Below are 115,343 nucleotides of genomic sequence, written 5' to 3'. Positions count from 1 at the left end.
GAACCGGTCGGCGATGCGATCGCAATCGGCGCGCAGACGTTCGACCAGCTGGAACGTGTCCTGCATCGGCAGCCCGGTGTCGTGCAGCCTGGTCGCCAGATCGCAGCACCGCGGGTTCGTGACCCGGTACGCCTCGAGCGGGTCGTCACTGGAGGCCAGCGCCTGCTTCGCGTAGTCGGGCAACTCGGCGTAGCTGTCCTGTGGCTCGGTGGTCGCTTCCGACTCCGGCTCCGCCGCGTTCTGGCTCTTCACGCCGAGCACATCGGCGAGGCCGTCACCGCGGTCCCAGGCTTCGAGCAGTTCCCTGATCCCGTTCAGCTTCATGCCCCGCCCCAGCAAGCGGCTGATCGTTTGCAGCCGGTTGAGGTGGTCCGACCCGTAATACCCGATCCGCCCGCGTACCTCCGGCGAGGGCAGCAGACCTCGCTCGTGGTACACGCGGACGCTGCGCACGGTGGTGTCGGCTGCCCGCGCCAGTTCGTCGATCGTGAATTCAGAGTCCGCAGCCATGTTTAAAAGGAAACCATAGTCGAGCCCCCGTGGAAAACGGTCCGTTTCATAACGTGCCGTTAAAGACGGTAGCTGGGTGTTGCTTCAAGGTCAACGAGCCGTTACATAGCGGTACAAAGGGTTGTGGTCTGGGCAACAGTGGGCTACCGTGCGTAGACCAGCTTATCGCGGCTGGGTTCCGGGGACTGTTGAGCAGCCCTGATGACGTCCGATCCATGGGCCACGCACCTGCCAGAGGTGTGTGCTCGGCATCCCCGGAGATGGCTATGAGCATTACGCGAACCCTTCCGATGGACACGGGATCCATTGCACCGGCAAAGATCTCGTCGATTCCGGCAAAGTCGAACCAGCGGCCCCCGTGCGCCGACGTCCCCGACAACTGGGACATGGACACCGGGAATCCGGATGCCTGGCGAGCGGCAGTGCGCACCTGTCAGAGTTGCCCCTTGCTCGCGCAGTGCCGCCAGTTGGCGCAGGCGCTGACCACCCGCGGTGACGGTCCGCGCGCGATGATCTGGGCCGGCGTCGCCTATGACAACTCCGGCAGCGTTATCGAGAACCTGGATCGGCACCGCGCCGCGCCGATCGACCACAAGCGCCCGATGCGCATCATCCGCAACGGACCGCGTCCGCTGCGCACCGTATCGACTCTTCCCGCTCCCCGCCGGCACATCGTGCTCGGGCAACCCCTCAAGCCGACCGGAACCGACGGTCTGTGACTATGCTGCGTGCGGTCTTTCGCGTCGAGTCCTCCGGTGGTGCGTAACTCATGACAGTCCTGGCATTGGCGATCGGTTCCTCGGGTTTCGCGGCCAGCCGTATCGCCGACGATGTCGATACCGAGGACATCCGCAGGATTCCGATCCCGGAGGCCGGCGCCTGGGGTGAATGCCAGGAACTGCTGCTCGAGGTCGCATCCGGTGGCGAGGTCACCGATCTCGGCATCGCTTCGGCCGGGCCGATCGACATGGCGGCAGGCGTGATCGCGCCTCCCGACATTCCGGAATGGCGCACCGGCTTCGGCATCGTGGAGGCCGCGCGGAAACTCTTTCCGAAGGCGACCGTTCGGCTCGCGCTGGACGGCGTCTGCCTGGCGATGGCGGAGCGAACGTTCGGCGCGACGGGCGCCGTGATGGACAGCTTGGCGATCGATGTCTCCGATCGCATCGCCGGCGGGGTGACAGTCGGCGGCTTCGCCCTGGTGGGGCGCACCGGCAACGCCGGGCACGTAGGCCATGTCCTCGTGCCGGGCTTCGACGAACGGTGTGCCTGCGGCGGCCGCGGCTGCCTCGAGGCGGTCGCCGGTGGCCTGGCGGTGGTGCGCTGGGCGCGGGAGCAGGGCTGGTCGGGCACATCGGTCCCCGAGCTGCTCGATGCCGCTCGCGTGGGCGAGGACATCCCGGCCGCGGCGCTCGGCCGGGCGGGCACGGCGCTCGGCCGGGCGTTCGCCTCGGTCGCGGCGCTGCTCGACCTCGATCTCGTCGTGCTCGGCGGCTCACTCGCCGAAGCCGGGCCCGCGCTGTGGAAACCGCTCGGCGAGGCAGTCGCCACGCACGCCAGGCTGAGCTTCCTGCCCGGATTGCGGGTGGTTCCCTCGCGGCTCGGCGATGCCGGGACGATCATGGGCGCGGGCGTGCTCGCTCTCGCCGGGGCCGCCGCCGGCTGATCAGCCGCCCGGAACGCCCTGGACGAGCATGGCCGCGGGCCGCGCGCCGCATTAGCCAGGAGAGTGCCACGGGCTCCGGGTGGCGACGCCCGTTGATCTTGTGCACCGGTTTGCGATGGATGTGCCGTTGGACCGTGCGCCGGTTCGGCAGCGTGTCCGTCGAACGCCACGTGAACAAAATGAACACCCGCGCGCGTGTCGGGTGAACTTGACGCAGACTGCATGAGAACCGGGTCGCCATGTCACGGGTTGATTGAGCCGCTAAATAACGGTACATTGCCTGGGTCGCAAGAGTCTCATCCGGGTAGGCGGATCCGGAGAAACGGCTGGTCGGGCAAGTGCGAAGCGAAGTGGCGCAGTGATTCCATGGGTGACTATCGAGACGTTGGCGCCGGACGGCATGTCCGTGGCGTCGGTGGGGGATGCGCCGCGTGAGTTCGCGAGCTGGCAGCGAGTGCTGCAGCGAACGCTGTCCAAGACGCCCGCGTTGTACGACAAGCTCACGACCGCGGCGCTGACGGAGGCGATCCACACCGCGCACGATCAAGCGCAAGACGTCGACCTGGCCATCCAGACGCGCGCGGGAAGGCATCAACTGCTCATCCGCCCGATCTTCGGCCCGGCGGGCGACGTGCACGCGGTACGGCTGTGGCTCGGCCCGGCGTCCGAACGGGTGCCCGCGTTGCGCCCCGCGGTGGGCGCCATCTGGGACCTGAGCAGTCAAACCATTCAGCAACCGAGCGGCATCACGCGGTTGTCCGGCAGCACCGCCGAACAGTACGTCCCGCGGATGTCGATCGCGGAACTGTTCCATCGGGTGTCGAGTTTCGATCGGCACGCGGAGGTTCTCGATCTGCTCTACGACCCCAAACCCGGTGAGCGCATGCAATTCGACACCACGGTCGTGCACGGATTCGGGCGTCCGGCCCAGTGGCGGATCACCATTCGCGCCCGTGACGACGAGCGCACTCGCGGCGCCTGGTGGCTGATCGAGGACGTGACCTCGGAGAACGCTCCGGCGGCGTGGCCGACCCTGGAGCGCATCGGATTGCGCGAGGCGCATCGCCGCGCGGGAACGCATCTGGCCGTCGTCCAGCTCGAGCACACCAGCATCTCGCACTGGCTCACCGATCCCGCGCCGTGGGTCCGGTGGGACTATCTGTTCCGGCCTGTCGACGTCTTCCATCCCGAGGACCGTCCCCGGCTGGTGGAACTCGGCGACCGGCTGCGTTCGGGCGACAGCGCCGGTGTGACGTTGCGAGTCCTCAACTACGGCGGCGGTTACACCCCGACCTCGCTACTGCTCTATCCCTATCCCGGGTACTCCAGCAGACAGCTGGCGATCGCGCAGTTGGTCCGCGTCGCCGACGACGTTCCGTTGCTGGAAACCCATCGCCAGGTTCTGGAGCCGCGGCAGCGCAGCGCGCCGATCGGCTATGACGAACAATTGCGGCATTGGCTCGCGGGCAGAATGAAAAGCAACCCGGCCTGCTGACCAATGATTCCCACGACTGGGAACTACCGGCCGGTTGGGAACGGCTGTGCTCTCTACCATTTCGGGAGTGAGGACAGTGGTTCGTGGACCGGCAGATTCGGGTGAGGCACTGCTTCGCCGGATGGCCGCCCGCCGCCGTCGTGACAACATCGTGGTCGCCGTGCTCGCCGTACTCGCCGTGCTCGGCGGTGGCCACGCGATCCTGAGCGTCTTCGATTCCGGCCCGCCCGCACCGTCGGATGATTCGACGACGGCGATCGTCGGGCATGCGCAATTGGCCGGTTCTTTCGCTGAGCAGTTCGTCGTCACCTATCTCACCGCCGTTGGGGGACAGCAGGATCGAATCGGCGAATTCGTCGGTTCCAATCAGCAGATCACGTTGCCTTCGTCCGCACGTCAAGTCTCCGACCCTTCGGTCGTCTATGTTTCGCGCGCGCTCGCGGCGGGCGGGCTGGAAGTGTGGTCGGTGACGGTGTCGGTCCGAGTCGGCAAACCCGGAGCTGCCGCATCCGACCAGCGGCAGTTCTACCGTGTCGCGGTGTCGTTGACCGACGGGCGGCTGCGTGCGCTGTCGACGCCCGCGGTGGTCCAGCCCCCCGGGAAGGGCGTCGACCTCAAACTGGCCTACGGAGCGCCCTGCGCACCGGATACGCCACTCGGCCAAGTCGCCTCGGGTTTCCTGAGCGCCATGCTGACCGGAAACGGTGACGTCGCCCGCTACACCGTCCCGGATTCCGGGCTGGCCGCGCTGAAGCCGTCCCCTTTCACCGCCGTCGAACTGACCTCGCTCACCACGGACGATTCCAGCTGCGGCTCCGGCGGTGCGAAGGCGCAGGTACTGGCCACCGTCAACCCCAAAGCCGACACCGGCGCCGCCGCGACACTGGCCTACCCGCTCACCATGATCCGCAACGCGGGCCAGTGGCAGGTGGCGTCCATCGATCCGATCCCCGCCTTGTCGAGCCCGCTGGCGGTGGTGGTCGGCGGGGATGCGCGCGGCGGAGCGCCGCCTACGTCGACCACGACTTCCTCGCCGACGGTGACGATTCCGCCGGCGACACAGAACTGATCCGAGAGGCAGCCCGATGGGTAATCTGAGCAACATCCTCTATGGCATTCTGATCTTTGTCCGGTGGGGCGGAATGATCATCATCGCCATCGTCACGATCGGTGTGGTGATCTCCGAGGCGGCGAAATCCAGGCTGTCGCCGTCGCGGATCATCGTCGTCTTCGGCTCGGGCTTGATGGCCGGGGTGGTGATCTGGATTCTGCCCACGACCATCAACTACGCCCGAACGGATGCCAACCTCATCGTCCCCGACCACCCCATCGGTGGCTATCGATGACAACCCAGGTCATCAAGGTCTTCACGCCGGTCAAACGGGTGCCGACGATGATCGGCAAGGCCCAGAACGGGCAGAAGCTCCCGTTCGGTCCCTACACCTTGCCTCAGGTCGCGGCGGGCGTGGTGATGATGTCGGTGTCGTCGGTGTTCGCCATGACGTTGCCGGTCAACCCGGCCGTCACGTTCATCACGGGGCTGGCGTTGACCATCTTGGCGGTCTTCGTGCTCGGGCTCGTACCGTACACGGGTGTCCGGATGACCTCGCGCGCCCTATGGCTGGGCAGGCTCATCGTCTATCGCAAGCCGGTGTCCGCCTCCGGCATGCCGATCACCAATGACTCTTCGCGCGATGCCGTTTTCGTCGACGAGAGCGTAGTGCTGCTGCTGCCCGACCGCTCCGATGAGGCGATGGCCGCCGCGCCGAAGTCCGGTGTCCGGCTGCTCGAGGTGATGAGTGGTGGCGGAAAGGTGACCGACCTGTGGCAGCGACTGAACGGCAAGGACGAAGGTAACGGTAACGGCAGCGGCCCGGCCCCCGGAGGACGCCCCTGATGGCACTCGGACGAGATCTACAGCCCACCGCCGCGATTCGCGGCAATCTCCAGTTCACCCATTCCGGTCTGGTCACCGCGACGTACTTCATCAATCCCCTCGGCTACGGATTGCGTAAGGCCGGCGACAAGTACGACGTGAAGCTGGCGCATCACGCGCTGGTCAACAACTTGCCGAACGGGTCGCTGCTGCTCGGTATCCAAGCGCGGCTGAACACGATCGACGTGCTCACCAAGATGGTGGAGGGCGTCGACCTGGACGAGTGCGAGGACTACGCCGACGAAGTGGTCGCCTCCTACGAGCGCGTGCACGCGATCATGCCGCAGACCCGCATCTTCCTGCTGTCGATCCCGGTCGGGGCCAGCAACTCGAGCATTTCCGCGCTGTCGCGCCTGTGGCGGGGCAGCACCGCCACCATCGACGCGACCGCGATCTCCCGCGCCGACCTGGACGAGTACGACGAGAAGGCGAACGAGATCCTGTCCAGGATCGGCGGCGACTTCGATCCGGTGCCCGTGCCGGCGGCGCTGTTCCAATGGCTGTGGGAACACTATCTTTCGCGCGGTGCGGCGGGGGACCCGGTGGCGCCCACCCGGGCCGGCGCGCTGGACGACGCGACGGCGGCGGTGTTCCGCTCCGCCGCGCTGGACGAGGGTGCCCAGGCCGACAGCAACCGGCGTATCCGGCCGTCGTTCGTTCCCGTGATCAAGGTGGTCCAGCCCGATTTCGATTACCGCCCCTCATACCAGGCCATGCTGACGCCGCACTCGTTCCCCTACGCGGGCATGACATTTCCCGGCGGCAGCGAGTTTCTCAACGTGCTGGAGGGCCTCGGGGACGTCACGGTGGACTGGGGCATGCGGATCTCCACCAAGCCCGCCGACGAGGTGCTCAAGAACAACGAACTGAGCCTGCGCAGGCTCGGCGAGCAGATGGATCAACGGGATCAGGAGATCTCGTTCGCGCAGAACACGCTGGCGTCGAAGGCGCAGATGCTCAGCGAGTACAACCAGCACTTCGAAGTCAACGGCGGTGAATCCGAGGTCTCGTTCACCACCGTGATCGCCATCGGCGGACCGACGCGGGAAGCCACGATGGACGCGGTCAACGCGCTCAAGCGACGCTACAAGCGGTTCCAGGTCGACATGACCGCACCGGTCGGCGCGCAGGTCGACCTGTGGTCGATGCTCGTTCCCGGCAGCCCGCCGCGCCGCGCGTTCGACGATTTCGCCCATATCGTTCCCTCGGACATGTGGGCCGGCTTCGTGCCGTTCACGACCAGTCAGATCGGCGACGACAGCGGACCGGTGATCGGCGTCAACCTGCTGTCGGGCCACTTCGAGCCGATCCACTTCGGCATCATGGAGGCCGCGCTGCACGACCTGTCCGCCTCGTTCGCCGTGACGGGCGAACTCGGTTCCGGCAAGTCGTATTTCCTCAAGCTGATGGCCGTGCTCGTGCACGACATGGGCGGTCAGTTCCTCGCCATCGACCGCAGTCAGGTCGGGGAATGGGAGCACTTCGCACGGTCGATCGATGACGCGGTCGTCATCGATCTGGCCAATCCCACGGTCTCGCTGGATCCGCTGCGGCTGTTCAACCCGCGGATCGCGGGCGAGCGGGCGCTGGACTCGATCCTTCCGCTGCTGGATCTGTCCCCGACCTCCGGCGCGGGCGCGGCGGCGAGCAATCTGCTGTCACCGCGTGGCATGGCCGAGCACAAGATCAAGAGCTTGCTCGACCTGTTCCATGTCGTGCGCCGCCTGCGGGAGCACCCGGAGCGAGGGGAGGAGTACGCCGATCTCGCGGCCCGGCTCGGCACCGTGGTGGAGCGGGTGCCGGTGCTGTTCGATCCCAAGCTGCGACCGCTGCGCCTGGATGCTGCGGCGACCGTCGTCCGCAGTCACAACCTGCAACTGCCGAGCGCGGAGGAACTCACCACCCCTCACCTGTACAACCGGTTGCCGTTGACGAAGCGGCTCGGCACCGCGCTGTACGAACTGGTCGGCGTCGCGGCGCGGGAGGCGTTCCTCTCCGACAACGGCAGGTTCGGCCTGCTGGTCGGCGACGAGGCGCACCACTTCACGCAGACGCAGGTCGGTTCGGCGGTCACCTCGGACTTCAGCCGCGACGGCCGTAAGCACCTGGCCGCGATCGGGCTCGCCTCGCACGACCCGGCCACCGACTTCCAAGGCGCGGCGCACAATCTCATCCCGAACCGGTTCGTCTTCCGCCAGCGCGACGAGACATTGGCGCGCAACAGCTTGGAATGGCTCGGCGTCGATCTCGAGGAAGCGCCGTTCCTGTTGCAGATCCTGCGCGAGGAGACCTCGCCGCCCGTCGGGCCGGGCCGCCAGATTCCCGAGGAGCGCCGCGGCGAGATGTTCATGCGCGACGCGCTGAACCGGATCGGGCGCGGCAAGGTGCTCGGTCCGGCCCGCCCGGACCGAGCCGCCGCGATCACCAGTACCCCGACCAGTGCCAATGGCATGCGTTCCGCGCTACCGGAGCGGTCGGTGCGCTGATGAGATCTCTGCTCGGATCCGCGCGCGCACGTCAGGCGTCCTTCGACATGCCGTGGGAACCGCAGTTCTGGGACGCGGATCGCTGGCGACCGCAAATGGTGTTCCGGCGCTTCCGGGCCTGGATCGCCGCGTCGCGCCGGCGCCGCAGGATCGCGTGGGTCGTCCTCGCGCTGTTCGTGTTGTTCGTCTTCCCTGGTCTCGTGCACGCGGTGTCGATCGCGCAGACCGGCACCATCGCTCCTGGAGCCGCGCCGAACAGCGCGACCAGCTGGATGAACGTCAAAGACTCCTCCGGAGTGAACGTTTCCAGTTATCGGTTGGTGGTCGATCAGGGCGGTGTCTTCAACCTGGGGAATTTCGCGCTGTGGATCATCCTCATGCCGCTGTTCGCGGTCTGGCTGCTCGCCTCGACCACAGGGGTCTGGCTGCCCGGCGAGGCGATGAGTTTCGGATGGCTGAACCTGATCAGCGCGCCGTTGCGCGGTATGGCCCAGAACTTCACAGGGACGATCGCGACGCCTCTGCTGGCGGGGACGGCGGCGACGATCGGCGCGTTCTTCGTGGCCTATTTCCTCGTGCGCTTATTGATCGCCAAGGCGGTGATGCAGATCGTCACCATGATCGTGGTCGCGATCTTGAGCGTGCCGATCTTGGCCGACCCGTTGGCCGAGGCGCTGTCCCCCGACGGCTTCCTGGTGCAAGGGCGTGACCTGGGGCTCTCGGTCGCGGCGGGATTGAACGGGAACAACAACCCGAATCCGCAGCAGTTGGTCAGCGCGCTGCAAACGACCATGGCGGACAATTTCGTGCGACTTCCTTTGCAGGTGTGGAACTTCGGGCACGTCGTCGACAACAGTCCGTCCTGCCGCTCGGCGTGGTCGTCCGGCATGACGGCGGGCAGCGACGACCGCGTGAAGAACGGCATGAGGTCGTGCGGCGACAGCGCGGCGTACGCCGCGGTGGAGAATCCGAGCGTCGGTCAGATCGGCGCCGGACTGCTGCTGTTGCTGTGCGCGATCATTCTCCTGGCCTTCGCCGCGTATCTGTCCATCAAGATCATGTGGGCCGTACTCGACCTCATCTATTACGGGTTCGCGTCGGTCTTCGGGTTCGCCGCGGGGGGATACATCTACGGGCCGACGCAGACGTTCACCGTTCGTTGCGTGGTCCACGGCTTCATCGCCGCCGGCAAGATGGCCTTCTTCGTCATCGCTCTCGGCATCTACGAACTCTTACTGGGGAGCCTGTTCCGCGCGGCGAACGGCCAGATCATGGTGGTGTTCGTCATCGGGGCGGGTGTCGAGATAGTCGCCATCATCCAGGTGCGGCGGCTGAGCAGGAATATCGACGAGGCCAACGACTACGTGACCAACCGCGTCGGGGCCGCGATCCAGAGCGGCGGATCGTCCGGGGGCGGCGGCGGTGGCGGAGGCGGCTCCGCCCTGGGTATCGGCATGGGCATGGGCAATTCGAACGTGGCCAGCTCCATGACTCCGCTCGCGATGGTTGGCGCGATCAGCACCATCAACAGCTCGCCGCTCACCGCATGGGTCGCCGGTGGCCGCCTCAACCCGTTGAATCCGTTCTCTCGCGTGGACCATGTCGACAAGAAACTCAAGAAGAAGGGTTTGAAGACCAAAGACCTGCGCGAAGCCGCACACGGTGGCCTGTACGACCGTGTGGCCGCGGCGAACGCGGCCCGGCGTGGTATCCGCCGCTCGGGCAACAGCCATCGCAGTGAGCGAGGCGCCGCCTTCGCCATGGAGAATTTCACACATCTGACCGGTAGTGGCGGCCCGCAGGCCGGTGGGTATCACGCCCTTCTGATGGCGGGAGTTCCCGAGCACATGGCGCAGCGGGCACTCGAGGCACGGACGGACATCATTCGGCACGCCGACGCCGAACCGCTCGCCTCGAAGCACCTCGCGAACGTCCTTGCCGCGCACAAGCATCTCGAGAACCACTTCCACACGAATGATCGGCAGATGTACATGGCCAGGTACCACGCGTTGGAGGCCAGCGTCGATCGGTATCGAGGGGATTACCAGGGCGGTGTGCACATTTCGGAAGATCTGGCCCGGCTCGGCAGGAGTTACATCGCGAACCCCAGCAAGAATTTCATGGACAGTCTGCAGGCGCACGCGAACGGCACGACTCCGACAACCCCAGCTTTGACGATCCGTGGTCGGCAACTGACCACGAACGAAGCGGACAGGTTGCGGAGCTGGATCTCCAACGAGCACGCACTGCGGATCCAGGCGACTACCAACTGGGTAGGACAAGATCCTCGCGATTTCGATCGGATCCGAGTACTGCGTTCCGAAATCGACAAAGCTGCCCAGACCGACCAATGGCAGGCGGGCCGCAGCATCACGGGTGCTGTCTCGCTCCCGCAGCCGGACGGCGGCGCCAACCCGTTGCCGCGCATTCCCGCCACGATTCTCAATCCCCTCAGAAACCCGCGCGGCCGCTGATCGGCCTCGACAAGGGCACGACGGGTGCGGCGTATATCGCAGAAAGGTAATCGATGATCGGTCGTCTCTTGTCGTTCGTCCTGATGCCGCTCTGGGTATGGGTGGTGCTGGGTGGCGTGAGTGTGGTGTCGCTGGTGTTGATGGTGCTGGTGCTGGTCATCGGCGGTGCGACGTCGTCGGTCGCCGCGGATCTGCACTATCAGTGCGACAGCGCGGTGGGTCCCGATCCCGCCGTGACGGTGACCGCGACCGCCTTGCCCACGGCGCCGAGGACGCCGGGCACACCGGTGGCCGGGGTGACGACCGCTCCGACCACCAACCCCTACGCGAAACTGGAGATCGAGTCGGACGACACCACTGTGTCGGACTGGCAGCGCGCCTGCGTGTCAGCGCTGAAAGACGCGCCGTATCAGAGTTCTCCGCTGTTGACGGGCAGTTCGGGAATCGGTGCGGAGTGCGCGCGTCAACTCGCGCTCGCGAAGGTCTCGGCGACCGGAGACGTGAACGGCTCCGGCGACGGTGAGAGCGCCGCGGAATTCACCAGGTCGGTGATCTACTTCGCCTCGGTCGCGCAATCGACGGGACGGTGTGGAACGACAACGGGCGCGGCGGCGCAGGCCCCGGCGGCGGGCCCATCGAGCGGTTCGGCGCGGCGGGCATGCGGACAGCTCGACGCCGCGACGGTCGTCGAACTGCCGAACACCGTCGCGGCGCAGGGTAGGTGCGGGCAGCGGGTGGATCCTGCCGCGGTATCGGCGGGAGACCTCGTCTTCTGGAGTTATCGGAGCAATGCTCCGACCCGGGTCGGCATCGCGGTGAGCGATACCCGGCTGGTCACCACCGATGCGTCGACCGGCGGATTCATGGAGCTGGTCATTCCGAGCACGACCGACGTGCGGGTGAAGCGAGTGCTCGGCAGCGAGAGGTGACGAGTAGACGATGCCGCCGACAGAAGTAGAACCGAGGACGGATACGGGCGAGGAGCCCGGCGCGTCGGGACCGTTGACACCGTGGTCGCATCCGCCGGATCAGCAACGGCCGCGGCCGGGTGGCGCGCCGGGACAGTCCAGCGGTCCGTCTCCTGGATCGGAGCAGCCCAGCTCGTCGGAGCCGGGTCGGTCGGCGCCCGTTCAGCCGAACAGTGCGGGCGAGCATCATCTTTCGAATCCGCCTCGCGAGGGGCCGCCCGGCCAGGCGACAGCACCGGGGCAGTCCGGGGCTGCGCCGGGCTCCTCCGGTCAGGGCGGTGCGCCCGGTGACGGCACAGCCGCGCCGGGCGGTGTGGTGACTCCGCAGACCCAGCGGGTGCTGCCGTCGGCGGATCAGGAGCCGACGGTCGATCCGGGGCTGGTGGCGGATGTGGCGCCGGTGGCGGTGACGGCCGGAGCGATGGCGATGGCGATGCTGCCGATGATCGCCTCGGCGTTGGCGGGACTCGGCGGCGGTAGCGGGGGTTCGGCGCCGGTGGCGTCGGATGGCGCAGGCGAGAGTGGATTGTCGCCGGAGGCGGCGAAGGCGCTGGATGTGTTGAAACAGTTGGAGGGGGTGTACGGGGACGCGGACCCCACCGATCCGCGGGCCGAGCAGCTGCCGCGGCAGTCGGCTCTTTCGTCGGACAGTGGGGCGGCGGCGCGGTCGATACGGGCCGAGCAGTTGTTCCAGCAGAACGCGGCGGAGGCGTTCAACGATGTGGACCACCAATTGACCTCGTATATGCGCGGTTTGGCGGGGGCGAACAAGGTCGACAAAACGGAGATCAGCGGACTGGCGCGCCAGGCGAACACGGCGCTGGCAGAGCTGGGTTCGCAGGCGTTCACGCGGGCCGGGCGGCAGAAGGTGCATCAGATCTTGACCGCGGCCTTGCAGAAGGCGCATGCGATCGTCTCGGGTGGGCAGGACACCACCAGTGACATCGCCGTCGCGATCAATCGGCTGACCAATCAGTATCTGGGCGACATCGCCGGGAAGAACTCCACGCGATCCGCGAGCACGGCCGGTATCTCGGACGGCTGAACGCTCGGGCGGTGCCGTCAGCGCGTGGCCACGCTGTCGGCGGGCGACGGGGCATCCGGTGTTCCCGTAAGCGGGAACAGAACGGGACGGGCCGGGACCTACCTGGATTAAGCTGCGGATACGCGGGCCGCAGGGAAGACTCGGATGAGCCGACAGCGGGCAAGGTGGCACCAGGGCGATGGTCGGTTCCGGTGCGCGTACCGAAGCGTCGGGCGGAAGGTGGATCATGGCTGCCTCTGTGGTCACCGTGCCTAGCCCGCGGGCGTCTCGGGGGGACTGATGGCGCCGGCGAATCGCACCCCTCCCGAAACGGATTCCGACGATCCCGGCGGTGCTCGCGACGGACGGGCGAGCGCGACTACTTCCGCTCCGCGCCGTCCCGTCAAGTCCGCGACGCGCGGCGCTCCCACGGCGATTCCGCGGCCACCGGCAGGTGCGCCGACCGCGGCGCCCCAGGCGGGCGCGACGGCGCAGGGGCGAGGTCAGAGCGCGCCCACGGTATCCGAAACATCCTCTGCCTCATCGGTTCCGGCAGCCGCGCCACGGTCGGACGCGCTGGGCATGGCCGGTTCTTCCACGCCGATGGCGGCCGCGGCGATGGGCGCGTTGGCGGCCATCGCCGCCCAGTACGGTGACCACACGCCGACCGCTGCCACGGGCCAGCCGTATGCGCCGCCGGATCTCGGCGCCGGACGGCCGAGCGGCCCCGTCGCGTGGGACGGCGCGCTCGGCTCGCAGTACGCCGTGAGCGATCAGAATCGGGCACGCCACGGCGACGCGACGCAAACGATGAACGCCGAGCTGGAACGCATCCTCGGCGGCGCGGTCGACAGCACGACGCAGGGGCGCGCCGCGATCGGCGCGATCATCGCCGAGGTGAACACCGCGCTGACCGCGCTCGGAACCATCCAGGACGCGAACGCGAGCAGGCACTTGGTGATCTCGACCATGGAGAATGCCTTGCAACGCGCGAGTTCCGTGCTCGGTCAAGGGCAGACCGCGGCGGTGCTCACCGCCGATCGGGTGGCCGCGCTGGCCGACAGCTACTTGCGGGAGTCGCGACCGTCCCCGCCGCGCCGATCCCGCCGCACGTCACACTCCGGCCTGCGCAGCGGCGGTCCGCCGCGCACAAGGCCGTCGGGGCAGCAGGGCCAATGGATCAACGAGGCGTTGCAGGTACTGCGTCAGCACGGGTACGACACACGCCAGATCGATCCGGCCGATATCGCGGCGATCATCCAGCACGAGTCCGGTGGCAACCCGAACGCCATCAACCTCTGGGACAGTAACGCGGCGGCGGGGATTCCGTCGAAAGGCTTGATGCAGACCATCGATCCGACGTTCAACGCGTATGCGCTTCCCGGACACCGCGATATCTGGAATCCGGTGGACAACATCGTCGCAGGCGTTCGCTACGCCATCGAGCGTTACGGATCGGTCAGCAATGTGCCGGGAATCGTGCAGATGCGCGGCGGGGGTTCGTACGTGGGATATTGATGCCGCGTGCCCCGTCGCCGACGGCGCCTCCGCGGAGCACGAAGCGCCACGTGTCACCGCATCCGGACCGGGCTGAGCGCGCTGCCGAAACGCCCTGCTCGTGACGCGGGACAGCCGCCAGGCCGGGACAGCCGCACGGACCCGAGACCGGCGCGCGGGCCGACCCGCTGTCCCGCGCCGACCGACGGCGGGCGCGCACCTACCCAGGACGTGCGATGGAACGCCTGCCGCGCGGATGCCGCAGGCGTGCTGTGTGATTCGCGCACTTCGGTACGCGTCGAGCGGCTGCCGGGCAGGCTGCTCGGGGAGAACTTCCGGTTCCCATCAGTGGGAATCCTCGACAATGGTGATGTCGAGAGGACTCCCGAGCATGGTCGATGTGCAGCCGCAGGACAAGGGCGCTTTACCTCGTCTACCTGCGGCGACAGCGAACGGCTTGGCTCGATAGGTACTCGCTGCGCGTCGAATGGGTGAAATCGCATGGGCTTGTTCGGTCTCGAATGGAAAGATGTCGTCTCGGGCGTAGCCAGCGGTGTGGGGTTCATGGTCGGCGGCCCGGTCGGCTCCGCGATCATCGGCGGCGCGGTCAGCGGCATCTGGACCGGCATCGAGCGGGGTTCCTTCGAAGAGGGTCTGCAGGCCGGTCTGATCGGCGCCGCGGTCAGCGCGATACCGGGCGGCGTGATCGGCGGCGCGACGAGGGGCCTGACCGGCGGCGGGCTTCAGGCATTGGGCATGGCCGTCCGGGACGCCGGTCAGCTCATGACGCAGAGGGGCTTGGGCAATTTCGGGGAGCGGTTGGCGCTGTCCAAGATGTATATGCCGCGATTGGGCGCGGGCGCGACGGTCGCGGGCCTCGGTAACGCTCTCGCCAGTAGAGCGTACGACACTGTGCATCCGGCGCCGGGGCCTCAGCAGCCCAAGCAGCAAGAAGTTCCCGATGTGCTGCCGACTCGCCCTGCGGGCGCGAAATACAGGGGTACCAGTTCTGAGGCACTGGTGTATGCATGAGCGACGAAATGCCGATGCTGGTGGTGCCGGATGTCTATTCACCCAAGTGGCCGGCGCAAAGGCTCAAACTTTTCGCCACGATCCACGACTGGCTGGATGTGGACAAAGGGGAAGACAAGAGCCTGCACACCATCCTCCAGGAGGACTGGGGCGCTCTCGGTGACGGCAGAAAGGACGACGTGCCGGAGAGCGGCACGGTACCTCAAGTCGAACTGAACAGTACGCACATCAGATCTCTGTTGTTCAGCAACTATGCCAATGTCAACAGTGCGCTCAAGGACAATTTCGACCAAATGGTGGAGCGGGACGCGAGGCTCGCCGCCAAGGTCAAAGATTCGAAGATCTCCGTCAACAACGCCAGAAGCAGTCTGAAGAAACTGATCTCGTTCCTGAACACGGAGGCCGCCAAAGCGCCTGCCGATATGGACGAGAACAAGCACGTCATGACATATGTGTCGACGGGCCTGGAGGCGGCGATGGGCACCATGGACACCGCGAAGACCGAACAAGAGAAGACGGCCGACGGCATCGATGAAGACTCCGCTGCCAACAAGGAACTCGCCGATCGAGTGAAGGCGCTGGAGGCCGCGCAGAACGACCCAGGGACGAAGCCGGACGACGTCAAGCAGCCGGGGATCCCCGGCGTCAACGACGGCGCGAAACCGAATAATGGCGGCAACCCCGATCCGGGCGATATCACGAAGAACCCCCCTGGCATCGACGATGGCACGAAGCCGAACGATGTGGACAACTCCCACCTGGGCGATTCGACGAAGGACCCCACCGGCACCGACAGCACGAAACCGCCAGGGGTGGACAACTCCGGCCTCGGCAACGGGACACCCAACGGCACAGGCGGTCTGGGGGACACCCCCGGCGTCGGTACACCCGCCTCTTACCCGCAGCCGGCGTCCAGTCCGTCTCCCGGCATGGACCTGGGTTCTCTGCTCGCCCAGCAGATGATGATGCGAAGCCTCGCCGACCAGGACAGGAACAACCGCTTGCGGGACACGGACCCCAGCCGCTACGAGGACGAGATCGCCCCGGTCCCCCCGCAGCCGGTCGCGGCGCCTGCCACCGCGCAGCCGGTGGCCGCGCAGCCTGCCTCGACAGCTCCCGCGGCGACGCAGCATGCCGCGGCGCCCGCGAGCGCGACGTCCGCCCAGCCCACGGTGGCACCCGGCCGCACACCGGGCGAGGACGGCAGCGTCGTCTACACGTTCCCGAACGGAAAGACGCAGAAGGTGTCCGTCACAACCGCCCAGGGCCTCGACGCGGCGTTCGGCAACCACAGCGGCACCGACGCGCAGAAGGCCTACGAGAAGACGCCTGCGAAGTGGTCGGACAAGAAGCAGATCGGCCAACGGGTGGGTGACTTCCAGTTGATGACCGGCGATGTCGCCACCTGGACGAACTCGACCGCGATTCTCGTGGTGTGGCCGCCGGAGGACGGTGGCGCGGAGGGTGGCACATTGGAGGTCATCGTCAAGGGAGAGTTGAAGCCGTTCGACCCGAAGATGCCCGAGATCGCCTCGGAGACCAACTCGTTCGAGGGATTCGCGCATCCGAACGGCATCGAGGTGACCGCGCCGGCGGACGGGGCCGCGCCTCAGACGACGCCGGGCTCGGCCGATCAGCCCGCGGACGCGGCAATGCCGGTTGCCGCGATGCCCGCGGGCTGATCGCGCGGGCGAGCGCGCGGATGAGGAGAGGAGGTCGCGATGGTTCTCGAGGTGGATCCGCAGGAACTCGTCGCCGTGGCGTCGAGACTCGCCGCGGCGGCACGTGATGCCGGGGCTGCGATACCCACCGGGTGGGTCGTGCCGGGTGGGGCCGACCCGGTTTCGGCCGCCGCGGTGCCCGCGCTGAACAAGCAGGCCACGTCGCTGCTCAATGGAGTGGCGCGTGTTTTGACCGATGTCCAGCGCACCGCCTACAACATCGGGGCCGCCGCCGTCGACTACACCGACGCCGACGACCGCGGCGCCCGTACCGTGAACGGCAGCGGCGGTGAGGTTCTGGCGAATCCGGTGGGTGATGTGCAGGAAATCGGCCGACGGAGGATGCCGGCGATCCGGTTCCCCGCCTCGGGCGGCAGTGTCGATCCGCTGACGTTCGCTCAGCAGTTGCATTCCGGTCCGGGGACGGGTGCGGCCAAGGGATTCGCGGACTCGCTGCGCCGATTCGCCGGGAGCGCGCATCTGGCGGCCATCGAGGAAGTGAGCGCCGCGTCGAAGTCGATGGAGCATTGGGAACCGGTCGGCACCGCGGCGGCGGGGGAACTCGATCAGCGGCGTGGGTTCCTCGACCAACTCGGCACCGGACTCGGGCTGCTGGCCGACGGCATCGACACCTACAGCAACGCGTTTCAGGTCGCGAAAGCCAAACACCCTACGCCGGAAGAGATCATCGCAACCCGAAAAGAACTCCTCGCGGCGATGCGCTCCAAGAACCAAGCCGCTATCGCTGCCGCGATGGCGAAATTCAACGAACAGAACGCGCGTTCGATGGAGACGATCACCGGCTACTCCACCGAGGTCGGCGCGAAAGTCGGTGAGAGCGAAGCGGGCAGTGAGGGCGCCGGAGGCGAGAAGGGCACCGGATCCGGCAGCGGCGACAGCAGCAGCAACATGTTGAGCCAGATGCTGCCCGCCCTGATGAGTGCGATGTCGGCGGCAGGAACGCCGCTGAGCCAGCTCGGGCAGTCGGATTCGGAGGCGTACGACGACTACGGCCTCGACGACTACGGTTACGACGACCTCGGTATCCCGAGTGGGCTCGGCTCGGGCAGTCCCAGCGGCATGCCCGTCGGCAGCCCCGACGCCGGCATCCCGGACCTCGAGGCGGAGACCGTCGCGGCGACCGCGTTGCCGATGGCCTCCGCGGCCAGCCTGGGTTCCGGCCTGCCGCGCACCTCGGTGATCGAACCTCTCGGCACGTCGTCGGCCTCCGGTGCGACGGTCGCGCGTGGCAGCGGTTCGCCGATGATGCCGTACATGCCGATGTCGCCTGGCATGGGCAACTCGGGCAGCAGCAGCGACCGCAACCGGGTGGTGGCGTGGCATCCCGACCGCCTGATGTATGTCGACGACACGCCGCACACCGAAGCGGTGATCGGTGAACGGCCGACCATCGCGCCGACCGTGACTCCGCCGACGCCGACACCGGGCAACCAGACCCCGACCCAAACCGGAGGTAACGCATGATGAGGGAGCGCCGCGAGCGAACTGCAGGCACAGCTGCCATCGCGGTGATGGCGGAGCCGAGCGCGGGCGAGGTGGCGTCGTGAGTTCCGTGCACCCGGACGTGCAGGCGGCTCTGGACGCCGCCCGCAATCTGCGGCACCGGATCGCGGAGATGCGGGAGAAGATCGACAACATCCGCGCCCGCAGGCCCTCGCCGAGCGGTTCGGTCATCCCGGAGGTCGACGCCATGGGCAGGCTGACCGACCTCTACCTCGCACCGGGGACCGCCGCGCGGCTCACCTGTCCCGAGCTGGTCACCGAGATCATGGCCGCCATCCGGGAGAGCACCGCCGACGCGGCGCGGCAGTACCAGAGCGTCATGGAGGCGCCGGTCGACGAATCCGCACCGGTCGCAAGCGCTTGGGGGCGGACCGGATGACCGAGCCCGCCCCGGAGGTCACCGTCGCGGACACCGTGCGGTGGCTGCACGACGAGGGACTGGTCCGGTTGGCGGGGGTGGCGGACGGCATCTCGGAGACGATCGTCGCCTACACGATCGATGTCGCGACCGGTACGGTCTCCGCGCATCCCGCGACCGGGGGCGGTGTCGGCGCGGACGTGGTGTCCCTGGCCGCCGACGACCTGCCGTACCCGGTTGGCACGGCCCGGCGTCTCGTGATCGCCGGTGTCACGAGCACGGACGCGGTGCTGGTTGTCGATTTGGCGGCGACCCTGACGATCGCGATCAACGCCGTCCGCCCGGAGCACACGGCCCGCTCGTGGGTGCTGCAGCTGCTGTTGAATCCGGAGATCACCATCACCACCAACAGCGCCGACGTCGCGATCGGCAGCAGTGCCAGACTGCGGCAGAGCTTCATTCCCGGCGGCGGCGCGACTCTGGTCAACGTCGACGACACCCGCCCACCGGTGACGGCGGTGACGTTGAATCCGTCCACCGAAGGCCCCGACCATCTGGACGTGGCCCCCGACGGCACCGGCGAGCTGTATCTCGGCGCCCGGTTCTGGCAGATGCGCCAAGTGATGCGCATCGAGGACGCCGCGTGGTCCGCATTGGCGGCACGCCTCGAATCGGCGACCGATGATGCCGATTACCTGATCAATCCCCGTCCCGGCGACCAATTCTCGGAGAGCAGCCGATGACCGACATGCATTCGATCCACATGGACGACTACGACTACGACGACATCGATGACGCCGAAGAGCCCGTGGCCGCCGAGCCGGACTGGCGGAACATGACCTACGAGGTGTTCAACCCCGACCACACCGTCGGTGTCGGGTGCGACCGGGACGGCGAGATCATCGGTCTGTACATCACCGACGACGCCCGCGACAACGGCGACGAGTGGCTGGCGTCCCAGATCGTCAAGCTCGCGCGGCTGGCGCACGCGAAGTCGCGCGTCGGGCTGCGTGCCGAGATGGAGTACAAGGGCACCCGCTCCTACACGATCGACTCGTTCGACCTTCCCACCGAGTCGTCGTATCGCGCCATGGAGCAAGCCGAGTTCCGCCAGACCTGAGTGCCGATCGCCGCGACGGCGAGACAGGACAGCGACATGACCGACAAGTTCGACACCGACGAGCCCCACGAGGTGGCCGCCGCCGCCCGGAAATTCCGGACCGCGATCACCACAGTCGGCAGCCAGGTCGGGCAGATCACCGGTGATTTCGTCGTGCCACGGCGGCCCGAATCGGAGATCGATCGGCGGCTGACGGCACACACGCAGTGGATCAAGACGGCTTTCGAGCGCGCCGTGCGGGCCAACGGCCGTCGTGTGGACGCGACGACAGAGGTCACCACCCAAGTGACGTACACCCACGGCGAGGCCGATCGCGCGGGCGCCGCCGCGGTGCGCCGTCGCGCCGAATCCGCCTGACGCGCGCATGGAGCCCGAGCGCGACAGTCCGTACTGGGACGCCATCGTCGGCGACAACTGGCCTGCGATCTCTCCTGGCGACTGGAGTGCGCTGGAACGCCTCGCGCGCGACGGGGCGGGTGCGCTGGATCTGCTCGACGCCGAGGGCAGACGGCGCGAGTTCGACGATCGGGCCCGTTCCAGTGCCGGTCTGGATCCGGTCAAGCTCGACATGCTCCGTCAGCGGATGAACCCGCAGGCGTTCGCCGACGCGCTGGAGGCCGCGGCGGACACCTTCCGTGACTTCTCCGATCTGGTGTACCGCACCCGGCACAAGATCCTGGACATCGTCGACGACACCACCGCGCGGATCAACGCGATCAAACGGCGGGCCGCGGCGGAGGAGGACGAATCCGATGCCCAGGCGCTGCGCAACCGGATCCCCGGGATGATCGCCGCGGCCAGGGAAGACGTGGAGGACGTCGTCCGTGCGGCGCTCAACTCGATCAGCCCGCAGGGTCTGCCCAGTCTCGCCGCGATCGCGGACGCACTGGGACAGCCGGGACCTTGGGGGCCCGGCCACCGCTACGCGGACGACCACAGCGGGACCGACAACCGGCGGCATCGGCAGGCGACCGACCACTCCGGCGATCAACGGCATGACGGATCGCCGCGGACGAACCGGCCGAAGGATGATGCGCCGGTCGTGGCGCCTCCGGAGCATCCCGCCGATCGACCGGCGGCCGACCCCCCCATCGATCCGCTGCTCGATGACGAACCCGGACAGCGGACCGATCCCATTGCGACGGAGGAGATTCCGGTCGATCCCTCGTCGACCGGCGACCAGTACACGCCCGGCGGGACGACGACCGTCCCGGTGAGCAATCTGCCCGGCGGCACGTCCGACCACGGCCCCGGCCTGCCTACCGCGGGCGTCACGCCGCGCGGGCAGATACCCGGCGCCGACCCGTTCGTTCCGGGCCGGTCCGCGCCGGTGGACGGGCCGGACGCGGTCGTACCGGCGGATACTTCGGACGGGGCGGCGCCGGTGGACGACGACCATCGGAATGTCGCGGAAACGGATGCGCGCGATGCGCACGGACCGGAGCGGGATGCCCCCGGCCATGGCGCCGCCGAGCCGGCGACAACCGACCGCTCGTCCACCGCCGCGGCGGCGGAATCGCACGACGCCGAAGCCGGCCGGTTCACAGGCCCCGCTGTGTCCGCGGCAGATCCGGTCGCGTCGGTGTCGCCGCCGGTGATCCTGCCGCCACCCGTCGTGGCGCCCGGTTCCATCGCGTCGCCCGCACCCGCCGCCTCGGTCGCTCCCCCCGGCTCGCCGGTGTCCGCTCCAGCGGCACAGGCGGGTTCGACGTCACCGCAAGCGCAGGTGAGGCAGACCGCGGCGGCCCCGCCGAGCGAAGCGCGCGCGGCCACCGCCGGTCCGAAGGTCACGGCGGTGAGTTCGGGACCACCCCCCGGTGCGGGCGGCACGGGCAAGGCGCAGCCGCCGGAGCGGATCGAGCAGCGCGCGGACGCCGCCAGGGACGACGACGAGGCCGACGACTCGGTCAGCACTGTGATCGGCGCCGCGATGGTGTCGGCGGCAGCCCCCGCGTTCGTGCTCGGCGAGCGAGTGGACGGCGACCTGGTGCTGGCCCGCACGCTGCTCGGCGGAATCCTGGCCGCGGGTGGCGACGCGGTGCTCGGGCTCGGCTGGGCGGTCTCGGTGATGCGCCATCCCGGCGGCATCACCGCGTTCGTCACCTCGAACGAGGGTCGTGGCTGGCTGCCCGCCGGGTTGTTCCTGCCGCGCGAGTTGTCCACGCCCTGGGTGTGGGAGGTGGCCGAGAGCGCCTGGGAGGGGGTCGCCGACCCCGCGCGCGTGCTGGCGGAATTCGGGATCGTCTGGGGACGCAAGTCCGGCGCCAGGCTGACCGCTGTCGCCTCCTCGGTGGACGTCGATGCCGCGCTGCGAAAGCAGTTGGCGGATGTGCCGATCGAAGGCTCGGTGGCCGCCTCGTCGGCAATGGATTTCAGCGCGCCGAAGCCGGCTCTGGCCGACCGTCTCGAAATGGTCGGGGCTCCGGCGCTGGTCCGGCGTGCCGCGACCACACCGGAGGCGGAGATCGGGACGCGGCGTTGGGAACTGGCGTGGGACGCACATGTTCGCGTCCACAAAGCCGGTCTCGGCTCCCCGGCCGCGCTGGGCGCGCCCGCTGCCCGCGAGCGGATTCTCGGTGCGTTGCGGAAGGGCCGCGAGGTGCCGCAGGAGTGGTGGGACGAACTCCGGGATGCCGACGACCTGCTCACCGCGTCGATGGCGTCGCGGCGCGCCGACGTGTCCAGAGTCGCGTTGGGTGAGTTGCGTGCCGACCATGCCGAAGGGCGGCAGGCGTCGGAGACCGGCGCGTTGCGCGCCATGGTCTTCGAGCGGCGATGCGACGAACTCGTGCTGCTGCTGGCGGAGGACGCGACCAGGCAGAGCATGCGCGACGCGGTCTACGCGCACGCCCAGATCGTGGGTCACCCGGCTTACGTCGCGCCGGTTCCCGCCCCCGCCACCGCGCCGCGCCGCCCCACCATCACCGCGGGGCCGGGTCGCTGAGCAGGGCGGAGCCGGTTCCGGACCGGTCACCGCCAAGACTCCCCATGTCTGGGAAGGATCGACAATGGGGGGACGTGTGGTGGGAAAGGATCTGATCGAGCATGCCGGACAGCATGGAAATCGACCCTGCGGTTCTGCGTCAGCTGGCCGAACAACACCGCCGGGTCGCGCGGGACACCAGGGAATGGGCCAAACCGCCGACCGAGTGGCTCGCGAATTTCCTGCCCACTTACGGCAAGATCGCCTACCCGGTCTACGAGGCGCTGGAGCGGTACTACGACGCCAGGCAGCGCGCGGGGGAGGCGTTGGCCAGCGAGCACGATCGCACCGCCGACTCGCTGCGCGCCTCCGCCGATGCCTATGAGCAGTCCGACGAGGACTTCGCCAATCAGATCCGCAAGTCGAACGACCTGTTCGATCAGCCGTCCGCGACCGGTCCCGGCACCAGCTCCAGCCATCCGTACCCGAGCCAACCGACGCCGACGCCGTCCGCTCCCACGCCCGGCGACGGACCGACGACCGCCGACCCGTCTTCCACCCAGCCGTCGGCCACCGATCCCACCACCGCCAGGCCCATCTCCACCGCACCCGACGGCACCCAGGACAACCCGCTGGGCACCTCGCCCGGTGGACCGAACGGGACGTCCCCGACGGGCACGGGCGCGCCTGGCGTCCCCGGCGCTCCGGGCGAGCAGATCGGCACCAACGGCGCGGGCACGCCGAACGCCACCGGAACGACGCCTCCTCCGGGCGGACCGTCGAGCACCGGCGTGACAGCGCCCGCGGCGGCGGGCATGCCGGGCGGTGTCGGCCCATTCAACATGGGCCCGGACGATCGAGGCGCCACGCAGCCGCCCGACGGCGCGACGGGACGGTCGGACGCGCCGCCGATGCCGGTGCCGGTCGGGAGTCCGTTCGCCGCCGCCGTCGCCTCGGCGAAGGACAAGGAGGCCGAACCCGCGTACGTGGTCGGCAGCCAGGTGAACGACGACCTGGTGCTGGCCAGGACGCTGCTCGGCAGCGTGCTCGCCGCCGTGGACTCGCCGGTGGGCATGGCCTGGTCGGTCGCCGTGATGCGCGGTCCAGGCGGGGTCGGCGTCTTCATCACGTCGAACGAAGGCCGCGGCTGGTTGCCCGCCGGGCTGTACCTGCCGCGCGAGGTCTCCACCCCGTGGAACTGGGACGAGTTGCTCTCCGCCGACGACGGCGCCGGATCGCCCTGGGAAGGGGTCACGGATCCGGCCCGGATCCTGGCGGAGTTCGGTCTGGCCTGGGGCGCGAAGGCGAACGCGAGTCTGTCGGCTCTCGTCTCGTCCGGACCCATCGATCCCGGCTTGCGTTCGCGCTTCGGCGAGGCGGCGATGGAAGGGCTCGTCGGTCCCTCCTACGACGTCGACCTGCGCCAGTTCACCCCGGACACGGCCGACCGGCTCGGGCTCGCCGGTTCGATCGCCGGACTCGAGCACGTCTCGTCGGTACCCGACACGGGGGTGCGGTCGCGGTGCGTGGAGCTGGCCGTGGACGCTCACGGACAACTCGGGCGCTCCGGCCCCGCACCCGCGGAAGCCGCTACCGCGCGCCGGGTGCGAGAACGGATTCTCGCCGATCTGCAAGCCGGAAGGCCGGTGGCGCGCGAACTCTGGGACGAGTTGCGTGACGCCGACGATCTGCTGGCCGCGTCGATGCTCGGACAGCGGGTCGACGTGGGCCGGGTCGAGGTCGGCCAGCTGCGGATGGACACGGGCGCCTCCCCTTTGCGGGCCATGGTCTTCGAGCGTCGCTGCAACGAGTTGGTGTTGCTGCTGGCCGACGAGCCGAGCAGGCAGACGCTGCGTGACGCCGTCTACGCGCACGAACAGATCACGCTGCATCCGCAATTCGTCTCGACACCGGCTCCCGTGTCCACCACCGTGCAGCCCGAGCGCGTCGCCCGCCCCGCCGCGGTTCCCTCGGTCACCGCGCCGGAAGTCGCCGGAGGGCCGCCGCCCACCGTCGTGGCTCCGCCGTCCGGCGTCGTGGCTCCGCCGCCCACGTCACCGCCGCCCCCGAGTTCGGAGCAGTCGGGAAACCGCGGGTCGTGACATAGTCGGTGCTCCGGGCCGTGGTGCGGTGCTCCATTCGCCGTGACCCGGACACCGACACGGCTCTCGTCGAGTGGTGCAGGAGAACGGCGTGCTGTGGCTGGACGCCGGTACCCCTCGGGCTGCACCGGCGTTCGTTGATCGAAACCTGGATACGACCGTCCGGCCGAGCGGGTAGAACGAGTTGGCCGCGTACGGTCGGCGTGGCGTGTGCCCGCCGCGCTTATACAGGAGACGCCGGGACAGCGATGGCCGAGCGCGCGAGGCACGCCGGAGCGCTGGACGATTCGGTTCGAAACCAGGTGATCACGCTCGCGTGAGCGTGATCCGCGGGCAGTCGGGAACGTCCATCGGGGTCAGGCTGAATTGCGTGAAGGTACGCGCGTTGCTGGACGAAGTCCGCTAACCGACGCGCGGGTTCGCCGCAGGCCCGGGCGCTGCGGCCGAGTATCCCGATCCTTCCCGGGGTGGGCTGACTGGACGCGTGGGGGCTGCGTCGGCCCACTGCACGCGGAAGCACTCGACGCGTTGCGCGGCATTGGGAAAGGTTGCGTGCATGGCGCATTCGCGTGTCGCCGACAGGTGGCTCGACGCGACGACTACACGTCGATGACGGCGCCCGCGTCCTGCTCCGGCTCGTCGGCCGTCGCATCCTGAGTGGCCCCGTCGACCGGTCGATCGGCGGCCGACACGTTCCTGGTTCGCCGAGCCTGGATCACGTTGGGCGCCGTGCCGGCAGCGGAAGTCCCGGCCGGCTCGTCCTGCGGGGTGGTACTCGCGGCCGGGGCGGCGGTGATGCCGCCGGGCTGTGCGGTGGTCGTATCCACGGCGGCCGGTTGCGCGTTCGGACCGCCCGGTTGTGGTGCGCCTGCGGGCGCGGCTTGATTGCCCGGCGGCGGTGTCTGGCCGGGCTGGCCGTTCTTCTGGTCTTGCTCGGCCTTCTTCTGGTCTTGCTCCGCCTTCTTCTGCTTCTGCTCCTCGGCGTTCTGCAACATCTGCGGTATCTGCTGAACCAACGGCAGCGCCATCATCGGCAGCATCGCCAGCGAGGAGAGCAGGGAGGACAATCCGCCGTCGCCGCCGCCGCTGCCGCCGGCCGAGCCGCCGGCGCCGCCGCCGTTGGCGCCGCCGCCGGAGCCGTTCGATCCACCCGAGCCGTTGTTGCCGCTGCCGCCGCCGTTGGCCATCTTCTCGTTGAGTTCGGCGATCGCGATGACCTTGTCGTACACCGCGTCCACGGCCTGGGCGACCGCCTTCAGCAGGGACAGTTCCTGCGCCGATTTCAGTTTGCCGGCGCCGGCGGCCTTCAAGGTGGTGTTGAGGTCCTCGACGATGTTCTCGATGGAGCGCAGTGCCTGTACCTGCTCGGCGGCGACCGTCGCGGAGGTCTTGATCACCTTGTCGTCCATCCGCAGCAGCTGCAGTTGTTTGGCTTCGACCTTGTCGATGACCGCGCGGTACTCGTCGTCCGCCTTGCCGCTGCCGAGGGTCTCGTAGATCTCGGGCTCGAGCAGTTCTGCCATTGTCGGCGGCGGCGTGGTCATGCCGCGGCCGAGAAGGTCGACGGCGGTTTGGATAGCGGTCTCGGCCATCGCGATGTAGGCGCGCAGCCCTTCCGACGCTCCGGGCGGGCAGTGCAGCTTCACCACCCAGAAATGCTTGCCTTTGGAGGTGGTAGTCGTTTTCTTGGCTTCGGTTTCCGTCGCCGTTGTTGCCATACCGCCGCCACCGCCTCTCAGAAGTCACCCCCATTGTCTCTGCTTCCCGATTATGGGAAGTGGCGCATAGTTCGATTACCCACCCAGCGATGGGAATACGGCGGCATCGGTTGGGGCGACACAATAGCTGAAAAGTGTGAGAGGCGGTCGGTGATGAGCGATGGCGAGTTCGAATGGCGCCGGCACTGACGAACGACCTGGACGGTGTGCTCCGCTCGCTGCTCGCGCTGTACGGCGACGGCCAGCCCGCCGGCCAGGGGGCGAGGTCGACCGAAGCGCTGGCCGCCGGGCTGGCTCCCCAGGCGGGTGCGGTGGCGCTGCGGTACGGCGAGGCGCAGAGCATGCAGCTGTCGATCGCGGAATCGCATGCGGGCAAGGACAGCATCGTGAGCAAAGCCGTCGGCGAGTCCGGTGACGGGACGGTCAACGGCCGTGGCCGCATGAACAACCACATCGCGGATCTGCAGAGCCGGATCCAGGCGATCGCCGCGGTGGGCGACACCCGCTTCAGCGGCCCCGCGCTGCTCGATGCCGCGCAGACCACCATCTCGAACGCCACCAGGCAGGTCGACGCCGACGTGGCCGCAGCACGGCAGCAGGCCGCGCAGATCATGCCGCCCGCGGTGCCCGCGACCCGGCAGGCCCGGAGCGGCGCGACACCGCGCAGGCGGCGACGGACCCGCTCGCGGTCCAGGTCGACTTCCCGGTTGCGCCGCGGCACCACCGTGCGTTCGGACGGTACGCGGGGCAGCAACGCGGTGGTCGCCGCGAGCGAATGGCTCGGCACCCCCTATGTCTGGGGCGGGGGCGGCGCGGGTGGGCCGAGCGGCGGCGGTTTCGACTGCTCCGGCCTGACCCAGTACGCGATCGCGCAGGCCAGCCACGGGGACGTGGTGCTGCCGCGGACCACCTACGAGCAGATCTACAGCGGCGTCCGGGTGCACCCCGAGGATGTTCGTCCCGGTGACCTGGTGTTCCCCGCCAGCTCGTTCAGCACGAGGGGACCCGAGCACGTGCAGCTGGCCGCGGGCAACGGCATGGTCATCGAGGCGCCGTACACAGGTTCGACGGTGAAATGGTCGCGGATGCCGAGCGAGGCCGTCGTCGTGCGGGTGCTGTGAGCCGGTGACCGGGGAGGAGAGTGCGGCGTGGCGATCGAGATCCCCAGCGAGGTAGCGCTCTTCCTCAACATCTGCGGCATCCCGTACCCGGACATCGACGAGGACGATGTGCGCGCCTTGGCCGGGCATGTGCGCACCTTCGCCGCGCAGGTGCGCGACACGCACGAGTCGGCGACGGGCGTGATCGGCCAGATGGGCGCTTTCTACTCGGGTGAGTCCTACCAGCAGCTGGTCGCCACTTGGTCGCACATGAGCGCCACGCACATGCGGCGACTCGAGGGCGCCTGCGAGCTCGTCGGCGGCGCCCTCGACGTGGCGGCGACCGTGATCACCGTGGTCAAGGCCGCCGTGCTGGCCGAACTCGCCGCGCTGGCCGCGACTTACGCCTCGATCATGGTGACGCCGCCGCTCGCTTCGTCGGCGCCGCTGGTCGCCGCCGCCGCTCGCCGGGTGTGCGAGCAGATGTCGCAGTACCTCATCGGCTACATCGTCGCCGAAGTGGTCGGCAAGGCGATCGAACCGCTGGAGCAGGCGATCGATGACTTGGTCAGGGGGATCGTCTACGACGCCACCCGCGACGCGCTCGGTGTCCCGTCGTCGAGCCGCCCCCAACCGCTGCACATCGACCCCGACGCCGTGCAGCACTTCGCGAAGGTGCTCGACGACCACGCCGACGACATCATGCGGCACGCCGCGGACTTCGCCGAGAATGTCTCGACACTGGACTTCACGACGTCGACGCTGCTCGACGACGCGGCGCGGCACGCCGTGGCCGACGCCGGACCGGCACCGGCTCCGGCCCGCACGGCGCGGGAACATTCGCTCGGGCGCGGCGAACGGCCCGCGTCGCGCGCGGGGCTGCCCGCCCCCGCAGCGGCATCCGGTCTGGACAGACAGGGAACCGGCGGGGCGCATGTCCCGGTCGCGCCGCGCGATGCGGCGAAGGCGGTCGGTGCCACGGAGGGGGCCGTCGACAGGCATGCAGCCGATCGGCATGAACCTGAAAGCGGTGCCCGAGTACCGATCCGGGGCGGTGGCAGTTCCGCCTTGCCGTCTTCGGTGGAAGGCCCGGTGGCCGACCGTTCTGCCTCGGCCGCATCGGCGGAGAGCCGGGTCGCAGACCCCGCGCGGCACCCGCAGATCTCCGCAGTCGCGCCGAAGGACGCGGCGGACCGGCTCGACGGACTGATGAGCCCTCCTGCGCCGTCCGCGCACGCAGGCGCAACTGCCGGAACGGCGGTCGGCGGCGACGCGGTGTCCGAGGTGGCGCAGCGACCCGCGTCCGACTGCGAGCCTCGCCGAACCGGCTCGGCCACCGAGCCGGTCGCCTCCGCCGGCCAGGTGCCTTCGGCCGAGGGGCCGGTCGCAGGAGTCGCGTTCCCCGCACAGCAGAACCCGGGAGCGGCGGCCACCCCTTGGGGACGTGCCGCGCAGCCGCCGGGTACGCCGAACCCCGCGCCGGCGAAGCGCGGTCGTCTGGAGACGATCTCGCCGAAAGTGCGCCGGCCTGCGGTCACCCCGTGGAGCAAGACCCGTCGTTCCCGGGAAGTTCCCGCCGTGGTGCACGCACCGTCCACAGGGCCGCGACTGCGCTCGGTCGGGGAGAAGGGCGCCAAAGCGCGCGGTGCCGAGCTCGCCGACGCGAACTCGGTGCGATCGCGGGTTACGGCACCGGCGCCCGAGCACGGGGACGCACCTCCGACGCGCGGCTGAGCGAGGCCGGCCGAAACGCGAAAACCCATTCCCAAGAACGGGAATGGGTTGCTGAGTCGAACGGACGGCAGTGGTAGACGTAGAAGCGCCGTTCGGCGGGAAGTCCTACCCCCACAACGGCCGGTGGCCTGCCGGTGCCACCGGCCGTTGCTTATTGGGTTCAGATCGTCAGGATGAGGGACTGGCGATCTGTGTTCAGACAGTACCCTCTTCTGTCGGAACGTTCAATAGTGTGCACCTAAATAGCGGCAAGTATTTTTGCCAGTGCCCCGACCTGCTGCGCGGCGGCTGGGTGGACCGGATCGCGGCTGGCCAGCCGCCGCCGAAGGGGCCGTCTGCAGGCGGATGATTGCCGGCCCCGTGGGTAAACATACCGTTAACCGACGGCACGTTCAAAACTGGCATGTGGTGCCTGGTGCTCGCGGTGGCTACTGCTTCCCATGGCTGGGAACGCGCTGGACCCGGGGTCCGACGCCGGAATCTATCTTTTGAACAGGCTAGATCGGCGGAAGGGAAGTCCGAGTGTCAGCGGCCGAGGACGCGTTCTACACGGGTGTTCAGAATCTTGGGTTGGTCGCCGGTGGCGTGCGCAACGAGCAGCACGCCGCGGCGGCGTTTCGGGCCGCCACCGACCTCGACCCGGACATGTGCGATGCCTGGCTCGGGCGGGCCATGGCCGGGGAGGTCACCTCGGAGGTGATCTACGGCGCCTACCGCTCGGTGCACAATCTCTACCGCGATCAGCAGCGGGCCGGTCTGGTGGACCGCGCCCTGTGGTGCCAGGTCGAGATCGGCATGTACGGCTTGCGCGTCGCGATGGCCGATCGCGACCAGATCGCGATCGCGCAGGCGTGCTCCTACGCCGAAGGCGGGGAATGGCAGGAAGCCGCGGCGATCCTGGACGAGGTCCCGCGCGACGACGTCTCCGACTTCGTGCGCATGTCGCTGTACTTCCGGACCAAGCAGTGGCCGGAGGTGCTCGCCGCACGCAACGCGCGGCCGGTGCTCGAGGACGGCCTGCTCGACATCGCGGCCGAACTGATGACCGCCCAGTCGCTGGCGCATCTGGGGCGCTTCGGCGAAGCCATGCCACGCGCGCAGCGGATCGTGGAGGACAGCTCGTCGGGCAACCTGTCCTACATCTGGGCCGACGCGCACTTCCTGCTCGGCATGCTGATGCGGCACAACGGCGACCACGACGCCGCCGACAAGATCCTCAAAGGACTGCAGGGCTCGGCGCTGTGGCCGGAGCGCGAGGAATGGCAGCGCGCGGTGCGGGACAAGACGTACCGCTTCGAGATCGCCACCGCGGAACTCATCGCGTCCAGGACCAACAGGTGGGACCCGAAGACGGGTGACGATCCACGCGAGGCCGCCGCCACCGCGGCGCGCGCCGAGCGCGAGAGCCTGCTCGCCGAAGCCTCGGACCTGCTGCAGGCGCAGATCGGCATGGACTCGGTCAAGGAGCAGGTCGACCGGCTCAAGTCCGGCGTGCTGATGGACCAGGTGCGCGCCAAGCGCGGGCTCGCGGTGGATTCCAAGTCGCAGCACTTGATCTTCTCCGGTCCGCCCGGCACCGGCAAGACGACCATCGCCCGCGTGATCGCCAAGATCTTCGCCGGCCTGGGCGTCGTGGAGAACGCCGATGTCATCGAGGTGTCCCGCAACGACATGGTCGGCACCCACCTGGGCCACACCGCGCCCAAGACCAACGCGCTGATCGACACGGCGCTCGGTGGCGTGCTGTTCATCGATGAGGCCTACACGCTGATCCAGGAAGGTCTTTCCGGCGGCGACGCGTTCGGCAAGGAAGCGGTCGACACGCTGCTGGCCCGCATGGAGAACGACCGGGACAAGCTGGTCGTGATCATCGCCGGGTACGAGGACCAGATCGATCGGTTCCTGGCGTCGAACGACGGCTTGGCTTCCCGTTTTACCAAGCGCATCCGTTTCGCCAGCTACGGCGCCGACGAACTGGTGCAGATCGCCGAGCACATCGCGCGGAAGAAGGATTCGATCCTCTCCGAGGAGGCCCGCGAGGTGCTGCGGCTGCGGTGTGAGGAACTGGCGGGGCAGACCAAGAACGGCAGGCGGCTGATCGACCTGGCCGGCAACGGCCGTTTCGTGCGCAACGTGGTCGAGGCCGCGGAAGCCGAGCGGGACTATCGCTTCACCAGGGAGAACGCCGATATCGCCGCGATGACCGACGAGGAGCTCATGACGATCGATGCGTTCGACATCACCGCGGCGCTGGAGGGTTTGGCGCCGAGCACGCGGGTGTGAGGCGTCCGCTGGATCGCTGTTCCCCATGCCGGGAATAGCGGTCGAATTCGTGCTGTGACCGCTGGTTACGGTTTGGTGAGGGCGGCGGAAGGAACGAGAACCGGTGGCGCGCTTCCGGGTTGTGACCAAACACCAGATCTCCGGCTGGCGTTTTCTGCTGCGCCGGATCGAGCACGCGCTGGTCCGACGCGACGCGTCGATGATCGACGACCCGCAGCGCGGTCGCTCGACCGCGCTGTCCATCGGCATCGCGCTGGCCTGCGTGATCATCGCGGGTGCCGCGGTGCTGGCGTTCTTCAAGCCCGCCAAGAAGGTCGGAGACTCCAACATCGTGGCGGAGAAGGACACCGGGGCGCTGTTCGTGCGCCTGAACAACCGGCTGTTCCCGGCGCTGAATCTCACCTCGGCCCGGCTGATCGTCGGTTCTCCCGACATACCGGTGAAAGTCTCCCGGGACGAGCTGGCGAAATACCCGCGCGGGCCGTGGGTCGGCATCCCGGGCGCGCCCGCCAGCATCATCGACACCGACGAGCGGGATTCCTCGTGGACGGTGTGTGACACGGCGCGCACCGGCGCGGCGGCGCCGGTCAACCCGAGCACCGGTCTGCCGACCGTGAGCCGCTCCGCGGTGCGCACCACCGCGATCGGCGGCCCCCTCACCGTGGACGGCGACGCCAACCGCACGCTTGGCGACGGCGAGGCCCGGCTGCTGCGCGACGACACCACGACCTGGCTGGTGTACGGCGACGCCGAGAAAGGCGTGGTGCGCGCCGCGATCGATCTCGCGAACACCGCGGTGGCCATGGCGCTCGGCATCGATTCGACCGCTCCGGTGATGGCGGCGTCCAAGGGCTTGGTCAACGCCATCCCCGAGGCTCCGCCGCTGCGGGTGCCCGAAGTGCCGGGTAAGGGGGAGTCGATCACGCTCAACAACGGATACACCACGCCGGTCGGGTCGGTGCTCACCGTGTCGGTGCCGGACCAGGGCGCCTCGTACTACCTCGTCTCCCAGTCGGGGCTGGTTCGGATCAGCACGGTGCTGGCGGCGATGGTCCGCAACGCCGACTCGCAAGGTTCGGTGTCCACCCGGACAGTGGGACCCGACGTGATCGCGGCGAATCTGCGCCCAGGACAGTGGCCGGGCACCGCGACCTACCCGACCCGTCCCATTCGCCTGGTCGACCCCGAACGGTCCGGCGTGACCTGCTTGCACTGGTCGCGCTCGGGGAACGATCCGAACGCGGCCACCGAACTGCTGGTGGGCAGGCAATTGCCGCTCACGAAAGACGAGCAGGGCCGCGCGGTCGACCTGGTGACCTCGGCGGCCTCGCGCGGCACCACCGCGGACGCCGCCTATCTGCCGCGCGACACCGGTCGTTTCGTCCAGGTGACCGGCGCGGAACCGGGTTCGCCGCTGCGGGAATCGCTGTACTGGGTCTCCGACAGCGGCGTCCGCTACGGCATCATCACCGATCCCAGCAGTATCGGCGCCGCCGACCCCACGCTGACATCGCTCGCACTGCGTGCCCCGGTCCCGGCGCCGTGGAGCATCATCTCGCTGTTCGCGGTCGGACCAGCCCTGTCCCAGAAGGAAGCTCGCATCCAGCACGACGGCATTCCGAACAACAAGATCGTCGCCGGGCTCGGGGGTACACAATGACCACCACTCGCCGATTCGTCCGGCCCGCCAGGATGGTGCGCGGTCCCAAAGCGCCCGCCGTGACCGAGTTGCGGCTGCAACCGCCGACCGAGCTGCCGAAGCCGGTGCCGCCGTCGCGGCTGAAGATGATCATGCCCGTGATCATGGTGGCGGCCATGGGCGGGATGATGGTCATGATGTTCCGCGGCGGCGGAACCGTGAACCCGATGATGCTGATGTTCCCGGCCATGATGCTGGTGTCGATGTTCGGCATGATGGGCGGCGCGTTCGCGGGCAACTCCAGCGGCGGCGCGGCGAGCCTGAACGAGGAGCGCAAGGACTATCTGCGCAGCCTCACCGACAACCGCAAGACGGTGCACGCGGCGGAAGCCGAGCTGCACGCCTTCTTGCGGTACACCCATCCCGGTCCGGATGAGATCGCCCGGTTGATCGGCGGCAAAAGGATGTGGGAGGTGCAGGTCGCCAGTCCGCAGTTCCTGCGCGTGCGGGTCGGTCGCGGACGCATCGCCAACCAAGTGCGCGTGATCGTCCCGGAAGCCGCGCCCACCTCGGATCTGGATCCGGTCGGCGTGGTGGAACTGACCCGCTTCGCCAAGGCCTATTCCACGGTCGGCGGCATGCCGGTAGCGATCAATCTGCTGTCGGCGCCGCAGGTCGGCATCGACGGTGACCCTGACCTGGTGGCCGGGCTGATCCGCGCGATGATCGCCGAGGTCGTGGTGCTGCACGGCCCGGACCAGGTGGCGGTCGCGGCGGTGCTGTCCGACCCGGACGCGCCGGAATGGTCCTGGCTGAAATGGCTGCCGCACACCCAGCATCCGAACGACACCGACGCGATCGGGTCCAGCCGGATGGTCTACCGCACCGTGGCCGAGCTGCGCACCAAGGTGCTCGCCGGACTCAATCGCGGTCCGTTCTCGGCCAATTCGCAGCCCACCCTGGATCGCACCCACTTCCTGCTGATCGTGGACGTCGGCGGGCCCGCCAGCGACCGCGACATCTCCGGCATCGACGGCTGCACCTGGCTGCGGCTCGGCCCCGCGGAACAGAACCTGCCGCGGGCGCTGCGCTTCACCGTGACCGAGGACCGGTCGCTGAACGAGGTCACCCCGCGCGGATTGCGTCGCGTCGGGGTGGCCGATTCGCTGTCGACGGCGGCGATCACGGCCATGGCGCGCAGCATCTCGCCGTACCGGTTGTCCACCGTGGTGGAAGCGGTGGCCGCCGAGCAGGCCAGCGGCGGCACCTCCTGGGAAGAGATGGTCGGGATCGACGACCCGGGCGCCATCCGGGTCGAGCAAGCGTGGATCCGGCGTCGGGACCAGGACCGGGCCCGCCTGAACATCCCGTTCGGCCACGACCCGGCCGGTGGTGTCGTCTACCTCGACATCAAGGAATCGGCCGAGGAGGGCATGGGCCCGCACGGCATGTGTATCGGCGCTACCGGCTCTGGCAAGTCCGAGTTCTTGCGCACCCTGGTGCTTTCCGCGGTGGCGACGCATTCGCCGGACGTGCTGAACCTGCTGCTCGTCGACTTCAAAGGTGGCGCGACCTTCCTCGGCTTCGACCGGCTGTCGCATGTGACGGCCGTGGTGACGAACATGGAGGAAGAAGCCGACCTCGTCACCCGTATGGAAGACGTCATCAACGGTGAGATGGCCCGGCGGCAGCGCATCCTGCGTGACGCGGGCAATTTCGCCAGCGTCGCCGACTACGAGCGCGCCAGGGAGCAAGGCGCGGATCTGCGACCGCTGCCCACGCTGTTGATCATCCTCGACGAGTTCGCCGAACTGCTAGAGCAGTACCCGAACTTCTCGAAGCTCTTCGTGGCCATCGGCCGGTTGGGCCGATCGTTGCGTATCCACTTGCTGCTCGCGTCGCAGAAGGTGCCCGCCAACCGGATGGGTGAGCTGGAAGCGCACCTCTCCTACCGAATCGCGTTGCGCACGAACCAGACCAGTGACTCGCGTGACGCGATCGGCACCGCGGATGCCTACCACCTGCCGAAGAAGCCGGGTTCCGGTTATCTGCGGGTCGGTTCCGGTGACCTGCAGCGCTTCCAAGCCGCGTACGTGGGTGAGAAGTACGCGCCGCCGGCGCAGGTGTCCGCGGCCTCCGCGCAGCGGGCGCGGCGCCCCGGAGGCGGATACCGGCCGCCGCAGCGTTTCACCGCCGGCCATATCGTCGACACCCGGCCCGTGGTGGTCGAGCCCGTTGTCGTCCAAGAGGCGCCCGAGGCCACCGACGGCGAATCCATCACGGTGATGGAAGCGGTGCTGCAGCAGCTGGCCCGCCACGGTCAGCCCGCGCACAAGATGTGGCTGCCGCCGCTGGTCACGCCGCCGACGCTGGAGCGGATGATCCGCGCGGTGCCGCAGGGAGCGTTGCAGATGCCCTTGGCGCTGGTCGACAAGCCTCGGCAGCAGCGTCAGGACGTCTGGTCGGTCGACATGTCCGGCGCGGGCGGTCACATGGCCATCGTCGGCGGCACTCAGTCGGGTAAATCGACCGCGCTGCAGACATTCATCATGTCCGCGGCGCTGACCCACACCCCGGAGCAGGTGCAGTTCTACTGCCTCGATTTCTCCGGCGGCGGTCTGGCGGCGCTGGCGAACCTCCCGCACGTGGGATCGGTCGCCGCGGCCAGGGACGGCGACCGCATCCGGCGCACGATCGCCTTGGTCACGAACCTGCTGGAGAGCAGGCAATCGATGTTCACCGAGTTCGGGATCGATTCCATCCGGAAGTTCCGCACGCTGCGCGAAGGCCCGACCGCCCCGCCGTGGCACGACCGCGATCCGTACGGCGACATCTTCTTGGTCATCGACGGATGGGACGTCGGTTTCGGTACGAACGGCCCGTACTACGACGAGTACACCCCGGTGATGGAATCCATTGCCCTGCAGGGCCTGAACTACGGCATCCACTTGGTGGTGAGCAGTTCGCGCTGGATCGCCATCCGCCCGGCGATCAAGGACCTGATGCAGACGCGCGTCGAGATGCGTCTCGGCGACCTGGCCGACACGACCTTCAACGTCCACCGCACCGTGGTCGCGGCGATCCCGGCCAATCGGCCCGGTCGCTGCATCTCGACCGACGGCCTGCACATGCTCACGGCGTTGCCGCGCATCGACGGGGTGGGCGAGGCGGACTCGGCGGCCGAGGGCCTCGCCGCCGCCGTCGCCGAAGTCGCGCAGCGCTTCCCCGGCAGGCGCGCGCCCCAGGTGCGACTGTTGCCGCCGCAGATCGGCATCGACGAGGTTCGTGCGGGCTGGCCGGCGCCGCAGACGCTCGCGCAGCGTCTGGTCGTGCCGTTCGGCGTCCGGGAATCCGATCTGCGTCCGGCGACGATCGATTTCAGCGTATCGACGCACTTCATCGTGCTCGGATCGACGGGGTCGGGGAAGTCGACCACCTTGGCCGCGCTGCTCGAGTCCATCAAACGCCAGTACGACCCGTCGCAGGCGCGCGTGTTGCTGATCGATTACCGGCGCAGGCATTTGGAGACGGTGCCGCAGGAGATGCTCATCGGGCACGTCACCAACGAGCGGGATGTGCGCGAGGCGCTGCCGCCGCTGGTCGAGAAGATGCGCTCGCGGCGCCCACCGGACAATGTGACCACCCGCCAGCTCGCGGAGCGGTCATGGTGGTCCGGGCCCGAGGTCTTCGTCGTGATCGACGACTATCACATGATCGCGCAGCGCGGCGCGATGAACCCGCTGGAGCCGCTCAAGGACATCCTGGTCGACGGCCGCGACACCGGTTTGCACGTCATCGCGGCCCGCAATATCGCCCAGGCGGATACGGCGTTGTACGACAACGTGATCGGTCAGATGAAGAACCTCAATTCCTCGGGCCTGATCATGGACGGCTCGAAGCTCGACGGCGTGTTGATCAGCGACGTGCGCGCCGCCAAGCAGCCGCCGGGTCGCGGAATCTACGTGGAGCCTATGAGTTCTCGGCGTGACCTCGTCCAAGTGGCCTGGATTCCGCAGCAGATCTGACCTCGGCGCCGGCGTCCCAAGGTTGGGAATGAATTACCGTTTTCCTTAGCAGCCGCTCGATCCGAGCTGGTAGTCACGCTCGATTGGAGTCTCGCCATGGCACTCCCGGATCTCGGCATCGCGCCGCCGGACGTGCGGGAGGCCGCGACCGAGTTCAGGCGCATGCTCGGCTCCATCTCCGGCAGCGTCACTGGTTCGCGGAGGTCTGCGAGCCGGTCGCGGTGCGGACAGTCGCGTTCGGCCGCGAGGCGCCATCGCGCCGCAGACGGGACGCCACCGGAACGACGGGAAACTCTTTGTCCGGTGGCGGTGTTCGTCGCCGGAGAAACTCAGGAGGTGCCGGTACTGAAGAGATCCCCTGTATTCGGTGTGGTCGAGGATGTCGATGGCCCGAGCCGCGCATCGACGATTGCGACGCACACGCTGTCAACGTCCTCGGCGAACCCGTCCGAGGCAAGGTAAACGCCTTATAGGATAGGAACAGATATGCCCATCGGCTACACCGGCGATCCCTCTGAGATCCACGCCGCCGCCAAAAAGTTCCACGACCACGCCGACACCTTCCAGAATCACATTGGTGTTATCGAGGGCATCAAGCAGGAGTACGCTCCCGCTGTCCAGGGCGCGACTGGGAACGCCATCCAGGCGGCGATGCAGGGAGCCCTCGACAAGGGTAGGAAGCTGCACCAGACCTTCACGGAAATCGTCGACGCGCTGAATGCCGCTGGCGCGAACTTCGACCAGCAGGACCAGGAAAACGCGTCGCAGGTCAACAAATACAACCTCAATTTCTGATGCCGGATCTGCAGCAGAAAACAATCAGGAAAGGTTTCGGAAAATGGCTTTGAGGAACGACTACGGTGCCGTTGACGGCCTGGTTATCCGCACCGAAAGTGTGCTCAGCACCATGATGCTCGACGCGGGTGAGCGCGACGCGCTGGCCAAGCTGCTCGCGGAGAACTTCCAAGGTGACGCCGGTACCTCGAACGGCGACCTGCAGGCTCGTGTCAAGCAGCAGATCGACCAGTACAACGAGGCGCTGACCCAGCTGAAGGCGGCCACCAACGCCGTGTCCGGCATCGACGGCCAGTTCCGCGTCGTGGACACCGGTCAGGCCATGCGGTTCTCGCAGATCGGGCTTTAGCGACTCCACTCGGGCCGCTACCGCGCGCCCGGGCAAGACCGATCGAAACTCGCTGTCGCCCTCGACGAGTTCGTTCCAACGGACTTCGTCGAGGGCGATCGCATGTCATCGGTGCTCTGCGGAAGGTGCGAGTCGAGTCGTGTCACGTGACGCGCCATCGGTGGATCCGTGGGATTGTCTCCGGCCGAAGGATTTTCGGTCGACGGGGGCGGAATGCGCGTCGGCAGCGTTATCCCCAGTCGTGGGAATGCCTTAACGTTCTGATTGCACCGCTCGATGCGAGCACGGCGCCCCCCGTTAGGAGCTTTCCATGTACTTCAGTCTCGCCCAAGGACAACTCCCCGCTATCGCCGCGCAACTGAGCACCGGAACCGCCGCTCTGGCCGCCACGACGGGTACCACCGCGGCCGGATGCGTGCCGCTACCGCCGGGCTGCGACTCCGTGAGCGAAAAGATCACCGAGGCATTCTTCGGCTTCGCGACCGACCTCTACGACAAGACGGTCCAGGGAGTGAACCACCGCATCATGGCGGAGCCGCACCTGCCCGAGGTGGATGCCTGCTATTGCGCGGCGGACGCCGCCGGTGACAGTCACATCAGCGCCAGACGCGTGGCGTTCGGCGAGTAGTCCGAGCCGCTGCGAGCGAGGCTGATGCCATGCCGTTAATGTCGTTCGATTACTTCGCGTTGCCACCCGAAGTGAACATCCACCGGTTGTTGTCCGGCCCCGGTGTGTCCGCGCTCGCTACTGCCGCGGCCGCCTATGCCGACTTGGCTGCCGGGTTGGCGGCCACCGCCAGCGGCACGGATGGCTCGACGGCCGAGATCGGCGGCGCGTGGGAAGGACTGTCGTCCGAGCGCGCCCAAGCGGCATTTCGTCAGCACGCGGGCTGGCTGCACAGGCAGGCCGGCGTCGCTATGGATGCCGCGAAGTCCGCGGCCGAGCTGGGGATGATCTTCGGCGAAGCCGAGGCGGCCATGCTGGGTGTGGAAGCGTGGCTGGCGGAATGGTATGTGAAGCAAGCCGCTCTGGCCGCCGCCAGCACGACACAACTGGCCCCGCTCACCCTCGCGGCGATGGCGGCGAGTGAGCTCGAGTACCTGGCGATATGGTCCGCCGCGGCCGGGGTGATGGCAGGCTACGACACCGCGGCGTCCGGAGTCCTGGCCGGGTTGCCGACGCCGGAGGTTCCCCTGCCGATCGTCAACGGTGGTCCGGGGCTGGAGTCGGCGCCGAACCTGCTGTCTACTCCGGACATCACGAACCCGCTGGACAACGGCACCGGGCACACGACTCAGGACGTGGTGAATCACCAGACCGGTGACACCGGAAACGATCCGGTCAAGTCCAATCCCGATCCCACCGACACCAGCCAGCCGAGCGACACCACACAGCCCGGTGACACCACGCAGCCTGGTGACACCACACAGCCCGGTGACACGACCCAGCCCGGCGACACCACGCAACCGGCGGACACCACCCAGCCCACCGATCAGTTGCCGGACATGAACAATTCGTCGCTGTCGGATTCAATGGCCAATTCGGGGATGGACGGCTCGTTCGACCAGCAAGGTCTCCTCGGAGCGTCGCAGAATTCGACCACGCTGGCGGGCCTGTACGGCGGAGCGGGCACGCTGATGGCGCTCAACATGACGACCGGCGGACTGAACGCCATGCCCGGCGCCGCGAGTGGTTTCCGGATGCCGCCCAATTGGTCCCTCGGCCGTGGTACCGCGTTCGGCGCCTCGCCGAATCCGACCGGCGGCGGGCCTGCCTCGCGTCCGACCGCGCCGCGTGGAGCGACCGCGCCGAAGGCGCAGATGCGCAGGCGCAGGCGAGACGAGGACCGCAAGAAGTCGAAGGTGTTCGTGCCCGGTGAACCGCAGGACGTCCCCGTGCTCGAGCAGCCGCCGGTGATCGGCGTCATCGAATACGGCGACGCCGACCGGCGCGATGAGATCGACGAGCCGGAAGAAGAACAGCTGCTGCTGGTCGGGGTGATCGAAGGCGCCGCGGACGAGCCGGCGACGGCCGACTCGGAGCCGGCACGGTGAGCCACACCGTGGCCGAGTTCCGGTGCAAGGAAAGGAGGCCCTTCCCCTGGAAGCGGATCCGGTAGCCATCGATCTGAATGTCGATGCCGCCCTTTTGCTGAAAGAGCTGGTCGGCATCGACTCGTATCCGCCGGTGCTGGCGCTGCTACCGAACGTCTACCGGCTCGAGGATCGGGAACGGGTGCACGCCGTCGTTGGGCAGCGGCTCACCGAGGTCGGCATCGTCGACGGTGACCGTGTACATCCGGCGGTCGAGCACTGGTTGCGATGCCTGGACCGGCCGGATATGGAACTGGCGGCCAGGATCATGGACACCGGACTGGACGGGCAACCGCGAGCGATGCTGCGGTTCTCGCTGGTGCGCAGGGACGAGACCCACGTGCTGGCGTTGCGCTGCGACGACGACGTGGTGATCCAGACGATGTTCCAGGACGGGCAGAATCTGGACAACCTCACGGCCGCGCTGGCCGCCGCGCTCGGCCCTGCGGAGCCGCTGCAGTTCGCACCTGTGACGATCACAGTCGAGCAACTCGGCGAGGTGCCGTCCGACCCGGACGAACGGCGACAAGCCTTGCTGGAGCTGGGTGCTCAGCCGCACACCGCCGCGGTAGTGAGCCGGGCGCTCACCGAGGTGGCGCGCAGGGCCGAGATCCTGGTGATCGAGCACCGGGACGGCAGCCAGGCGCAGCCGGAGGTGTCCGTGAGCGTGCTCGACACGACGTCGGGGCGGCTGATCGTCACCCCGAGCAGGGCGATGGATGGAGAGATATGGTCCACGTTCGCCCCCGGGGACGACGCGGCCTTGCGGTCGGGCATCGGTGCGCTCATCGACTTGCTGCCCGGCCGAAGTTGGTTCGACACCAGCAGAGTGCACTGAACGTCGAACCGTGTTTGTCGAGAGGACGACGGAAATGAACCGAGCACCGAGCATCAACGGTCATGCGGCCGAGTCCGCGCGCGCTCGCGGCGGTTACGACGCGTACTTCGCACCGACGAACGAGCTGGCCGACGCGTCCGTCGCGCCGGGGCCCGCCCCCGAGAACCGCCAGGACACCGAGACTTCCACACCCGCGGACCCCGTGATCGGCGCGCCGCGCGAGCCGCAAGCGCCCACCGGGGACTCCGCCCCCCGTCCCACGCAGGCGGGGGTGACGCCGCCTCCCGTCGCGAGCGCGCCGCCGCCACGGCAGGCGAACGCGCCGACGGCGCACCCGACTAGCTCCCCAGCGCCGACGAATGCGCCGCCGCAGGCGAGCACCCCCGTGCCGAATCCCTCGGCCGCGCAGCAGACGGCGCACCAGCAGTCGGCAGGGCAACGGTCCGCCGAGCAGTACCAGGCCGACTACTCCGCCGCTCCGCCGTCCCAGGCGATCGCGCGCAACGAAGCGGCGTCCGCGAATCAGGAGTGGTCGTCGAACCCGGCGACGCCGTGGGTTCCCGAGCGCGTCGACCACTCCGCCTACGAGCCGACGCCGCGCATCGAGGTGCTGCCCGCCGCGCTCAGCTCGATCGAACTGCTCGCCGACATCTCCGCCGCGAAGCGGGCACAACTGCGCTCCAACTCCGGTGTGCGCGGCGCGCTCAACAAGGTCGGCTTCAACCTCGGGCTCTCCCCGGCCGAGCAGCGCGCCGAGGACCGCAAGTCGCGCATCCGGCGTCAGCTCACCACGACCTATCAGATCGCGGTGATCAGCGTGAAGGGCGGCGTCGGCCGCACCACCACGGCGGCCACGCTCGGCTCGACCTTCGCCAGCCTGCGCCCGGACCGGGTGGTCGCGATCGACGCCAACCCGGATTTCGGCGACCTGTCCACCCGCACCTGCAGGCACCCCTACGGCCTGACCCTGCGCGATCTGGCGCAGTCGCAGAACCTCGACGCGTTCTCGGCGGTGCAGTCGTTCACCTCGATCAACTCGGCCGACCTCGCAGTGATCGCGTCGCCGTGGAGCACCGAGGCCACCGAGGCGCTGTCGGGCCGCGAGTACAGCACCGCCGTCGAAGTGCTGCGCAAGCACTTCAACCTGCTGGTGGTCGACTGCGGGACCGGCGTGCTGGATTCGGCGACCGCGACGGTGCTGCAGACCAGCGACGCCGTCGTGGTCGTCACCCCGGCCACCGTCGGCGGCGTGACCGGCGCGGTGGCCACCTTGAACTGGCTGAGTTCGCACGGGCTGCAACACCTGATCGCGAAGTCGATCGTCGGCATCGTGCATCACCAGCCGCTCAAACCGACCGTGGACGTGGACGCGATCGAGAAGCTGTTCGAGACCGCGCAGCGGCCCACCTGTGTGCTGCCCTACGATGCGCATCTGGCCGAGGGCGGCGAGATCGACCTGCGGCTGTTGGAGAAGGAGACCGTGCTCGCGTTCGAGGAGCTGGCCGCCTGGCTGGCCGATGGATTCCCTGGCTACCTGTCCAGCGGCGCCGACAACTCCGGTGACCGCGGAGGATGGCGATGAGCACTGCCGTCGCGCCCGCGCCTGCCGGGACGCAGCCGTCGGCGGAGGTCGCACGGGCTCGGATCGCCGTGCTGGTCTCCAGCTATCAGGTCGACGTGGTGGTGCCGACCAAATTCACCATCGAGACGTTCATCGATGATCTGCTGGTAGTGCTGGCCTCGGCGATCGACGACGAGAGCGTCGATTTCACGCCGCCGCAAGGACAGTGGAGCTTGGCCCGTCCGGGCGAGCCGCCGATACCGCGCTGGCGCAGCCTGGCCGACCACGACATCACCGACGGCACCGTGCTGATGCTGTCGGTGGTCGAGTCGGCGGAGGTGTTCACGCCGGTGGTCGAGGACATCACCGACGCGCTCGCCTTGATCAACGAGCGCGAGTTCGCCGAGTTCGACGCGAACACCGCCGCGATCGTCGGACTGAGTGTGCTCGGCATCGGAACCTCCGCGGTGGCCGCCATGCTGGTCTGGTCGTGGACCATGACCGGTTCCGTCTTGTGGTGCGGGCTGCCCGCTTTGCTGCTCGGTGGGCTGTGCTGGACGGCGGCTGCGCTGTCGCATCGGCGCAACGCTCCGGCGATGATGTCCCTCGGCCTGACGCTGGCGGCGACGCCGCTGCTGTTCGCCGGCGGGGCGATGCTGGTGCCGCCCGCCTACGGCCAGCCAGGCCCGCTCGCCGCGGCCAACTTGGCGGCCGGAGCCGTGGTCGCCGCGGTGGCCGCGGCCACCATGATGCGGTTGAGCGGGGTCGGCATCGCGACCCTGATGGCGGTGACGGTGCTCGGCATCGTGCTGACCGCGGCGGCTTTGCCGCTGACCTACGCGGACCTGTCCGTGGGGCAGGTCGCGGGTGGCGCCGCCTTCATCGCGGTCGTGCTGCTGACCATGGCGCCACGCCTGGCCGTGGTCATCGCGCGCATCCGGCCGCCGGATCTGCCCGATCCCGGCAACGAGGTCTCGCCGACCACGCTGACCGACATCTTCGACGCGGAGACGGTACGTGAGGGCGACGAGCACACCGCGGTCGGCGAGCAGCAGCGCAGCGCCAACGAAGCGGGCATCGAGAGCCGGGCCCGGCTGGCGGTGACCAGCCTGCGCGGTCTGATGGCCGCGATCGCCACGGTGCTCGCCGTCTCCGCCGTGGTCGCCGCCGCGGCGGGCCCAGGTGGCATTCGCGAAATCGTCATGGCCGCCGCGATCGGCGGTCTGCTGGCGATGCGCGCGCGCTGGCACCCGGACCGGGTCCAGGCGATCGCGCTCGTCGCCGGATCCGCGGCCACCGTGTGCGGTGTCGGTTTCGTCCTGGTCGGCGCGTACGAGACCCCGGTCGCCCGGCTCGTCGTCGGGCTCGTGGTGGCCTCGGCGGCATGCGCGGCTTGCCTCGCGGCGCTGCGGTTGCCGGGCAAGCGACTGTCCCCGGTCACCCGCCGTGTCATCGACCTGGTGGAATACGCGCTGATCCTGGTGGTTCCGGTGATCGCCTTCTGGATCATGGGCGTCTACACCGCGATGCGAGGGATCTGATGAAGGTCGGCAGTGCCGCTGTGGCGGTTCTGGCCGGGGTGCTACTGGCCGTTCCCGCCGCCCCCGCCGTCGCCTTGGAACCGCCCCAGGTCGTGGTGGGCGCGCCGCCCGCGGACGACCCGCCGGGACCGGAGCAGCCGATGAAGCAGGACAAAGGCTGCCTGACCGCGGGCGTGCTGCCCGACAGCGACCTCACCCGCACTCCGCCCGCGGAGCTGGCGCTGGATCTGCGCCGCGCCAAGGCGCTGAGCCGGGGCGCCGGGGTGACCGTCGCCGTCATCGACACGGGAGTGCAGCCGCACCCGCGCCTGCCCAACCTGATCGGCGGCGGCGATTACCTGGCGGCGGGCGGCGACGGCCTGTCCGACTGCGACGCCCACGGCACGCTGGTCGCCGGGATCATCGGCGCGACCTCGGATCCCGGGGACGGATTCGCCGGCGTGGCCCCGGACGCGCGCATCGTCTCCCTCCGCATCCGCTCCGGCGCGTTCAGCCCCGAACGACCGGGTTCGGACCCGAATCAGCGCAAGGCCGTCGACATCAGGACACTCGCGCGGGCGATCACGCGCGCCGCGAACCAGGGCGCCTCGGTGATCACGGTGTCGCTGCCGATCTGCCTGCCGGTGGACGCGCAGGTCGATCAGTCCATGCTGTCGGCGGCGATCGGCTACGCGGTGCACGGCCGCGGCGCGCTCATCGTCGCTGGCGCCGGCAACGCCTCGGGCGGCGACAACTGCGCACAGAATCCGGACATCGACCCGACGCGTCCGGCCGATCCGCGCAACTGGCGCGACGTGAAGACCATCTCCACGCCGGGGTGGTTCGGCCCCGACGTGCTCACGGTGGGATTCACCACCGCCAACGGCGCGCCCATGCCCGATTCGCTCACCGGACCGTGGGTTTCGGTCGCCGCCCCCGGCACCGGCATCGAATCGCTCGGTCCGGGCGGCGGCGGCCTGATCAACGGCATCGGCGAGCCGGACAAGCTGGTGCCCGTCGGCGGCGCGTCGTTCGCCGCCGCGTACGTCAGCGGGGTGGCCGCCCTGCTGCGCTCGCGCTTCCCCAACGAGACCCCGCGCGAGATCGCCGCCCGGCTGCAGGCCAGTGCGCACGCCCCGGCCCGCGGCATCGACAACGTGGTGGGCGCGGGCGTGATCGACCCGCTCGCCGCCCTGAGTTACCGCACACCGCCGCAGCAACCCGCGGGCCTGTTCCGGTCCGCGGACCTGCCCATACCTCCCGCGCCGCGGCCCAAGGATCTGCGTCCGGCGATCACCGCGACCGTCGTCATCCTCGCGGCGCTGCTGCTCGGCCTCGCGGGCAGTCACCTGAACTCGGCGATGCGGAGGCGCCGGTGAGCTTTCCGAGCGTACGGGTCGCCGGCGTCGAGCGTGGTCCGTTCGCCGCCTTCGTCGTCGTCGGCAGCCCGCTGCTGGTCGGTCTGTCGGCCAAGACGCCGTGGTGGGTGAGCGCGGTGGTGGTCACGGTGCTGGTCACGACGGTGACCGTGCGGGTGAACGGGCGGACCGGTATGCGCTGGCTGCTCGACTGGGCGGCCTACCGCACCGGCCGAACCGCGCGGGCTCGCGCGCGCACGCAGACCGCCCGGATCGAAGACGTGCAGGTCGCCGCGGGCGTGTGCGGCGTCAACGAGGCGGGCGGCACCCTGATCGCGATGATCCAGCTCGCGCCGAATCTGGACCTGCCAACGGTGATCGCCGAGCGAACGCTCTACACCGAGGACACCATTTCGGTCGATCTGCTGCTGCCGATGCTGGACCAGTTCGGCATCTCGGTGGACATCGACATCGTCACGACCGGACAGCGCGTGCGTTCCACCGGCAGCTACAGCATGCTCTACGACCAGCTGATCGGCTCGCACCCGGTGGTGGGTGACCGGTTGACCTGGCTGGTGGTCCGGCTCGACCAGGAACGCAACCTCGCCGCGCTGAGCAAGCGCGGGCCGTGCGCGGTGGTCGCCCCCAAAGCGCTGGCCAGCGCCACGCATCGGATCGCGGGCCGGCTGCGCGAGCGGGGCATCGCCGCGCACCCACTGCCCGCGGCCGCGCTGCGGGACGCGACGCGGCTGCTGCACGCCGGAATCGAATTGTCCGACCTGCGGGAAACCTGGAGCAATTTGCAGACGCCGGTGCCGGGCCGGTGTGTGACCAGCTTCCTGATCGACTGGTCCCGGCTGGGCGGGGTCGGCCTGGACGATTGCTGGACCTGGAACCGCGGACGGACCACCTTGGTGGTGAGCCTGACCTCCGACACCGAGGGGCCACGCGCGCTGGTCCGGTTCATCGGTCCGCCCGTCACCACCGAACCGCCGGACTATCTGCGGCTGCTCGGCGGCGACCAGTCCACCGCTCTGCTGGCGTCGCTGCCCACCGGCTCCTCCATCCGCGCCCTGCGCGGCTTCGAGTCCGGTGCCGACATCGCGCCGGAGGACCTCGCCGCCGGGCTGGCCATCGCGATCGGCCCGAACGGCCAGATCCTCGGCGCGATCAGCGGCCAGCCGCGCCACACCCTGGCGCTGCCGCTGTTCGACCCGGCCCGGTTCAACCCGCGCAGGCGCACCATCGACGTCCATGCCAAGCTGCCCGTGGCCCAGCAGATCATCCTGCGGGCGATGGTGGTCGGCGCCGACGTGGAGATCCACTCGGCGCGGCCGGACAGCTGGCGTCAACTCGTCACCGCCGTCGGCGACCCGCGCTCCATGCGCCTGGCCGATCCCGGCGACGAGCACACCGGCCCAGCAAATGGGGAGGCGGAGACCACGGCCACCATCGCGGTCTTCGACCATCTGCCGCCGCGTGCGTCCAGCGCGCACACGACGGTCACCATCAGCGAGCCCGGCGGTCCGCGCAGGCGCGCTGTCGATCTCGCGATCAACCAGGTCAGCGCGACCGCGGTGGACGTGAGCATTCCGATGCGCACGGTGCGGGTCGACCTGATCGAGCCGAGAGGCGAAACCCGATATTTCGATACTGTCGACGGCCCGCCCGCGCATCCCGCGGGGGCATCCGGACCCGTGGTTGCACCTCCGCAACCCGGTGGCCGTCGCGTGAGCTGATGGGAGCGGTCGGTTAATGTCTATCACCGTGGTAGCGGACACCCATTCCGATGGCGGCGATCTCCCTCATCAGGACGCCGGGGACGCGCTCACCCCGAGACAGGCCGCGGCGGCCATCTTCTCCAGCCGGTTGTCGGAACTGATCGCGGAATCCGTCGTCTCGACCGAGGACGGATCGACGCGGTCGCTGACGCTCTACTCGCTGGCGCAGCACCTGGAGCTGGCCTACCCGGACGTGCCGGTGTCGCAGTCCGGCCTGTACCGGCTGATCCACGGTGACGCGATCCCGCGCCTGGATCTGGTGATCGCGCTGGCGCGGGTGTTCGACGTGCCGCCGGAGTACTTCGTGACCGAGGAGAAGAAGCGCTGATCCGCCCGTCCTGCTGTTCTCTCCACCGGGAATAGCGCAGGCTCGGCGGCAGGCCGCGGCCGGATACGATCCGGATCATGCCCGTCGAGGACCCGGGAGACGTCTTTCTCCGTCATCGAGGTGCGGTCCTCGACACTCTGCTCGCCGATCCTTCGCTCGGGTCCTCGGTCGCGTCGTCCGTCGACAGCGTCGGCTTCAGCCGAGGCGTCGCGGCGGGCGGCACGGAGAACAGCGTCCCGTCGATCGGGCTGCCCGATCTCGACTCCGAGCCGCGCGAGGTCGCGCCGCGGCGGCGCGGCGGTGACGGTCCGAAGGCGAGCGAACGAATCCTCGCGCTGCTCAACGGGCAGGCGGAGGATTCCACGCCCGCGATGGATTTCGCGAACGACTACTCCTCGGTCGCCGCGCGAACGAATACGCCCGCCGAGCCGGAACCGGAGCCGCAACGCCAGCCCGCCGCGACGGGCAACCGGCTCCCGCCCGCGCAGCAGCTCGTCAAGGACGCGCTGGTCCAGCTGCGCAAACCCAAGGTCGCGCTGATCGTCGCCGCGGTGCTCGCCGTGCTGCTGGTGCTGCTGCTGATCACCACCGGCGGCCAGGAGAACACGTCGAACAATCAGGTGCTGGTCGTCACGCCGCCGCCGACCTCGGCGGCGCCGACCTCGCAAGCGCCACCGTCGAGTTCGATCATCCAGCCGAAGTCCGCGGACTCGAAGTGCCCACCCGGCAGCACGTCGGCGATGGACGCTTTCGGCGGTCAGACGGGCAAGGCGTGGTCGTGCGTGCGTGCCTACAAGGTCGACGGTCAGGTCATCACCATCGATCTGGGCAAGAAGTATCAGATCGATTCGATCGGCATCGTGCCCGGCTGGGATCACATCGGCGCGGACGGCGCCGACCAGTGGGCGAAATATCGCACGGTCAGCCGGGTTTCCTATCGGTTCAACGACGGCGACAGCACCATCTACACCCAGCCGACCCTCGACCAGCGCACTTTGGTGGTGACGAAGATCGAGCCCGTGGTGAGCGCCTCGAAGATCGTGCTGACCGTGCTGGAGTCCAAGGGCGAACCGTCGATCAACACCACCGCCATCTCGTCCATCGTCATCACGGGGCACTGAGGTGTCCGCGCCGTCCGAACTGGTCTGCCAGTACTGCTCGCATCGCAACACCGGTGCCGATTCCCGCTGCACGCATTGCGGTGCGCCGTTGCGCAGGGCCGTGGACACCGTGAAATCCGTCGGGGAGAAGCTGCCCGGCCAGGTCGCCGAAGTCGCCGAGAAGGTCGGCGGCGAGGCGAAAAAATTTGTCGACAAGGCGTATCCGCGCTGGCAGTGGCAGGCGGTGGGCGTGCTCGCGCTGCTGATGGTGGTGGCCGTCGTGTGGGGGCTGCGGTCCTGTTCGCCGTCGCTGCCGTCGTTCGCGCAGGGGAGCGCGCCGGTCCGGGCCATGCCGGATCTGCTCCGCACGGCGGCGACCTGTCAGCCGCTGGATTCCGATGGGCAGCGCGAGAAATGCGTCGTCGCCGCCACCGACCCGATGTTGTTCGGCAATATCGCAGGCGGCCGGGACCTGACCTTCTACGCCGAACTCCTACCGCGGGATCGTTTGGCCGAGAGCATCTCTCGATGGCGTGGCGCGGGCGCGACGGCGCTGGTCGACGGTCCCGTCTATGCGGCGATCGGCCCCTCGGCAACCGTCTGGTACGCGGACACCCGGACCGGTCTCCGGTTGGAGACGGGCAACTTCAGCGGTCGGACGGGCGCGCAAACCTTTCTGTCGCGTGCGGGACTGGTGCGCTGACATAGCAGCGCTCCCTTCCGCCGGACCCGAAAAATAGCTGATCCGGCCGTCGTAACCCATGTCGGCCCGGGAAAATAATTGTTACACTGTTGATTGTGCCGTTATCCAGCGGTACGTTATGTGAAGTACGAAACACGTACGAGCGCAGTTCTCGGGAAGGCAACGGATCGATGGTGGCAACCACCCAGCAGACGATTTCACCGAAGCGGTTCCGCGATGATCCGACCGATCTGGAAGCGGCGTACTTCCGCTGGATCCAGCCGGGGTCCTCGACATCGGCGATCACGGATCGGGCCGAGCGGATCTTCCGGCAGCATCTGGAGCTGGCGGCGACCCGCGCGCCCGGCTCGGCGACCACCCGCGTCTACCGGCCGGACGACAGCGCCGGGGTCGGCGCCGCCATCCAGATCGTCAACGACGACATGCCGTTGCTGGTCGACTCGGTGACCGCCGCGCTGCGCCGCTTGGGCGCCACGGTCACCGAGGTGGTGCATCCGGTGTTCGACGTGTCGCGCGACGCCGAGGGCCGGGTGCTGTCCATCGCGCCGCGTGACGGCGTGGCCGAACCGGCCGGCGAGGCCGACGGGCGGACGCTGCGCGAGTCGTGGATCCACGTGCAGCTGGGCACGGGCCTGTCCGACGAACTGGTGGACCGGATCGAAGAAGCTCTGCCGCCGCTGCTGGCCGACCTGCGCCGTGTGGCCGACGACACGCCGACCATGGTCGAGGTGCTCAATACCGTTGCCGACCAGCTCGATCAGGCGGCGCAATGGGCCGGTGACGCGGAGATCCCGCAGACCGCGGGGCTGCTGCGCTGGCTGTCGGACGGGCACTTCACCCCGCTCGGTTACGGCTACTACCACTTCCGCCGCTCCGCGCCGAGCCCCGACGCCCCCTTCGAGCCGTGGCAGCTGCCCGGCACCGGGCTCGGCATCCTCGGCAACGGCGCCACGGCGGACATCAGCGTGCCGGTGGTCGGCGCGAAGCGCACGGTCCTGCGGATGGCCAACGGCTCGGTGGACTCGCTGCTGCCCGGTTCCAGGGACCTGTACTTCATCAGCGTGGCCGATTACGGCGCGAGCGATCCGAGCGGCCGCGCGGCCTGGGGCGACACCGTCAAGATGGTCAAGGGCGAGCATGTCTTCGTCGGCACCTTCACCGTCGCGGGCCTGCACGAGAACATCCTCGACATCCCGGTCATCTCCCGGCGCGTGCTGCAGGTCATCGAGTGGGCCGGTTTCGGCCTCGACTCGTTCTCCGGGCAGGCCATGCTCGAGATGATGCAGTCGTTCCCGCGGGTGGAGCTGTTCTCGACCGACGCGCGCAGGCTGTTCGAAACCGTCTCCGCGGTGATGAATCTGGGCCTGCGGCGGCAGGTTCGGCTGTTCATCCGGCGCGATTCGCGCAGCGACACCATCTACTGCCTGGTCTACATGCCGCGCGACCGCTACTCCACCGAGGTCCGCGTGCGCATGGGCGAGATCCTGCGCGAGCAGTTCGACGCCGAGCAGATCGCGTACTCGGCGCGAGCCACCGAATCGGAGCTGGCGGTCGTCTATTTCACGGTGCACCGCAAGCCGGGCGCCGACGCCGCCGACATCTCCGAGGACAATCGCGAGCGCATCCAGGAGCTGCTGCTGGCCACGACGTGGACCTGGGGCGACCGGCTGGTCGCCGAGGCCGCGGGCGCGTCCGACGTGCCGCAGGCGCTGGCCACCGACTACGCGGCGGCCTTCCCCACCAGCTACCAGCAGGAGCACGAGCCTGCGCACGCGCTCAGCGATCTGCGCCGTCTCGAGCGGCTGTCGGACGGGGAGATCGACACCGACTTCTACCGCCAGGGCGATTCCGCCGCCCCGGAATGGCGATTCACGCTCTACGTCGCGGGCGAGGGCATCTCGTTGAGCCGGGTGCTGCCGGTGCTGCACAGCCTCGGTGTGGAAGTGGTCGACGAGCGGCCCTATCGCGTCGTGCTGGCCGACCGGCCGGACCGCTGGATCTACGATTTCGGTCTGCGGGTGAGCGCGGCGCCACTGCGGGAAGCGCTCGCCGCGGAGCCGCCCGCGCAGTTGGCGCACGCCGTCGATGCCGCGTCGCTGCCGGAAACCAGTGTGCGGCGGCGTTTTCCAGACGCGGTGACCGCGATGTGGTTCGGCCGCGCCGAAGTGGACGGCCTCAACGAACTGGTGCTGCGCGCCGGCCTGCACTGGCGTGAGGTGGCCTTGCTGCGGGCCTACGCGAAGTATCTGCAGCAAGCCGGATTCGCCTACACCTTCGGCAACATCACCCGCGTGCTGCTCACCCATCCGGCGACGGCGCGCTCGTGCATCGACTTGTTCGCGGCGTACTTCGATCCGGAGGGCGTCGGGACGGAGGCGGCCGACCGCGCCGCGGAGATCGCCGAGCGGGTGCAGGCCGAGATCGACGCGGTGGTCAGCCTGGACACCGACCGCATCCTGCGCGCGCTGTTCGGCCTGATCGAAGCGACGCTGCGGACCAACTACTACCGGCGCGACGCGGCCGGTTCCGCGCTGGACTATCTGTCGGTCAAGCTGAATCCGCACGCGATCGCCGAACTGCCGAAGCCGAAGCCGCAGTTCGAGATCTTCGTCTACTCCCCGCGGGTGGAAGGCGTGCACCTGCGCTTCGGGTCCGTCGCACGCGGCGGTCTGCGGTGGTCGGACCGGCTCGAGGATTTCCGCACCGAGATTCTCGGCCTGGTCAAGGCGCAGGCGGTGAAGAACGCGGTGATCGTGCCGGTCGGCGCCAAGGGCGGTTTCGTGGTGAAGCAGCCGCCCGCGCCCACCGGTGACCCGGCCGCCGACCGGCAGGCGTTCGGCGCGGAAGGCGTCGCCTGCTACCGCACGTTCATCTCCGGCCTGCTCGACATCACCGACAACGTCGATCGCGCGACGGGCGAAGTCCTCCCGCCCGCGCAGGTGGTGCGCCGGGACGGCGACGACACCTACTTGGTCGTCGCGGCGGACAAGGGCACCGCGACGTTCTCCGACATCGCCAACGACGTGGCCAAGAGCTACGGGTTCTGGTTGGGTGACGCGTTCGCTTCCGGTGGTTCGGCGGGGTATGACCACAAGGCGATGGGCATCACCGCCAAGGGTGCGTGGGAGAGCGTCAAGCGTCACTTCCGTGAGATGGAGATCGACACCCAGAGCCAGGACTTCACGGTCGTCGGTGTCGGTGACATGAGTGGCGACGTGTTCGGCAACGGGATGCTGTTGTCGGAGCACATTCGCTTGGTGGCCGCTTTCGACCACCGCCACATCTTCCTCGACCCGATTCCCGACGCGGCGCGTTCCTATCGGGAGCGGCAGCGGATGTTCGCGTTGCCGAGGTCGTCGTGGGCCGATTACGACACCTCGCTGATCAGCCCCGGCGGCGGCGTCTACGATCGCTCCGCCAAGGCGATCCCGGTGACACCGGAGGTGCGCGCGGCGCTCGACCTGCCCGCGAACGTCACCACGCTCTCGCCGCCGGAGATGATCAAGGCCATCCTGCTGGCTCCGGTCGATCTGCTGTGGAACGGCGGTATCGGCACCTACATCAAGGCGAGCACGGAGACCAACGCCGAAGTGGGCGACAAGTCCAACGACGCGGTCCGCGTGAACGCGGATCAATTGCGGGTCAAGGTGATCGGCGAGGGCGGCAACCTCGGCGCCACGGCGCTGGGCCGCATCGAGTTCAGCCGCAACGGCGGGCGGATGAACACCGACGCGCTCGACAACTCGGCGGGTGTGGACTGCTCCGATCACGAGGTCAACATCAAGATCCTGCTCGACGCCGTCGTCTCCAGCGGCGAACTCGCCGTCGAGGAGCGCAATCCGCTGCTGGCGTCGATGACCGATGAAGTCTCCGAACTCGTGCTGCGCGACAATATCTCGCAGAACTTCCGGCTCGGCATGTCGCGGGCCGACGCTGCGGGCATGTCCGGGGTGCACGCCAGGCTGATCAACGACCTGGAGCAGCGCCGCGGTCTCGATCGCGAACTGGAGGCGCTGCCCACCGACGCGGAACTGGCCCGCCGCGCCGCGGACGGGACCGGGCTCACCTCGCCCGAGCTGGCGAATCTGATGGCGCACGTCAAGCTCTCGCTCAAGGCGGACCTGCTGGCGGGCGACCTGCTCGACAGCGCGGCGTTCGCGTCGGTGCTGCCCGCCTACTTCCCCGCGCCCCTGCGGGAGCGGTTCGCCGCGGCGATCGGCAGGCACCCGCTGCGGCGCGAGATCGTCGCCACCGTCGTGGTCAACGAGATGGTGGACTACGGCGGCATCACCTACGCTTTCCGGCTCGCCGAAGAAGCCGGTGCGACCACCGACGACGCGGTGCGCGCGTACAAGGCGGCGGTGGAGATCTTCGATCTGCACGAGCTGTGGGAGCGGATCAGGCAGACGCCGATGTCCACGGCCGCGCGCAACGAACTGGAGCTGGAGACCAAGCGCACCTTGGACCGGGCCGCGCGCTGGCTGCTGTCCAACCGCCCGCAGCCGATCGCGATCGGCGCGGACATCGCCAGGTACCGCGACGGCGTGCGCGCCCTCTCCGGCCGGGTGCCCGGGTGGCTGACCGGTTACCTCAGCGACGACCTCGCCGAGCGTTCGCGGCGCTCGATCACGCGCGGCGCGCCGCGCGAACTGACCGAGGAGGCGTTCGGCCTGATCCACCGCTTCCCGCTGCTGGACGTGATCGACCTGGCCGACATCTCCGATCGCGATCCCGCGGAGGTCGCCGAGCTGTACTACGCGCTCAACGAGCACTTCCAGATCGAACGGCTGGTGACCGCGGTGGGCAAGCTGGAACGCGGCGGGCGCTGGCGGGCGCTGGCCCGGCTGGCGGTCCGCGAGGATCTCTACGATTCGCTGCGGTCGCTGACCCGCGACGTGCTGACCGCGACCGAACCGCAGGACAGCACCGAGGAGAAGATCGCGTACTGGGAGTCGACCAACCGGTCGCGGCTGGCCCGCGCGGGCGCCTCGCTGGCGCAGATCTTCGCCGCCGAGTCGCACGATCTCGCGGCGCTCTCGGTGGCGGCGCGGCAGGTGCGCGGCATGGTCAGCGGCGGTGAGTCGACCGTCGCGCCGGCGGTCGCGGGCTGATCTTCCCCACGATGCCCGGAGGCAGGCGCTCGGCGTCAGCCTCCGGGCATCGGCGTTCCGCAGTTGCCGCAGAACTTGGCGCCCGGCGTCGCTTCCGACCCGCAGTTCGGGCAGTGCCGCGGTTGCGGGGCGAGACGCGCTCCGCAGTTCATGCAGAACTTTGCGCTCGCCGGATTCGCGGATGCACAAGCGGCGCAGGATGTCTGGGCCGTCTCCTGCGCCGCGGCAGGCAGCTGCGGCGCAGGAGACTGGTTGCCGACGTGGTGGCCGATCGCGTTCAAACTCAGTGCCGCGCCGAGGAATCCGCCTTCGACGCCGTTGTGGTGTCCGCGCGCGAACCCCTGGCTCGCGCCGAGCGCGAGCTCGCCTGCGGCATAGCGCTGGAAATCACCGGTGAGGTTGATGTACTTGACGTCTTTGGCCAAGCGCTTCAGGCGTTCGGCGTCCTCCGGCGCCAGGCTGATGTCGAAATTGCCCATCCGCGGGATGCGCAGCCCGTATTCGTAGAGGGTGGTGTTGGTCTGGCGCAGTACCGCCTGCTCGATGGGTTGCAGTTGCGCCGAGAGACCGAGCACCGGCCAATCGCCGCCGGCGACTCCCCGGGTGACCGCCATCTTCATGGATTTGAGCAGCAGGTCGGCGCACCAGTTCTGCACGCGCTCCTGGTCGGTGAGATCGGCCGTGCCCGACAGCGCGGTGAGCAGCTCGGCCGGATCCCGGACGCTCAGGGCGAATTCGCCGAAGACCCGCAGCGTCACCACCTGCTCGCTGACCGGGTCGAGGATGTCGTCCAGCCGTCCGCCGAAGCGAATCCCCGGGAACTCGCGGGTGGAGACGAAATACAGTTCGGCGCGGTAGTAGTTGCCGCCGGTGAGGGTGTCGACGAGCGCGCCGAGCACGGGGAGCTCGTCGGCGTCGATGCGGTGGCGCCCCGGGCCCATCGCGCCGACCACCCGCCCGGATTTGAGGAAGAGGGCGATCTGGTCGGCATTGACCATCGCGCGGCTGTACCGGCGGATGTTGATGTCCGGCCACTTGTAGACCAGTTGGTTCTTGCGATCCTCCGGGACCGCGATGAATTCCCGCTCGAACCAGGCCATCTGCGCTCCCTCATCCGATTTGTCTCATCCAGCGTACCGATATGCGGTGGCACGATCAACGAATCCGGCGGCGATCGTCGCTGCTCGAGCGCCCTTTTTCGAAAGTCTTTGATGTCCAGCATGTTACAAGTCGCGACTCGCTATTGAACGTACCGCTATGTAACGGTACATTGAGCGAAGTTATGATCGCCGTCACCTGAAAGGCCATCGCCATGACCACAGTTCGACCACCCGCGGAGGCGGCCGCGCAGCCTGCCGGGCTCGAAGACGAGGACTCGGGCTACCACAAGTCGCTGCGCCCGCGTCAGCTGCAGATGATCGCGATCGGTGGGGCGATCGGCACCGGCCTGTTCCTCGGCGCGGGTGGCCGGCTGGCCAGTGCGGGCCCCGGCTTGTTCCTCGTGTACGCCATCTGCGGCGTGTTCGTCTTCTTCATCCTGCGGGCGCTCGGCGAGCTGGTGCTGCATCGCCCCTCCTCGGGATCGTTCGTCTCCTACGCCCGCGAGTTCTACGGCGAGAAACTGGCCTTCGCGGTCGGGTGGATGTACTTCTTCCACTGGTGCATGACCGGGATCGTAGACATCACCGCGATCGCGACGTATGTCCATTACTGGGGAGCGTTCGAGGCGATACCGCAGTGGACGATCGCCCTGGTCTCCCTCGCGATCGTGGTCAGCATCAACCTCGTCTCGGTGAAGTGGTTCGGCGAGCTCGAGTTCTGGGCCGCGCTGATCAAGGTGGTCGCGCTGGTGACCTTCCTGATCGTCGGCACCGTGTTCCTCGCGGGCCGCTTCAAGATCGACGGCCAGGTCACCGGCCCGAGCGTGATCGCCGACAACGGCGGGCTGTTCCCGACCGGATTGCTCCCGCTGGTCCTGGTCACCACCGGCGTCGTGTTCGCCTACGCGGCGGTGGAACTGGTCGGCACCGCGGCCGGTGAGGCGGAGAACCCGGAGAAGATCATGCCGCGCGCGATCAACTCCGTGATCGCCCGGATCGCGCTGTTCTACGTGGGCTCGCTGGTCCTGCTCGCGCTGCTGCTGCCGTACACCGCGTTCAAGAACGGTGAGAGCCCCTTCGTCACCTTCTTCTCGCGTCTCGGCGTCGACGGCGCGGGTTCCGTGATGAACCTCGTGGTGCTGACCGCGGCGTTCTCCAGCCTGAACGCCGGTCTCTACTCGACCGGCCGCATCCTGCGCTCCATGTCGATGAACGGCAGCGCGCCGACCATCGCGGCGCGGATGTCCAGCGGCGGCGTGCCCTACGTCGGCATCCTCGCCACCGGCGCGGTCGCGCTCATCGGCGTCGGCCTGAACGCGGTGGTGCCGGAGCAGGCCTTCGAAATCGTGCTGAACATGTCGGCGCTCGGCACCATCTTCGCGTGGGCCGCGATCGTGGTCTGCCAACTGCAGCTGTGGCGCTGGTCGCGCACCGGCCGGGCGCAGCGGCCGTCGTTCCGGCTGATCGGCGCGCCGTACACGAGCTTCGCCACGCTGGCGTTCCTGGTCGTCGTGGTCGGGCTGATGGCCTTCAGCGACGACCACGTGCAGCGCGGAGCCGTGATCGCGATGGTCGTCATCATGGTTCCCGCGCTCGTCGGCGGCTGGTTCCTCGCCCGCAAGCGGGTGCTGCAGATCGCGGAGATCCGGCAGGGCATCACCGGTCAGTTCCCGGTCCTGGCCGAGCGGCCGCGCCGCGAGTCGAGCGATCCGGTGGTGATCCTCGACAAGCCCGACGAAGAGTGAGGCAGTATCCGCCCCGGGCAGCTCGCCCGGGGCGGATATATTCCCAATGACGGGAACAACCCCAGCGCGCATCGACAGGCGGCGGACCAGAATGAAACCGCGATCACACGGCGGGTCTGAGAGGTTCGTATGCCGGAGCACCCCAGCGCATCCGACCGTCCACTTGCGCACCCTTGGGCGAATCGGCGCATGCGCGGCACCGACGTGCCCCGGCGAACTTCCCACCCGTGGGCGACTCGGCACCTGCTCAAGACCGAAGTGCCCCCGCGACTACCGAATCCGTGGTCGGTGCCACGGTATGTCGAGCCACCACGTGCCGTGGCCGTCGACTCGGTTCCCAGCGCCGTCGAGCCGGACGGCGGGGACGGCGAGCACACCATCGGAACCGCCGAGCTGCTGCTCGGCGCACTCGAGTCCGATCCCGGTTCCGGGCGCAGCGGGCGCTCGCGGCCGAGTGGGCGCAGATTGGGCGGCGGTCTGGTGTCCATGCCCAAGGTGAGTCCGCTCGATCCGCGCACCGCGGTGATGCAGAACCCGGAAGTGCCCGAGCACAAACGGTTCTGCTGGAAATGCCAGCAGCCGGTGGGCCGCACCGCCGAAGGGAAGCCGGGGGCGGTCGAAGGCGAGTGCGGCAGATGCGCCTCGCCGTTCAACTTCCGGCCCTTGCTCCAGCCGGGGGAGATGGTCGCCGATCAGTACGAAGTCCAGGGCTGCCTGGCCCACGGCGGACTCGGATGGATCTACCTGGCGATCGATCGCAATGTGAGCGACCGCTGGGTGGTGCTGAAGGGGTTGCAGAACCCGCTCGACTTCGAAGCGCACGTAGTCGCCCTCGCCGAACGCCAATTCCTCTCCGAGGTGGCCTATCCCGGCATCGTCAAGATCCACAACTTCGTCAAGCACCGCTCTGGGCGCGACGTGGCCGACGGCTACATCGTCATGGAGTACGTCGGCGGGCGCTCACTGAAGAGGATGCTGGATCTGCGCGCACCGGAACGCATTCCGGCGTCCGAGGCGATCGCGTTCATGATGGAGATCCTGCCCGCGCTGGACTACCTGCACTCGTTCGGCTTGGCCTACAACGATCTCAAGCCCGACAACATCATGGTCAGCGAGGACGAGGTCAAACTGATCGACCTCGGCGCGGTGGCCGCGATGGAGTCCTACGGCAGCATCTACGGCACTCCCGGCTATCAGGCGCCCGAGATCACCGAGACCGGCCCGACGGTCGCCTCGGACATCTACACCGTGGGGCGGACGCTGGCCGCGCTGGTGCTGGACATGCCCAAGAATGCCGACGGACACCAGCTGCCCGGCATTCCATCGCCGGAGGACCAGCCGCTGCTGCGGGACTATCCGGCGTTGTACCGGCTGCTGTGCCGCGCGACCGACCCCGATCCGCGCCGCCGCTTCCCGACCGCCTACGCGATGTACGGCCAGCTCGCCGGCGTGCTGCGCATGGTGCTCGCCTACGACACCGGCAAGGAGCATCCGCAGGCGTCGCTGGAATTCGGCGCGATGCGCGGCGATTTCGGCATCGAGACGTTGATCGGCCAGACCGACGGCATGACCGACGGACGGCATCGCCTGCCCGCGCTGGACGCGCCCAGCGTCGTCGCCGCCCTGCCGGTGCCGCTGATCGACACCGAGGACCCCAGCGCCGACCTGCTGTCCACGCTGCTGCACGGCGATCCGAGGCATGCGCTGGACGCGCTGCGCCGCACCGCCGACCGGATCGTCTCCGGGACCATCCCGGAGCCGGAGACGTTCGAGCTGGAGGGCACGCTCACCGCGGTGCGCGCGCACCTGGACCTGGGCGAGGTGGTGCCCGCCTGCGACCGGCTGGCCGATCTGCGGCCCGACTACGGCACGGACTGGCGCATCGAGTGGTACTCGGCCGTCGCCGCCCTGCTGGACGGGCAGTACGAGCGCGCCTACGAGTACTTCGACCTGGTGCACGGCATGCTGCCCGGTGAGATCGCCCCCGCGCTGGCGCTGGCGGCCACCGCCGAACTCACCCTCCAGCATCTCGGGGATGCCGCGGACGACCGCTGGCATCGGCTCGCCGAGGAGTACTACCGCACCGTGTGGCGGACCAATCACGGCGTGGTGAGCGCGGCGTTCGGCTTGGCCCGCAGGCTCGCGGCCGACGGCGGTCTGCTGGAGGCCGTCGAGGTGCTCGATCAGGTGCCGGAGGCGTCCCGGTATCAGAGTGTGGCGCGCATGACCGGATGCCTGCTGCTGGTCTCGCAACCGATCCCGGAGACCACCGAGGCCGACCTGCTGGAGGCGGCCGCGCGGCTGGACGCCGCGCCGGACGAACCGCGTGCGCTGCAACTGCAAGTGATCGTGGTGGGCGCGGCGCTGGAATGGGTGCGCGCGGGCGGGCGATCCGCCGACCCCGACGCGACCCTGCTCGGTTTCCCGTTCACCCCGCTGGGTCTGCAACGCGGGCTGGAGTCGAGCCTGCGGGCGCTGGCCCGGATCGCCCCGCACCGGCTGCACCGCTACCGCTTGGTCGACCTGGCCAACTACGTGCGGCCGAAGTCCAGGTGGTGACCGGTATCAGTTGGCGCGCGCGGTGAGCATGAAAAGCGCTGGCGCCGCCAGGATCAGCAGCAGCCACAGCCAGGTGCCCGTGGTCACCGCGAGCACCACCGAGAAGACCACGGTGGCCCCGGCCAGCACGACCAGGCGCGGCAGCGGGTTGACCGGCGTGACCTCCGCCGGGGGCGGTGTGCTGCCCGGCAGGTCGGCGAACAGTTCGGCCAGCTGACTCTTGCTGGTCGCGGCCGACACGGCCGCGCTGAGTTCGTCGAACTCGGCCAGCGACAGCCGGCCCGTGCCCAGGTGGTGGGTCAGCTCGCGCATCGCGCGTTCGCGGTCGGCGAGACTGGCCGGAGGGCCCGCGGATTCACCCATGCCGGAAGGATAGGCGCGGCGGCGTGTCCGGGCGCCGGACGGATTTCCAGCGGCGGGAAGAAGGGGCGGTCGGCGCGCCCGCGGCTGCGCGTTCCGTCGCACGCAGTCATGTTTGCTGAAACATCGCTAGAGACCGGTCGGTCGCCCCGGCAATGGCCGCGCACCGGCGGTCGCCACGTGTTGCGATGTGGTTTCCTTGAGGTATGACTGCGGGTGTGGAATACACGATCGACGAGCTGGCGCGCGAGGCCGGTACGACCGTGCGCAGCCTGCGCGTTTACCACGAACGCGGTGTGCTGCCGCCCCCGCAGGTCAAGGGGCGTACCGGGTTCTACGGCGCCGACCACCTCAACCGGGTGCGCACCATCAGCAGGTTGCTCGATCGTGGGATCAAGCTCAACGGCATCAAGGAATTGCTCAACGCCTGGGACCGGGGTGACGACCTGGGGGACATCCTCGGTGTCGGCGAGCCCGGCTCCACCGAGGCGCCCGTCGTCGACGCCGCCGACACGATCGCGGCGACCGAGTTGGCCGAGCGCTATCGCGACGTGCCCAACGGTCTGGCCCGGGTCGTCGCCGCGGGTCTGTACGAACCCGTCGACGCCGCGACCTACCGGATCGCCGACCGGCGTCTGGCGCACAGCCTCGACCAGATGACGGCGGCCGGCATCCCGGCAGAGGAGGTCCTCGGCGAACTGGAGAAGCTGCGCGCCGACGCCGAGCGGATCGCCCGGCGCTACGTGGATCTGTTCCGGCGCACCGCGTGGGCGTCGTTCCAGGACTCCGAGCGGGGCCCCGCGCAGGTCGACGAACTCGCGCAGCGATTGGCGGCGACGAGGGCGGTCCCGGCGGAGACCACGGCCGAACTCGTGAACCGGCTCGTCGCAAGGTATCTCGATCAGGACGCGGAGCTGGCCGAGACGCTGCCGGACGCCTGATTCCCCCGCGCGGCCGCACCGATCGAAGTATTTATGTTTCAGATTCCCAGCATTGGCGATACGTAGCGGTAACGTGCCGTTGATCAACGGTATATTGGGAGGCATCCGGCGCGCGATCGCGGCGCCGACCCGCCTGAGTTCCCCTACTTAGGTATGTCTGCGGGCAACCTACCGATGCGCCGAAGTGTCGCCACGCCCGACAATCTGTGAGTCGCACAAGGGCAGCAGATGGGTGTGGGCACATGGGAAGCGTGACACTGTGGATGCAGATGTCGCTCGACGGCTTCGCGGAAGGGCCGGATCAGGAAGTCCACTGGCCGGTGGTGGACGAGGAACTGTGCGAATCGTTCCTGGACGAATTGCGCTCGGCGGACCTGTTCCTCTACGGCCGCAAGACCTACGAGATCATGGCGTCGTTCTGGCCGACGGCCGACGTGGATCCGGCGATCTCGGAGTTCTACGTGGATTTCGCGCGGTGCTGGAAAGAGACGCCGAAACTGGTATTCTCCCGCACCATGTCGCGGGCGAACTGGAACACCCGCGTGGTCGGCGACGACCTCGTCGAGGAGATCACGGCGTTGCGCGCGCAGCCGGGGTGCGACATGGTCCTGTTCGGCGGCGCGGAGACGGCGTCGGAGTTCATGAAGCACGACCTGATCGACGAGTACCGGTTGTTCGTGCACCCCATCCTGCTCGGTGGCGGGATCCCGCTGTTCCCGACGCCCGCGGTGGTGTCGGGGCTGCAACTGGTGGACGTGATGACCTTCGACAGCGCGGTGGTCCAGATGCACTACCAGCAGACGGCCCCGGCCAGGTAGGACGCGGCGCGGGAAGCGCGAACCGGCCCCGGTGACCGCGCGGACCCCGGACGTAACCTCTGATTGTCGAGCGCGTTGCCGCGTCGTCGGCTAACTTTCGTTTTATGTCCCTGGTTCAGGCACGTGGCGACGTGCTGCCTGCATCCACCAGTGAATTCGTCGGCCGGGAAACGGAATTGGACCGGCTGAGCGCGCTGCTGGACGGCGGCGCCCGCCTGATCACGCTGGTCGGGCCGGGCGGGATCGGCAAGACGCGACTGGCGGCGGAGGCGCTGCGCCGCGGCGTCCGCGCCCGCGGCAGGCCGGTGTACTGGGCGCGGCTGGCCGGATCGGAGGCCGACGGCACCGCCACCGCCCAAGACGTGATGCAGTCGGCCGTGCGCGCCGACCTCGGTTCGCCGCCGACTCGATCCGCGCTGGTGCGCACCTTCACCGGTGCGGACCGTTCCGCCGAGCGCGCCATCCTGGTCTTGGACAGCTGCGAACACCTGCTCGGCGCGGTCGCGGCGATGATCGACGAGTTGCTGGAAGCCACACCGGGACTGACCGTCCTTGCCACCAGCCGCGAGCCGATCGGCTGGGCCGACGAGTACATCCTGCCCGTGCCGCCGCTGTCGCCGCGGCAGTCGCTCGAATTGTTCCGGCAGCGGGCCGAACTCGTCGGGCGGGCGATCCCGGACGAGCGCGATGCGACGGCCGTCGCCGCGCGGATCTGCCGCCGGGTCGATCACAACCCGCTGTTCATCCGCCTGGCCGCGGCGCGCCTGCGGCATCAGCCGCCGATCATGGTGCTGCACGAACTCACCGGCGACGCGGACGACAAACGGCTGCACTGGACGCACGGGGCACGAGCGGGCGCCGAACGGCGCCACCGCGGCGTCTACGACGTGATCGCGTGGTCGTTCGCGCTGTGCGGCGCTTCCGAGCAGTTGCTGCTCGAGCGGCTGTCGGTCTTCGCCGCCGGGTACGAGACCGACGACGAGTCGCTGCGCGGCGGCATCGAACTCGACGCCGCGATCGCGGTGTGCGCCGACGACGACCTGCCCGCCGGCGCGATCGAACATCTGCTGGAGCGGCTCACCGAACGGTCGCTGGTGTCCGTGCACCTCACCGCGACCACGGTCAGCTGGTATCTGGTGGGAAGCGTCCGTGTGTTCGCCCGCGAGCGGCTGAGCCGGCGGGGCCGCGCCGAACTCGACCGCCTCGCCGCACGGCACCGCCGGTATTTCCGGGACAAGGTGGTCGCCGGGCAGGCCATGTGGCTGGGCCCGCAGGATCAAGCCTGGCTGGCCTGGGCGCGGTCGGCGTGGAACGACATCGTGCTCGGCATCGAGTCGGGCTTGGCGGACCCGGCCGAAGCCGTGGTCGCGCTCGAGACCGCCACCGTGCTGTTGTCGATGAAGGTGCCGTACGTCAAATCCGGCGCGGGCGTGCTGACCCGGTTGACCGAACGCGCGCTGGAGGCCACCCGTGGGTCCGGCCTCGGCCCCTCCGGGCTTGCCGACCTGGCCACCGCGCTGCTGGGCTGGATCGCGCTGTGGGAAGGGCGGACCGATCACATCCCACAACTCCTCGCCGACCGCGCGGCCCTGCCGCCGGGCGCTGACCCGCGCGACACCGACACGGATTTCGGTCTGCCCGCGCCGGTCGAGTGGATGTGGGGACTGGAACTGATGCTCGTGCGCGGCGACCGGCGCGCGATCGCCGTCCTCACCCGTGCCCGCCGCAAGTTCGCCGAACAGGGCGATCGCATCGGCGCCGAGCGCAGCGACGTGTTCGTGGTCTTCTGCGCCGCCCTCGTCGGCGACCGGCGGCAGGCGCTGGAGCACACCGAGCGGTTCCTCGCGCGGTCGGCGTCGTCCGGCTCGACGCTGTCGCGCGCCTGGGCCGAGATCGCGCGCGCGGTGGCGCTGGCCAAGCACGAGTCCGCCGCGCAGGCGCTGACGCTGACCAACGGGGTGCTCACGCGGTACCGCGGCGAACCGGACACCTGGACCGCGAGCTGGGCGGTCGGCGCGCACATCGTCGCGCTGGCCCAGGTGCTCGTCGCCGAGCGCGCCGAGGGCCGTGATCGCGCAGCCTGCGCCGACACCGCGACGGAGATCGCCTATCTGGTGGGCAGTTTCAAATCGCGGCAGCGCTCGATGGGCATCTCCGTCGAACGGGTCCCGCTGATCGCCGCCGAGATCCGCGGCGCGGCGGAGGTCGCCCGCGCGGTGCTCGGCGACCGGGCCTACGCCGCCGCCGAGCGCAGAACGCGGCTGCGTCCCGAACTGGACGCGCTGTGGTGCTCCACCGCGGACGCGGTCGCGGCCCCACGGCGGCCGGATCGCCCGGTCGCCTCCAGACCGGTGCCGCGGCGGCCCGCTTCGCGCTGGGACGATCTGTCGGAGGCCGAACGCGATGTCGCCGTCTTCGCGGCGGCGGGCTGGCCCAACAGCGCCATCGCCGCGCACCGGCGCAGTTCGATCCGCACGGTCGACGCGCAGGTCGCGACCATCCGGCAGAAGCTGATGATCGCCTCGCGCGCCGACATCGCCGCCCACATACCCGATGAGCTGGCCGATCGGGTCAGGTACGAATCCGAGCGGCGGCCGCGACGCGGTCACCGAAAAAGGACCGGCCGCAACCATTAGGCTGCTCGAGCGGTGAATTCCCGGATCGGTAGGTGCGTCGGCATGTCGGAGGTGAACAGCGGTGGCGACAACGGCCCCACCGCGCCCGGTGAGTTCGTGGGCAGGGACGCCGAACTACGGCGGATAGAAGCTCTGCTCGGCTCGTCCAGCGCCCGGTTGATCACCCTGGCCGGGCCCGGCGGCATCGGGAAGACGACGCTGGCGGTAGAAGCCGTGCGGCGCTATCGCGGCGCGGCGCGGCACCCCGTGTACTGGACCCGATTGGCCCGGCTCGTGCCCGGCGCGGAGACCGGGGCGGTCGCCGAGGAAGTGCTGCTGTCGGTCGCGAAGAACGGCATCGCGGGCCGCTCCGCCTGGGACGGCTTGGTCGAGATCTTCGCCGACGGCCTCGTCGACGGCGAAACGCACCGGACCATCCTGGTGCTGGACAACTGCGAACACGTGCTGGCCGGTGTCGGCCCGCTCGTCATCGGGCTGCTGCAGGCGGCCCCCGGCCTGACCATCGTCGCGACCAGCCGGGAGCCGATCGGCTGGATCGACGAGCAGTTGGTGACCGTGCCCCCGTTGTCGAGCGTGCACGCCCTCGAACTGTTCCGGCGGCGGGCCGAGCGCACCGGGCGGCCGATTCCCGAGGATCCCGGCCAGCTCGACATCGCCACCCGCATCTGCGGGCACGTCGACAACAATCCGCTGTTCATCCGCCTGGCCGCGGCGCGGCTGCTGCACCGGCCACCCGCGATCGTGCTGCGCGAGTTGTCCGGTGACACCGAGGATCGCCGCCTGCAGTGGACGCACGGCGCCAGGGGTGGCGTCGGCGAACGGCACCGCAGCGTGCGCGACGTGATCGCCTGGTCCTACGGTCTGTGCACCGCGCAAGAGCAGCTGCTGCTGGACCGCTTGTCGGTGTTCGCCACCGGTTGCGACGCCGAGGACGACGAGACGCCGTGCGGCGGGGCCGACGTGGACGCGATCGTGGCGGTGTGCGCGGACGCGGCGCTGCCCGCGGAGCGGATCGGCGGCCTGCTGGAGCGCCTGGTCGAACGTTCGCTGCTCTCGGCCCGCATCACCGCGTCGACCGTGCGCTATTACCTGCTGGAGAGCGTCCGGGTGTTCGTGCGCGACCGGCTGTCCGCCCGCGGCGACCACCTCGACGAGGCGCGGCTGCTCGCCCGGCATCGGCGGCACTATCGCGACCGCGTCGCCGCGGGCCCCGCCTTCTGGTACGGCCCGAGGGAACAGGAGTGGATCGACTGGGCCCGCGCGGCCTGGGACAACATCCTCATCGCCATCGAGACCAGTCTCGCCGATCCGGAGGAGGCCGTGGTCGGGCTGGAGACCGCCGCGACGCTGATGGCCTTGCGCGTGCCGTTCATCACCGGGTCCAACCGCGCCATCACCAGCCTGACCGAACAGGCGCTGGAGGTCACCGCCCAGGTCGATCCGCCGCCGACCCGGTTGCGGATCAACGCGACCGCACTGGTGGGCTGGATCGCCATCTGGCAGGGCAGGCACGCCTATACCGCGCAACTGCTGGACGAATGCGCCGCGGAGTGCCTGTCGGATGCGCGACTGCGGCGCCGCTGGCGCGAGACGACGGCGACCGACGCCGGTCTGCCCGCGGCGGTGGAGTTCACCTGGGGGCTCGAGCTGTTGCTGATCCACCTGGACATCCGCGCGGTGGACGTGCTGGCCAGGGCGCGCCGGAAATTCGCCGTGCTCGGCGACCGGGCCGGCGAGCAGCGCAGCGAATTGTTCGAAGCGCTCACCTACGCGAACCTGGGGGACGCCGACGTCGCGCTCGGAGCCGCGCGCAGGCATCTGGACCGGGCCGTGGCGTCCGACGCGGGCTGGGCGACCTCATGGGCGGAACTGGCCTGGATGATCGCGGTCTCCCGGCACGGTGACGCGCGGGAGGCGGTCACGCTCGGGAAGTCCATCCTGGAACGCCTGCTGATCACGGGGGACACCTGGACAGCCGGCTGGGTCGCGCATTTCATCATGATGGCGCTGACCTACCTGCTGTCCGACCGGATCGAGGCGGGGGACACCGACAGCGCCGAGGCGTACGCCGCCGCTACCGAGATCGCCCATCTGCAAGGCGGGATCGCCACACTGCACCGCTCCATGGGCATCGTCGCCGATCGGGTGACCCTGGTGGCCAGGGGCACCGCGCAGGCCGTCGCCGCGGTCACCGCGGTCCTCGGCGCCGAGGCGCACGAGGCGGCGGTCCAGCGCGGCGCGCGCCTGCGTCCCGAACGCGACGAACTGCAATCGCTGCTGCTCGGCAGGCTGCCCGCCGACCGAATGCTGCCCGCGCGGCAGCCGCAGGCCAGGTCGACGGCCTCGCGCTGGGACGAGTTGACGCCCGCGGAACGCGAGGTCGCCGTGCTGGCCGCCGCGGGCTGGGCCAACAGCGCCATCGCCGCGCGCAGGGGCAGTTCGATCCGGACGGTCGACGCCCAGGTGGCGACCGTACGCAGGAAGCTGATGGCGGCCACCAGGGCCGACATCAGCTGGCATGTACCGGACCACCTCGAGGAGCGGATCCGGCTGGAATCGCAGCGGCGGCCGGCGCGAACGCGAACACGCCCGTGACCGCTGCGGCGGTCACGGGCGTGCAGGTAGTCGGGTCGGTCAGGTCAGCGAGCCGTCGTAGCACAGGCTCGACGACCGCCAGGAATGCTGCGGGCCGGTGCCGGGATCGAAGGTCCACTGGTCGATCGATCCGGCGGCCTTCCACCACACGGAGCCTCGTCCGTCCGAGACCACCTGGTAGACGTCCTCGGAGCCCTCGATGAGCTGGCTTCCGACGCAGTAGTCGTTGTATTCCGTGCCGTACTGGCGGGCGCCGGGGCTGAACAGGCCGGCGGGGTGGGTGTAGGCGCCCGGGTTCGGCACGGTGCTGCCCTGCCGCACGGCGTTGCCGCGGTGCCAGTAGGGCGCGCCGACGGCATCGGTGCCGCAGTGGAAGGTCCAGCCGCCCGCGACGACCGTGGTGCCCTGTCCGTAGGCGCCCCCGGCCCAGAGGCAGGCAGCGCCCTGAGCCTCGGCGGTGCCCGCGCCGAGGCTCAGGCCGCCCGCCGCCACCGCTGCCGCCGCCAGCAGGGTGAGCGTCCGTGCCGTGCCGCGCTTGTCGTCGTGCGCGGTCGTCCGGCGAAGCCCGTTGATCTTAAACATGGGTGTTTCTCTTTCGTGCGCTATCCCGGCCGGAGTGGATTTCCGGGATGGGTGATACTTCAAGTAGTGTGCCGCTAGATAGCGGTACGATCAGTCCAGGTGGACGTCACGGAAAGGTTGTGGGTGCGAGTGCGCGAGCCGGTCCGGCGCTCACTGGCACCAGCGGGCCTGCGGGCGGCAGACGGTGTAGCCGCTGCCGTCCGGGCGGGCGACGCGCGACCAGCTGGGGCTGACCGAAGCCTCGCCCGTGGGGGTGTCGGCCGGCGCGGGACGGCTCTGGCGCTGGTGGTAGTCGCGGATGGCGTCGTCGTGCTCCTCCGCGCGCAGCGGGTCGTTGTCGCTGTGGTTGTAGCCCATCGGATCGATCTGGTGCCAGCCGTGGGTGTCGCCGGTGCCGTTGCGCGGGTCCGATGGGCCCGAGTGCGACTCGGCCCCCGCGATGCCCGCTGCGGCGGCGGTGAGCATGCCGACGATCGCGGTACAGGCGAGCAGTCGCCGTGCGGCGGAGTGATTGGTGGCGGTCATCGTAAGTCTCCGTTCGGGATTCGAGCCGTGCCCGGCGACACGGTTCGAGCGGCGGCGGTGCGGCGAACGTCGATGGTCGTGGTTGCCGCGCGAGGTGGGGGCGGGGTAGGGATCGGGGCGGCATCCGTCGCGGACGTCTCGTCCGCGGGCCGGTGCCGGTCGGCTCGGTCCCGGTTGTCGGGATGGGAGGAGCCCGGCCTGTCGTATCCGTGGCGGCCCGGGTCTGCGGGGCGCGGTGCCGCGACGATCGCGTCGGGCCCGGCCAGCGCCTCGGCCTGCGCCGGGGTTTCCGGCGTGGCCGCTATCGCGCTCACGATCAGCGGGCGGACGAGCCAGGTCTGTGTCCGTCGCTGGTGCGGCGTGATGCCGGTCATTGTTCGCGTCCGTTCATCTCGCCACCTCGGGCTCGGGGATCGGTCCGGTGTGGTCCGATCGGCGGGTCCCTGTTTATCGTGCCGTTGGATAACGTCACATTAATGGACGGGTCGATGTCTTGTCGAGTGCTTTCTCGAGCATGGGAAGAGTTGCCGCGTTTTCCGCGCGGCCCGGCATCGTGACCAGCGGCGATGCCAAGCGTCTCGAACCCGAGGGGCTGCGCGACCTTCCATGGGTGGCGCATTTCCGGTCCGGAATCCGCGTTCAGCGGACGCGGTGGTAGACCGCAGCGGGAAGCGATAGTGATACGGCACTCGAGCCGGAAGTGACGTGGGTCGCAGCGGTATGGGTCCGAGGCGCGGGTGTGTCTCCGCGCCGAACGGCGCGCCGGAGCGTTGCTGATTCCCGGCGGAAGTAAGCCCGGCATGCGCCGAGTCCGCAGTCCGGAGATGGACGGCGGCGGTCACCCGCGGCCCGCTGCGGTGGGCGCGATGAATACGCAGCGCTGGAATCGCATCGCCCGGCGAGGAGGAATTGGGTCGCGACGCGAAAAAGGGCGCCTGCCGCGATGGCAGACGCCCTTATGGGGTCGCTGGATCAGGCTTCGGTGACCGCCGCGTACGCCGGCGCTCCCGAACCCGTGGCCGCCGCGGGCACGCGGCTCGGCTTGGCGGCGGCGGGGTCGCGGAACGGCGCCTCGATCACGGCGCGCTCCTGCCAGAGGTAGTACAGCGCCATGGCGAAGATGCTGGTGCCGATCACGTTGGCCAGGAAGTGCCACCAGATGCGGTAGGTCGACGCGCCCGCGCCCGGGTCGAGGAGGCCGAAGAAGGTGGACAGCCCGATCGCCTTGGTGCCGAACGCCACCGTCAGGGTGAGCGCGAGATGCTCGAGCCCGTGGATGCCCTGCATCAGCACACCCATACGGCCCCACTTGCGCGCCTTGCTCTCCAGGGCGTGATGGGTGACCAGCGCGACGCCGACCAGTCCGGCGAGGAAGTGGAAATTGCCCACCAGATGGAGGATTTCCATGCCGAGCGACGGCTTCATGTGGTTCACCTGACCGAAGCCGTTGGCCAGGCCGGTGCCCCACGGGGTCATCCACGACGGCGAGTTGGGGTGCTGGACCCAGTATCCGACCTGGGCCACGTGCTCCTGGAAGTGACCGATCTGGGCGATGACGCCCAGCGCTATGACACCGAGCGCGGTACGGAACATCCACGGTCGCAACGGCTTACGAATCGCGACGGCGAGTACGCCGACGGCCGCCCACATGACGACCATCCAGGCCACCATCAAGATCGCACCTAGGATGTCCAACCCGGTGGCTTCGGCTGTGTGGTTCATGGGAACCGCCCTTCTGCGCGCCCTCCGGCAACGGCGACGGATGGGGGGAGTTGCTACGGAAACGCGCGAAACGCGTTGTCCGCAAGATACAAGGTGGCGACGGTCCGTGTCCGCGATTTTCGAATGTCCTGGACTCCCTCACAATTCGCCCGCAGTCATATCAAGGTCGTATGAGAAGTGCTCAAGGCGTTCGCAGGAAGCCTTCGACGATGCGACGGGCGCGGTCGGCGGCGTCCGGGTCGCCGATCCGCAGGGCGGTATTCGTCGCGCAGAGCACCGCGTCGATCTGGAACGCGGCCAGATCGGCGTCCAGTTCGGCGATCTCACCGGCGGACGCCGCCGCGCGCAGCTCCCGCGCCAGCAGCCGCACCCACGCTCGCTGGTCGCGGAACAGGGCGTCGCGCACCGGCCCCGGCTTGCTGTCGTGCTCGGCCATGGTCGCGGCACGGAAGCATCCGCCGGGAAACAGCGGCGTCGTGGCGTAGACCATCCAGTGCTCCACCAAGGCGCGCAAGCGGGCGACGCCGTGTGGCGCGGACCGCGCGGGTTCGACGACCGCTTCCACGAACCGGTCGCGTGCGTGGTCGACGGCGGCTAGCTGCAACGCCTCCTTGGTGCGGAAGAGGGTCTGGATCCCGGCCTTGCTCAGTCCGGTGTCCTCGGCCAGCCTGCCGAAGCTCAGGCCGTCCAATCCGTCGAGCGAGGCGATGTCGACCGCATGTCGCAGCACCGTGGCGCGGGTCCTGGCGCCACGCAGCAGGCGTTTGTCGGTGATCTCGGCGGTTCGCGCGCCACTTTCCATACGGTCGATCGTACTTCTGACTGCTGTGGACCCGCGCCGGCTGCATCCGGAATCCGGTCTCCGGGTTCAGGCGCGCTCGTAGGGCCAGCTCCAGTCGGCGACCTCCGGGATGTCCTCACCGTGTTCCCTGGTCCACGCGCGGGCCGTCCACCGCGCGTCGGCCATCTCCTGCCGCAGGCCCGCGGCCCGTTCGCGCAGGCTCGGCACCCGATCGATGACGTCCATCACCAAGTGGTAGCGGTCCAGATCGTTGAGCATCACCATGTCGAACGGCGTGGTGGTGGTGCCCCGCTCCCGATAACCCCGGACGTGCAGTCCGTCGTGGTTGGCGCGCCGATAGGTCAACCGGTGGATCAGCCACGGATAGCCGTGGAAGGCGAAGATCACCGGCCGGTCCCTGGTGAACAGGGTGTCGAACTCACAGTCCGGCAGGCCGTGCGGATGTTCCTCGCGCGGTTGCAGCCGCATCAGGTCGACCACGTTCACCACCCGGACGCGCAGCTCGGGCAGGCGTTCCCGCAGGATCGCCGCCGCGGCAAGGGTCTCCAGCGTCGGTATGTCACCCGCGCAGGCGAGCACCACGTCCGGTGTGGTGCCCACCTCGTCGCCGTGGCAGGCCCACGGCCAGATGCCGATCCCGCGCGCGCAGTGCTCGGCGGCTTCGGTCACCGACAGCCAGTCGGCCTGCGGCTGCTTGCCCGCGACCACCACGTTCACGTAGTGGCGCGAGCGCAGGCAGTGGTCGTAGGTGGACAGCAGCGTGTTCGCGTCCGGCGGCAGATACACCCGCACGATCGAGGCCTTCTTGTTCAGCACCACGTCCAGGAAGCCGGGGTCCTGGTGGGTGAAGCCGTTGTGATCCTGGCGCCACACGTGCGAGGACAGCAGGTAGTTCAGGCTGGGGATCGGACGCCGCCACGGCACCGCCGAACTGGCGTCGAGCCACTTGGCGTGCTGGTTGAACATGGCGTCCACGATGTGGATGAACGCCTCGTAGCAGGTGAACACGCCGTGCCTGCCGGTGAGCAGATAGCCCTCCAGCAGCCCCTGGCACATGTGTTCGGACAGCACCTCGATCACCCGGCCCGCGCGGTCGAGCTTCTGATCGCGCGGATCGATCTCCTCCTGCCAGTTGCGGCCGGTGACCTCGAGGATGTCCTGCAAGCGGTTGCTGGCCAGTTCGTCCGGCGCGAAGGTGAGGAAGTTGTCCGGATTGCGCCTGGTGACCTCGCGCAGCCAGCCGCCGAGCACCTTGGTCGCCTCGTGCGAGGTCGCGCCGGGCGCGGTGACCTCGACGCCGAAGTCGCGCCAGTCCGGCAGGCGCAGGTCGCGCAGCAGCGTGCCGCCGTTGGCGACCGGATTGGCGCTCATCCGCCGATCGCCGACGGGCACCTGAGCGGTCAGCTCCGGCACCGGCTTGCCGTCCTCGTCGAACAGCTCCTCCGGGCGGTAGGACCGCAGCCACTGTTCCAGCACCGCGCGGTGCCCGTCGTCCGAGCGCGCCGCGGGCAGCGGGACCTGATGCGCGCGGAACGTGCCCGCCACCTGATCGCCGTCCACCACCGGCGGACAGGTCCAGCCCTTGGGTGTGCGCAGCACGATCATCGGCCAGCTGGGCCGCGTCCCGTCGGTGCCGTCGCGCGCGGCGCGCTGGATCCGGGCGATGCGGTCCATGCTCGTGTCCACCGCCGCGGCCATCGCCTGATGGACGGCAGCGGGATCGTCGCCCGCGACGACGACCGGCTCGTAGCCGTAGCCGCGCAGCAGCGTCAGCAGCTCCGTTTCCGGGATGCGGGCCAGGATGGTCGGATTGGCGATCTTGTACTCGTTCAGCGCCAGGATCGGCAGCACCGCGCCGTCCCGCGCCGGATTGAGGAACTTGTTCGCATGCCAGCTCGTCGCCAGCGGTCCCGTTTCCGCCTCGCCGTCGCCGACCACGCAGAACACGGTGAGATCGGGATTGTCCAAGGCGGCGCCGAACGCGTGCAGCAGTGAATAGCCGAGCTCGCCGCCCTCGTGGAAGGAGCCGGGCGTCTCCGGTGCGCAGTGGCTCGGCACGCCGCCGGGAAAGGAGAACTGGCGGAACAGCGCGCCCATGCCGTCGGCGTCCTGCGCGATGTGGCTGTAGACCTCGGAGTACGTGCCCTCCAGCCAGCCGCAGGCGTTCGGGCCGGGACCGCCGTGCCCAGGCCCGGCGACGAAGACGGCGTTCAGGCCGCGCTGCCGGATCGCGCGATTGGCGTGCACCCAGACCAGGTTCAGGCCGGGCACCGTGCCGAAGTGCCCGAGCAGCCTGGGTTTGATGTGCTCGGCGCGCAGCGGTTCGCGCAGCAGGGGATTCGCCGTCAGGTAGATCTGGCCGACCGCGAGATAGTTCGCGGCCCGCCACCACGCGTCGATCGACGCCAGCTCCTCGCGCGTCAGTGGTCCCGGCACGTCCGCCAGCCGATAGGGACGCGGTGCGACGGTCCGGCCGCCGGTGCTGCCGACGTTGTCCGCCGACGTATCGCCACCCGCACTCGCCATATGGGTCATGGGCCGACTCTCCTCACGCTCTCGGCATCGGGACGGCGGCGCACGCCGTCCCGGTCCTGCAACGGTTGCCGACCGGAATCGACAACGCCGGACGGAGAATTCACCGCCAAGCCTAGCCGCCGCGGCTTCCGAGCGTGTCGTGTGAAGTCCGTCCGGCCCGGCGGCCGCGTTTGGTCTAGGGTCCGCGGCATGCACATTCTCGGAAGGATCATCGGGGTCGGCGTCCTCGCCGCGACCACCGTCGCGCTGGCGGCCTGCGGCTCGGACGACAAGTTCGCCACGGCCGTCTCCACGACGAGGACCACCGTCGCGGCGGGGCCTTCCGCGCAGCGCCCGGCCACGCCGAGCAAGGGCAGGGAGTGCACGGCCGACGATATCGGGGTCAGCGGCGATTTCGGCGCCGCGCCGAAGATCACCCTGCCCGACAACTGCGACCCGCCGAAGCAACTGATCGTCAAGGACCTGAAGGAAGGCAGCGGGCCCGCCGCCGCGCCCGGTCAGCAGCTGACCATGAACTACGCGCTGGTCACCTGGTCGGACAAGAAGACGCTGGACAGCTCGTTCGATCGCGGCAAGCCGTTCCAGCTCACCCTGGGCGCGGGCCAGGTCATCGACGGCTGGGACCAGGGGCTGGTCGGCGTCAAGGAAGGCGCGCGCCGGTTGCTGATCGTGCCGCCGGAGCTGGGCTACGGCGCGGGTGGACGCGGCATCGCGCCGTACGAGACGCTGGTCTTCGTGACCGACGCGGTGTCGGTGGGGAAGTAGACCGGCCGCTCACGGCCCGCCACGGGCACCGCCGGGTGCAGGCCCGCTCGGCCGGTCAACTAACCTGGTCGGGATGCGTGGCGTACGCCGCACCCCTCGTCGTCTCGGCCGAGGCCGGGACTCCGGTTCGGATCGGCGCCGGTGGGGGAGCGCGGCAGCCGGCGTAGGGCCGCCCCGCCCGTCGTTCCGAACCGGGAACGCCGGGGGCGTGGCGCCGCAGAACGAACGTCAACCAGTACGAACAACGAACAAGGAGCATGTCCGTGAAGAGCACCGTCGAGCAGCTGAGCCCGACCCGGGTCCGGATCAATGTCGAGGTGCCCTTCGAGGAGCTGAAGCCGGATTTCGACCGCGCGTACAAGGCACTGGCCAAGCAGGTCCGCATCCCCGGCTTCCGTCCCGGTAAGGCGCCGGCGAAGCTGCTCGAGGCCCGTCTCGGCCGTGGCGCGATCCTGGAGCAGGTCGTCAACGACGCGCTGCCCGGCCGCTACAGCGAGGCGGTGACCACCTCCGAGGTGAAGGTCATCGGTCAGCCGGAGATCGAGATCACCAAGATCGAGGACGGCCAGGAGCTGGCCTTCACCGCCGAGGTCGACGTGCGTCCGGAGATCACGCTGCCGGACTACTCGGGCATCGAGGTCACCGTCGACGCGTTCACCGTCGGCGACGAGGACATCGAGGAGCAGTTGCAGTCGCTGCGCCAGCGCTTCGGCACCCTGACCGGGGTCGAGCGCCCGGTGCAGAACGGTGACTTCGTCTCCATCGACCTGTCGGCGACCGTGGACGGCGAGGAGGTGCCCGAGGCCGCCACGACCGGCCTGTCCCACGAGGTCGGCTCCGGTCAGCTCATCGAGGGCCTCGACGAGGCGCTGGTCGGATTGTCGGCGGGCGAGTCGAAGGAGTTCACCTCGAAGCTCGTCGCGGGCGAGCACGCGGGCAAGGACGCGGTCATCACCGTGACCGTGCAGACCGTCAAGGAGCGGGAGCTGCCCGAGGCCGACGACGAGTTCGCCCAGCTGGCCAGCGAATTCGACACGCTGGAGGAGCTGAAGGCCGATCTGCGCAGCCGCGTCGAGCGGGTCAAGAAGGTGCAGCAGGCAGGCGAGATCCGCGACAAGGTGCTCGACACGCTGCTCGAGCAGGTCGAGGTGCCGCTGCCCGACGCCGTGGTGCAGGCCGAGATCGACGCGGTGACCCACGACGCGGTGCACGGCTTCGACCACGACGAGGCCAAGTTCGCCGAGGCGCTCGAGGCGCAGGGCAGCACCCGCGAGGAGTTCGACGCCGACACCAAGCAGGCCGCCGAGAAGTCGGTCAAGACCCAGCTGCTGCTGGACGCGATCGCCGAGGCGGAGGGCACCCAGGTCGGCCAGGAGGAGCTCACCGAGCGGATCCTGTTCCAGTCGCAGCGCTACGGCCTGTCCCCGGAGCAGTTCATCCAGCAGGTGCAGCAGGCGGGCCAGCTCGGCGCGATCTTCGCGGACGTGCGGCGCGGCAAGGCGCTGGCGGGCGTGGTCGGCCAGGTGACCGTCACCGACTCCGCGGGCAACCGGGTGGACACCGCCGAAATGTTCGGCGCGCCCGGCGATTCCGCGGACGAGGACGCGGCCGAAGAGACGGCCGCGGCGGACGCCGAATAAATCCATGGAATGTCGGCGTGATCGACGCCCGCGAGGTGCGCTGATTGCGCTGTGAGCGAAGAAAGGGCGGTACCGGGAGTTCGGTGCCGCCCTGCTTCGTTAATGTTTGTGACGGCAAGTTGGATGGCCATATCCGACCGGGTGCGGCATATCCAACCAGTGATGGCTATGTGGCAATCCGCAACGAGCCGGCGAGAGAAGGCAGGTATCCGTGACAATCAACCAGGCAGGGGTCATGACAACCGCGACTGCTGGTCTCAACCTCAGTGATTCGGTGTACGAGCGCCTGCTGCGTGAGCGCATCATCTTCCTCGGCACCCAGGTCGACGACGACATCGCGAACAAGCTGTGCGCGCAGATCCTGCTGCTCTCGGCGGAGGATCCCACCAGGGACATCTCGCTCTACATCAACTCGCCGGGCGGATCGGTGACCGCGGGCATGGCCATCTACGACACGATGCAGTTCGCCGAGTGCGACATCGCCACCTACGGCATGGGCCTGGCCGCGTCCATGGGGCAGTTCCTGCTCACCGCGGGCACCAAGGGCAAGCGCTACGCGCTGCCGCACGCGCGGATCATGATGCACCAGCCGTCGGCGGGGATCGGCGGCTCGGCGGCCGACATCGCGATCATGGCCGAGCAGTTCGCGCACACCAAGCGGGAGCTGAACGAGCTGCAGGCGCTGCACACCGGCAAGTCGGTCGAGCAGGTCACCGCCGACGCCGACCGCGACCGCTGGTTCACCGCGGCCGAAGCCCTGGAATACGGCTTCATCGACCACGTGATCAGCCACGCGAATCAGGCCAACGGCGCCAAGAAGTAACGCACCGGATCACCCACAGGCCCCCGGACACCTCGAACGTCCGGCCGCCGCACCGACTTTGGAGACGAAGATGGCCAATTCGATCGACCCGCGCGCCGGCCTGTCCGGCATGGCACCGCAGAGCCCGCAGGCGCGCTACATCCTGCCGTCGTTCATCGAGCACTCGAGCTTCGGCGTCAAGGAGTCCAACCCGTACAACAAGCTGTTCGAGGAGCGCATCATCTTCCTCGGCGTGCAGGTGGACGACGCCTCGGCGAACGACATCATGGCGCAGCTGCTGGTGCTGGAGTCGCTGGACCCCGACCGCGACATCACCATGTACATCAACTCGCCCGGTGGCTCGTTCACCTCGCTGATGGCTATCTACGACACCATGCAGTACGTGCGCGCCGACGTCGCCACCGTCTGCCTTGGCCAGGCCGCGTCGGCCGCCGCCGTGCTGCTGGCCGCGGGCACGCCGGGCAAGCGCGCCTGCCTGCCCAACGCCCGCGTCCTGATCCACCAGCCCTCGCTGGAGGGTGGCATCCAGGGTCAGGTGTCGGATCTGGAGATCCAGGCCGCCGAGATCGAGCGCATGCGCCGCCTGATGGAGACCACGCTCGCGCGGCACACCGGCAAGGACGCCGACACCATCCGCAAGGACACCGACCGCGACAAGATCCTCACGGCCGAGGAGGCCAAGGAGTACGGGATCATCGACACGGTCTTCGACTACCGGAAGCTCAGCGCGCAGAAGTAAGGCGCGAATCGCCGTTTCCGGCTGGTCCGGGACGGCGGGGCGAATTGCCGATCCCGGCGGCGGTCCGCTCTGAATTGCTTCGTGACAGGGGAATTCCGGCCGGGGAGTACGCAATCGGGCATACCGCCCGGCCGGACCGCCCACGCCCCACCTCGGATTCGAGAATTCGTTCGAACCGACGGCGCGGCGCGGCGGGCGGTGCGGAGGTGTCGACGCGGCTCCGGCGAGGGCTTCGCGCTTCGGCGTCGTGACGACTCGCACAACCCGCGCGAGAAACATGCGCGAGTTGTCGACCTCCATCCCGAACACCGGGTACGGTCAACCTAGGGACCTTTGCTCCCGGTTGACGGCACTGCCCCACCGGCCACGAGATCAGCCGATGCGTTTGCGGCTGCGAAAGTGGTGGACAGCTGGCAACCTGGACGGACGGTTGCACGCGGACAAGGAAGTAGGGACCCACGAGATGGCGCGCATCGGAGATGGCGGCGATCTGCTGAAGTGCTCGTTCTGCGGAAAGAGCCAGAAGCAGGTCAAGAAGCTCATTGCGGGACCAGGGGTGTACATCTGCGACGAGTGCATCGATCTCTGCAACGAGATCATCGAGGAGGAACTCGCCGAATCCAGCGAGGTGAAGCTCGATGAGCTGCCCAAGCCCGCCGAGATCCGGGAGTTCCTGGAGAACTACGTCATCGGCCAGGACACCGCCAAGCGCACTCTCGCGGTGGCCGTCTACAACCACTACAAGCGCATCCAGGCGGGCGACAAGGGGCGCGACAGCCGCGGCGAGACCGTCGAGCTGGCCAAGTCCAACATCCTGATGCTCGGTCCCACCGGCTGCGGCAAGACCTATCTGGCCCAGACGCTGGCGAAGATGCTGAACGTCCCGTTCGCCATCGCCGACGCCACCGCGCTGACCGAGGCCGGGTATGTCGGCGAGGACGTCGAGAACATCCTGCTGAAGCTGATCCAGGCCGCCGACTACGACGTCAAGCGCGCCGAGACGGGCATCATCTACATCGACGAGGTCGACAAGATCGCCCGCAAGAGCGAGAACCCGTCGATCACCAGGGACGTCTCCGGTGAGGGCGTGCAGCAGGCCCTGCTGAAGATCCTGGAGGGCACCCAGGCGAGCGTGCCGCCGCAGGGCGGGCGCAAGCACCCGCACCAGGAGTTCATCCAGATCGACACCACCAACGTGCTGTTCATCGTGGCGGGCGCCTTCGCCGGTCTGGAGAAGATCATCTCCGACCGCACCGGCCACCGCGGCATCGGTTTCGGCGCCGAGGTGCGCTCCAAGGCCGAGATCGACACCACCGATCATTTCGCCGACGTCATGCCGGAGGACCTGATCAAGTTCGGTCTGATCCCCGAATTCATCGGCCGTCTGCCCGTGGTCGCCTCGGTGACCAACCTGGACAAGGAATCGCTGGTCAAGATCCTCTCCGAGCCGAAGAACGCGCTGGTCAAGCAGTACGTCCGGCTGTTCGAGATGGACGGGGTCGATCTCGAGTTCACCGACGACGCGCTGGAGGCGGTCGCCGATCAGGCGATTCTGCGCGGCACCGGCGCGCGTGGCCTGCGGGCGATCATGGAGGAAGTCCTGCAGCCCGCGATGTACGACATCCCCAGTCGCGACGACGTCGCCAAGGTGGTCGTCAACGCGGACACGGTCAACGACAACGTCCTGCCCACCATCGTGCCGCGCAAGGCGCAGCGGCCGGAGCGCCGGGAGAAGTCCGCGTAATTCGGGTGTGGCGGCCCGTGGTAGTGGGTACTCCTTCGTGAGGGTTGAACAAACAGCCTAGTTCCGGCGTTCCGCGCCGGGGCGCATGATTCCCGCGAGCGGCTCGCGGGCGACTGGACCGAGGTCCTCATGTCGGCAGGCTTGGCCAATCCCTCGTACGTTCTCACCGCGGCTCGCAATGCCGATCATCCCGCCGAGCGGCTCAAGATCTCCGTCACCGTGCCGAGCGATTCCGTCACGCTGTGCGCGCTGGCCGGCGAAGTCGATCATTACACCGCCGAAGTGTTTCGCCGCAGGCTGATCGGCTCGCTGGGTACGGCGGCGCCCTTGGTAGTGGTCGATCTGTCGAAGGTCACCTTCTTCGGGGTCGCCGGGCTGCATGTGCTGGTCGACGCGCGGTCCATGCTGGCCGAGACCGGCCGCAGGATGCGCCTGGTCACCGGGCCCCGGTGCGTGGACCGGCTGTTGGAGCTGGCCGGTGACCTGGCGCGCTTCGAGACCATGTCGAATCTCGCCGACGCCGTGCTCGACGCGGCGTGAGGCGGTTCCGGTCGTTACCATCGGGGCATGTTCGCCAACCGGCGCTTGGAGCGCGAGGTCGACGCCCTGCACGCCAAGCTCGATCTGATCATGCGCCATCTGGGCATCGAAGCGCCTGCTTCGGCCGCGCCGCCGCGTGCCGTGCCGTCGGTCCCGCACGGCGACGGCATGGCCGAAGTCGATGCGCTTCTCGCGCAGGGCAAGAAGATTCACGCGATCAAGCGGTATCGCGAACTCACCGGGTGCGGCCTCAAAGAGGCCAAGGACGCCGTCGAACGGCGATATCCGTACTGATCATCCGGGCGTACGACCAGCACCCGGACGACGGCTCGAACACTGTCGCTGTCATGTGCGGGTAGGCGCGCCGCTTCCGAACGACTTGTGCTGCGCCGCAGCGGTATAGACCTAGCCGTGTGCGCCCTGGACGACGGGGTTGCGCAGATCCACCGGGAAGTCGACGTCCGCGCTGGACAGGCTGTCCGCCGGGGAGCGTTCCGGCAAGGGGTCGTGCCCCGTCGGGTCGGGCAGACTGCGCACCTGCTCGGTGGCGTAGCCGATCGCACGTCCGTATCGCGCGCTCGCGGCATCGTGGATGAGCAGGGCGACGCCGATCATCACCGGGGCGACTCCGTGCACGCCCGCGTCGAACCACCGCCCCGCGCTCACGTACGGGTAGGTGTTCAGCCCCACGGTGAGCGCGAGCAAAGCCATCTCGGCCGCCGCCACCTGGCTGCGGCTGTCCAGCACGCCCCATTCGGTGACCTTGTTCGTGCCGATCATGATGATGATCAGCGACACGCTGATCATCGCCTCGAGCAGGTAGCTGAACCAGTACAGCGGGTCGTCCGGCCCACCCGGCGCGATGTTGTGCTGGACGTTGACCGCCGACCACAGCATTCCGGCGGCGACGACGCCGGCCAGCGCGCCGAGCGACCAGGAGCGGTGCCGGTACAGCGAGGCCAGCCTGGCGTGCGGGCTGGAGGCGCGCCGCTGCGCGGCGATCGCCTTTCGCGCCAGCAGCAGGTCTCTGATCTCGGCCTTCTCGATGGCCTCCGCGGTGTGCCGCGCCCGGTCGGAGGCGGCGGCGCCCGCCTCGGCGTGCTTCCAGCGCTGGTCGCGGTCCTGGGTCCGGATGCGTTCGGCCAGTTCGCGTTCGGCGAGCAACTCCTCCTCCGACAGCGCGCCGGTCAGCGCGGGGTCGAACTGGTAGGCGAGCCGGCCGCGGGCCTTCTCGACTCGTCTGGCCAGCCGTGCGACGTCGTCGTCGGGGGTCTGTTCGTCGAGCATGCGGCTCCAAACGGTCGGGCGGAGGGGAACTCGAGACACCGAAGACGCCGACACGGCCTATTACGCAACCGAACTCGCGAAGATAGCTCGCAGGCCGCGGCACGGCCAGGCGACGTCAACACCTCTTATTCTTAGTGCATTCCGGGCCGGAGCGACAGCCCGGAGCGGACGCGGCGCTGAAGTGCCAGGTGAGCCCGGACGATTTCCGCAGCGCCGCGGCCGTTTTCACGCCCAGGGCACGCGGCAGGAATCGGTGCTGAAGCCCTGGGCGGTGATGCCCAGCGCCGAATTGAACCTGGCGCGTGAGTTTTCCAGCGCGATCTGGTAGCTGAGCTCGATCACGCCCGCACGGCCGAACCGCCGCTCCAGGTCGGCGACCTGTTCGTCGGTGACCGTGGTCGGCGTCGCGGTCATCGCGTCGGCGTAGGCGATGGCGGCGCGCTCGTCGTCGGAGTACAACGGCGAGGTCGCGTAGTCGGCGATGTGTTCCAGCCGCGCGACGTCCAGCTCGCCCAGGCGCATGAGCATGGCGCCGAAGTCGACGCACCAGGAGCACCCGATCGTCCACGCCGTGCGATAGACCGCGATCTCGCGGATGACGGCGGGGAGAGCGGTGCTGGCCTTGTCGACCATGGTCTCGTGGACCGCGTTCGCGCGCAGCAGTTTCGGGTGGTTGGCGGTGACGGCGAAGGGCTCCGGCACTTCACGGAAGCGGCGCTTGGCCAGCCGGTACAGCAGCTTGGTCGTCGGTCCGGCCTGCTGCGGGGTGACGGCGGCGATACGGGTGGCGCCCATGTCGATCTCCTTCGATCAGCGGATGTGGTTCCTACTTCTCGGACGAGAGACCGCGCCGGAATGTGATGGGGCCGCGATGTGACGTGGCGCACCCGGCCGTCGCGCGCTACTCGGGCTCGACCCGCATGTCCTCCTGGCTCCAGTAGGCGCGCATCCCGGTGATCCGGCCTTCCTCGTCGAACTCCATCACGTCGATCGGCGACAGGACGAAGCGCTGTCCGCCGACCTTGGTGACGATGGTGAACGGGAACGCGGCCTGATTGCCCGCGATCCTGACATCTTCCGGCCGCAGTTCGGTCTCCCGATCCAGTGCGGCGAGCACTTCGTAGAACTCGCGGATGGCGTCGTGGCCCTGCTTGGGCGCGGTGCCGACGGGGTCCTCGACGATCGCGTCGGGCGCGTAGAGCGCGACGATGTCCTCGGTCGGGCCGGACCCGACCAGCTTGACGTACTGCTCGACCACGTCGCGTATCTGCTTGGGCACCGAGTCTCCTTCGAAGTGAAACGTGTTCTAGTTCGTAGCCTAGCGCGTCGGCGCGCCCGATTCGATCCCTTCGCTTCGTTCGGTAGACCCGTCCGCGCTGCGGTGGAGGAGCAGGGCGTGGCTGACCGGCGCGCGTCATCCGGCGGCGGCGAACGTGGGTGCGGTGCGTGAACCGGGATTCGGAAAGGTGGAACATCGTCCGGTCGCCGCTCGCGACGCGGTGCACCCGGCGCGGCGAGATGAGGGCGCTGCGCCGGTAAGCGTCGGCCGCGAGCGTGAAGGGAGCGTTGAACCCGACGGCGAGGCAGCGCACGGCGGTCGCCGCGACGCGGTGATGGTCCGCGCCGGATCGTCTGGCGGGCTCGTGCTCAGTACCGCGGACGAAGGCGTTCCCGGCGGGGGCTCGGCCTCCTGCCGTCATGTCGTCCGTGCGAACCGGACGTTGTTCTGTTGTGCGGGGTGAAGGGGCCGCTCGGAGTCACTCGAGCGGGCTCGGGGGGATCGCCGTTGATCCCCCCCCCCAGGTTCGCCGTTGAACCATGACCCGCGCTCGGCATCTGTTGACTTTGTCGGGAACACCGGCCCTCGTGTTACCGCGCGACAGCCGAGTCGCTGCCGGAGGCGCCCCGTGTTCGGCATGAGCCATCGGGTGAGCCGAACCGGCTGCGGAACAGCCGCGTGAGGTGATGGTCCTTTCGTCCTTTTCGTCCGGCGAGCGTCGGCCGTTCACCGGTTCCGACGGCGCGGAGCGGGGAAATTCATCGCTATTTCCGCTGTTCGCGCGCGGTGTGTCGAGCTTGCGCTCCCGGTGCCGTGCTGTTTACTCGGTCCGGTCAACCAGATGTTCGAGTGACGAGTGGAAGCGGAGGAGACATGGCACTGCCTACCATGACCGCAGAGCAGCGCACCGAGGCCTTGGCCAAGGCGGCTGCGGTCCGCAAGGCACGCTCCGAACTGATCGGCAAGGTGAAGGCGGGCAAGGTTTCGGTCGCGGATCTGCTGAAGAAGGCCGACTCCGACGAACTGGTGAAGAAGACGAAGGTCGCGGCGGTGATCAAGGCGCTGCCCGGTGTCGGGCCGGTGAAGGCCGCGAAGTTGATGGACCAGGCGGAGATCCCGGAGGATCGCCGGATCGGTGGGCTCGGGGCGCGTCAGCGGGCGGCACTGCTCGAAGCGCTGAAGGACTGACGGGCGGGGAATTCGGAAGACGCGGCGTCATCCGCGGATTCACCGGATCACGCCCGTGGTGATCTCCCACGGGCGTCCCGGACTCGGCTGCCGGGTTTGCCGCTCGGCGGACGGCGGCGCGGGAAACGCAGCGTCACCGGTCGCGGCTCCGAGAGGGGCAACTCGCCCCGTGGCGGCAGGAAGAGGCAGACCGCTCCGCCGACCACCAGCAACAACGCCGCGATCAGGCTGGCGGTGAAGCCGGCTGCGCCGAGCTCCGCGGGCTGGTGCAGGACGTGGTACAGGAAATGGGGCACACCGAAGGTGAGCCAGCCGACGCCCGCGATCCGGGCCGCGGTGGTCCGGTTGACCACCAGCGCGGCGATCGTCACCGCGGTCAGCGCCAGGAAGAAGGCCCCCACGTCGGCTGCCAGATGGTGGTTGTACGGGCCGTCCGACGCGACCCATCGGGCGCCGAAACCCGGAAAACTCGTGTACCAGGAGTGCGGCGCGAGCGTGGCCCAGAGCCCGACGATCGCTCCTTGCACCGCCAAGACGGCCAGCACGATCCGCGTCAGCAGCAGGCGGCGGTACTGCTCGAACCGCATCCGCACCCGCAGGCCATCGGAGTTCCCCTCCACCGAGATCCGCATCGGCCGCTCCGTTCTCGCAGAATCCGTTCCGGCGCCGTGCAGTCACGGTAGAACGGGCGTCCGGCGCGGGCAATAGTGAGTCAGGCCAACAACGAGTCCGCGCCCGGCACGGCGCGGATCCGCTCCGGGACGGTGTAGACGTTCATGGTGTCGCCGCGGAGGAAGCCGACCAGGCTGAGTCCGGCGTCAGCGGCGAGATCGACCGCGAGCGAGCTCGGCGCCGAGACCGCGCCGAGCATCGGGATTCCGGCCATGACGGCCTTCTGCACCAGTTCGAACGACGCGCGCCCGCTCACGATCAGCACCGAATCATGGGCGGGTATCAGGGATTCGCGCAGTGCCCAGCCGATCACCTTGTCCACCGCGTTGTGCCTGCCGATGTCCTCGCGCACCGCGAGTGCTTCGCCGTCGGCGGTGAACAGGCCCGCGGCGTGCAAGCCGCCGGTGGCCTCGAACACCGATTGGCGGTCGCGCAGCAGGCCGGGCATCGCGGCGAGCACCCGGGTATCCACCACCGGGCCGCCGGCGGGCAACGGAAACCGGGTACGGGTACGGACCTCGTCCAGGGCCGTCTTTCCGCACAGTCCGCAGGCGCCTGTGGTGAGGAAGGAACGAGCCGGGACCGGGACAGGGGTGCGCAGAGTGATGTCGAGGACGTTGTAGGTGTTGCGGCCCTGGTCGTCGGTGCCCGCGCAATAGCGGGCGGCCACGATGTCCTCCGCGGAGCCGATCACGTCTTCGCTCAGCAGGAATCCGTGCACCAGGTCGATGTCGTTGCCGGGGGTGCGCATGGTGACCGTCAGCGGTTGCCCGCCGATGCGGATCTCGAGGGGTTCTTCGACGGCGAGCGTGTCCGGGCGGTGGATCTCTCCGCTGGAGGAGATCCGGCGCATCCGGCGGCGGGCGGTGACGCGGCTCATGCCGTGTCCCCTTCGGGGCGAGGGGCGCTCATCGCGCGGGGCGTGCCGCCCGCGCGGCGTTCCCCGGCGGCGCGAGCGAGCCCGTGTGGGGCCGCGCTGTCCTGTGGCCGGACCCGGTTGGTCATGCCTTGCTCGCCTCGAACCGAATGGTGACCGCTTTGGAGACGGGCGTGTTCGATCGTTTCGCGACGTGGTCCAGCGGTACCAGGGGATTGGTCTCGGGATAGTAGGCGGCGGCGTTGCCGCGCGGTGTGGGGTAGGAGACCAGGCGGAAGCCTTCGACGCGGCGCTTGGTGCCGTCGGTCCATTCGGAGACGATGTCGACCAGATCGCCGTCGCGGAAACCGAACGCGGTGATGTCGTCGGGATGGACCAGCACCACTTTGCGGCCGTTGTGGATGCCGCGGTAGCGGTCGTCGAGGCCGTAGATCGTGGTGTTGTACTGGTCGTGGCTGCGCAGGGTTTGCAGGATCAGTCTGCCTTCAGGGACCGGCAGCCAGGTCAGCTCGTTGACGGCGAAATTGGCCTTGCCGGTGGCGGTGCGGAATTCGCGGGCGTCGCGCGGCGGATGCGGTAGCTGGAAGCCGTTGCGGTCGCGGACTCTCGCGTTGTAGTCGGCGCAGCCGGGCACGACGCGGGCGATGGCGTCGCGGATGCTGTCGTAGTCGCGGGCGAAGCGCGCCCACGGCACCGCGTGATCGGGGCCGAAGAGCGCATGGGCGAGTTCGCAGACGATGGCGACTTCACTGCGCAGGTGGTCGCTCACCGGCTTCAACCGTCCGGTGGACAGGTGCACCATCGACATCGAGTCCTCCACCGAGACTTGGTTCTTGCCGCCGTCGGGGGCGAGGTCGAGGTCGGTACGCCCGAGCGTCGGCAGGATGAGCGCGGTGCGGCCGTGCACGACGTGGCTGCGGTTGAGTTTGGTGGAGACCTGCACGGTGAGCGCGCAGCCGCGCAGCGCGGCCTCGGTCACGGCGGTGTCGGGGGTCGCGGAGACGAAGTTGCCGCCCATGCCGACGAACACTTTCGCCCGTCCGTCGCGCATGGCGCGGATGGCGGCGACGGTGTCGAAGCCGTGCTCGCGCGGGCTGGCGATGCCGAACTCGCGGTCGAGGGCGTCGAGGAACGCGGCGGGCATCTTCTCCCAGATGCCCATGGTTCGGTCGCCCTGCACATTCGAGTGACCGCGCACCGGGCACACGCCCGCGCCCGGCTTGCCGATCATGCCGCGCAGCAGCAGCAGGTTGGTGGCCTCCTCGATGGTGGCCACGGCATGGGTCTGCTGGGTGAGGCCCATCGCCCAGCACAGGATGATGTTGCGTGAGCGGGCGAACAGCTCGGCGGTGTGCTCGAGCTCGGCCATGGACAGGCCCGTCGCCTCCAGCACGGTGTCGAAATCGACCGTGCGCACGTGCTTTTCGTACTCGGCGTAGCCCGCGCAGTGCGCGTCGACGAACGCCAGGTCGACCACCGTGCCCGGCGCGCGATCCTCGGCTTCCAGCAGGAGGCGGCCCAGCGCCTGGAACAGGGCCATATCGCCGCCGAGGCGGATCTGCAGGAAGTCGTCGGCGATCGGCACTCCGGTGGTGACGCCCTTGATCGTCTGCGGGTCCCGGAAGCCGAGCAGCCCGGTCTCGGGCAGAGGGTTCACCGCGACGATCCTGGCGCCTTTCGCCTTGGCCTCGGCCAGCGCGCTGAGCATCCGGGGATGGTTGGTGCCCGGATTCTGCCCCGCGACGACGATCAGGTCGGCCTTGGCGAAGTCATCGATGGAGACCGAGCCCTTGCCGATGCCGATCGAGTTCGACAGCGCCGCGCCGGAGGACTCGTGGCACATGTTGGAGCAGTCCGGCAGGTTGTTGGTGCCGAAGCTGCGCACCAGCAGCTGGTAGAGGAACGCGGTCTCGTTGCTGGTGCGGCCGGAGGTGTAGAACACCGCTTCGTCCGGCGAGGCCAGTCCGCGCAGCGTGTCGGCGATCAAACGGTAAGCGTCGTCCCAGGCGATCGGCCGGTAGTGGGTGTCGCCGGGCCGCAGCACCATCGGGTGCGTCAGCCTGCCCTGCTGCCCGAGCCAATAGCCGGACTTCTCGTTCAGCTCCGCCACGGAATGAGCGGCGAAGAACTCGGGAGTCACCGTGCGCAGCGTTGCTTCCTCGGCGACGGCCTTCGCGCCGTTCTCGCAGAACTCTGCGGGCCTGCGGTGGCCGGTCGGTTCCGGCCACGCGCAGCCGGGGCAGTCGAAGCCGTGCACCTGATTGACCCGCGCCAGGGTGCGCGCGGTGCGCACGACGCCCATCTCCTCGATCGAGCGTTTCAACGCCACCGCCACGGCGGTGACGCCCGCGGCCTGCTCCTCGGGCGGGGTCACCGTCAACTCGGACTCGTCGATGTCGCGGCTCGGTCCGTTTCGGTGCATGCCGCCATTGTCCTCCCCGGGCGGACCGACCCCGACGCGGCCGGTCGATCGCCTGTTCTCGCTGGAACCCCGGACGCGCCTGCGGTCACGAACGGCGGCGCGCTCCCGCGATATCGGCCGTGCCCGTGCGGTGGGCGTCGCCGCGGTGGGTGAGGACCCGTTCGCTGATGCGGACGCGCCAGCCGGGCGGGAGTTCGGTCGGGGACGTGCTGATGCGGGTCCATTGATCGGTGCCGGGACCGGCGATGAAGGTGCCCGAGGTAGCGGCCGCATCCCGGATGTACACCTTGCCGCCGTCCACCGAGACATAGGCATGGACGCGCGAGACGTGGCGATCACGCTGGAGGACGATCGGCTCGGCGGCGGCGGTGCGGACGGCTTCGTCCACCTGTGGTCCGCGCCCGATGACGTAGGCGCGGTCCAACGGGTAGGCCGCCCCCTCTTCGGTGACCAAGGCGCCGACGGCGGAGTCCGCGGACAGCACTGCGGGGCGCGGGCCGTGCGTTCCGCCGTCGTCGGGCGCTTTGCGCAGGGCGACCGGTTCGCGCGCGGGCTGCACCTGCGACCACGCGAGCGGTCGATCGGGAACAGGCCGCGGCGGGCGTGGTTTCACGAGTGGGCGGGACGACTCGGTCGGCCGTGCGGCCGACGCTGCCGCGGCGTCGACGGCGCCGGTCGGCCGGGGAGCGGGGGTCGCCTGCGCGATGGCGTCGGACGTACCGGTCGGCCGGGCCCCGGACTTCGGCTGGACGACCGCGTCGGCGGCGCCGGTCGGTTCCGGCATCGCCGCGAAACCGGCCGCGGCCGTTGGCTCGGGCTCGCCCGGCGCGGAAGGCTCGGATGTCCGCGGCCGGCCGGTCTTTCCGGCGCGGCGTACCGCGGCGTTCAGCACGAAGCCGCCACCGGGAACCACGCCCGAGCGCAGGTCCGTGCGGGGCAGCGCGGTGTGCGGCGCGCCGGTGTCCGCGCCGATCGTGATGCGGCGCACCGGTTCGCGCAGGATCTCGTCCACCCAGGTGAACGCGCGCCCACCGTGCAGGCGGCGGGTGCCGTCCGCGCCTTGGATCTCCGCGGTCACCAGTCCGCGCAACAGGATCAGCACGCCGTCGGCGGTCGGCGCGACCACGCCGAACGGCGGCGGTTGGACCGTGTGGCCGAAGATCACCGCGGCCAAGCGTTGCGCCAGCGCGGCGCCGGGATGCTCGCCTTCGGCCACGGCTTCGATGGTGCCGAGTATCCGGTCGGTCGAGGTCGTTTCGGCCCCGAGGTAGGCGACGACCGCACCGAAACGGGCGACGAGCCCGTCGCCCGGTGCGATACCAACGGTGGACGGTTCTCTGCGCACCCGCGCCCTCCTTCCCGGCGCACTACCGGCATACCGAAGCCAGCATAGAGCGTCGGCGACAACCGAACCGGGGTCCGCGCGCATCCCGAAGCGGACAGCGCGAACGCAGGTCCATGCCGCCGGATGCTCGAATCACACTCCGCCGCCCGGGTTCTCGCCAGTGGTCGGTTCCGCCTTAGGCGGGGACTGTGAGCTGCGTGTTGTGGTGTTTTCCGCAGCGAGCGGCCGGTCATGCGGGGCGGTGTATCAGCATGTCGTGGGTCACAGTTGGTCTGACTGACGCACTTCTTCCCCGCATCACGGCTGTGCCCATCCGCTGTGGAATTGCGCCGTTCGTCCGAACGGCGTTCGGCCCTGGTTATGCTCGCCCCATGAGCGCAGCAGCCGTCAGCCGCAGGGCCCGTCCGGCCAAAGCTCCGCTGAGTCGCGAGGTGATCGTGGAGACCGGCCTGCGCATCCTGGACCGGGATGGGGCGGCGGCGCTGACCATGCGCCGGGTGGCACAGGACTTGGACACCGGCGCCGCGTCGCTGTACGTGTACGTCGCCAATCGCGACGATCTGATGGCCGCGATGCTCGACCATGTCCTCGGTTCGGTGCCCGAACCCGCCGGGGCGGATTGGCGGGAACGGCTCACCGCGCTGATCGATGCCATGGTGGCGGCGATGAGCAGGCACGAAGGTCTGGCGCTCGTGGCGCTCGGCGTGATTCCGAGCAGCCCGAACGCCATGCGACTGGTGGAGTCGATGCTCCGCTCGCTCACCGAGGCGGGACTGGACGACCGGACCGCGGCGTGGGCGGTGGACCTGCTGTATCTGCACATCACCGCGTCGGCGGCCGAACAGAGCGCGCACCGGACGGGCGGCGGCAGCGAACAGGAGTACCTCGCCACGATCGAGCGGCGCTTCGCGGAACTTCCGGCCGACCGCTATCCGACCGTCGTCGCCATGCGGGCGGCGCTGCTGGCGGGCGGCGGCGAGGCGCGCGCGGCCTGGGCCGTGCGAGTACTGCTCAACGGCATCCTCGCCACGCGGGCGGAGTGAAATTCGCTGGCCCGACCGCCGACGGGCATTCACACTGAGCCGGTGATCCGGCCCGCCACACCCGAAGACCTCCCCGTGCTCCAGGACATCGAGCGCGCGGCGGGCGAGCCGTTCGCGGAAATCGGGATGACGACCGTGGCCGACGACGAACCACCGCCGCTGGCGACGCTGCGACAGTTCCAGCAGGCCGGGCGGGCCTGGGTGTGGACCGACGACGATCTGCCGATCGGTTACCTCGTCGCCGGGGTGGTCGACGGGAACGCCCACATCGAGCAGGTCTCGGTACGCCCCGAGCACGCGCGGCGCCGGATCGGCAAGCGCCTGCTCGATGAGGCCGCGCGATGGGCGGCCGCCGCCGGCCTGCCCGCGCTGACGTTGACCACGTTCACCGAGGTGCCGTGGAACGGGCCGTATTACGAACGGCTCGGCTTCCGGTACCTGTCGGCCGGGGAAGAGACGCCAGGGCTGGTCGCGCTCCGCGCCGCCGAGCGGGCCCATGGGCTCGACCGCTGGCCGCGCGCGTGCATGCGCGCGGAGCTGTCCACGTGGTCGATGGACTGAGCTGCCAGAACCGGGCGGTCAGGTGAGCGCGCGCACGGCTGCCGGTTCCGCGGCGACCCGGTCTTCGGCGATCAGGCCGATGCGCGTGCGCCGATCCAGCAGGTCGCCCGCGTCGAGCGCGCCCTCGTGGGACACCGCGAACGCGAATTCCGCCGCGAGCACGTCGATTCCGGGCGCGACCGGTTCGGCGAGGACCGGATCACGACGTGCCGCGGCCAGCACGGTGGCCGCCTCACCGCCGTAGCGGTCGATCAGCACCGGCGGGGCGTCGATGCGGTCGCGCTCCGCGCCGGAAACCGCACCCACCAGCGGTAACCGCCGGGTGCGGCACGGTCCAGCGGTCAGACCGCCGTGCGCGACGGCGGCGTCGATCGCGTCCTCGGCCATCTTCCGGTAAGTGGTGAGCTTGCCGCCCACGATGGTGACGATCCCGGTCGGGGAGCGCAGCACCGCGTGCTTCCTGGAGATGTCGGCGGTGCTGTCGTCGGCGGTCTCCAGCAGTGGGCGCAATCCGGCGTACGAGCCGCGGATGTCATCGCGGGTCAGCGGCTCGCGCAGGGCGGGGTTGACGGTGTCGAGCAGGAAATCGATCTCACCGTCGGTGGCCTTCGGCTCGTCGGGAACCGGGCCGGGGGCGTCCTCGTCGGTCAATCCCAGGTACACCCTGCCGTGCGCGGCGGGGAAGGCGAAGACGAAGCGGCCGACGCTGCCGGGCACCGGTACGGTGAGCGCCGCGCTCAAGCCGCCGAAGGAGGCAGCCGAAAACACCAGGTGGGTGCCGCGGCTCGGGCGCAGCCGGATGCTCGGATCCACCTGATCGGCCCAGACGCCGGTGGCGTTCACCACGGCGCGCGGCCGCACCGTGAGGGTCTCGCCGGTGCGCGTGTCGCGCAGGGTCGCCGAAGTACCGGTCACGTCATCGGCTTCGACACGGGTCAGAATCCGCGCGCCGTTGGCCGCCGCGGTGCGCGCCAGCGCCACGACCAGGCGCGCGTCGTCGACCAGCTGTCCGTCCCACGCTTGCAACCCGCCGCGCAGATCCGCGCGGCGCACGGTCGGTGCGAGCCGCACCGCCTCCGCGGCGGCGACGCGCCGGGATCGGGGCAGCAGCGCCGCGGGAGTGCCGGCGCCGCGCCGCAGCAGGTCACCGGCCAGGAAGCCGGCGCGCACCAACGCGGCTTGCGTCGTGCCGACATTCGGCAGCAGCGGTACCAGTTGGGGGAGCGGACGCACCAGGTGCGGCGCCGTGGTGCGCAGGAGGATGCCGCGTTCCACCGCGCTCTCGTGCGCGATGCCGACCCGGCCGCTCGCCAGATAGCGCAGGCCGCCGTGCACCAGCTTGGAACTCCAGCGGCTGGTGCCGAAGGCCAGGTCGTGGCGTTCCACCAGCACGGTGCGCAGCCCGCGGGCCGCGGCGTCCAGTGCCGCGCCCGCGCCGGTGACGCCGCCGCCGATCACCAGGACGTCGACCTCGGCGCCGTCGCCGAGCCGGGACAGATCCGCGGCGCGCCGGGCGGCGTTCAACGCGGAATCACCGGTGTGTCCCGAATCAGGGTTCATCACGAGGCCTTTCGGTTCTGACGAGAAGCGCGACCACGGCTCATAGCGGATACTCCTGGCCTGCGGTCCCGCCGGTTTCGCGGTGGTCGAGGTATCCGTCGATCGCGCGACGGAGTTCGGTATCGAGATGCTCGCCGGCCAGCAGCGGCGCGACGGTGCCCGCCGACTGCACCGCGGACTGGGCGATCAGCAGCAGCATCGTGGCCATGCGGTCCGGGTCGCCCGCGCGAATCGAGCCGTCCCGCTGGCCGTCGCGGATACCCGCGGCGAACAGTTCGATCAGAGCGCGCTGATTGCGCCCGAGCCTGCCGAAGACGTACGTGAGCATCAGGTCGGTGTCGGTGCGGAAGATCTTGCCGAACAACGGATTCGACCGGACCGTCGCCGCTCCGGCGACCACGCCGTCGACGAGTCTGGCGCGCGCGCTGCCCGCGGACGGCATCGCCGCCGCCACGATCCCGCGCAGCTCACGCACCAGCAGTTCGGCCACCAGCGCGCCGGTATCCGGCCAGCGGCGATAGACGGTGGGCCTGCTGACGCCCGCTCGTCGCGCGACCTCGGTGAGGGTGGTGCGGCGCACGCCGAATTCCGCCACGCAGGCGCGGGCGGCGTCGAGAATCGCCAGGTCGGTCGCCGAGAGGCGCTCGGCGGAGTCGTCAGGAGCGGTCAACGTGTCACCACCGGGGAGTAGATCGGCCACCATTACTGCTTGACAGTCTATGTCAAACTGTAACGCATGGTGGAGACAGAGCAGCACACCTCGGCCGATCCGGCGTCCGCCGCGAAGGCCGACGTGAGCGGGCCGGCGGCGAGTATGGTCTGGGATGCCTGGGGCGTCCCGGCCGGGCATCAGCCCCTTTCGGACCGGGTCCGCGGCCTGCTGACGCAGGTGTTCGGAGTGTCCGGCAACCCGGTGGCGCGTCGCGACGAGGGCGACGTGCCACTGCGCGAATCGGCGTTGACGCCCGCGCGGCGAGCCGGGTTGGTCGCGGTGGTCGGTCCCGAGCACGTGTCGGACGACCACCGCGATCGGCTACGGCACGCAGGGGGGAAGAGCACACCCGATCTGCTGCGCCGCAGGGCGGATGGTCCGCAGGACGCGCCGGACGCCGTCGTCTTCCCGGCCGGCCACGACGAGGTGCTCGCCGTGCTCGCCTACTGCGCGGCGAACTCCGTCGCGGTGGTTCCGTTCGGCGGCGGCACCAGCGTCGTGGGCGGCGTGCAACCCGTGCGCGGTCGTTTCGACAGCGTGATCGCCCTGGACCTGCGCAGACTGGACACGGTCACCGCGATCGATCCGATCAGCGGCACCGCCACGCTGGGGGCGGGACTCACCGGCCCGCGCGCGGAGGAACTGCTCGGCGGGCACGGGCTCTCCCTCGGGCACTTCCCGCAGAGTTTCGAGTTCGCCACCATTGGCGGGTTCGCCGCGACGCGGTCCTCCGGCCAGGCTTCGGCGGGCTACGGCCGCTTCGACGACATGGTGCAGCGGCTGAAGATCGCCACGCCCAGTGGCACGCTGGTGCTCGGGCGTGCCCCCGCTTCGGCGGCGGGGCCGGACCTGCGTGAGCTGTTCGTCGGATCGGAAGGGACGCTCGGCGTGATCACCGAGGTCACCCTGCGCGTGCACCCGGTCCCGGAAACCGTCGCCTACCAAGCGTGGTCGTTCCCCGATTTCGCGACCGGCGCCGCCGCGTTGCGCGCGGTGGTGCAGGCCGGCGCGGCACCGACCGTGCTGCGGCTGTCCGACGAAGCGGAGACCGGGATCAACCTCGCCCGCTCCGGCGACATCGGCGGCAACCCGGTGGCCGGATGCCTGGCCATCACCACTTACGAGGGCAGCGCCGCGCACGTCGCCGCGCGCAGCGCGGAAGCGGGTGCGCTGCTGGCGGCGGCGGGCGGCTCGGCCCTGGGTGAGACAGCGGCCAGGGAATGGGAGCACGGCCGGTTCGCCGCGCCGTATCTGCGCGACGCGCTGCTGGATGTAGGCGTGCTCTGCGAGACGCTGGAGACCGCGACCACCTGGTCCGGCCTGACCGCGCTCAAGGCGGAGGTGACCGCGGCGCTGAGCGAGTCGCTCGGTGCGCAGGGAACGCCGCCGCTGGTGATGTGCCACATCTCGCACACCTACCCGACCGGCGCGTCGCTGTATTTCACCGTGGTCGCCAAGCAGTCGGACGACCCGCTGGCCCAGTGGCAGGCCGCCAAACGCGCGGCGGGCGACGCCATCATCGCCGCGGGCGGCACCATCACCCATCACCACGCGGTCGGCACCGACCATCGTCCCTGGGTGCCGGACGAAGTGGGTGAGCTCGGCGTGCGCGTCCTGCGCGCGGTGAAGGCCGAACTCGATCCGGCCGGCATCCTGAATCCAGGAAAGCTGGTGCCGTGAGCGACTATTCGCCGGTGCGCAAGGTCACCGTCGTGACCAACCCGCGGTCCGGGCACGGCAGGAGCGGCGACGCGGCGAGCGCGGCCATCGCCCGCCTGCGCGCGGGCGGCGCCGAGGTCAGCGAGGTGCGCGCGCCCTCGGCCGCCGAAACGGTCCGGCAGGTGCGGGATGCCGTCGCGAGCGCGGCCCCGCCCGATGCCGTGGTCTGCATCGGCGGCGACGGCCTGGTCAACGTGACCCTTCCGGCCGTCGCGGAGACCGGCGTCCCGCTCGCCATGGTTCCCGCGGGCACCGGCAACGACCTGGCCAGGGAACTGGGTGTGCCGACCGACGACCCGGTCGCCGCCGCCGCGCTCGTGCTGCGCGGGCGGACCAGAACGATCGATCTCGGGCGGATCGAATCGCCCGGCGCGCCGATGTGGTTCGCCACGGTGGCAGGCACCGGATTCGACGCGCGGGTCACCTTGCGCGCCAACGAGATGCGCTGGCCCAAGGGCAGGCTGCGCTACACCGTCGCCGCGCTGGCCGAGATCTCCGGGCGCTTCACCGTGCCCTATCGGGTCGAGCTGGTGGACGCGGTGACCGAGGGGCTCGCCAACCCGGGCGCGGGCTCACTGCTGGAGACCGAGGCGGTCATGGTCGCGGTCGGCAACACCCGCACCTACGGTGGCGGCATGCTGATCTGTCCGGACGCGATCATGGACGACGGACTGCTCGACCTCACCGTGGTCGGCGCGCTGTCGCGCCGGGAGATGCTGCGCTTGCTGCCCGCGCTGTCGGCGGGAAAACGCCAGAATCATCCGGGGGTCGTGCAGTTCCGTGCCGCGGCCGTCACGCTCACCGCCGCGGGTGCGCCCGCCACGGCCGACGGCGAACCGGCGGGCGCCCTGCCGATCACGATCAGGGCCGTCCCGGCGGCTTTGACCGTCGTGGTGCCGTGACTCCTGCCCGCTTCCCCGCTCAGGCGAACGTCACGCACCGCAGGTGGTCGACGGTCGCGCGGTCGGCGATGACCACCGACCGCACACCACTGCCTGCGGGTCCGGTCGCCACCACGCTCATCAATCGGCCCCAGCCGCGCACGTGCAGCCGGAAGGCGACGCGGTTGATCCGCCGTCCGCGGCTGTGCTGACCCGCCCTCGCCACCGGCGCGGGCACGTCGAGCAGGAGCAGGTGCAGTTCGCGATGCGCGGCCCAGCGGGCGATCAGGGTGCGCGCCCATCGGAAGGTGGCGCAGTCGTGGATGACGACCGGGCCGCCCGCACGCAACGCGGCGCGAATGGCGAGGAAGTGCGCCGCGTGCACCACCGGACGCCAGAGGAGATACGGCAGCCACCGGAGTTTGGGCCGCCACCGGTTGCGCGCCTGCATCGAGTCGAGCACCAGCACCCCCGCCGGACTGCGCGACGGTGCGGTGGCCGCCGCGTCGGCGTCGAAGAATTTGCGCAGGGCGGTGCTCTTGCCCGCACCGGGGACGCCGGCGACGATCAGCGCCGCCGCGGCGGGGTATCGGAGCTCCGCGACCGCGTGACCGCGCAGATCGTGCAATGCGTCCGGGAACAGGATCGGCAGCCGCGGTTCCGGGGCGTGCTCCGGCGCGGCTTCCAGCGGGGGATTCACCTCTCCCAGCGTCCGTGGTCGAGACGCGTTCGACAACCGGGAAAACCCTGGTTTCTGTTGATGATTCGCCGGGAATGCCGCGCCTGGGGTGTTCACGCTCTCCAGACTCCCGAGTTTTCGCCGATTCGGCAATATCGGACATTTCGGGCACTATCGATTCACCTGGGTTTACGGCCGGCCGACCGTGCTCGCAGATGCATTCGCTCGCCCTGGGAACCGAATAGGCTCAAGATTTCCACCGGGCCCCGCCCCGCGCTGCCGAACCAATGCGGTTGGCGGGTGTCGAATTCCGCGGCTTCCCCGGGGCCGAGCGTCAGATCGTGCTCGCCGAGCACGAGTCGCAGCCGGCCGGACAGGACGTAGAGCCACTCGAAACCCTCGTGCACCTTCGGGTCCGGCTCGCCGCGCTCGGCGGGAATGACGATCTTGAACGCTTGCAGCGGCCCCGGCTGCCGGGTCAGCGGAAGAATGGTCAGTCCGTTGGTCTTCCGTGCCGTCGTGTGGACCCGGGGGTCGGCGATCTTCGGTGCGGCCACCAGTTCGTCCAAGGGGACCTGGTGGGCCATCGCGATCGGCAGCAGCAATTCCAGGCTGGCTTTCCGCTGGCCGGATTCGAGCCGGGACAGCGTGCTCTTGGAGATCCCGGTGCTCTCCGCCAGCGCGGTGAGCGTGACATTGCGGCGGGTCCGCAGCGCTTTGAGGCGCGGACCGATGTCGGCGAGGGCTTGGGCGACGCCCGGTGGTGTTGACATATCACCAGTGCACCGCGTTTTCCCGGATTCGGCAATATTAGTTGCCGATCTGTGCGGTTGACGTCACTGTGTCCGTGGAGGTGATCGCGGATGAGCGAGACATATGACGTGGTGATCGTCGGTGACGGTGCGGCGGGGTTGTCCGGGGCGCTGGTCCTGGCCAGAGCGCGGCGGCGAGTCGCGGTGGTCGGTGGCGGTGCGCCGCGCAACGCGCCCGCCGAGCACATGCACGGATTCCTGTCCAGGGACGGCATGCCGCCCGCGCAACTGCTGGCGGCCGGAGCCGAGGAGGCGGCGGGCTACGGCGCGGAGCTGATCTCCGACTCCGTCGTCGGCGCGGAACCTGCCGGTGAGTCGGAGTTCGCGCTGCGGCTCGGCGGCGGTGCGACGCTGCGAGCGCGCCGCGTGCTGGTCGCGACCGGACTGCGCGACGAACTGCCGCCGCTGCCCGGCGTGCGCGAACGATGGGGCCGCGACGTGCTGCACTGCCCCTACTGTCACGGCTACGAGGTCCGTGACCAGCCGATCGGCGTGCTCGGCGGACCGGAACCCGGCGCCATGGCCAGGGCGGTGCACCTGGCGCTGCTGCTGCCGCAGTGGTCCGGCGACGTCGTCTTCTTCCCGAACGCGATGCCGCTGTCCGATGATGACCGCGCGCACTTGGCCGCGCGCGGGGTCCGGGTGGTCGAAGGTTCGGTCGCGCGGTTCGTGGTGGACGACCGGCTGCGCGGTGTGGAGCTGGCCGACGGGCGGGCGGTGCCGAGGACGGCGATGTTCGTCGCGCCGACCTTCCGCGCCAACGACGACGTGCTGGTGGCGCTCGGCTGCGCCTTCGACGACGACGGCTGGGTCGTGACGGATGCCACCGGGCGCACCAGCGTCCCCGGCGTCTGGGCCGCAGGTAATGTGAGCAATCCGGCCGCTCAGGTGATTTCCGCTGCGGGCGCGGGCTCGACCGCCGCGATCGCGATCAACGGCGATCTGGTGCTGGCCGACGTCACCGTGCTCGCCCGATAAGGGGTATATCCGGGGTAGAAAATGCCGGAAGCTGAGAATTGGTTATGGATTCCGAGTCCGGCCCCGGATCGCCGGTAAGCTTCTGACATAGGCGGAGTGTTCGGTGTCCCTCATCCACCGAAGACTCCGCCTTTCTTTGTCTCCGCCGGGAAATCTCTCTTCGCGCGATTCCGCGCGACCCCCCAGCGGGCCGATATCCTCCCATTTCCGAAGTGCCACCGACCGGCGGATGCGCGGGCGGCGGTGAGCCGGGTCGACCGACCCGAAGTCGGCGGATGGACGCGCTCTAGAATCGCGGGGTGACCAGCGCAGCCCCTGACAACACGCGTAATCGTGCCGATGCACTCCCCAAGAGCTGGACGCCCAGCGAGGTGGAGGCCGAGATGTACGAGCGCTGGGTAGCCGCTGGCTATTTCACCGCCGACCCGGGCAGCGGCAAGCCGGCCTATTCGATCGTGCTGCCGCCGCCGAACGTCACCGGCACACTGCACATGGGCCACGCCCTCGACCACACCCTGATGGACACGCTCTCGCGCCGCAAGCGCATGCAGGGCTACGAGGTGCTCTGGCTGCCAGGCATGGACCACGCGGGCATCGCCACCCAGACCGTGGTGGAGAAGCAGCTCGCGGTGGACGGCAAGACGAAGGAAGACTTCGGCCGCGAACTGTTCGTGCAGAAGGTGTGGGACTGGAAGCGGGAATCCGGCGGCGCCATCCAGTGGCAGATGCGCGCCCTCGGCGACGGCGTCGACTGGAGCCGCGACCGCTTCACCATGGACGATGGCCTCTCCCGCGCCGTGCAGACGATGTTCAAGCGGCTCTACGACGCGGGCCTGATCTACCGCGCCGAGCGGCTGGTGAACTGGTCGCCCGAGCTGCGCACGGCGATCTCCGACATCGAGGTCAAGTACGAGGACGTCGAGGGCGAGCTGGTCTCGCTGCGCTACGGCTCGCTCAGCGACGACGAACCGCACGTCGTCGTGGCCACCACCCGGGTGGAGACCATGCTCGGCGACACGGCGGTGGCCGTGCACCCGGACGACCCGCGCTACCGGGCGCTGATCGGCACCACCCTGGAGCATCCGATCACCGGACGGCAGATCCCGATCGTCGCCGACGACTACGTCGATCCGGAATTCGGCTCCGGCGCGGTGAAGATCACACCGGCGCACGACCCCAACGACTTCGAGCTGGGTCTGCGGCACGGGCTGCCGATGCCGACCATCATGGACGAGCGCGGCCGGATCACCGGCACCGGAACCGAATTCGACGGCATGGACCGTTTCGAGGCGCGCGTCAAGGTGCGCGAGCGGCTCGCGCGGGAGGGCAGGGTGGTCGCGGAGAAGCGGCCGTACCTGCACTCCGTCGGGCATTCCGAGCGCACCGGCGAGCCGATCGAGCCGCGCCTGTCCATGCAGTGGTGGGTGAAGGTCGAATCGCTGGCCAAGGCCGCGGGCGACGCCGTGCGCAACGGTGACACCGTGATCCACCCCAAGAGCCAGGAGCCGCGCTGGTTCGGCTGGGTCGACGACATGCACGACTGGTGCATCTCGCGTCAGCTGTGGTGGGGCCACCGCATCCCGATCTGGTACGGCCCCGAGGGCGAAGTGGTGTGCGTCGGGCCCGACGAGCAGGCGCCCGAGGGATGGGTGCAGGACCCGGACGTGCTCGACACCTGGTTCTCCTCCGGCCTGTGGCCGTTCTCCACGATGGGCTGGCCGCACGCCACCGCCGAACTCGAGAAGTTCTATCCCACCAGCGTGCTCGTCACCGGCTACGACATCCTGTTCTTCTGGGTGGCCCGGATGATGATGTTCGGCACCTATGTCGCCGAGGACGCCGTGCTGACCACGGGCAAGGGCGGCGAGCGGCAGGTGCCGTTCAAGGACGTGTTCCTGCACGGCCTGATCCGCGACCAGTTCGGCAAGAAGATGTCCAAATCGCGCGGCAACGGCATCGACCCGCTGGACTGGATCAACGCCTTCGGCGCCGACGCCACCCGCTTCACCCTCGCGCGCGGCGCGCAGCCGGGCGGTGACCTCTCGGTCGGCGAGCCGCACGTGCTCGCCTCGCGCAGCTTCGTGACCAAGGTGTTCAACGCGACCAAGTTCGCGCTGATGAACGGCGCGCGGGTGGGCGAACTGCCCGACCGCGCGCAGCTCACCGACGCCGACCGCTGGATCCTGGACCGGCTGGACGCGGTGCGCGCCGAAGCCGACGCCGCGTTCGACGCCTACGAGTTCGGCAAGGCGTGCGAGGCGCTCTACCACTTCGCCTGGGACGAACTGTGCGACTGGTACCTGGAGCTGGCCAAGGTGCAGTTCGCCGCCGACGGCGCGCGCGCGGAAGCGACCCGGTTGGTGCTCGGCGCCGTGCTCGACGCGGTGCTGCGCCTGCTGCACCCGGTCGTCCCGTTCGTCACCGAGGCGTTGTGGCAGGCGCTGACCGGCGGCGAGTCGATCGTGATCGCGCCGTGGCCGCAGGCCTCCGGCGTGCCCGCGGACCGGCAAGCGGCGCAACGCATCTCGGACACCCAGCGGCTGATCACGGAGATCCGGCGGTTCCGCAGCGACCAGGGCTTGGCCGACAAGCAGAAGGTCGCGGCCAAGCTGATCGGGGTCGACGCCGCCGGGCTCGGCGAGCAGGCGGCTTCGGTGGCGAACCTGGCGCGGCTCACCGAGCCGGGCGCGGACTTCGCCGCGACCGCGTCGGTGGAGGTCCGCCTGAGCACCGGGACGGTCACCGTGGAGCTGGACACCTCCGGCGCGGTCGACCTGGACGCCGAACGCCGCAGGCTGGAGAAGGATCTGGCCGCCGCGGAGAAGGAACTCGAGAGCACGACTGCCAAGCTGGGCAACGAGGCGTTCCTGGCCAAGGCGCCCGAGCACGTGGTCGCGAAGATCCGCGGCAGGCAGCAGGTGGCCGCCGACGAGGTGGCCCGCATCGGGGCGCGACTGGCGGAGTTGAGCGGCAAGTGAACCACGAGCCGGAACCGCAATACGGCGATGACGAGCGCCGTGGCGGCGGCGCGCGGCTCGGCTCCGGTCCATCGCCGGTGGAACTGGCCGAGATGGCGCTGGTCGAGGCGGAGCTCGACCGGCGCTGGCCGGAGACCAAGATCGAGCCGTCGCTCACCAGGATCGCCACGCTGATGGACCTGCTCGGCTCGCCGCAGCAGAACTACCCGGCCATCCACATCGCGGGCACCAACGGCAAGACCTCGGTCACCAGGATGATCGACGCCCTGCTCACCGCGCTGCATCGGCGCACCGGCCGGATCACCAGTCCGCATCTGCAACTGGCCACCGAGCGGATCAGCATCGACAACGCGCCGATCACGCCGGCGAAGTACGTGGAGACCTATCACGAGCTGCTGCCGTACGTCGAGATGATCGACAGGCAGTCGGCGGCCGCCGGCGGGCCAGCGATGAGCAAGTTCGAAGTGCTCACCGGCATGGCCTACGCCGCGTTCGCCGAGGCGCCGGTCGATGTCGCGGTCGTCGAGACCGGGATGGGTGGCACCTGGGACGCCACGAACGTCATCGATGGGCAGGTGGCGGTGATCACGCCGATCGGCCTGGACCACACCGATTACCTCGGTCCCGACCTGGCCTCGATCGCGGGGGAGAAGGCCGGGATCATCAAGCGCGCCCCGGAGAGCCTGGTGCCCCGCGACAACGTCGCGGTGATCGCGCAGCAGGAGCCCGAGGCGATGGAGGTGCTGTTGCGCCGCGCCGTCGAGGTCGATGCCGCGGTCGCGCGCGAGGGCTCGGAGTTCCGCGTGCTCGCCCGGCAGATCGCGGTGGGCGGGCAGCAACTCGAGTTGCAGGGCCTCGGCGGCGTGTACGACGAGATCTTCCTGCCGTTGCACGGCGAGCATCAGGCGCGCAACGCGGTGCTCGCGCTCGCGGCAGTCGAGGCGTTCTTCGGCGCGGGCGCGCAGCGCAGGCTCGACATCGACGCCGTGCGGGCGGGTTTCGCGAGTGTGACCAGTCCGGGGCGGTTGGAGCGGATGCGCAGCGCGCCGACCATCTTCATCGACGCGGCGCACAACCCGGCGGGCGCGCGAGCGCTGGCCGCGACGCTGACCGACGAGTTCGACTTCCGCAAGCTGGTCGGCGTGGTCGCGGTGCTCGGTGACAAGGACGCCGACGGCATCCTCACCGCGCTGGAGCCGGTGTTCGACGAGATCGTCGTCACCAGCAACGGTTCGCCCCGCGCGCTGGACGTGGACACCCTCGCCGACCTCGCGGTGCAGCGGTTCGGCGACGAGCGCGTGGTTTCCGCCGCCACCCTGCCCGACGCGCTGGAGACGGCGATCGCGATCGCCGAGGAGGTGGGCGACGCGGGCGAGATGGTGTCCGGCGCCGGGGTGATCATCACCGGGTCGGTGGTCACGGCGGGCGCGGCGCGCGCGCTGTTCGGGAAGGACCCGGCGTGAGTCCCGGGCTTCAAGATGGCGGCCTACTCGACCACGGCGGGACAGACGAGCACCGTATGAGCGTCGGCCACCTGGTGAGCCCGGCGGATGCCGAGGAGGGCACAGCATGAGCGAACCGGCCGAACGAGACGAACAGCCGGTGCCCGCACCCGCGACCGACCCGTGGAAGGGCTTCCGCGGGGTGATGGCGGGGACGCTGGTGCTGGAGGCGATCGTGGTGCTGCTCGCGTTACCGGTGGTCGCCGACGTCGGCGGCGGGGTGACCTGGCTGTCGGGCACCTACCTCGTGGCGCTCGCGGTGGTGATGTTCCTCGGGGCCGGATTGCAGCGGCGGTCTTGGGCGCTGCCGTTCAACCTGGGCTTGCAGGTGCTGGTGCTGCTCGGCGCCTTCATCCACGTGTCCATCGGCGTCATCGGTGTGGTGTTCGCCGTGGTCTGGGGCTTCATCCTGGTATTGCGCGCGGACGTGCGCGGCCGGATGGAGAAGGGCCTACTGCCCAGCCAGCGCATCCAGCGGTCCTAGCCGCGGGCTCGCGGCGCCGGAGCCGCCGGAAACGATCAGCCGACCGCTCGTGCGGTGCCAGGAAGGGTGCCCGATAGGCTGACGCCGTGACTGAACAGACGTTGGTACTCATCAAGCCGGACGGTGTGGCCCGTGGCCTTGTCGGCGAGGTGCTGGCACGGATCGAGCGCAAGGGCCTGAAGATCGCCGCCCTGGAACTGAAGCACGTGTCGGAGGAACTGGCCAAGGGCCACTACGCCGAGCACGCCGAGAAGCCGTTCTTCGGCTCCCTGATCGAGTTCATCACCTCGGGCCCGGTCGTCGCGGCCATCCTGGAGGGCCCGCGCGCCATCGCCGCCTTCCGCCAGATCGCGGGCGGCACCGATCCGGTCGAGAAGGCCGTGCCGGGCAGCATTCGCGGAGACTTCGCTCTGGAGACCCAGGAGAACCTGGTCCACGGCTCCGATTCGCCGGAATCGGCCAAGCGCGAGATCGCCCTCTGGTTCCCCGAACTGCCCGCCTGAGCGGGTCTCGATCGCCGGGCCCGCGCCCACGCGACACCCGCGTTCGCGCCGCGGGCCGGGCCGAGTCGAGCGCCGATGGCGAACGCCCGGCGCGCGGTATGGGATACTGGCAACGGCTGCTTTCGACGCCGACTGTTCGTGCAGGTGCGCGAACGAAACGTGACGAGGGCAGCCGGATGACACCACGGTTCGATGCCGATCATCGCTGCCATGGACAAACGGCCTGGTCACCGGGCTCGATGTTCGTGTAGGCACGCTGGATGAGCGCTCGCGCCGCGGAGTTCAGCCATACAGCCAGGCGCCGCGTGACCAGTTAGCCCGACCGACGCACAACCGAGGAGATAACCGGGCACGCGGGGCGAGACCACTGATCTCGCGCCCACCGGGTGTGAGTCGAACGGACAGCGCCCCCGCGTCGGCCGCGTCACTCCCGCAGGGAGGGACGCGCCCGGGGGCCCGAGGAGACTTCGTGGCCGATCAAGAGCCGCTGGAAACAACATCACAGGATGCCGAACAATTGCCGGAGCGAATCCGAGTTCACGCACTCGCCAAGCTGCTGGGGGTAACGAGCAAGCGCATCCTGGCCAAGCTGACCGAGATGGGGGCGGACGCGCGCAGCGCCCAGTCGAACGTCGACCGGGCCGTCGCGGAGTCGGTGCGCGACGCCTTGGTGACGGTCGAGGCGGACGCCGCGCCCGAGCAGCCCGCCGCCGGGCCGCAGGACGCCGCCGCGCCCGCGCCACCACAGGAAGAAGCACCCACCCGAACGGCGCCCGCCGCCGGACAACCGGCGCCTCGGGCCGAAGAGCCCGAACCGGGCCGTGACGGTCCCTTCTCCGGTGCGGGCGTGCTCTTCTCCGCACCGGACACGCCGTCCACCACGCAGCCGCCGCTCGGCGCCACGCCCAGCCACACGCAGCTGTTCACGCACTCGGTGCGGCCGGAACCGGAGCCGGCGGCCCCCGCGGTGTTCGAGTCCGCCGCCGTCGTGCAGGCGCCGCTGTTCCTGTCGCCGGATGCCGCGGCCGCCGAGCAGGCGCGCAAGCAGCGCCGCGCCGAGCGGGAGGCCCGCCGCACCGAGGAGCCGACGCCCGAGCCCGTCGAGGACGAGACCGAGGTCGCCGAGGACGATCGCGAGTCGGCCGATCAGCAGGATGATGCCGAGGGCCAGCCGAGGCGCAGGCGCCGCGGCCGCCGGGGGCGTGGCCGCGGCCGGGGCGAGCAGCAGTCCGAGACCGACGGCGATGGCGAGGACACCGAGTCCGACGAGGAGTCGGCTCCCGCGCCCGCGGAGCAGGCCGAGTCCGCGGCGGCGGAGTCCACGGAGACCGCCGAGGCCGAGGGCGATGGCGAGGACGAGGACGGCGTGCCGGAAGGTTCCAGCCGTCGTCGCCGTCGGCGTCGTCGCCGCAAGGTGGCCGGTGAATCGGGCGAGAACGAGCCCGCCGACGACGACCCGCCGAACACGGTCGTGCACGAGCGCGAGCCGCGCAACAAGAGCCGCAGCCGGGCCGCGGTCGACGAGGTCCAGGGCATCACCGGCTCCACCCGGCTGGAAGCGAAGCGGCAGCGCCGTCGCGACGGACGCGAGGCGGGCCGTCGCCGTCCGCCGATCCTGACCGAGTCGGAGTTCCTGGCCCGGCGCGAAGCCGTCGACCGCGTGATGGTCGTGCGGGAGAAGTCCTTCCCGGACCACCCCACCGCCACGCAGGTGGCCGTGCTCGAGGACAACGTCCTGGTCGAGCACTTCGTGACGAGCACCGGCTCCGCGTCCATGGTGGGCAACGTCTACCTGGGCAAGGTGCAGAACGTGCTGCCCAGCATGGAGGCCGCGTTCGTCGACATCGGCCGCGGCCGCAACGGCGTGCTGTACGCGGGCGAGGTCAACTGGGAGGCCGCCGGGCTCGGCGGCAAGGAGCGCAAGATCGAGCAGGCGCTCAAGCCGGGCGACCAAGTGCTGGTGCAGGTGAGCAAGGACCCGGTCGGCCACAAGGGCGCCCGGCTGACCACGCAGATCAGCCTGGCGGGGCGTTTCCTGGTGTACGTGCCCGGCGGCACCTCCACCGGGATCAGCCGCAAGCTGCCGGACACCGAGCGCAAGCGCCTCAAGGAGATCCTGCGCGACATCGTGCCCGCCGACGCCGGCGTGATCATCCGCACGGCCTCCGAAGGCGTCAGCGAGACCGAGCTGGCCCGCGACGTGGAGCGGCTGCAGGCGACCTGGCGCACGATCCAGCAGCAGACCGGCAAGGACAACAACGCGCCCAAGACGCTCTACGAAGAGCCCGATCTGCTGGTCAAGGTCATCCGCGACCTGTTCAACGAGGACTTCTCCAAGCTGGTCATCGAGGGTGACCGGGCCTGGAGCACGGTCGAGAAGTACATCGGCACCGTCGCGCCGGACCTGCTGGCCAGGGTCTCCCGGCACGACAACAACGGCGTCGACGTGTTCGAGACCTACCGGATCGACGAGCAGCTGGCCAAGGCGCTCGATCGCAAGGTGTGGCTGCCGTCGGGCGGCACCCTGGTGATCGACCGCACCGAGGCCATGACGGTGATCGACGTGAACACCGGCAAGTTCACCGGTGCGGGCGGCAGCAATCTGGAGGAGACGGTCACCAGGAACAACCTGGAGGCGGCCGAGGAAATCGTGCGCCAGATGCGGCTGCGCGACATCGGCGGCATGATCGTCGTCGACTTCATCGACATGGTGCTCGAGTCCAACCGCGACCTGGTGCTGCGCCGCCTGACCGAGGCGCTCGGCCGGGACCGCACCCGCCACCAGGTCTCCGAGGTCACCTCGCTCGGCCTGGTCCAGATGACCCGCAAGAAGCTGGGCACCGGCCTGGTCGAGGCGTTCTCCACCACCTGCGAGCACTGCCACGGACGCGGCATCCTCGTGCACAGCTATCCGGTGGAGACCGGTTCCGGCGAAGAGCCGGCAGGGCGCACCCGCGAGAGCGGTTCGCGCAGGCGTCGTGGCCGGGACAAGGGTGCCGCCGCGGCGCCGCAGCCCGCCAACGGGTCCGGTCCCGCGACCGAGCACACCGAGGACGACGCGGCCGTCAAGCGGGCGCACCCGGTGGCGCTGGCGATGGCGGCGCACCAGCCCGACGACACCGCGCAGACGCCGGAAGCGACCGCGGACACCTTCGCCGAGCCGCAGGTCGCGGACACGGGCGAGGCCGCCGTCGCCGATGAGGCCACCGAGGAGCGAGTCGTCACCGAGGCCGCGGTGGCGGTACCCGCCGAGGAGCCGGAGACCGAGCCCGCCGAGGTGGTCGAGGTCGTCGAGGAAGTCGAGAAGGCCGAGCCGGTGCCGGCGCAAGAGCCCGCCGCCGCGGGCGAGGCCGAATCCGGGCACGCCGGTGCGACCGTCCCGGCTGCCGAGCCGGTCCCGGTGTCCGAGCCGGTCGCCGAGCCCGAGCCGGTCGCCGCAGCCGCATCGGCGGCCGAGCCCGTCGCGACGACCGAGAACGGCGCCGCCGCCAACGGGGCCGCCGAGCCGAGCCGTCCGGCTCGTCGCCGGAGGGTTGCCCGTTCGGCCTCCGCGCCCGCCGCGGACAGTTCCGGAGCGGTGTTCGTGCTGCCCACCGGAGAGCAGGCGCCCGCGCCCGCGATCGACTACTCCCAGCCGGAGCCGGTCGAATTGCCGCAGCGCAGCAGGCCGCGCAGGCGGTCGGTCGGACGCCCGGCAGGCGCGCCGGACGCCTCGAACTGAGGTCTCGCCGCCGTCCCGTGGCCCCCGCCGGTCCTTCCGGCGGGGGCCACGGGCGTCCGGGCAGCGAATCCGCGGCATGACCGCGGTGCGCGGATGGACGCCGGTTTGGTCGTCACGGTGGCCGTCCTGTAATCTTGGACAGTCGCTGCCCGGTGACAACATGTTTTGTCTTCGTGGCCCGGTTCTCGACAGTGCGATACCGAGAGCCACCAGATGCCGAGGCGGTGGCGATTACCAGACCAGTCGTGTGGCGGTTTCCGGTGGCATCAGACCGGAGGAGTCGCCGCGTGAGCAAGTGCCGAGCACTATAGGAAGAAGGGCAGCCGACCGATGGCAACGTACGCGATCGTCAAGACCGGCGGAAAGCAGTACAAGGTCGCGGTCGGTGACCTGGTGAAGGTCGAGAAGATCGAGGGTGCGCCGGGTACCGCCGTGGCGCTGGATCCGGTTCTCGTCGTCGATGGCGCCGAGCTGACCACCGATGCCGACAAGCTGGCCAAGGTCTCCGTGGCCGCCGAGGTGGTCGAGCAGACCAAGGGCCCGAAGATCCGCATCCACAAGTTCAAGAACAAGACCGGCTACCACAAGCGCCAGGGTCACCGTCAGCCGCTGACGGTCCTGAAGGTCACCGGCATCAAGTAAGACATCCCGAGGAGAACCAGCCATGGCACACAAGAAGGGTGCGTCCAGTTCCCGGAACGGACGCGATTCCAACGCCCAGCGACTCGGCGTCAAGCGCTTCGGCGGCCAGACGGTCAAGGCGGGCGAGATCCTGGTGCGTCAGCGCGGCACCCACTTCCACCCCGGCGTGAACGTCGGCCGTGGCGGTGACGACACCCTGTTCGCCCTGGCGGCGGGCGCGGTGGAGTTCGGCAGCAAGCGCGGACGCAAGACCGTCAACATCGTCACCCCGGAGCCGGTTCAGGCCTGACCGCCGAACCACTTCCGGATAGACAGCGAGCGGGTCAGGGTCTCGGAACCCTGGCCCGTTTTTCGTGTTCGCGAACGACCGGCTCTCAGTACGACCAGTCCCGAAGGAGGATGATTCGGCGTATGTCCAAGTTCATCGACCGTGTCGTGCTGCATGTGCGTGCGGGCAAAGGCGGCCACGGCTGCGCTTCGGTGCACCGCGAGAAGTTCAAGCCGCTCGGCGGCCCGGACGGCGGCAACGGCGGCAACGGTGGAGACGTCATCCTCGAGGTCGACTCCAACGTGCACACGCTGCTGGACTTCCACTTCCACCCCCACGCGAAGGCCGGCAACGGCAAGCCGGGTGAGGGCGGCAACCGCGACGGCAAGCAGGGCGCCGATCTGGTGCTGAAGGTGCCCGACGGCACCGTGGTGCTGGACGACGACGGCAAAGTGCTCGTCGACCTGGTGGGTGCCGGCAACCGCTTCATCGTCGCCCGCGGCGGACGCGGCGGGCTCGGCAACGCCGCGCTGGCGTCGAAGGCCCGCAAGGCGCCTGGTTTCGCGCTGCTCGGCGAGGACGGCGAAGAACTCGACCTGGTGCTCGAACTGAAGTCGGTCGCCGACGTCGGGCTCGTCGGCTTCCCGTCGGCGGGCAAGTCCTCGCTGGTCTCGGTGCTGTCGGCGGCCAAGCCGAAGATCGCGGACTACCCGTTCACCACGCTGGTGCCCAATCTCGGCGTCGTCGCCAGCGGGGAGACCACCTTCACGATCGCCGACGTGCCCGGGCTGATCCCGGGCGCCAGCGAGGGCCGCGGCCTCGGGCTGGACTTCCTGCGGCACCTGGAGCGCTGCGCGGTGCTCGCCCATGTGGTGGACTGCGCCACGCTGGAGCCGGGCCGCGACCCCGTGTCCGACGTCGACGCGCTCGAGGCCGAACTCGCCGCCTACCAGCCCGCGCTGAGCGCGGACGCCGGACTCGGCGACCTGGCCGACCGCCCCCGCGTGGTGATCTTGAACAAGATCGATGTGCCCGACGCGGCCGAACTGGCCGAGATGGTGACACCGGAGTTCACCGCACGCGGCTGGCCGGTGTTCGAGATCTCCGCCGTGAGCCGGGCGGGCTTGCGCCCCTTGACCTTCGCCCTCGCGGATCTGGTGCGCCGCTACCGCGAGGACCATCCGAAGGCCGCGCCGAAGCGCCCGGTCATTCGCCCGATCGCGGTGGACGACACCGGATTCAGCGTGATCGCCGACCCGGAGGAGCCGGGCGGCTTCATCGTGCGCGGTACCCGGCCGGAGCGGTGGGTTCGGCAGACCCAGTTCGACAACGACGAGGCCGTGGGTTACCTGGCCGACCGTCTCGCGCGTTTGGGCGTGGAAGACGAGCTGGTGCGGCAGGGCGCGGAGCCGGGAGCGCCGGTGACCATCGGCGACGTGACGTTCGACTGGGAGCCGCAGATCTCGGCGGGCGTCGACATGGTGCCCACCGGGCGCGGCACCGACATCCGGCTGGAGCAGACCGACCGGGTCAGCGCGGCCGAGCGTAAGCACGCCTCCCGGGTGCGCCGCGGCCTGGTCCGGGAAGACGAGGAGTAGGACGTGGACCGCGGTCGAGCCGCCGTGCGCCCGCGGTGGGCGCCGGACTCGATCGTGTGCGGTCCGGTCCAGGCCGGGACAACCGCCCCGGCCGACGTGGATTCGATGGTGGTGCAGGGAGTTCGGTGGCGATGCAGGTGAGGTCTATCAGCGCCGAGGTGGATTCCTCGGGCCTGAGCGAAGCGCGGCAGGCGATCGCGGCGGCACGGCGGGTCGTGGTGAAGATCGGCTCGTCCGCGCTGACCAGCCTGAAAGGCGGTCTGGACACCGCGCGGCTGGATCGGCTCGCCGACGCGGTGGAGGCGCGGATGCGCGCCGGATCCGACGTGGTGGTGGTCTCCTCCGGCGCCATCGGCGCCGGCATCGCGCCGCTCGGCTTGACCAGCCGTCCGCGTGACCTGGCGACCAAGCAGGCCGCGGCGAGCGTCGGGCAGCTGGCCCTCGCGCATGCCTGGGGCACGTCGTTCGCCCGCTACGACCGCACGGTGGGGCAGGTGCTGCTGAGCGCCGACGACTTCGCCCGGCGCGAGCACCACCGCAACGCGCAGCGCACCCTCGATCGCCTGCGCTCGCTCGGCGCGGTCGCGGTGGTGAACGAGAACGACACGGTCGCGACGGAGGAGATCCGCTTCGGCGACAACGACCGGCTCGCCGCGCTGGTCGCCCACCTCGTCGGCGCCGACGCGCTGGTGCTGCTGTCGGATGTGGACGGCCTCTACGACGGTGACCCGCGCAAGGGCGCGGCCACGCTGATTCCGGAAGTGCGCAGCAGCGCCGACCTGGACGGCGTCATCGCGGGCAGCGGTGGCGCGCTCGGCACCGGGGGCATGGCGTCCAAGCTGTCGGCGGCGCGCCTGGCCGCGGACGCGGGCGTGCCGGTCCTGCTGGCCGCCGCCGCGTCGGCCGCCACCGCGCTGAGCACCGGCACCGTCGGCACCGCGTTCGCCGCCCGCCCGGTGCGGTTGTCCGCCCGGAAATTCTGGGTCCGGCACGCCGCCGACAGCCGCGGCACGCTGCTCATCGATGACGGCGCGGTCCAAGCGGTGGCGCACCGGCGCCGGTCGCTGCTCGCGGCCGGGATCGTCGGCGTCCGCGGCCGTTTCTACGGCGGCGACGTGGTGGACCTGGTGGCCCCGGACGGCCGCGTGGTCGCCAGGGGCGTCGTCGAATACGACAGCACCGAACTGGCGGGGATGCTCGGCCGCTCCACCGCCGAACTCCCCGACACCATGCAACGTCCCGTCATCCACGCCGACGACCTCGTGAAGGTCTGAGCACGCGCCGTTCGAATCGGCGCCCGGCGCGATCGAGCGTGCGGGGACGCATTCGGCCGCTGCCCGCACCGTGGCGTCGCTGCGCGATGCCGAATCCGCTGGCGGCGCGCCCACGTGCCGCTTGTGTTCGTAGACCCGGTGCCGAGGTCGAGGGCGTCTCCAGCAGCGGCCGAACCGAACAGCACCTCGCAGACGAGATACAGACGCATGCAGCAATCAACGCGCCATGAGTCACGCGGCACAGGACCACTAGGCTGCTCGCCCCCTCACGGTCTCCGGCGCAACATGATCAGGCATATGCAGCCGAGAGGCTCGGCGCCGTCGTAGCGATCGGAGTGGCCCGACCGCCACGAGCGCTGCCGACGGGTCCGAGGTCGCCTGGACGAGCCTCGCGTGGCGGCGGAAGATCCGGTGCGGGGCGTCAGGATGGGACGACGCCGGGTTGGTTGGTGGTCGGGATCTGCTGTTGGCTGCCGTCCACCGGCCCGGTGACTCCGGGTTGGCCGTTCGGGTCGGGCATCGGCACCGAGGGCGCGGGAGGCGGCGCGGGCTGTGGACTCGGCGGCGGTGCCAGAGGCGGTTGGGGGGCCTGGGGCGCCTGCGGTGCGGATGAGCTCGGTGGTTCCGGGGCCGGGGGTGCCGGTGGCGTGGATGAACTCGGTGGCTGGGTGGGTTCCGGGGCCGAGGGTGCGGCCGGTGGTGGCGGCGCGGACGAGCTCGGCGGCTGCGTCGGCTCGGTGGTCGGCGGCGGGGGAGGGGCCGACGAACTCGGCGGTTGCGCGGGCGTCGGGGACTGTGGCGCCGGAGTGGGGCTCGGCGGCGCGGTTGTGGACGGCGCCTGTTGTGTCGGCTCCGGTGACGGTGTCGGTTGCGGCGTTTCGGTGGACGGCGCTTGCTGCGGCGGCGCCTGCTGGGTGGGCGGCGCGGAAGGAGTCTGCTGCGGTTCCGGCTTCGACTGCGCGGGTGGCGACGAATTATGCGACGGCGCGGACGATTCCGGCTCCGCAGGCGCGGGTTGCGTTGTGCGCGGAGACCATTCGCCGTTCGGTGACGTCTGCTCGGGCGCCGAGTGTCGCGGCGTGCCGGGCGAGACGGACTGCGGCGCCGTAGCCGCGGGCGGTGCGGGCAGCGCCGGCACGGCGGACCCCGCCGCGGAATAGGCGGGCTTGTAGACCATGTTCATGGTGAGCACGGCCTCTTGGCGCAGTGCCTCCTGCGCCATCTGCGCGTCGATGACGTGCGCCGCCTCCAGCAGTTGCGCGATCGCGCCCACCGGTCCGGAAGCGCCCGGCGGCACCACCGCGAGCTTCACCGCCTCGGCGGCCGCGGCGACCCCGCCGAGTCGTGCGCCCACTTGACCGAGCACCGCGGCCAACTCGTCGGCCGACGCCGCGAAACTGCGAGCGCAGGCCTGGGCGGCATCGGCGGCGGCGCCCCGCCACTCGGCCGTGTTCATCACGCGGTCGACGCCGCCGTGGGTGAGCGGGAACGACGTGGCGAGCGCGCCTGCCGCGTCGAGCCAGATCGTCGAGGCGCGCAGCACCTGCGCGGCGTCGATCTGCTGCGCCTTCGCGTAGATCTCCTCGTGCCGCAGCGACTCGAAATGTTCCATCGAGTTGATGTAGGTGGGATCGGAACCGGTCATCGGGGCAACCTCGTCCGGACCGCGCGCAGGGCGGCTGCGCTCGCGGCGTCGGCCTCTTCGAACAGTCCTCCGCTGATCAGGAACGCTTCCTTCATCCGGTAGGCCGCCTCGATGTAGTGATCGAGCAGCGCCGCCGCGTCGCGCGCTTTGTGGCTGAATCCCGCCTGCAACTGCTGAGCGGAGACGAATCCGCCGAAACCGCCCAGCTCCGCGGCGGATTCGAGGCTCTGCTGTAGGTGGATCAGCCGATCGGCCTGCCGTTCGTACATGTCGGCGCACTGCCGAGCCGCCGCCGGATCGAACTGGACGGTCCCGGCCTGCGCGGCCTGCTTGAATCGGGCGATATCGGCTCGGCTGTTCTCGATCGTCATCGCTCACCCCTGAGATCGGTCGGTCCGCCCCAGACTAACCGGAAGCCCAGCGCCGGGTCAGCAATAGGCAGCGGTCGCGGTCGGGAAAGTGAGCTATATCGGTATGCGCTTTTGCAATTGGGTGGCGATCTGCTCGGCGGACGCGGGCGCGATGCGCACTTCGTCGCCCGCCTTGATCAGGTATCTTCCGTCGTCGCGCACATCGATCCAGGTGTAGTGGATCGGCGGCGGCGGGGTCGGCCGATCCAGCCGCGGTTCGATCCTGATGTGGCCCTCGGCGGTATGCGGCTCCAGCAGCAATCTGCGGATCCGTGGCGCCGCCTGCTGCCGTGCGGGCACGGTCTCCTGGTCGCGCACCGCGGCTCCGGACGCGACACGTGCGGGTTCGCGGCCCGCAGGTGTCTTCGGTAGCAGCGCCGCGATCCGTCGGCCCAGTTTGGCGCTGTGACCGATCGAAATGCGCACGCGTCCACCGAAATCCGGGCTCGTGCCGGGTTCCTGCACCGCGAGCACGGCGCGGTCGTAGATGGCGGCGGCCAGCAGTCGCAGTTCGTCGCCCGGCTGATGGGTGCCGCCGATCGCCACGATCCTGGTGTGCGGCCTGGCCAGAATGCGCAGGCAGGCCGACAGGTCGGGGTCGGAGCCGAGCGGCAGCCGCTCGGCGAGGGCGATGCGCAGCTTCTCGGCGTCGTCCTCGGTTCTGGGCGTCTCCAGGATGCGCAGCGGGAAGGGGTGGCGGTCCACGTCGGTCTCGCGCCAGATGTGGGCGAACTCGTCCGGAGTGAAGGTCCATTCCACGGCCGAATCACATCCTCACCGAACCAGCCAATGCTGTTCGTAGCCTAGCGTTTCCGACGCCCGACGGGGGAAGTCCCGCGCGGGGACGCCGGACACGTTCGGCATCCGGCCTGGAAAACCATGGTTTCGCGACGGTGTGGTGCTCGACGCTCCCCTTCGATTCTGCTGAAATAGTGGAAAGGCACGGCAACGACCGGGTAGGAACGCGATCTGCCGAGGAGGAATTGCGGTGCACACCATGAAGCGGCGAGTGGGCGCGGGAACCGTTCTGTCTTTCCTCGCGGGTGGCCTCGTCTGGGCCGGAGCCGGGCCCGCCGCGGCGGAACCCGACGGCTGCTATGTCGACCGTGGCGTCACCGACGCGGCCGCGTTGTGCCACAGCGGTGAAGGGGCGTCGGTGCTGGAAGCCGAATGCCTCGGCTTCTTCCTGCCGTCGGAGCGGTCAGCGCCGGTGTTCGGCTACTACAGCGGCTTCGAGTCGCGCCAGACGCCGGTCGGCAAGCCGATGCGCGCCACCTGTGTGTCCGAGGGAGCCGTGGGGGTCGCCACGCTGGCGTTCATCGTCCCCGCGACGTCGTGACGTCGGTCGGCACGGGCGGGTTCGGAGACCCGCGGTCAGCTCGGCCTCGCCTCGAGCACGTTGTCCGGGGAAGCCGTCGGCACGCGCTGGATCAGCGTGAATCCGTGCCCGGCGAGAAAGTCGCGGTACTCGGCCTCGGTGCGTTCTCGTCCACCCGCGTTGACCAGCATCTCCACATCGATGTACTTGCTGGGGTGCGGTGCGTTGTGTTCGGGGACGACCAGCTCCACGAGCAGCAACCGCGCGTGCGGTGACATGGCCGCGCGCACGGTCCGCAGGATGCGCCCGGCGTCCGGTTCGGCCCAGTCGTGCAAGATGTGCTTGAGAATGTAGGCGTCCGCACCCTTCGGGACGCTGTCGAAGAAGGAACCGCCTTCCACCGCGCAGCGATCGGCCAGACCGAGGGCGGCGAGCCGGGCGGGGGCCGCGGCCACCACTTCGGGCAGGTCGAACAGGATGCCGCGCGAGCGTGGCGCGCGGCGCAGGATTTCGATGAGCAGCGTCCCCTCGCCGCCGCCGACGTCGACCAGGGTCTCGTAGCGGCCGAAATCGTAGGCGGCCAGCAACGAATCCATCGACAGGCTGCCGATGCTGGTCATCGCCCGGTCGAACAGATCGCCGAGTTCCCGGTCGTGCTTTACGTATTCGAAGAACGGCATCCCGTCGAGTTTCACGCCGACCGGTTCGCCGGTGCGCACGGCGTCGACCAGGTGCGTCCAGTGGTTGCGGTGACCGGGCGAACCGAAGAACAACACCGCGTCGCGCAACGACACCTCCGAATCGCGGCACAGGGCGCGCGCCATCGGCGTCAGCGCGTAGCGTCCGTCGCGCCGCTGGGTGAAGATGCCGTGGCTGATCAGCAGCCGCAGCAACCGCCGCAGCGCGTCTTCGTCGGCGCCGACCGCCGCCGCGAGGTCGGC

At 69.5% G+C, this 115,343-nt stretch carries 91 protein-coding genes (1 of these 91 running past the window's edge); 67 read left to right on the top strand and 24 right to left on the bottom strand.

The genetic code is table 11. The features are described from left to right. Window positions 1-510, bottom strand: partial view of a MerR family transcriptional regulator gene (locus NB3_RS14610; RefSeq protein WP_067802538.1) — the 5' portion only. Its footprint begins 207 nt before the window's first position; the window shows 510 of its 717 coding nt (coding positions 1-510); its start codon is at window positions 508-510; its stop codon lies beyond the left edge, outside the window. Between the two features lie 290 nt (window positions 511-800). Between NB3_RS14610 and NB3_RS14605 the strand changes: the two genes are divergently transcribed. From NB3_RS14605 to NB3_RS14510, 20 genes are all read left to right on the top strand, one after another. Continuing rightward, window positions 801-1,229, top strand: coding sequence for a hypothetical protein (locus NB3_RS14605; RefSeq protein ID WP_157111799.1), 429 nt, complete (start codon window positions 801-803; stop codon window positions 1,227-1,229). A 50-nt stretch (window positions 1,230-1,279) separates the two neighbouring features. Then, complete coding sequence (locus tag NB3_RS14600; RefSeq protein ID WP_067802532.1) at window positions 1,280-2,176, top strand: ROK family protein; 897 nt, start codon at window positions 1,280-1,282, stop codon at window positions 2,174-2,176. A 370-nt stretch (window positions 2,177-2,546) separates the two neighbouring features. Continuing rightward, window positions 2,547-3,671, top strand: a complete 1,125-nt coding sequence (locus tag NB3_RS14595) for a GAF domain-containing protein (RefSeq protein ID WP_067802529.1) — start codon at window positions 2,547-2,549, stop codon at window positions 3,669-3,671. Between the two features lie 67 nt (window positions 3,672-3,738). After that, window positions 3,739-4,740 (top strand): conjugal transfer protein, encoded by a 1,002-nt coding sequence (locus NB3_RS14590; RefSeq protein ID WP_244891909.1) that lies wholly within the window; start codon window positions 3,739-3,741, stop codon window positions 4,738-4,740. Between the two features lie 16 nt (window positions 4,741-4,756). Beyond that, window positions 4,757-5,017, top strand: coding sequence for a hypothetical protein (locus NB3_RS14585; RefSeq protein WP_067802523.1), 261 nt, complete (start codon window positions 4,757-4,759; stop codon window positions 5,015-5,017). After that, window positions 5,014-5,568, top strand: coding sequence for a hypothetical protein (locus NB3_RS14580; protein WP_067802520.1), 555 nt, complete (start codon window positions 5,014-5,016; stop codon window positions 5,566-5,568). Before NB3_RS14585 ends, NB3_RS14580 begins: the two co-directional genes overlap by 4 nt. Continuing rightward, window positions 5,568-8,093, top strand: coding sequence for an ATP-binding protein (locus tag NB3_RS14575; RefSeq protein ID WP_067802517.1), 2,526 nt, complete (start codon window positions 5,568-5,570; stop codon window positions 8,091-8,093). Before NB3_RS14580 ends, NB3_RS14575 begins: the two co-directional genes overlap by 1 nt. Continuing rightward, entirely contained in the window at window positions 8,093-10,567 is a 2,475-nt protein-coding gene (locus tag NB3_RS14570) for a hypothetical protein (RefSeq protein ID WP_067802514.1), read from the top strand. The genes NB3_RS14575 and NB3_RS14570 overlap by 1 nt, the downstream gene beginning before the upstream one ends. A gap of 53 nt (window positions 10,568-10,620) precedes the next feature. Continuing rightward, a complete protein-coding gene (locus NB3_RS14565; protein ID WP_067802511.1) occupies window positions 10,621-11,496 on the top strand; it encodes an NlpC/P60 family protein in 876 nt (291 codons plus the stop codon). Window positions 11,497-11,851: 355 nt separating this feature from the next. Further along, the gene (locus tag NB3_RS14560; RefSeq protein ID WP_157111798.1) at window positions 11,852-12,580 is read left to right on the top strand and encodes a DUF4226 domain-containing protein; all 729 of its coding nucleotides are present in this window, start codon (window positions 11,852-11,854) and stop codon (window positions 12,578-12,580) included. A gap of 561 nt (window positions 12,581-13,141) precedes the next feature. Continuing rightward, window positions 13,142-14,077 (top strand): lytic transglycosylase domain-containing protein, encoded by a 936-nt coding sequence (locus tag NB3_RS14555; protein WP_067802504.1) that lies wholly within the window; start codon window positions 13,142-13,144, stop codon window positions 14,075-14,077. 480 nt (window positions 14,078-14,557) lie between these two features. After that, complete coding sequence (locus NB3_RS14550; RefSeq protein ID WP_067802501.1) at window positions 14,558-15,088, top strand: hypothetical protein; 531 nt, start codon at window positions 14,558-14,560, stop codon at window positions 15,086-15,088. Beyond that, complete coding sequence (locus tag NB3_RS14545; RefSeq protein WP_157111797.1) at window positions 15,085-16,770, top strand: hypothetical protein; 1,686 nt, start codon at window positions 15,085-15,087, stop codon at window positions 16,768-16,770. Before NB3_RS14550 ends, NB3_RS14545 begins: the two co-directional genes overlap by 4 nt. Before the next feature lie 39 nt (window positions 16,771-16,809). Next, window positions 16,810-18,294: a PPE domain-containing protein gene (locus tag NB3_RS14540; protein WP_067802497.1), complete on the top strand. Its 1,485-nt coding sequence runs from the start codon at window positions 16,810-16,812 to the stop codon at window positions 18,292-18,294. 79 nt (window positions 18,295-18,373) lie between these two features. Then, window positions 18,374-18,712, top strand: a complete 339-nt coding sequence (locus NB3_RS14535) for a YbaB/EbfC family nucleoid-associated protein (RefSeq protein ID WP_067802495.1) — start codon at window positions 18,374-18,376, stop codon at window positions 18,710-18,712. Continuing rightward, complete coding sequence (locus NB3_RS14530) at window positions 18,709-19,434, top strand: hypothetical protein (RefSeq protein ID WP_067802493.1); 726 nt, start codon at window positions 18,709-18,711, stop codon at window positions 19,432-19,434. The genes NB3_RS14535 and NB3_RS14530 overlap by 4 nt, the downstream gene beginning before the upstream one ends. Continuing rightward, on the top strand, window positions 19,431-19,811 hold the full coding sequence (locus NB3_RS14525) for a hypothetical protein (RefSeq protein WP_067802490.1): 381 nt from the start codon (window positions 19,431-19,433) through the stop codon (window positions 19,809-19,811). Before NB3_RS14530 ends, NB3_RS14525 begins: the two co-directional genes overlap by 4 nt. 36 nt (window positions 19,812-19,847) lie before the next feature. Further along, window positions 19,848-20,168: a hypothetical protein gene (locus tag NB3_RS14520; protein ID WP_157111796.1), complete on the top strand. Its 321-nt coding sequence runs from the start codon at window positions 19,848-19,850 to the stop codon at window positions 20,166-20,168. A gap of 7 nt (window positions 20,169-20,175) precedes the next feature. Next, the gene (locus NB3_RS14515) at window positions 20,176-22,755 is read left to right on the top strand and encodes a hypothetical protein (RefSeq protein WP_067802484.1); all 2,580 of its coding nucleotides are present in this window, start codon (window positions 20,176-20,178) and stop codon (window positions 22,753-22,755) included. A 101-nt stretch (window positions 22,756-22,856) separates the two neighbouring features. Further along, entirely contained in the window at window positions 22,857-24,836 is a 1,980-nt protein-coding gene (locus NB3_RS14510; RefSeq protein ID WP_067802481.1) for a type VII secretion target, read from the top strand. A 599-nt stretch (window positions 24,837-25,435) separates the two neighbouring features. On the opposite strand, the gene NB3_RS14505 is transcribed toward NB3_RS14510, so the two are convergent. Next, a complete protein-coding gene (locus tag NB3_RS14505; RefSeq protein ID WP_157111795.1) occupies window positions 25,436-26,554 on the bottom strand; it encodes a hypothetical protein in 1,119 nt (372 codons plus the stop codon). Between the two features lie 173 nt (window positions 26,555-26,727). Here NB3_RS14505 and NB3_RS14500 point away from each other — a divergent pair, with 173 nt between their 5' ends. The 18 genes from NB3_RS14500 (at window position 26,728) to NB3_RS14415 (ending at window position 54,873) form a co-directional block, all read left to right on the top strand. Next, window positions 26,728-27,675: a C40 family peptidase gene (locus NB3_RS14500; protein ID WP_067802476.1), complete on the top strand. Its 948-nt coding sequence runs from the start codon at window positions 26,728-26,730 to the stop codon at window positions 27,673-27,675. Window positions 27,676-27,702: 27 nt separating this feature from the next. Then, window positions 27,703-29,388, top strand: a complete 1,686-nt coding sequence (locus NB3_RS14495) for a WXG100-like domain-containing protein (RefSeq protein WP_067802474.1) — start codon at window positions 27,703-27,705, stop codon at window positions 29,386-29,388. Between the two features lie 522 nt (window positions 29,389-29,910). Then, window positions 29,911-31,671: a type VII secretion AAA-ATPase EccA gene (gene eccA, locus NB3_RS14490; RefSeq protein WP_067802471.1), complete on the top strand. Its 1,761-nt coding sequence runs from the start codon at window positions 29,911-29,913 to the stop codon at window positions 31,669-31,671. 103 nt (window positions 31,672-31,774) lie between these two features. Then, window positions 31,775-33,331, top strand: a complete 1,557-nt coding sequence (eccB, locus tag NB3_RS14485; protein ID WP_067802468.1) for a type VII secretion protein EccB — start codon at window positions 31,775-31,777, stop codon at window positions 33,329-33,331. Then, a complete protein-coding gene (gene eccCa, locus NB3_RS14480) occupies window positions 33,328-37,335 on the top strand; it encodes a type VII secretion protein EccCa (RefSeq protein ID WP_084486237.1) in 4,008 nt (1,335 codons plus the stop codon). The genes eccB and eccCa overlap by 4 nt, the downstream gene beginning before the upstream one ends. Before the next feature lie 486 nt (window positions 37,336-37,821). Beyond that, window positions 37,822-38,130, top strand: coding sequence for a WXG100 family type VII secretion target (locus NB3_RS14475; protein WP_067802465.1), 309 nt, complete (start codon window positions 37,822-37,824; stop codon window positions 38,128-38,130). Between the two features lie 43 nt (window positions 38,131-38,173). Beyond that, on the top strand, window positions 38,174-38,479 hold the full coding sequence (locus tag NB3_RS14470) for a hypothetical protein (protein ID WP_067802462.1): 306 nt from the start codon (window positions 38,174-38,176) through the stop codon (window positions 38,477-38,479). Between the two features lie 310 nt (window positions 38,480-38,789). After that, a complete protein-coding gene (locus NB3_RS14465; protein WP_067802459.1) occupies window positions 38,790-39,107 on the top strand; it encodes a PE domain-containing protein in 318 nt (105 codons plus the stop codon). A 38-nt stretch (window positions 39,108-39,145) separates the two neighbouring features. Then, a complete protein-coding gene (locus NB3_RS14460) occupies window positions 39,146-40,534 on the top strand; it encodes a PPE domain-containing protein (RefSeq protein WP_067802455.1) in 1,389 nt (462 codons plus the stop codon). Window positions 40,535-40,556: 22 nt separating this feature from the next. Next, complete coding sequence (locus NB3_RS14455) at window positions 40,557-41,411, top strand: ESX secretion-associated protein EspG (RefSeq protein ID WP_244891908.1); 855 nt, start codon at window positions 40,557-40,559, stop codon at window positions 41,409-41,411. 34 nt (window positions 41,412-41,445) lie between these two features. Then, on the top strand, window positions 41,446-42,993 hold the full coding sequence (locus tag NB3_RS14450; RefSeq protein ID WP_244891907.1) for a MinD/ParA family ATP-binding protein: 1,548 nt from the start codon (window positions 41,446-41,448) through the stop codon (window positions 42,991-42,993). Further along, the gene (eccD, locus tag NB3_RS14445; protein ID WP_084486250.1) at window positions 42,990-44,513 is read left to right on the top strand and encodes a type VII secretion integral membrane protein EccD; all 1,524 of its coding nucleotides are present in this window, start codon (window positions 42,990-42,992) and stop codon (window positions 44,511-44,513) included. Before NB3_RS14450 ends, eccD begins: the two co-directional genes overlap by 4 nt. Next, entirely contained in the window at window positions 44,513-45,871 is a 1,359-nt protein-coding gene (gene mycP / locus NB3_RS14440) for a type VII secretion-associated serine protease mycosin (RefSeq protein ID WP_067802449.1), read from the top strand. Before eccD ends, mycP begins: the two co-directional genes overlap by 1 nt. Then, window positions 45,868-47,589 carry a type VII secretion protein EccE gene (gene eccE, locus NB3_RS14435; RefSeq protein ID WP_067802447.1) on the top strand — a complete coding sequence of 574 codons (1,722 nt, stop codon included), beginning with the start codon at window positions 45,868-45,870 and terminating at the stop codon, window positions 47,587-47,589. Before mycP ends, eccE begins: the two co-directional genes overlap by 4 nt. Window positions 47,590-47,605: 16 nt before the next feature. Further along, on the top strand, window positions 47,606-47,959 hold the full coding sequence (locus tag NB3_RS14430) for a helix-turn-helix domain-containing protein (RefSeq protein ID WP_040775643.1): 354 nt from the start codon (window positions 47,606-47,608) through the stop codon (window positions 47,957-47,959). 77 nt (window positions 47,960-48,036) lie between these two features. Beyond that, window positions 48,037-49,080, top strand: a complete 1,044-nt coding sequence (locus tag NB3_RS14425) for a hypothetical protein (protein ID WP_067802444.1) — start codon at window positions 48,037-48,039, stop codon at window positions 49,078-49,080. Between the two features lies 1 nt (window position 49,081). Further along, window positions 49,082-49,762 (top strand): hypothetical protein, encoded by a 681-nt coding sequence (locus tag NB3_RS14420; RefSeq protein WP_067802441.1) that lies wholly within the window; start codon window positions 49,082-49,084, stop codon window positions 49,760-49,762. 170 nt (window positions 49,763-49,932) lie between these two features. Beyond that, window positions 49,933-54,873, top strand: coding sequence for an NAD-glutamate dehydrogenase (locus NB3_RS14415; protein ID WP_067802436.1), 4,941 nt, complete (start codon window positions 49,933-49,935; stop codon window positions 54,871-54,873). A 35-nt stretch (window positions 54,874-54,908) separates the two neighbouring features. Here NB3_RS14415 and NB3_RS14410 read toward each other — a convergent pair whose 3' ends face one another. Continuing rightward, the gene (locus NB3_RS14410; protein ID WP_067802433.1) at window positions 54,909-55,973 is read right to left on the bottom strand and encodes an SPFH domain-containing protein; all 1,065 of its coding nucleotides are present in this window, start codon (window positions 55,971-55,973) and stop codon (window positions 54,909-54,911) included. 212 nt (window positions 55,974-56,185) lie between these two features. Here NB3_RS14410 and NB3_RS14405 point away from each other — a divergent pair, with 212 nt between their 5' ends. Both NB3_RS14405 and NB3_RS14400 read left to right on the top strand, forming a co-directional pair. Beyond that, a complete protein-coding gene (locus tag NB3_RS14405; RefSeq protein WP_067802430.1) occupies window positions 56,186-57,718 on the top strand; it encodes an amino acid permease in 1,533 nt (510 codons plus the stop codon). 189 nt (window positions 57,719-57,907) lie between these two features. Further along, on the top strand, window positions 57,908-60,277 hold the full coding sequence (locus tag NB3_RS14400) for a serine/threonine-protein kinase (RefSeq protein ID WP_244891906.1): 2,370 nt from the start codon (window positions 57,908-57,910) through the stop codon (window positions 60,275-60,277). 6 nt (window positions 60,278-60,283) lie between these two features. On the opposite strand, the gene NB3_RS14395 is transcribed toward NB3_RS14400, so the two are convergent. Beyond that, window positions 60,284-60,640 carry a DUF1707 SHOCT-like domain-containing protein gene (locus NB3_RS14395; RefSeq protein ID WP_067802424.1) on the bottom strand — a complete coding sequence of 119 codons (357 nt, stop codon included), beginning with the start codon at window positions 60,638-60,640 and terminating at the stop codon, window positions 60,284-60,286. A 203-nt stretch (window positions 60,641-60,843) separates the two neighbouring features. On the opposite strand from NB3_RS14395, the gene NB3_RS14390 reads away from it, so the two are divergent. The 4 genes from NB3_RS14390 (at window position 60,844) to NB3_RS14375 (ending at window position 67,627) form a co-directional block, all read left to right on the top strand. Continuing rightward, window positions 60,844-61,578 (top strand): MerR family transcriptional regulator, encoded by a 735-nt coding sequence (locus NB3_RS14390; protein WP_067802421.1) that lies wholly within the window; start codon window positions 60,844-60,846, stop codon window positions 61,576-61,578. Between the two features lie 242 nt (window positions 61,579-61,820). Next, complete coding sequence (locus NB3_RS14385) at window positions 61,821-62,396, top strand: dihydrofolate reductase family protein (RefSeq protein ID WP_067802418.1); 576 nt, start codon at window positions 61,821-61,823, stop codon at window positions 62,394-62,396. A gap of 104 nt (window positions 62,397-62,500) precedes the next feature. Further along, window positions 62,501-65,032, top strand: a complete 2,532-nt coding sequence (locus NB3_RS14380) for an ATP-binding protein (RefSeq protein ID WP_067802415.1) — start codon at window positions 62,501-62,503, stop codon at window positions 65,030-65,032. Window positions 65,033-65,074: 42 nt separating this feature from the next. Beyond that, complete coding sequence (locus NB3_RS14375) at window positions 65,075-67,627, top strand: ATP-binding protein (protein ID WP_067802412.1); 2,553 nt, start codon at window positions 65,075-65,077, stop codon at window positions 67,625-67,627. A 39-nt stretch (window positions 67,628-67,666) separates the two neighbouring features. Here NB3_RS14375 and NB3_RS14370 read toward each other — a convergent pair whose 3' ends face one another. From NB3_RS14370 to NB3_RS14350, 5 genes are all read right to left on the bottom strand, one after another. Then, window positions 67,667-68,209, bottom strand: a complete 543-nt coding sequence (locus NB3_RS14370; protein WP_067802409.1) for a hypothetical protein — start codon at window positions 68,207-68,209, stop codon at window positions 67,667-67,669. Between the two features lie 150 nt (window positions 68,210-68,359). Continuing rightward, window positions 68,360-68,734 (bottom strand): hypothetical protein, encoded by a 375-nt coding sequence (locus tag NB3_RS14365; protein ID WP_067802406.1) that lies wholly within the window; start codon window positions 68,732-68,734, stop codon window positions 68,360-68,362. Between the two features lie 972 nt (window positions 68,735-69,706). Then, complete coding sequence (locus NB3_RS14360; protein ID WP_067802403.1) at window positions 69,707-70,456, bottom strand: DUF6008 family protein; 750 nt, start codon at window positions 70,454-70,456, stop codon at window positions 69,707-69,709. A 181-nt stretch (window positions 70,457-70,637) separates the two neighbouring features. Then, on the bottom strand, window positions 70,638-71,258 hold the full coding sequence (locus tag NB3_RS14355) for a TetR/AcrR family transcriptional regulator (RefSeq protein ID WP_067802400.1): 621 nt from the start codon (window positions 71,256-71,258) through the stop codon (window positions 70,638-70,640). Window positions 71,259-71,324: 66 nt separating this feature from the next. Beyond that, on the bottom strand, window positions 71,325-73,793 hold the full coding sequence (locus tag NB3_RS14350) for a phosphoketolase family protein (protein ID WP_084486235.1): 2,469 nt from the start codon (window positions 73,791-73,793) through the stop codon (window positions 71,325-71,327). A gap of 189 nt (window positions 73,794-73,982) precedes the next feature. On the opposite strand from NB3_RS14350, the gene NB3_RS14345 reads away from it, so the two are divergent. The 7 genes from NB3_RS14345 to NB3_RS14315 all read left to right on the top strand — a co-directional run bounded on the left by NB3_RS14345 (window position 73,983) and on the right by NB3_RS14315 (window position 80,338). After that, the gene (locus NB3_RS14345; RefSeq protein WP_067802395.1) at window positions 73,983-74,558 is read left to right on the top strand and encodes an FKBP-type peptidyl-prolyl cis-trans isomerase; all 576 of its coding nucleotides are present in this window, start codon (window positions 73,983-73,985) and stop codon (window positions 74,556-74,558) included. Between the two features lie 263 nt (window positions 74,559-74,821). Continuing rightward, on the top strand, window positions 74,822-76,198 hold the full coding sequence (tig, locus tag NB3_RS14340; RefSeq protein ID WP_067802798.1) for a trigger factor: 1,377 nt from the start codon (window positions 74,822-74,824) through the stop codon (window positions 76,196-76,198). 235 nt (window positions 76,199-76,433) lie between these two features. After that, the gene (locus NB3_RS14335; RefSeq protein ID WP_067802392.1) at window positions 76,434-77,021 is read left to right on the top strand and encodes an ATP-dependent Clp protease proteolytic subunit; all 588 of its coding nucleotides are present in this window, start codon (window positions 76,434-76,436) and stop codon (window positions 77,019-77,021) included. 70 nt (window positions 77,022-77,091) lie between these two features. Further along, window positions 77,092-77,760 (top strand): ATP-dependent Clp protease proteolytic subunit, encoded by a 669-nt coding sequence (locus tag NB3_RS14330; RefSeq protein ID WP_039796610.1) that lies wholly within the window; start codon window positions 77,092-77,094, stop codon window positions 77,758-77,760. A gap of 463 nt (window positions 77,761-78,223) precedes the next feature. Further along, window positions 78,224-79,504: an ATP-dependent Clp protease ATP-binding subunit ClpX gene (gene clpX / locus NB3_RS14325; RefSeq protein ID WP_067802795.1), complete on the top strand. Its 1,281-nt coding sequence runs from the start codon at window positions 78,224-78,226 to the stop codon at window positions 79,502-79,504. A gap of 129 nt (window positions 79,505-79,633) precedes the next feature. Then, entirely contained in the window at window positions 79,634-80,044 is a 411-nt protein-coding gene (locus tag NB3_RS14320) for an STAS domain-containing protein (RefSeq protein ID WP_067802387.1), read from the top strand. A gap of 27 nt (window positions 80,045-80,071) precedes the next feature. Further along, entirely contained in the window at window positions 80,072-80,338 is a 267-nt protein-coding gene (locus NB3_RS14315) for a ribosomal protein L7/L12 (RefSeq protein WP_067802384.1), read from the top strand. Window positions 80,339-80,449: 111 nt separating this feature from the next. Here the strand turns inward: NB3_RS14315 and NB3_RS14310 are convergent, their stop codons facing one another. The 3 genes from NB3_RS14310 to NB3_RS14300 form a co-directional block, all read right to left on the bottom strand. Next, window positions 80,450-81,331 (bottom strand): hypothetical protein, encoded by an 882-nt coding sequence (locus NB3_RS14310; RefSeq protein WP_067802381.1) that lies wholly within the window; start codon window positions 81,329-81,331, stop codon window positions 80,450-80,452. Window positions 81,332-81,556: 225 nt separating this feature from the next. Continuing rightward, complete coding sequence (locus NB3_RS14305) at window positions 81,557-82,126, bottom strand: carboxymuconolactone decarboxylase family protein (RefSeq protein WP_067802379.1); 570 nt, start codon at window positions 82,124-82,126, stop codon at window positions 81,557-81,559. A gap of 106 nt (window positions 82,127-82,232) precedes the next feature. Further along, a complete protein-coding gene (locus NB3_RS14300; RefSeq protein ID WP_067802376.1) occupies window positions 82,233-82,610 on the bottom strand; it encodes a nuclear transport factor 2 family protein in 378 nt (125 codons plus the stop codon). Window positions 82,611-83,483: 873 nt separating this feature from the next. Between NB3_RS14300 and mihF the strand changes: the two genes are divergently transcribed. Beyond that, window positions 83,484-83,798: an integration host factor, actinobacterial type gene (mihF, locus tag NB3_RS14295; protein WP_039796616.1), complete on the top strand. Its 315-nt coding sequence runs from the start codon at window positions 83,484-83,486 to the stop codon at window positions 83,796-83,798. 47 nt (window positions 83,799-83,845) lie between these two features. Here the strand turns inward: mihF and NB3_RS14290 are convergent, their stop codons facing one another. The 4 genes from NB3_RS14290 to NB3_RS14275 form a co-directional block, all read right to left on the bottom strand. Beyond that, window positions 83,846-84,430 (bottom strand): hypothetical protein, encoded by a 585-nt coding sequence (locus NB3_RS14290; RefSeq protein WP_174553201.1) that lies wholly within the window; start codon window positions 84,428-84,430, stop codon window positions 83,846-83,848. A gap of 80 nt (window positions 84,431-84,510) precedes the next feature. Beyond that, complete coding sequence (gene fdhD, locus NB3_RS14285; protein WP_067802373.1) at window positions 84,511-85,350, bottom strand: formate dehydrogenase accessory sulfurtransferase FdhD; 840 nt, start codon at window positions 85,348-85,350, stop codon at window positions 84,511-84,513. A 121-nt stretch (window positions 85,351-85,471) separates the two neighbouring features. After that, window positions 85,472-87,769, bottom strand: a complete 2,298-nt coding sequence (locus NB3_RS14280) for an FdhF/YdeP family oxidoreductase (RefSeq protein WP_067802370.1) — start codon at window positions 87,767-87,769, stop codon at window positions 85,472-85,474. 85 nt (window positions 87,770-87,854) lie between these two features. Further along, complete coding sequence (locus NB3_RS14275; protein ID WP_067802368.1) at window positions 87,855-89,114, bottom strand: FHA domain-containing protein; 1,260 nt, start codon at window positions 89,112-89,114, stop codon at window positions 87,855-87,857. A gap of 371 nt (window positions 89,115-89,485) precedes the next feature. Here NB3_RS14275 and NB3_RS14270 point away from each other — a divergent pair, with 371 nt between their 5' ends. After that, window positions 89,486-90,157 carry a TetR/AcrR family transcriptional regulator gene (locus tag NB3_RS14270; protein WP_067802365.1) on the top strand — a complete coding sequence of 224 codons (672 nt, stop codon included), beginning with the start codon at window positions 89,486-89,488 and terminating at the stop codon, window positions 90,155-90,157. Between the two features lie 42 nt (window positions 90,158-90,199). Next, a complete protein-coding gene (locus tag NB3_RS14265; RefSeq protein WP_067802362.1) occupies window positions 90,200-90,718 on the top strand; it encodes a GNAT family N-acetyltransferase in 519 nt (172 codons plus the stop codon). An 18-nt stretch (window positions 90,719-90,736) separates the two neighbouring features. Here NB3_RS14265 and NB3_RS14260 read toward each other — a convergent pair whose 3' ends face one another. Then, window positions 90,737-92,278, bottom strand: a complete 1,542-nt coding sequence (locus NB3_RS14260; protein WP_157111794.1) for a glycerol-3-phosphate dehydrogenase/oxidase — start codon at window positions 92,276-92,278, stop codon at window positions 90,737-90,739. A gap of 40 nt (window positions 92,279-92,318) precedes the next feature. Further along, window positions 92,319-92,978 (bottom strand): TetR/AcrR family transcriptional regulator, encoded by a 660-nt coding sequence (locus NB3_RS14255; protein ID WP_244891905.1) that lies wholly within the window; start codon window positions 92,976-92,978, stop codon window positions 92,319-92,321. A 114-nt stretch (window positions 92,979-93,092) separates the two neighbouring features. Here NB3_RS14255 and NB3_RS14250 point away from each other — a divergent pair, with 114 nt between their 5' ends. Then, the gene (locus NB3_RS14250; protein ID WP_067802789.1) at window positions 93,093-94,670 is read left to right on the top strand and encodes an FAD-binding oxidoreductase; all 1,578 of its coding nucleotides are present in this window, start codon (window positions 93,093-93,095) and stop codon (window positions 94,668-94,670) included. Next, complete coding sequence (locus tag NB3_RS14245) at window positions 94,667-95,611, top strand: YegS/Rv2252/BmrU family lipid kinase (RefSeq protein WP_067802356.1); 945 nt, start codon at window positions 94,667-94,669, stop codon at window positions 95,609-95,611. The genes NB3_RS14250 and NB3_RS14245 overlap by 4 nt, the downstream gene beginning before the upstream one ends. Before the next feature lie 19 nt (window positions 95,612-95,630). Here the strand turns inward: NB3_RS14245 and NB3_RS14240 are convergent, their stop codons facing one another. Further along, a complete protein-coding gene (locus NB3_RS14240; RefSeq protein WP_244891904.1) occupies window positions 95,631-96,290 on the bottom strand; it encodes an AAA family ATPase in 660 nt (219 codons plus the stop codon). A 158-nt stretch (window positions 96,291-96,448) separates the two neighbouring features. Beyond that, the gene (locus tag NB3_RS14235; protein ID WP_067802353.1) at window positions 96,449-97,042 is read right to left on the bottom strand and encodes a helix-turn-helix domain-containing protein; all 594 of its coding nucleotides are present in this window, start codon (window positions 97,040-97,042) and stop codon (window positions 96,449-96,451) included. 90 nt (window positions 97,043-97,132) lie between these two features. On the opposite strand from NB3_RS14235, the gene NB3_RS14230 reads away from it, so the two are divergent. The 10 genes from NB3_RS14230 (at window position 97,133) to proB (ending at window position 111,029) form a co-directional block, all read left to right on the top strand. Then, window positions 97,133-98,059 (top strand): NAD(P)/FAD-dependent oxidoreductase, encoded by a 927-nt coding sequence (locus NB3_RS14230; RefSeq protein WP_067802350.1) that lies wholly within the window; start codon window positions 97,133-97,135, stop codon window positions 98,057-98,059. Window positions 98,060-98,358: 299 nt separating this feature from the next. Next, window positions 98,359-101,037, top strand: a complete 2,679-nt coding sequence (locus tag NB3_RS14225) for a valine--tRNA ligase (protein WP_067802347.1) — start codon at window positions 98,359-98,361, stop codon at window positions 101,035-101,037. Window positions 101,038-101,114: 77 nt separating this feature from the next. Next, window positions 101,115-102,500, top strand: coding sequence for a bifunctional tetrahydrofolate synthase/dihydrofolate synthase (gene folC, locus NB3_RS14220; protein ID WP_443093671.1), 1,386 nt, complete (start codon window positions 101,115-101,117; stop codon window positions 102,498-102,500). Between the two features lie 106 nt (window positions 102,501-102,606). Further along, complete coding sequence (locus NB3_RS14215; RefSeq protein WP_067802345.1) at window positions 102,607-103,023, top strand: DUF4233 domain-containing protein; 417 nt, start codon at window positions 102,607-102,609, stop codon at window positions 103,021-103,023. Window positions 103,024-103,109: 86 nt separating this feature from the next. After that, window positions 103,110-103,526, top strand: a complete 417-nt coding sequence (gene ndk / locus NB3_RS14210) for a nucleoside-diphosphate kinase (protein ID WP_039796656.1) — start codon at window positions 103,110-103,112, stop codon at window positions 103,524-103,526. 469 nt (window positions 103,527-103,995) lie between these two features. After that, a complete protein-coding gene (locus NB3_RS14205) occupies window positions 103,996-107,247 on the top strand; it encodes a translation initiation factor IF-2 N-terminal domain-containing protein (RefSeq protein ID WP_067802342.1) in 3,252 nt (1,083 codons plus the stop codon). Window positions 107,248-107,577: 330 nt separating this feature from the next. Then, entirely contained in the window at window positions 107,578-107,889 is a 312-nt protein-coding gene (gene rplU, locus NB3_RS14200) for a 50S ribosomal protein L21 (RefSeq protein ID WP_039796660.1), read from the top strand. A gap of 22 nt (window positions 107,890-107,911) precedes the next feature. Beyond that, entirely contained in the window at window positions 107,912-108,178 is a 267-nt protein-coding gene (rpmA, locus tag NB3_RS14195) for a 50S ribosomal protein L27 (protein ID WP_067802339.1), read from the top strand. A 122-nt stretch (window positions 108,179-108,300) separates the two neighbouring features. After that, a complete protein-coding gene (obgE, locus tag NB3_RS14190) occupies window positions 108,301-109,755 on the top strand; it encodes a GTPase ObgE (RefSeq protein WP_067802336.1) in 1,455 nt (484 codons plus the stop codon). Window positions 109,756-109,886: 131 nt separating this feature from the next. Beyond that, on the top strand, window positions 109,887-111,029 hold the full coding sequence (proB, locus tag NB3_RS14185) for a glutamate 5-kinase (protein WP_371855904.1): 1,143 nt from the start codon (window positions 109,887-109,889) through the stop codon (window positions 111,027-111,029). 421 nt (window positions 111,030-111,450) lie between these two features. Here proB and NB3_RS14180 read toward each other — a convergent pair whose 3' ends face one another. The 3 genes from NB3_RS14180 to NB3_RS14170 all read right to left on the bottom strand — a co-directional run bounded on the left by NB3_RS14180 (window position 111,451) and on the right by NB3_RS14170 (window position 113,843). Then, on the bottom strand, window positions 111,451-112,674 hold the full coding sequence (locus tag NB3_RS14180) for a hypothetical protein (RefSeq protein ID WP_067802333.1): 1,224 nt from the start codon (window positions 112,672-112,674) through the stop codon (window positions 111,451-111,453). Next, on the bottom strand, window positions 112,671-113,045 hold the full coding sequence (locus NB3_RS14175) for a hypothetical protein (protein ID WP_067802331.1): 375 nt from the start codon (window positions 113,043-113,045) through the stop codon (window positions 112,671-112,673). Before NB3_RS14175 ends, NB3_RS14180 begins: the two co-directional genes overlap by 4 nt. A 93-nt stretch (window positions 113,046-113,138) precedes the next feature. Continuing rightward, window positions 113,139-113,843, bottom strand: coding sequence for an ESX secretion-associated protein EspG (locus NB3_RS14170; RefSeq protein ID WP_067802330.1), 705 nt, complete (start codon window positions 113,841-113,843; stop codon window positions 113,139-113,141). Window positions 113,844-114,081: 238 nt separating this feature from the next. On the opposite strand from NB3_RS14170, the gene NB3_RS35560 reads away from it, so the two are divergent. Further along, the gene (locus tag NB3_RS35560) at window positions 114,082-114,423 is read left to right on the top strand and encodes a hypothetical protein (RefSeq protein ID WP_169810688.1); all 342 of its coding nucleotides are present in this window, start codon (window positions 114,082-114,084) and stop codon (window positions 114,421-114,423) included. A gap of 35 nt (window positions 114,424-114,458) precedes the next feature. Here NB3_RS35560 and NB3_RS14160 read toward each other — a convergent pair. Beyond that, on the bottom strand, window positions 114,459-115,343 hold an 885-nt coding region (locus tag NB3_RS14160; RefSeq protein ID WP_067802324.1), incomplete at its 5' end, for a methyltransferase.

Origin of the sequence: Nocardia beijingensis NBRC 16342, from assembly GCF_001612785.1 — a bacterium.
Taxonomy (GTDB): Bacteria; Actinomycetota; Actinomycetes; order Mycobacteriales; family Mycobacteriaceae; genus Nocardia; species Nocardia beijingensis.
The sequence above is the reverse complement of the archived record's forward strand: the minus strand, read 5'-3'. Positions and strand labels throughout refer to the sequence as shown.

What these genes read in the sequence shown, in the direction of transcription:
- NB3_RS14470 (WP_067802462.1), top strand. Translation starts at nt 38,174, where the DNA reads ATGGCTTTGAGGAACGACTACGGTGCCGTTGACGGCCTGGTTATCCGC.
- NB3_RS14345 (WP_067802395.1), top strand. Translation starts at nt 73,983, where the DNA reads ATGCACATTCTCGGAAGGATCATCGGGGTCGGCGTCCTCGCCGCGACC.
- obgE (WP_067802336.1), top strand. Translation starts at nt 108,301, where the DNA reads ATGTCCAAGTTCATCGACCGTGTCGTGCTGCATGTGCGTGCGGGCAAA.
- eccD (WP_084486250.1), top strand. Translation starts at nt 42,990, where the DNA reads ATGAGCACTGCCGTCGCGCCCGCGCCTGCCGGGACGCAGCCGTCGGCG.
- NB3_RS14410 (WP_067802433.1), bottom strand. Translation starts at nt 55,973, where the DNA reads ATGGCCTGGTTCGAGCGGGAATTCATCGCGGTCCCGGAGGATCGCAAG.
- NB3_RS14510 (WP_067802481.1), top strand. Translation starts at nt 22,857, where the DNA reads ATGCCGGACAGCATGGAAATCGACCCTGCGGTTCTGCGTCAGCTGGCC.
- NB3_RS14310 (WP_067802381.1), bottom strand. Translation starts at nt 81,331, where the DNA reads ATGCTCGACGAACAGACCCCCGACGACGACGTCGCACGGCTGGCCAGA.
- NB3_RS14565 (WP_067802511.1), top strand. Translation starts at nt 10,621, where the DNA reads ATGATCGGTCGTCTCTTGTCGTTCGTCCTGATGCCGCTCTGGGTATGG.
- NB3_RS14520 (WP_157111796.1), top strand. Translation starts at nt 19,848, where the DNA reads ATGACCGACAAGTTCGACACCGACGAGCCCCACGAGGTGGCCGCCGCC.
- NB3_RS14250 (WP_067802789.1), top strand. Translation starts at nt 93,093, where the DNA reads ATGGTCTGGGATGCCTGGGGCGTCCCGGCCGGGCATCAGCCCCTTTCG.
- NB3_RS14580 (WP_067802520.1), top strand. Translation starts at nt 5,014, where the DNA reads ATGACAACCCAGGTCATCAAGGTCTTCACGCCGGTCAAACGGGTGCCG.
- NB3_RS14270 (WP_067802365.1), top strand. Translation starts at nt 89,486, where the DNA reads ATGAGCGCAGCAGCCGTCAGCCGCAGGGCCCGTCCGGCCAAAGCTCCG.
- NB3_RS14545 (WP_157111797.1), top strand. Translation starts at nt 15,085, where the DNA reads ATGAGCGACGAAATGCCGATGCTGGTGGTGCCGGATGTCTATTCACCC.
- NB3_RS14365 (WP_067802406.1), bottom strand. Translation starts at nt 68,734, where the DNA reads ATGACCGCCACCAATCACTCCGCCGCACGGCGACTGCTCGCCTGTACC.
- NB3_RS14430 (WP_040775643.1), top strand. Translation starts at nt 47,606, where the DNA reads ATGTCTATCACCGTGGTAGCGGACACCCATTCCGATGGCGGCGATCTC.
- NB3_RS14465 (WP_067802459.1), top strand. Translation starts at nt 38,790, where the DNA reads ATGTACTTCAGTCTCGCCCAAGGACAACTCCCCGCTATCGCCGCGCAA.
- NB3_RS14305 (WP_067802379.1), bottom strand. Translation starts at nt 82,126, where the DNA reads ATGGGCGCCACCCGTATCGCCGCCGTCACCCCGCAGCAGGCCGGACCG.
- eccCa (WP_084486237.1), top strand. Translation starts at nt 33,328, where the DNA reads ATGACCACCACTCGCCGATTCGTCCGGCCCGCCAGGATGGTGCGCGGT.
- NB3_RS14280 (WP_067802370.1), bottom strand. Translation starts at nt 87,769, where the DNA reads ATGCACCGAAACGGACCGAGCCGCGACATCGACGAGTCCGAGTTGACG.
- NB3_RS14385 (WP_067802418.1), top strand. Translation starts at nt 61,821, where the DNA reads ATGGGAAGCGTGACACTGTGGATGCAGATGTCGCTCGACGGCTTCGCG.
- NB3_RS14570 (WP_067802514.1), top strand. Translation starts at nt 8,093, where the DNA reads ATGAGATCTCTGCTCGGATCCGCGCGCGCACGTCAGGCGTCCTTCGAC.
- NB3_RS14260 (WP_157111794.1), bottom strand. Translation starts at nt 92,278, where the DNA reads ATGAACCCTGATTCGGGACACACCGGTGATTCCGCGTTGAACGCCGCC.
- NB3_RS14600 (WP_067802532.1), top strand. Translation starts at nt 1,280, where the DNA reads ATGACAGTCCTGGCATTGGCGATCGGTTCCTCGGGTTTCGCGGCCAGC.
- NB3_RS14315 (WP_067802384.1), top strand. Translation starts at nt 80,072, where the DNA reads ATGTTCGCCAACCGGCGCTTGGAGCGCGAGGTCGACGCCCTGCACGCC.
- NB3_RS14380 (WP_067802415.1), top strand. Translation starts at nt 62,501, where the DNA reads ATGTCCCTGGTTCAGGCACGTGGCGACGTGCTGCCTGCATCCACCAGT.
- NB3_RS14350 (WP_084486235.1), bottom strand. Translation starts at nt 73,793, where the DNA reads ATGACCCATATGGCGAGTGCGGGTGGCGATACGTCGGCGGACAACGTC.
- NB3_RS14230 (WP_067802350.1), top strand. Translation starts at nt 97,133, where the DNA reads ATGAGCGAGACATATGACGTGGTGATCGTCGGTGACGGTGCGGCGGGG.
- NB3_RS14235 (WP_067802353.1), bottom strand. Translation starts at nt 97,042, where the DNA reads ATGTCAACACCACCGGGCGTCGCCCAAGCCCTCGCCGACATCGGTCCG.
- proB (WP_371855904.1), top strand. Translation starts at nt 109,887, where the DNA reads ATGCAGGTGAGGTCTATCAGCGCCGAGGTGGATTCCTCGGGCCTGAGC.
- clpX (WP_067802795.1), top strand. Translation starts at nt 78,224, where the DNA reads ATGGCGCGCATCGGAGATGGCGGCGATCTGCTGAAGTGCTCGTTCTGC.
- NB3_RS35560 (WP_169810688.1), top strand. Translation starts at nt 114,082, where the DNA reads ATGAAGCGGCGAGTGGGCGCGGGAACCGTTCTGTCTTTCCTCGCGGGT.
- rplU (WP_039796660.1), top strand. Translation starts at nt 107,578, where the DNA reads ATGGCAACGTACGCGATCGTCAAGACCGGCGGAAAGCAGTACAAGGTC.
- NB3_RS14575 (WP_067802517.1), top strand. Translation starts at nt 5,568, where the DNA reads ATGGCACTCGGACGAGATCTACAGCCCACCGCCGCGATTCGCGGCAAT.
- NB3_RS14415 (WP_067802436.1), top strand. Translation starts at nt 49,933, where the DNA reads ATGGTGGCAACCACCCAGCAGACGATTTCACCGAAGCGGTTCCGCGAT.
- NB3_RS14390 (WP_067802421.1), top strand. Translation starts at nt 60,844, where the DNA reads ATGACTGCGGGTGTGGAATACACGATCGACGAGCTGGCGCGCGAGGCC.
- NB3_RS14400 (WP_244891906.1), top strand. Translation starts at nt 57,908, where the DNA reads ATGCGCGGCACCGACGTGCCCCGGCGAACTTCCCACCCGTGGGCGACT.
- NB3_RS14290 (WP_174553201.1), bottom strand. Translation starts at nt 84,430, where the DNA reads ATGCGGATCTCGGTGGAGGGGAACTCCGATGGCCTGCGGGTGCGGATG.
- NB3_RS14375 (WP_067802412.1), top strand. Translation starts at nt 65,075, where the DNA reads ATGTCGGAGGTGAACAGCGGTGGCGACAACGGCCCCACCGCGCCCGGT.
- NB3_RS14180 (WP_067802333.1), bottom strand. Translation starts at nt 112,674, where the DNA reads ATGACCGGTTCCGATCCCACCTACATCAACTCGATGGAACATTTCGAG.
- NB3_RS14475 (WP_067802465.1), top strand. Translation starts at nt 37,822, where the DNA reads ATGCCCATCGGCTACACCGGCGATCCCTCTGAGATCCACGCCGCCGCC.
- NB3_RS14505 (WP_157111795.1), bottom strand. Translation starts at nt 26,554, where the DNA reads ATGGCAACAACGGCGACGGAAACCGAAGCCAAGAAAACGACTACCACC.
- NB3_RS14555 (WP_067802504.1), top strand. Translation starts at nt 13,142, where the DNA reads ATGGCCGGTTCTTCCACGCCGATGGCGGCCGCGGCGATGGGCGCGTTG.
- mihF (WP_039796616.1), top strand. Translation starts at nt 83,484, where the DNA reads ATGGCACTGCCTACCATGACCGCAGAGCAGCGCACCGAGGCCTTGGCC.
- NB3_RS14540 (WP_067802497.1), top strand. Translation starts at nt 16,810, where the DNA reads ATGGTTCTCGAGGTGGATCCGCAGGAACTCGTCGCCGTGGCGTCGAGA.
- NB3_RS14515 (WP_067802484.1), top strand. Translation starts at nt 20,176, where the DNA reads ATGGAGCCCGAGCGCGACAGTCCGTACTGGGACGCCATCGTCGGCGAC.
- rpmA (WP_067802339.1), top strand. Translation starts at nt 107,912, where the DNA reads ATGGCACACAAGAAGGGTGCGTCCAGTTCCCGGAACGGACGCGATTCC.
- NB3_RS14525 (WP_067802490.1), top strand. Translation starts at nt 19,431, where the DNA reads ATGACCGACATGCATTCGATCCACATGGACGACTACGACTACGACGAC.
- NB3_RS14500 (WP_067802476.1), top strand. Translation starts at nt 26,728, where the DNA reads ATGGCGCCGGCACTGACGAACGACCTGGACGGTGTGCTCCGCTCGCTG.
- NB3_RS14330 (WP_039796610.1), top strand. Translation starts at nt 77,092, where the DNA reads ATGGCCAATTCGATCGACCCGCGCGCCGGCCTGTCCGGCATGGCACCG.
- NB3_RS14530 (WP_067802493.1), top strand. Translation starts at nt 18,709, where the DNA reads ATGACCGAGCCCGCCCCGGAGGTCACCGTCGCGGACACCGTGCGGTGG.
- NB3_RS14370 (WP_067802409.1), bottom strand. Translation starts at nt 68,209, where the DNA reads ATGTTTAAGATCAACGGGCTTCGCCGGACGACCGCGCACGACGACAAG.
- NB3_RS14550 (WP_067802501.1), top strand. Translation starts at nt 14,558, where the DNA reads ATGGGCTTGTTCGGTCTCGAATGGAAAGATGTCGTCTCGGGCGTAGCC.
- NB3_RS14335 (WP_067802392.1), top strand. Translation starts at nt 76,434, where the DNA reads ATGACAACCGCGACTGCTGGTCTCAACCTCAGTGATTCGGTGTACGAG.
- NB3_RS14355 (WP_067802400.1), bottom strand. Translation starts at nt 71,258, where the DNA reads ATGGAAAGTGGCGCGCGAACCGCCGAGATCACCGACAAACGCCTGCTG.
- NB3_RS14460 (WP_067802455.1), top strand. Translation starts at nt 39,146, where the DNA reads ATGTCGTTCGATTACTTCGCGTTGCCACCCGAAGTGAACATCCACCGG.
- NB3_RS14605 (WP_157111799.1), top strand. Translation starts at nt 801, where the DNA reads ATGGACACGGGATCCATTGCACCGGCAAAGATCTCGTCGATTCCGGCA.
- mycP (WP_067802449.1), top strand. Translation starts at nt 44,513, where the DNA reads ATGAAGGTCGGCAGTGCCGCTGTGGCGGTTCTGGCCGGGGTGCTACTG.
- NB3_RS14320 (WP_067802387.1), top strand. Translation starts at nt 79,634, where the DNA reads ATGTCGGCAGGCTTGGCCAATCCCTCGTACGTTCTCACCGCGGCTCGC.
- fdhD (WP_067802373.1), bottom strand. Translation starts at nt 85,350, where the DNA reads ATGAGCCGCGTCACCGCCCGCCGCCGGATGCGCCGGATCTCCTCCAGC.
- NB3_RS14395 (WP_067802424.1), bottom strand. Translation starts at nt 60,640, where the DNA reads ATGGGTGAATCCGCGGGCCCTCCGGCCAGTCTCGCCGACCGCGAACGC.
- NB3_RS14585 (WP_067802523.1), top strand. Translation starts at nt 4,757, where the DNA reads ATGGGTAATCTGAGCAACATCCTCTATGGCATTCTGATCTTTGTCCGG.
- NB3_RS14405 (WP_067802430.1), top strand. Translation starts at nt 56,186, where the DNA reads ATGACCACAGTTCGACCACCCGCGGAGGCGGCCGCGCAGCCTGCCGGG.
- NB3_RS14450 (WP_244891907.1), top strand. Translation starts at nt 41,446, where the DNA reads ATGAACCGAGCACCGAGCATCAACGGTCATGCGGCCGAGTCCGCGCGC.
- NB3_RS14360 (WP_067802403.1), bottom strand. Translation starts at nt 70,456, where the DNA reads ATGAACCACACAGCCGAAGCCACCGGGTTGGACATCCTAGGTGCGATC.
- NB3_RS14215 (WP_067802345.1), top strand. Translation starts at nt 102,607, where the DNA reads ATGAGCGAACCGGCCGAACGAGACGAACAGCCGGTGCCCGCACCCGCG.
- NB3_RS14425 (WP_067802444.1), top strand. Translation starts at nt 48,037, where the DNA reads ATGCCCGTCGAGGACCCGGGAGACGTCTTTCTCCGTCATCGAGGTGCG.
- NB3_RS14175 (WP_067802331.1), bottom strand. Translation starts at nt 113,045, where the DNA reads ATGACGATCGAGAACAGCCGAGCCGATATCGCCCGATTCAAGCAGGCC.